Raw genomic sequence first — 115,343 nt, forward strand, 5'->3', positions numbered from 1 at the left:
GACGTGGAAGTCCTTGTGGGTGTCTACTCCCACGATCACTTCCGGATCATCGGTGGCCGAAGGGATGGAGACGGGTTTGGGGGTGCCGGGCACGGTTGTTCTCTCCTGATCGAGGCGCGGTCGGGGCCTGGCTGTCGCCGGCCCGATCAGGCGGTCAGTACTGTGAGGATGCGCAGTGCGGCAAGGCCCCTATCGGGACACGTCTCATCGGTCCGGCGGCAGCAAGCACCGCCCCAGGCGCGCGGCCGACAGATCAGTCCCAAGGCACACACGAGGCCAGTCGGTTTTCGGGTCAGGCTGCGGCCCGAGGCGGCACGCCAAGATCCTCACAGTACGGTTTTCGGCACCTCTCTGTGTCAAGCCGCTGCGAGCAGAGAGGTGCCGTTAACTGGACAGACCCTAACCGTGGTCGGCGCACACGCCACGGCCGACTCACCGATGTCAGGCCGCTCGGGCGAACACGGGGGGCGCGTCAGACGGAACAAAGCGGGTAAAGCGAGTAAGCCAAGTGGCCCGGGCGGTCGCTCCGCATCAGGCGCGCCGTCCGCAGCCTCCCCGGCGGCTCCGTCAGCCGTCGACGTGGTGTTCGGCTCGGCGTGCTGAGCCCGAGAGCACAGATCGTGCCAGCATGTACGTCAGCTGGCCCTGGCTGGACGGCAGTCTTCCCCCAAGCTGGGGGAAGATTTCCCGCCAAGCGCCGCCGCACATACGGCACCGAGTGTGCGGTCGACGGCCGCACGCTCAACCTCGGGCGAGGCCGAGCTTGGACTCGGCGGTGGTCCAATCGGTGGCGATCGCCTGCTGGGCGGCGGACAGCCCGGCCTGCGCAGATCGCGGCGTGCAGATCGTTCTCGACCGTGTCCTTGGGGTTGTTCGGTCCACTGCCCGGGGCGTGGCCCGGGGAGGGAGGCTCCACCCACAGGTTCCGCGGATCATTCGGGTCGCCGCCGAGCTCAAGACTGACCAGGTGGTCGAACTCGGCATCCTGCAGCGAACACGCCACCGGCCGCTCAACACCCCATGAGTCCATCGAGCGCTGGGTGTCTTTTCGACACAAGACCGTCCGCCTGTGGTCCCGGCACGCCAGGCCGCTCACCGACGCCTTCACGAAATCGCCGCCGCGGTCGCGGACCGCCTACCCGCCCAAACCATGGTGGACGGAGAGATCGTCCGCTGGGACCAACCGGACGGCTGGACTTCGCCGCCCTGCAGCGCCGCAACATCGCCGGGCCGCGCCGTGCTCGCGACCTGGCCCGCACAGAGCCCCACGCGCCGAGCCGGACGTTGCCGGGCGGGATGGGCGGTTCATGACGCGTCGCCGTCGGGTCGCCGGGCTCGGCCGTCGCAGGGACGGCGGGTGCAGGTCCGAGGTCCCCGGTAGCGGCGCCGGTCACCGGAGCGATGCCGACGGCGTGCGCCCCGGGCGGGTGTGGTGTCGCGGCGACCAACCGGGCCTCACCGCGCTGCCGCGCTCATGCGATCTCGAGGGCCCTCCCCAACACGGTGATGGCCTGGGTGGTTGCGGCTTCGGCGGCGTAGGTCCCTCGCAGCGCGTTCAGCATCATGAAGTGGTGGACGGTGCCCTGGTAGCGGACAGCGGTGACGGGGACGTTGGCGGCGCGGAGTTTGTTGCCGTAGGCCTCGCCCTGGTCACGCAATACGTCGGCCTCGGCGGTAATGATCAGAGCCGGGGGCAGGCCGGCGAGTTGTCCGATGGTGGCGCGCAGCGGTGAAGCGGTGATCTCGGCGCGCTGGTCCTCGCTGGTGGTGTACTGGTCCCAGAACCACTGCGGTTCTTCGCGGCGCACGAAGTAGCCCTCGGCGAACCGGTGGAAGGAGCCGGTGTCGCAGTTCGCCTCGGTGGCCGGATAGAACAGCACCTGCTGCACCAAGGGAACGTTGCGACGTTCCTTGGCCATCAGGGTCAGCGCGGCGGCCATGTTGCCGCCGACGGAATCACCGGCAACCGCCAGCCGCGTAGCGTCGAGCCCCTCGTCGGCGCCGTTGGTGACGATCCAGCGGGAGACCGCATAGTTCTGCTCGATCGCGACCGGGTAGCGCGCCTCCGGCGACAGGGTGTATTCGGGGAAGACCAGGGCCGCTCCGGCACCAACGGCCAGCTCCCGTACCAGCCGGTCGTGTGTGTGGGCGTTACCGAAGACTCCGCCGCCGTGGATGTACAGCACCACCGGCAGCGGCCCGTCGGCTCCTTCCGGCTTGATCACCCGCGTACGGACGGCTCCGGTGGGCCCGCCAGGGACGCTCACCCACTCCTCGGCGACCTTGGGCTTGCTGACGGCACCCGCCTGCAGCAGATCGACGGCCTTGCGGGCCTTGACGGGGCCGAGGTCGAAAAGGAACGGCGGCTTGGACATGGCCTTGGCGAAGGCGGCGGCCTCCGGTTCCAAGACGGGCGCGGGATCGTGTTCGGACATGGCGGACTCCTCCGGCTTGGTATCCGGGCCCGCATATCCCGACGGTCGTCATGAATGTCCGTGAGACACGGCAGAGGCCCCTCTTTGCCTTGTTGTCGCCGACGAGCCGGCCGGGCCCCAGCCCGCCCCCCGAACCTGGGCTGGGGCCCGGCCGCCCCCGCACCGCGAGCTCGAAGCGGTGACATCCGCGCGACCATCGGCCGGCCTGCCCGACGATCTGAGCACCGCCCCCATACGGGCCCAGCTGGTCGGGTCGCCGTCACCACGAGCTCCCAGCGGCGACACCTGAATACTGCGCAGAAGGCCGTGACCTCCGTATCACCCAATCGGGCAGAGGATGTGGCGAGCCCACGCGGTCGTTCCCGCCGCCGGTGGAGGTACGGATTCCAGCGCCGAAAGCGACGGAACGAGTCGGCGCCGTCTCCCGAGCAGGACAAGGCCACGACGGCACCGCCGCAGTGATCCAGGGCCGCCGGATCGCCACCCTGCTCCATGAACCGCGCAGGTGGCCCGACGTCTCATCCGGTTCGACAGGCTCTCCAGAACGAGGTCCGCAGAGGGGATGGTGATGCGCCGTGGTGAGGCCGAGTCCGATCGCCTCAATCACAGGTCCGAGGTCTGGTCGGCGGCGAGCCTGGCGAGTTCGACGCGGGAGCCGACGTCGAGTTTGCGGAAGACTTGGCGGAGGTGGAACTTGACCGTGTGTGGCGAGATGAACATCTGGGTGGCGACCTGCGGGTTGGTGAGTCCTTGGGCGACCAGTGTTGCGACGTTGCGTTCGGTGTCGGTGAGGCTGTCCCATCCGGAGACCGGGCGTTCGGGTTGACGCCAGTGGCGGCGTCTTATGCCGAGCTTGCGTAGCCTGGCGCGGACGCGGGCTGCATCCCGCAGTGCGCCGGTTCGCTGGTAGTCCTGAAGCGCCTGGTCCAGGCTGTGGATCGCCGCGTCGTGGCCGGAGCCGCCAGGCGCATGAGCGTGCAGGACGCCCAGATCTTCGGCGGCCGAAGCACGGGTCCACGGACCCACGTGGGTGGCGGCGGCGCGGGCCAGGGCAGCGAGGTCGCGGTGGAGGATGCCGCGAGCGTGGCCGGCCGAGGCGGCAAGCGTGGGGAAGTCGGGGTTGTCTTCGGCGAGACGTTCGGCGGTGACCACAATGGTCTCGGCGGCGGAGCGGTCGCCGGCGGCGAGCAGGGTCCGGGTCAGCCAGCCCGCGGCGCCGGGTTCGGTCATGAGCAGCCACTGTCGTTCCGTGGCAATGGCGATTGTGTCGCTGATCACGTCGATCGCCTTATCCGGGCCGGCTCGGGCCTCGGTCACCAGCGCCATACCCCACTCGCACCAAACGCGTCCGTACAGCTCGCCTTGACCTGCCTGACGTCGAGACCTGTAAAGCTCGGCGTGCCTGGCGGCGGTCTCGATGTCGCCGCGGCACGCTGCGACGATGGCGAGCACTGCGAGCCCCAGGAAATCGAATGCATGCATGCCCAGCTGGTCGGCCATGGCCAGCCCGGCTTCGGCCTCGGCCGCGGCGTCGTCAAGCCGGCCGGAGGCGAGCCGCAGCCGGGCTCGGCAGATCGCGGGACTGGCGGCATATGCGGTGTGGCCGAGCGCTGTTATCTCCTGGTCGACGGCCTGGATCACGGCCTCGGCCTCCCCCAACTGCCGCATGGACGTAAGTGCGTTGGCCAGGAGCAGGCGCGGGTGCGCGTGCTGGGCTTGGATCGGGCCGCCGCTTGCGATGCGTACCGCCTCGCGGAGGTGACCGATCGCATCGGCGGCCCGTCCCTCCGCCCAGCCGACCCCGGCGAGCAGTATGTGAGCCCCGACCCGGGCGGGAGGGTCGTGGCGTTCGGCGGCGGCCACGATGGTCTGTGCCCGCTCTCGCCCTCGTCGACGGTCGCGGCTGGCGAACAGCCCTTGGAACAGCACTTGTTCGGTGAGGCCTCGTAGCTCACCGGAAAGGTCCGGTTGGCTGAGCGCCGACCGCGCCTGGGCCACCGCCTCCTCCGGTCGGCCGGCCAGCATCAGGACGTAGGCCAGTACGTAGCGCAGCTGGGAGGTCTGCTCAGGCAGCGTGGTCTGGCTCAGCGCGGTGCGAGCAAGCTCCGCCGCCTGGGCCAGCCGCCCGGCCGCCGCAAGAGCGTAGACGGCGGTTACCGTACGGTCGAAGCGGCCGGGAGCCGACGGCGCGGTGAGGTCGAGCGCCCGGACGGCCAGATCGGCCGCAGTCTGCGGGGAAGACGGCAACACCTCACCTACCGCCCGGTCAAGGCCCTCCAGAGCGGCTGTGTCCCCCGGCCGCATACTACGCATCAGGTGCGCTGCGGCGGGAATGGCCGACCCGCCACGCTCCAACAGCATCTGCGCCGCCTGACGGTGCAAGGCTTGGCGCATCGACGCAGTAACGGTCTCGGCCACGGCCCGCCACAGTAGGTCATGCCGAAAGGCCAGCTGGTCCCCAGCCGGCACCACGAATCTAGCCGCTTCGGCCTCCTCCAGCGCCGGCAGCAGCCGGCTGGGCGGCTCGCCGAGCATGTCCGCGAGGTCGTTCGCGTCGAAGCAGCGGCCCAAGATGGCCGCGACCTGCAGCAGATGGCGCGTAGGTGAGGACAAACCCTCACAATGCCTACGCACGATCTCCTGCACCCGGCGCGGCAGCCGCCGGGAGACCAGACGCGCGTGACCGTCGCTGATCTCGATCGCGCCCTCGTCGCGAAGTCCCTCAAGCCATTCCATGAGCAAGAACGGATTGCCTCCCGCCCCGGCCGCCAGCGCGAGCAACTCCGAATCCGGCGCCGCATCGAGCATGTCGGTAATGACCTCGGCCACGGCCTGGTCGCCCAGCGCCTCCAGCATCAGCCGCGTCGCGCCATCGCGTTCGAGAACCTCATACAACCGGTCCAGCCCCGAACCGCCACTGCCGATCGTACGAGACAAGATCCACACCAGCGGGTACGACGCCAGCTCGGGTATCAACGAGCGCAATGCCAGCAGCGTCATCGGATCGGCCCACTGCAGATCATCCAGCGTGACCAGATGCGGGCCATCCGCGGCCCGGTTCTCCAGCCGGTCCTGCAACTCATCCACCAGCCGCAACCGCATGTCCGCGGGCGTAATCCCCCGAGAGCCAAGCAAGGTCTGAGTGGACTCCCCGAACGCTGACATCAGCGGCTTCAGCGGCGCCAACTGGGTTGACTCATCCGCCGTACCCCGGGCGAGCACGAACCCCAATCCCGCCGCGGCCTCGACCGCCTCGGCGAGCAGGCGGCTCTTGCCCACGCCCGACTCACCCTCGACCAGCAACACCCCACCGCGGCCGCTCCCGGCCGCCCGCAGCAGACCCGAAATGACCTGCCACTCGCAGTCCCGGCCACGCCAGCCACGCCGCGAACATCGCCCGAGGTCGACTCGGGCCGAGGTGTCTGGAACCGACGGCCACACGCCCGGCGGATTTCCGTCAGACACGCCAAGAGCCTACCCGGTTGAGACCCTCACCACCTCGTTGACCTGCGGACGGGTGAGCGCCGCGGCGCATACGGCACCCGGCGGTGACGTATCCACGTTGCCGTCAAGCATGGTCTTCCGGTGCACCGGCCGGGCCCAGCCCCCTGAACCTGGGCCCGGCCGGTACGCCGTCACCGCGAGCTCCGAGCGGCGACATCAGCACGACCATCGGTCGGCCTGGCCGACGATCTGAGCGCCGCCCCCCATTGCGGCCCCAGCTCGATCGGTCACCGTCACCGCGAGCTACAAGCGGCGATGACTAGATACTGCTAAGAGGCCACGACCTCCGCATCACCCATCCGTGCAGGATGCGCGAGCCGCGGTCCAGCCCAGAGATCGTAGGCGACACACAGGTCATAGGCGGCACATGTATCAATGGAATCCCGGTGTCGGCTCAGGCACTGATTCCATGATCCTGACCGGGCGGTGACCCGCCCGAGACCATCGGGATCCTAAGAGTCAGGCTCAGCTGCGCAGTCGCGAGTTCATCGGCCCCTGGGAACATCCGGAAGCGAAGGAGGCTGTTCTGCCGGAGAAGCCGTAATCCCCCCTTCACGCCGCCGGCCGGCGTACAAGACCTGCTCCAATGGGCGATGCGGTGGTTATGGACCACCTTGGATCCGTTACCGTCCCCGGGTGGATCGCCGGTCGTCCGGCGTGCGACGACCGTGCCCGCCGACGCCGATGAGCCCACTGGGCGCCTCTGGCGCCTGACGCAGGGTCAGAGTGTTGAACACGAACGCCTGAGCGGGCGGCTAAGGAAGAAGCCCATCGATCCCAGTGGTCGGCGCGGCCGTCATGGTGCGACCGACGGTCGGCCGCCCGTTCCGGTGTGCGGCTTGGTGGCGGCGGCCGATTTGCCAAGAGCCGGCCGGGCGGATCCCACTGGCGACGCCCGTCGCTTAGCCAAGGCGGGCGTGCGGATCGAAGAATGACCCACGGACGCCGCCGGGTGTGGCTACGCGCAGGGAAGGCGAGTCGGTGGGACGCCGTCGACCCGCGGCCGACACGGTTCTACGGCAACTGCTCGATGCTCAGCCGTGCGAGAAGATCACCGGCCAACACCTTCTCGCTACCACAGATCGCCCTCGGCTATGCCGACTCGCCATCGACGCCGCCCTGTTCACCATCCTCGCTGCACGCGACCCGCACACCGACACGACCGAGAAGAGCCGTGCCGAGCGGCGCGGAATCCGGCCTCCTGACCACGTCCACTGATGGCCCGACCTTCTCGAAGACGCTCTCCTTATGGGCGAACGTTGATGATCGTCTTTCCCTTGCGGCGCTCGGTCGGGTTGAGGGCCGCGACGGCGTTGTCGAGGGTCGCGATGTCGCCGATGTTCGTCCGCAGTCGTCCATCCCGTATCCGCTGCGCGATCTCGCCCAGTTGGGCACGATCGGACTCGACGACGAAGTCGACCGCCAAGCCGTCGGTGGGCCGCACATCGGTCGGCCCGACGACGGACACGAGCGTTCCTCCGGCTCGAATCAGGCGTGCGGACCGCCTCTGGACGTCACCGCCGATGACGTCGAACACCAGGTCGACGCTGCCGGCGTCTTCCAGCGCCTCGTTCTCAAGGTCGATGAACTCTCGCGCGCCGAAGTCGAGCGTCTTTTGACGGTCGGCCGCGCGTCCGGTGCCGATCACGTAGGCCCCGAACTCGTGTGCGAGCTGCGTCACCATCGTCCCGACCGCGCCGGCCGCGCCGTGCACAAGGACGGTCTGCCCCGCCTGAAGGCGGCCGTGCTCGAACAGCCCTTGCCATGCGGTCAAGCCCGAGATCGGCAGGCTCGCGCCCACCGTGAAGCCGACGTCGCCCGGCAGCGGCGCGAGGTTGCGCGCCTCGACGGCCACGTACTCCGCCAGGGTGCCGTCGCGATGCCAGTCCGTGATGCCGAACACCCGCTGTCCCACCGACAGCCCCGTCGTGCCATAGCCGACAGCGGCGACCACTCCGGCAACCTCGTGCCCGGGGACCGACGGCGTCCGGTCACGGCCGGCGCGATCGGTCCAGGTCGAGGGCCACTCCATCTCAGTCGGGACGAACCCCGACGCATGAACCTGCACCACGACATCGTTGATCGCTGCCCGCGGCTCGGGCCGCTCCACCAGCGTCATCCCGGCCGTTCCCGCAGCCTGGTCCGTCACCACGATCGCCTTCATCCGGCACTCCCTGCATCCAGTCCTCGCAGCCAACGCTCTGCGCGATGGCCTATGGACTATATCGTCCATTGATGCTCCAGCATACAGGCAGCTGCCCAAACGGGGACATACGGCTGCACCGGCTTAAACTCGCGACACCAGGCCACCGGGCAGTGGAGGCTCGCCGATGAATACTACGGCATCTATGGACAAAATAGTCCAGTTTCCCCTGTGTGTGACTACGCCCTCATCGCGGAGGACCTCATCACCGGATCCCTCGCCGGCGTCGACGTCGCCGTGGGCGGGTACCACATCGGGATGGACAGGCCGAGTGGAAGTGGGTGGCGGTGGGGTTGCGGCCGTCCTGCCACATGAAGAGGGCTGCATGGCGGTGATCACGCGTGGTTCCGGCGGCCGCAGACGTGACGACACCGATCTCCCGCCTGGTCAGTACCGCACGGACGACTTCGGCCTTGTCCTGCTGGAGAGACGGTGCCGACTCACCCCGTCGCTTTCTGCGAAACCCGACGCCCGCCAGGCGGTCCAGGGGCTGGGTCGTTCCCGCGGCGGGTGGGCCACCAGATACCGGACAGTTTCACCGTGGTCGGCGACGAGAGTAAGCCGCCCAGCGAAGTGTCCATCGTCATGTCGATTCGAACGCGCATCCACCCACCACGTTCCTTAATACGAACGCGTCTATCGTCCACTTAAGATGACGACGAAGGGGCTGGATGGCAGACCCGTGGCCACGGGGACGATGTAGCCGTGCGGCGGCAGCTGTGCGCAAAAAGGGTAGCCTGAGGCCTGTGAGCAGGCCGGAGAACGCACAGCCGGGGCGGAGGCTGACGCCACGTGGGGCCGCCACCCGCGCCCGCATCGTGGCGGCTGCCGTCGAGCTGATGTACGTGAAAGGCGTGAACGCGACCACGCTGGACGACGTCCGGGCTGCGAGCAATACCAGTAAATCTCAGCTCTACAACCACTTCCCGGACAAGGAAGAACTGGTCCGCGCCGTCGTCGCGGCGCGGACCGAGCAGGTCCTCGAGCGTGAACGCGGCTACCTTCAACGCTTGAAGTCGTTCCGCGGTCTGGTTCGCTGGCGCGACGCACTGGTGCAGCGAAACGCGTTGCGGAACGGCGCCTACGGCTGTGCGCTCGGCTCGCTGGCCGGCGAGCTCGCCGACCAGGACGACCAGGCCCGCGCCACCCTCGCCGAGTCGTTCGCGGAATGGGAAGGGCTGCTCGCCGCCGGCCTGCGGCGGATGCGGGACAGCGGGGCGCTCAAGCCTGATGCCGACCCGGAGAAACTTGCCACGGGTCTGATGGCCGCCTTGCAAGGCGGGTACCTCCTCGCTGAGACAGCGCATGACATCAAGCCCATGGAGATCGCCCTCGATATGGCGCTTGACCACGTGAAGTCGTTCCTCACGGCGTGACGGCGTGTGCGCGGACTCAAGGGAGGCAGGGTCGCGCCGCCGAGAAACTGGCCGTCGTCGGCCGCCTCCACTGCCCACAGACCCTGTGGCACAGGGCTCCGCGACGACTGCAGATCCCAGTCTCGGACCAGTTCCCGCATCTCGGCGAGGTCACGCACAGGCTGTCGCCTGCCGACCGCCTTGGCGGTTCCCGGGTCCCGTAGATCTCGAACGCCACCTGGGTATCTCCGGCAGACCAAGACCGCACTCGGCTGGCTTTACTACCCTTACCTGAAGCCCAACCGGTACGCCCTACTGCACGCCGAGGTGGAATCGAGTCATCAACGCCAAGGCGTGGCAGGCGCGACGGTGCGGCGAGTGCTCGACGAGATCCGCGCCCGCGAGGGCACGATCACCGCAATCTGCTCCTTCGTGGCCGAGCACCTCTCGCGAACGGCCACCGATGCCGATCTGATCGACGCCCGACACTCCAATCGTGCTGCTGCCGAGTCAGCGCGAGCGTCGACGAGTGCCGGCGGCGACCTGCTCCTGGTCGAGTGAGATCCGGATGACGGTGAGGTTCGTCATGACCACTCACCGAGCTGGCTGCTCCCGCTCGTGTCGGTGCATGGGTTACGTGCAGCGAAAACAGCGAACAGCGTCGCGAGGAGGGCGAGTGCGCCGTATCCGAGGGCGATCTGCGGTAGCGAGAAGCTGTTGGAGAGCTGGCCGGAGATGAGGCTGGGGAACGTGGCGGCGCTGTAACAGATGAGGTAGATGACGCCGAAGATCGATGCCCGGTCGGCCGGGGTGCTGCCATGCAGCAGGCCGCGCGTGGCGGCGCTGATAGCGATGCCTTGGCTGGCGCCGGCACGATGGTTGCGGCGATGAACAACGCCAGTGTGCCGGTGGCGGTCGCGGTGATGATGCCGATCCATCCGGTCAGGAAGATGATCATGCCGATGCGTTGGGCCGCCGCGGGTGTGAACCGGCCCTCGATTGGAGCAGCGAGAGCGCTGGGTGCCATGTCGGCGAACACCAGTCCGAGGACGAGCGGGCTGCGGGTGCGAAGTTGATCTTCGACCAGTGCGGGCACGAAGGCCTGGTAGAAGGCCCCGGTCGCCCAGGTGGCCAGGAACACCGCGGCCGCGACAGGGAGAAGACGCCTGCCCCGGGCCGGTACGCGTACGTCCGGTCGCAGTGATCGCCAAGCGCCCGGCGACGGAGTTTCAGTCTCCGGGCTGATGGCGATGAGCACGGAAGACAGGAGGAGGAGGCCGATGGCAACCAAGTAGATAAGCTCGCGTGGCCATGGGCCGAAGTGGATCAAGGCTCCGGACGCGATGGCGCCGACGGCAAGACCCAGCATGACTGTCTGGCTGGAGGCGACGGAGGCCAACCAGGCCGGCCTGGCCGGTGCGGCATCGACGACGTAGGAGGTGAGGCTGGTGCCGGCCAGCCCGGCCCCGAGGCCCATCAGGAGCCGACCGGCGATCAGGGTGCCGATGTCGTGCACGTTCAGCAGCAGCAGACAGCCCAGCACGAGCAGACCGAGGCTCGCGATCGAGGTGGGCCGGCGACCCAGGTGATTGGATAGCCGTCCCATTACCAACAGTGTGGTGAGCGTGGCAGCGGAGTAGGCGACGACGGTCATCGAGATATCGGCGTTGGTGAACCTCTCCTCGGCCCGGTAGATGTTGAAAAGCGGGATCGTCGAGCCCACCGCGACGAACGCGGCCGCCAGGGCTGCCACCGCAGATGAGAAAGCCGGCCGGAGCGATCCGCCCCGGCCGACCTGCTTGATCACAGGTACCACGTTCCGATGCCGGGATATTCAGACGAAGGTGAACAGCCGGTCGGCTTCGAAGCGTGAAATCGGGTCGCTGTACACCCTCGCCGGATCGGGGTAACCGAGCGCCAGCAGCACTGTCGTGGTGTGTCCGGCCTCGCGAATCTTGAACCCCTTGTCGACGCTGGTCGGGTCGAACCCTTCGAGCGGCATGGCTTCGACGCCGAGTTCAGCGGCCGCCATCATGGTCATGCCCAGCGCCATGTAGGTCTGTTTCTCCATCCAGTGGTTAACATCCTTGTAGCCGTAGTTGCGCAGGTTGAGGAAGTCGCGGGTCATTGACTGCCACAGCGCGCGCTTCGCCGGGTCGGGGAACCGACCGTCGGCGGTCTCCTTGGCGAACACCTCTTCGAGGTGGCTGTCGGGTAGATCCGCCCGGGTGGTGAGGATAATGGTGTGCGACGCGTTCAGGATCTTCTCGCTGTTGTCTTGGAATCGTTCCCCCAGGTGGGCCACGAGGCGCTCTTTGCCTTCGGCCGTGGCGAGTACGTAGAAGTGGTTGGGCTGAATGTTCGTCGATGTCGGCGTAGACCGCAGAAACCTCAACAATTTCTGAAGGGTTTCTTCTGGGATGGCTTTACTAGGATCGAAAGCCCTGGTGAGGTGCTTGTTCATAAGCTTGTCGAGATCCACGTCAATCTTCCTTCTTCTTGCGACCAGTAGGTGAGGGGCGGTGCTTTGTAGGGTTGGAGCTAGTTCTTGCCGCAGACAATTAGTTCGCTAATGCGCTGGAAGCTGATACCTGTCGCCGCCGAGGCAGATCGCCCGCGAGAAGCGCCTTGACGCCGTCTGCCGCATAGAGGTCGACGACCTTGTCCGCGTCCCGGGCCGGCACGGCTTCGTGCCAGGCGCGGAACACGTGCTCGATCGCGCTCTCGCTCGCCGCGTCGGGCCGTCGGCTCCGGGTGCGGGTTCACTGGGTCACGGCCGCATCGACCGAGCCGACGGCCGGAATGTCGAGGTCGGTCTGGTTGACGTTGTTGATGAAGTTGGTGAGCAGGAATCGCACTGCCAGCGCGACGATCGCCAGGATCTGCGGGTCGGTGTACCCCGCACCTCGCAACCCGCGAGTTCCGCGTCGCTGACCCGCCCGCGGCTGTCGACCACCTGTTGCGCGAAGCGAGCGGCCGCGGCGCGCTTGGGATCGACCGAGCTCCCGAGGCGGCCGAGCGACGTAGGTGTGTATGGCCAGGCAGTAACTGCAGCCGTTGGCTTGCGACACGGCCAGCGCGATGCTGTGCCGGGTCTTCGCATCCAGAACCCGGCTCAAGGTGCCTTGCAGAGTCGTGACGACCTCGAGAACGGCCGAGTTCGACGCGATGGTCTTGAGCATGTTCGGGACGAAGCCGAGCTGCGCGCCAACGTTGTCCAGTATCCGCTGCGCGCTGGCGGGTACATCAGGGGGAACGTTCAGTCGTGACACAGCGAATCGACCTCCGGTCGGGATGTGAGTGGTCGTCGGTGAGCCCACGTCGGACTCTTAGTGCTTCAGAGCTCCGCCGCAGGCCTTAGCCGCCCTGGCTGCGACCTGGCCGATGACGTCGGCTGCGCGGGACGCCTGGTGCCCCGTATCGCGAGGGGTGACTCAGTCGGCGCCGAGTTCCCGATCTCTTCGCAACCGGAGCACCATACAGAAGGACCATACAGTCCAAAATTCTCCTAGGCAACCCCAGGTAGACCGGGGCGGCCGCACTGGATGCAGTGGATGCAGAAGGGTCGAGGTCCGCGGATCAGTGAGCCTGCTCAGACCCCTTCCAGGGCTACACAGCGAGCCATTCGACCGATCGGAACGGCCGAGTTCAAGCCGCTTCGAAGCAGGTCGGCTCCGGTACGATCGACTGACTCAGGATGGACTGCTAGGTCCAATTTTACCCATGGCTGGGCTGAAACGAACGCAAGACCTATCCGATCCGCCTGCGCCTCCCGCCTCGCGCCCCTCTACGAGGGGTTCGAGGCGGCAGACGCGGTGCCAATCGCCCCGGTGGTACCAGCAGCAGTCCCGGCTTTCGCGGCGCGGAACGAGTTGGCGGCGGAAGCGACGCCACCAAACGGTTCTGGCCGGCATGCAGGCCGGTGCCCGGCCGGGGGACGGTCGGGGAAACCGGGCCACCCACTTGATGACGAGGCGGGGCTGGCGCTCCCTCTGGTGGACGGTGCTGGTATCCGTCACCGCGTGTCGGGTCGACGAAGGCGCCAACGAGCCGGGTCACCTCCTCGTCGGTGAGTGTGACCCATCCCGGGCCGGTGACGGTGTACGACGCCGGGTCGGCGTGCTCGAAGGTGACTCGTTCGAAGTAGGACTCGGTTTCCGGGAGGATCTGCCGCTGGATCCAGATGGGCGGCTCCGTCGCGTCGGGAAGGTGGCGACGCCAGACGGCGGAGACGTAGGTCTCCGCACTGCTTGTCAGAGGCGGGCCTCAATTGAGGCGGCGCCCGGCCACCGGAGGGATTCTGGACCCGACTTTGCCAAGTCGTTCCGCAAAAGGGGTGACGTTGGTCGCTCCGGCAGTACTGCATTGATATGAGGTACTTGCGTGTGGGAGCTGCCGTGAGCGCTACGCCGATCGCCGATTACGCCTTGGTCTCCGATCGCCACTCTGCGGCATTGATCAGCCGCGATGGCTCGGTCGACTGGCTGTGCTTCCCTCGGTTCGACAGCCCGTCCGTCTTCGGCCGCCTCCTGGACGACGGGGCCGGCCACTGGTCGATTCACCCGTCCGTCCCCTACCGGGTCTCCCGGCGATACGTGGCGCGGACGATGGTGCTGGAGACGACCTTCCGGACCGAGACGGGGGTCGCCGTGCTCACCGACGCCCTCCTGGTCGGTCCGGACAACGGAGGTCACCGGCTCGGCGTCGGCGTCCCCCGGGTACTGGCACGCCGGCTCGCCGGCATCGAGGGACAGGTGCCCGTGGAGATCGAGTACCGCCCGCGGCCGGAGTATGGGCTGATCTTCCCGATCCTGACGGCCGCGGACGGCGGTGTGACCTCGCGGGGTGGCGCCGAATGGCTGGTGCTGACCACGCCGGTCCCGATGGATGTCAGTGACTCCGCCGGCCGGGGCACCGGCACCGTACGCGCGGGCGAGACGCTGCATTTCGGACTGCACCGCTCGACGCTCGAGGAGACCCCGGCGCGGGTCTGGCCCCAGGGTGAGCTGTCCTCCCGCCTGGACGCGACGATCGCCGCCTGGCGGTCGTGGTCCGCGCTGCACCAGGCGTACGAGGGGCCCTGGCGCGAACTGGTGCACGGCAGCGGACGGGTGCTGCAGGCGCTGTCCTTCCAGCCGAGCGGCGCGATCGTGGCGGCCGCGACCACCTCGCTGCCCGAAGGCGTCGGGGGCGAGCGGAACTGGGACTACCGCTACGCGTGGGTCAGGGACGCGTCCCTGACCATGGCCGCCCTGTGGGTCGCCGCCTGTCCCGATGAGGCGAACGACTTCTTCGCCTTCCTCACCACGGCCGCCCCCTCGCTGAGCAAGGACCGCGTCCTGCAGATCATGTTCGGGGTCGGCGGCGAGCACGACCTCAGCGAACGCACCATGCCGCACCTGCACGGCTGGCGTGACAGCCGCCCGGTCCGCGTGGGCAACGGCGCATGGAAGCAGCGGCAGATCGACGTGTACGGCGAACTGCTCGACGCGGCCCACCTTCTCGCCGACCAGATCGGCGACGTCGACGAAGACATCCGGTGCTTCCTGGTCGCCTGCGCCGACATCGCCGCCGAACGCTGGACCGAGAAGGACCAGGGCATCTGGGAGGTACGCGGCGAACCGCGGCACTTCCTGTACTCGAAGGTCATGTGCTGGGCGGCGCTGGACCGTGCCATCGGCCTGGCGGAGTGGCTGCGCGCCGAGGACCACGTCGAGTTCTGGAAACGGACCCGGGAGGAGATCCGGACGACCGTGCTGTCAGAGGGCTGGAACGAGCGCGCCGGGGCGTTCACCCAGTACTTCGGGTCGCAGGACCTGGACGCCTCCGCCCTGATGATGGCGATGGTCGGGTTCCTGCCCGCCGACGACCCGCGCATGCTGGCCACCATCGAGGCCATCGAACAACGGCTCACCGACGACGCCGGCCTGGTGTACCGCTACCGCGCGCAGGCCGGCGTCGACGGTCTCGCCGGCGAGGAGGGCACGTTCCTGCTGTGCACCTTCTGGCTCGCCCAGGTGCTCGCCCTGGCCGGCCGGGCCGAACGCGCCCGTACGGTCTTCGAACGCGCCGCCGCCTACGTCAACGACCTGGGGCTGCTTGCCGAGGAGGTCGATCCGTCCAGCGGCGAGTTGCTCGGGAACTTCCCCCAGGCGTTCAGCCACATCGGGCTGGTCAACGCCGCCTGGGCCATCGCCCAGTCCGAACGACGTGAAGCCGGCCGAATCGAGTGAGGTGACATGGCCGGATGGCGAGAGATCACCGCCGAGTTCGCCGGCATGGCGATCCTGCTGGCGCTGGTCATCAGCGTGGCCGTCGCGGGGTTCGCGACCGGCTCGCCCGTCGTCACGGCCGTTCCCAGCCACGACCTGCGGCGGATGCTGACGGGGATCCTGACCGCGGGTGCCGCCACGCTCATCGTCTACTCACCGTTCGGCCGGACCAGCGGCGGCCACATCAACCCGGCCGTCACGCTGGCCTTCTTCCTGCTCGGCAAGCTCACCGCGCGCTCGGCCACCGCGTACGCCGGCGCACAGTTCGCCGGAGCGGTCACCGGCGCGCTGCTGGCCCTGTTCGTCTGGGGCCGCTACGCCGCCGACGTCCGTCTCGGGGCCACCGTCCCGGCGATGGGGGGTCCGGCGGCGTCCCTGGGCGTGGAGACCGTCATGACCTTTCTGCTGGTCACGCTGATCCTGAATTTCGTCGACCGGCCGCGCCTCATGCCCTTCACCCCGGCGGCGGCCGGTCTTCTGACGGCGGTGCTGATCTTCACCGAGGCGCCGGTGTCCGGGACCAGCCTCAACCCGGCCCGTAGCTTCGGGCCCGCACTCGTCGGCGTGCTCTGGACCGGACTGTGGGTCTATCTGACCGGGCCGCCGCTCGGCGCCCTCGCCGCGGCACTGCTGTACCGGCGGTATCGCGGCACCGTGGCCTGCGGCAAGCTCATCCACGACAGCGCGTACGCGTGCCGGTTCCTCGATTGCCGCTACTCGCCGCCCGCGATGCGCATCCACGCGCGGCCGTTCCGTCATGAACCATTCGCGACAAGGGGGCGATCATGAAAGCAGTCGCCGTATACCCCGGAAAGGCCCACACCGCCCATCTGGCCGAGGTGCCGAAGCCCAAGGTGACGGATGTGCCCGGTGGCAGGGGCGTCCTCGTACGGATGCTGCGCCTGGGCCTGGACGGCACGGACAAGGAGATCAACGCCGGCGAGTACGGCGCCGCGCCCGCCGGCCAGGACATCCTCATCACCGGACACGAGAGCCTCGGCGTCGTCGAGGAGGTCGGGCCGGCCGTGACCGAGGTCGAGCCCGGCGACTACGTCGTCGCCCGGGTCCGCCGGGCCGGAGAGAGCCTGTACGACCTCATCGACACGCCCGACATGACGACCGACGACGCCTACTACGAGCACGGCATCAGCCGCGTCCATGGCTTCCTGACCGAGTACTACGTCGAAGAGCCCCGCTACCTCATCCACGTCCCCGAACGACTCCACGACGTCGCCGTGTTGCTGGAACCGACGAGCGTGGCCGAGAAGGGCATCATGGAGGCCTACGACATCCAACGCCGACTCAAGGTCTGGCGACCGCGCCGCGCGGCCGTCCTCGGCGCGGGCACCATCGGGCTTCTCGCCACCATGATCCTGCGCAACCGCGGCCTGGAGGTCACCACCTTCGGGCTCGATGAGCCGCCGTACCTCAATTCCGACCTGGTCGGCGCCATCGGCGCGACCTACCTCAGCACCAGGCGGATCTCGCTGCGGCAGGCGGCCGCCGAAGGCGGCGGCTACGACCTGGTGTTCGAGGCGACCGGATACTCCCCGATCGTCTTCGACGCCATGTGCAGCCTGCTCGCCCGTAACGGCGTGCTGATCCTGTCCAGCGTCACCGGCGGTATGCGGCGCACCGAGGTCCCCTCCGACGCGATCAACCTGGACTTCGTCCTCGGCAACAAGGTCATGTTCGGCACCGTCAACGCCAACCGCGAGCACTTCGAGGAGGGCGTCCGCGACCTCGCCGTCGCCGAGGCGCGGCACCCCGGCTGGCTGTCGCGTCTCCTCACCCACCCGATCCCGGGCCTGGAGCACTACGACGACGCCCTCACCGCCCTCGGCGAACCCGGGGCCATCAAGGTGTACGTGGAGATCGCCGAACCCGCGACCGGCTGCTGACCGTCGCCGTACCGGAGTCGCGGACGGTGCGGGGCGGACGGCTACCCTTGCCCGGCTTCGGGCTCGTCGGTTCGCACGATCGTGGCGAGCACGTCGTTGAAGGCCTCGGTCGAGGTCGGGTGGTTGTACACCGCGTCGCGGAGTTCGGCAGCCTTGACGCCGTGCCGCATGGCGAGCGCGACGGTGTTGATGACCTCCTGGGCGTCGACGCTCAGGATGGCGGCGCCGAGGATCTCGTCGGTGTCGGCGTCGATCACGAACTTCATGACTCCGCGCGTGTCCTCGACGATGTACGCGCGGGGCATCGCCACGATCTCGGCGACCGGCTGGCCGGCGATCTTCACCCGGTGACCGGCGGCACGGGCCTCCTTCTCGGTGATTCCGACGGTGGCCAGCGGCGGCGTGATGAACACGGTATGGGGGATGGCGACGCGATCCGCCGTCGTCCGCGTGCCCTCGCCGATGAGCTGATCGAGGACGATGCGGCTGTCGTCGAGAGAGATGTAGGTGAACTGTGGTCCGCCGTTGACGTCGCCGAGTGCGTAGATGTGCCGCCGGCTCGTACGCAGGTGTTCGTCGACCTCCACCGCTCCGTTTTCGGAGGTGCGCACCCCGGCGGCGTCGAGGCCGAGGTCCCGGGTCGCCGGCGCGCGACCGGCGGCGGCGAGGATGGCGTCGGCTTCGACGCTGTGCTGCCGGCCGTCCTTCTCGAAGACGACGGTGGCGCCGGTGTCACCGTCGCGGACCTGCGTGACGTGCGCGCCCGCGATGATGTCGGTGCCCTCGTCGGCGAGGATGCTCTGGGCGACGGCGGCGACGTCATCGTCCAAGTGGCCCAGGATCTTCGGCGCGGCTTCGAAGACGGTGACCTGCGAGCCGAACTGCCGGTAGATCGAGGCGAACTCCAAGCCGAGGTATCCGCCGCCGATGATCGCGAGCCGCTGCGGCAGGACGGTCGTCTGGATCAGATCGGCGCTGGTGACGGTGTACTGGCTCTCTCGCAACCCGGGGATGCCCGGGATGACCGGCTCCGAGCCGGTGTTGAGGAGGATCGTCTCGGCGGTGATCGTGAGGCGGCCGTCGCCCGTATCGACGCCCACGGTGTGCGGATCGATGAAGGCGGCCTTACCGGTGATGACCGTGACAGTGTCCATACCGTTCAAGCCCTCGTAGTTGGCGCCGCGGAAGAGCTTCGTGAGTGCCTGGACCTGCCCGATGGACCGCTCGTACCACTCCTGCGGTGAGTCCTCCGGCCGGCGTTTGCGGGAATGGTGGACCAGGGCCTTGGTCGGCACACAACCCACGTTGGGGCAGGTGCCGCCGTACATCCGGTCCGACCGCTCGACGAGCAGGACGCGCTTGCCGAGACTCCCCATCTTCGCGGCGACCGTCTTGCCGCCCTTGCCGAAGCCGATGACGAGGAGATCGGCATGAAGGTTGTCGTTCGTGGTGGCCATGTTCACTCCGGTTGCGCGATGGGCGAGCACCCCGAGCGCACGAGGACGGAGTCGATCCCCCGAGACACAACGGCGTGCTGGACCGCCTTGTGCAGTCCCCTGTCCGAGTAGTACCCCGCCACGTATCAGCTGCTCGGGCCGGTAACTGCGGAGACTCATGGGCCGTTCCGCACCGGACGAAGTGCTGCACTCCAGCCCCAGTAGATGGTTACCCTTCGACACCGTAGGCGACGACGCACTCGCCTATCTCCTCGTACGCCCGACCGGTGACGGTGACGCTCCCGGCTCGGAGTTCTGAGCACGTGCCTATGGCCTGCCAGCCGGCCAGCTGCCTATCTACGTCGCGTCGCGACGATCCGGCACCGCCGAGTTGCATAGTCATGCAGCAGGGAGCACACCCGCGGTGGCACCGCCGCACAAGATCGCGACAAAAGAGCACCCAGGGAGCACCCACGTCCCCGAAACGATCACTGCAAGGTCCGCCGGACCGAAGAAACCGCAGGTCAGCGGCCAGATAAGTGGTAGGGCGCCTGGGACTCGAACCCAGAACCTATGGATTAAAAGTCCACAGCCCCGCGAATATGGCGATGCCGCAACGTGTTCCGCACTGCCGGTACGTGCCGTTTGGTCCGCGTTCGCGGTCCCAGCCTGGGCGGATCGGCCCGATGCCGTACCGGGTGCTGTCGGACCGTTCCGCGACATACGAGCAAACGACGAGCGAACAGCGTCGCCACCAGACCTCGCGACCGCTGGCTCGTTTGCCTCGGCAGGCCAGCACTCAGCCCGGCTCGATTTCGAATGGAGTTGGGGGCGTCCAACCGCCAGCACGATTCCGTCTGATCGCCGCCGACGGCCAGGACGACCGAATCATCGGAGCACCTCCGGTAGGACCGGCGTCACGACCGTACAGTGAGTTCAGCGAGCATTTCGCGGGCAGTCTTGGCCGGGTTGGGCGGGGCGATGTGGCACTCTGCGCAGTGGTCGGCTGTCCCCGGGTTCGGGGATCCGCAATGCAGGCAGGTCCACTCTTCACGGCGCGCTGCGGCGACGCTCCTGAGTTGTTCGACGGCTGCCGGAGTGCGTGCATCGGCGACGCTGCGCACTGCGGCGATGGCGACGTAAGAGTCGGTGTCGCGTGTGAGCTGACACAGGAGCGGATTGAGCTTTCCGCCGACTGTGTCTGGCAGTCGCTCAGCGGCGACAAGTCGCAGCGTGGGGTTGTCCGAGATGGCCCACTCCGTCAGCGGCTCATCGTCTTTCAGTCGGGCAATGGCGTGCGCTGCGACGCGCTGGTGGTCACGGCTGGATTCAAGGCGCGGCAGTGCGTCCTCAAGCAGCGGGATCGCGATGTCTGGAGGGGCGACCGAGAGGGCAGCGGCGGCGATAGCTGCTGTCCTCTTGCCCATGAACAATGCCTCGACGAGGGTCCGCCCGGCGGCCTCAGGGCTGTCGATGTTCTGCCACAGGTTGAGGCGGCGGCGCTCGGAAGCGATGTCCAGCGCGCTGTATGCCTCGCTGTCGAATTGTGCGACGCGCCGCCGCGCGATGTCGGCTTCGGCGGCGACGCGCGCCGGGTCGAATCGCCGAGTATGCGCACGACGTCGACGAACTCCAACCAGGAGGCGTACTGCTGCCGTCGGGGCAAACCGCCGAGCACGTGCAGGCTCAACGTTTTGTACAGGCCGGCGAGTTCGTCAAGCCGCGCAGCCTGGGCGGCTGTCAGCTCGGCACGGGGGTGCTGTGCGAGGTGGTCGAGGACGCGTACCTCACCGTTGGCGTCATATTCTCTTAGCCAGGCGGTGGTGTCGGCGAACGCGCGTGACTGCTGCGCAAGGACGTCGCTGGCGGCGTCGATCTGGCCGGCATCACGTAGCGCCGCGAGCAGCCGCCTATGCAGTCCAATGCTGACCTCCTGCAGCATCCCGACGACGAGCCTTGTGGCCTCCTCATTGCGACCCAGCAGCCTGCGCGCTGCCGCCTCAACCACCTCGTCATGCAGAGCGTCGGCATGAGCCATTGTGTTCGCAGGGCCGGCGGCGGGCTGCCGGTTCGGCAGATGCGGGAGCCGGGAGACGCGTAGCGCGTCTAGCAGGACTCGCTCGTCCACAGCCTCGGGCGAGCAGCGCAGCACCGCCGCCGCCTTTCCGATGATTCGGTGGTCGGGCGGGTAGTGGATCAGTACTTCGCTTGGGTCCTGCATAGCGCTACGGTCGCCCGCCAAGTCCAGCATCGTTACATACGACGTCCACCCCTGGGCGTCGGGGTTTGCAGCGTCGATCGCGAGCATGGCGACGAGCCGTTCCCGGTGTTCGTCGGACACGCGCGCATGCTGGTGCACGGCAGCGCCGGCCGCGATCAGCAGCTCGTGCTCACCGCTGTCACAGGCCGCGGTCAACAATCGATCACCCGCGGCCTCGCTTAGAGCAGCGGCGAGGATCAGAGGCTCGTGTCGCCGGTCGCGGATACGGGCGTCCACCCATGCGGCCACGGCGTCCGGTGACTGCCTGCTGGCTTGGACGGCGTCGCCGATGTCGAGGAAGACCTCCATTCGTGGGGCGACTGTCTCGTCCGCACCGTGGATGACGAAGATCCCAATCTCGTCCCAGAAGTGCACAATCGCGCTCGCGGCGGACGCGGCGGCGCCTGTGGGCAGTCCCCAATCTCGGATTAGGAACAAGGCGACCGCCTCCCGCACAGTGCCCAATGGCCGGCAGGGCCGCCCGGGGCGTACGGGACCGCCTGCACGCCCTTGCCGTACTCCCCGCCGCAGATCCGTTCACCGCGATCATGCGGCAGGTCGCCGGCTACCTCGATCAGGGGGCCGATGCGGTCCTGGCACGCCGCGGCCCAGACTCCGAACGCACGCCATGGGCGACGATGAACGACCGCGGCCGGTACCTGCCGCCGCCCTGATCGGCCGTACGGCGAAATCCCCTGGCGATACTGGCGCGGCAGGCGCCCGGAACGCCGTCCGAGCGCTGGTCGCCGGCGCCGAACGGCTCCCGAACCTGGGCGTCGGGTCCTGAGGGCCGCACGCGTGCCGACCACGGCGTGTATGTACCCCGCGCAACCGGTGGCAGGTGGGAACGACTAGGAGGGAGCAGACCCGGGGGGACGCGATGACGATGCTGATCGAGACCGCGGTGGAAGGCTACAGGTTCGTCTGCGGAAGCTGCGGCCACACATGGATGGCCGACTATGACATCCAGTACGTGAGCGACGACGTCGGCGCGACCTTTGGGTTCTACCGGCTCGACGGCGTTCCCGTTCCCGCGCCGACCGCTGGAGACATCCCCTGCACGAACTGCGGCGCCGTGGGCGTCGCCATGATCCCCGAAGGACGCTGCGAAGCTCCCCCGCGCGGTTGAACAGCGATGAGCCCCGTCAGCGCGTCACGACCACCTCGGACGAGCGCAGTGCTTCCGTTCCGCACCTACCGGCCGTCAGTACGCGAGCCGCACCGGACCGATGACCAACGGCCTGACGTGGTGCAGGTAATCGGGGGATCGCCGCTGCCGCATGTGACGGTCACGCGGCATCCGTCCTCCGCGCGGACCAGCGCGCGATCGCGAGGGCCACGACCAGCACGAAGGCGGCTCCAGCGTCGACCGCCAGGTCCCAGAGCTGCTGCCGGCTCGCCGGCGGTGACGTCGGAATCGTGAGCCTGACGACGACCGACAAGATATGCCGCACGAGCGCGATGACGCCGATCACGATGAAGAACTCCAGCTGAATACGCCCGCCGCGAGCATGGGTCAGGATTGTAATGAAGATTTCCATGATGATTAGATAGAGCAGAATTCCCTCGACGCTGGTGATCAGGCGTGCCGTCCAGGACGCGTGCTGAAGGATGGCCGAGGCTGCCGAGGACGCCAGGACGGCCGCGCCCACCACCAGAAGGCCGAAGGCGACGACGTAGAGAAGAACATGTTCCAGCCCGACCAGTAGCCGGATCGCGATGGCGTCGGCTCGATCATGACCCGGCAAGGCCGCCCCGGCATCCGGGCCGTCCGACGACGGGGTGTTCGCTCTGTGCATGTCGCCTGACATGGGCACCAACCATCCGGATCCGGCCAGCTGAATCGGCACAGCACCGACCGCCCGCCCCTACGCGGACGCGCCGCTAACGCTTACCCGGGCTCCGTGCGCGCCACACCGTACGTTGGGAAAGTGGGTGATGTTCTGGTCGGTACGGCGTCATGGACCGACGAGTCGCTGCTCGAGTCGGGCTGGTACCCGCCCGACGTCCGGACGCCGGCGCAGCGGCTGCGCTACTACGCGAGCCGGGTTCCCCCTCGTCGAGGTGGGCTCGACCTACTACGCCCTGCCCACGCAGCGTACGACGCGGCTCTGGGCGCAGCGGGCGCCAGAGGGGTTCACCTTCGACGCCAAGGCGTTCTCCCTCCTCACATGTCATCCCACACGCGTGACGGCGTTTCCGAAGGACCTGCGCGGGGGCTCCCGCCCGATGCCAAGGGTCTCTACATCCATGACCCCGATACCGCGGCCGTCGAGCAGGTCTGGGAACGCTTCGTGACCGCGCGCGTTGAGGTGCCTCGGATCTTCCGGACAGTGTCCCCAAGTAGGCTTGGGGACGTTCTGGGAGGGACAGGTCATTGGCTCGCGGTAGGACGTTCACTCAGGAGTTCAAGGACGAAGCGGTCAGCATGGTTTTGGATGGGCCGCGTCCGATCACGCATGTGGCGAAAGAACTCGGGATCCATGACACCACGCTGGGGAATTGGGTGTCGGCGTATAAGCGCAGGCATGGCGGAAACGTGCCTGAGCCGGCCGGTGACAATAGTGAGCGGGAACTTCAGCTTGAGCGGGAGAACCGCAAGCTCCGCGAGGAGAACGCGTTCCTGAAAAAAGCCGCGGCCTTCTTCGCGGCCGAGAATCGGTGACGGCCGCGTACGAGTTGATCGACGCGGAGAAGGCCAACCATACGATCGTGGACATGTGCACGTGGCTGGGCGTCGGAGCGGTGCTCATGGAACAAACCGACGAATGGACCGAAGCCAGCCGCTACATGGGCCTGGAATTCCTCGCCAAAGCCCTGTGGGTGCCGATTATTACGTCCGTGCAGGTCATGCGGCATGTTGGTACTCGTGGAGGATGCCGCCGAGCCGGTCTCGTCGGAGGATGTGAAGCTGATCGAGTTGGCTTGGTTCGGTGAGCGGTTCGGGGGCTGGCCGTAGCGGTGCGCCGTTCAAGCTGCGGTGGGGCCGGTGGGTGTTGTAAAAGGATTCGAACTCCCGCAACGCGTGGAGCAGGTGGCGCTCGTTCCAGATCAAGGTGCGGTCGAGGAGTTACTGTCCCGATCCCGGATCAAGAAGCGGAAGTCGCCGGCTCGGTCGCCCAGATCGAGCATCAGGTTGCGGGCTTGCTGGGCCACCCAGCAGGACGTCGGGTTCGCCGTGACTCCCAGCACGTGGATGCGGCGCGTGGCGTGCTCCACCACGACGAAGCAGTACAGACGGGCGAGTGTGATCGTCTCCGCGCTGAAGAAGTCACAAGCCCGGACGCCTGGGCCTTGAGGAACTGAGCCCAGGTCAGGTCACTGCGCCGGGGTGCGGGATCGAGCCCGGCCTTAACCGCGTCCTGACAGCTCCGGCCAGGTCGAAACCCATACGATCTGGGTTCGAACCTGGCCTCCCACTCCGGTTCCAGCGCGCTACGGACCCGTGCCTGATGACACCGGTCCATGATCACAGGAATCCCGAGCGGTCGCTGCTTCCCATTGGGCTTTGGTATATATGTCCGTTTTGACGGGCAGAGGGTTCCAGGACTTAGCGGTTCGCGATACCTCAACCGCCAATTCCGCCCTGGCCCGGCGCGTCAACGCGACCTCTCCGTCCACCCCTGCCGTCTTCCGGCCAGCGTTGAGCTGTGTCACTTGCCGCACGCTCAGCAACGTGTTCGACCAGGACAACAGCATCATCTTCTGCAGGTTCCGAGCGTTCGCCCAGTCCTGCTCCCGCACCGCCTTGAAGATCCTCCGCCGCAGCCGCCGTACGTTTCCTTCATGAAAGCGCCAGTCGATGGCCTCCCATCTCGGGGTCTCGTCCTCTGGTCCGTTCGCCTGTGAGGGCACCTAACTTGTCCTTCGGTTCCAGCTTCCCGGCAGTTCGTCTTCAAAGGCTCACCTGCCACACGTCAGCGCACTTTCGTGCCCGGGCACGCGGCCCGGTATCCAGCCAGTTATACGAGTCCGACCGGCGGAGGACCGGCCTTTACGGCCAGATTGGGTGTCCTCTATACCCTGAGGCCGACGGTGCTCCCACGGTCAGCGACAAATCTCTGACCGCCGTCTGCTGCTCTTCCACAGGACAGGCGCTAAACCTTGGTCACCCTTCCATCTCCCGAGGCTCCGATTCACGAGGCATCACCGAGGATTCCTCTCGTCACCCGCCTGGCCATTCCCCTCGCCCGCGTCCACCGGATGGAACGATGAACGCTTAGGCTTCTGCCTCTGGGCTTCGCACCCCGCCGTTACCAGCGACGCACGCCAGAGTGGGGACAGGCATCGAGCACTTGCCCGGAACTACGCATCCGGCATAAGCCGAACCTCCTATCTGCGAGTTCACTCGCCGCATGCGACTTCGTGTCGCACCTTGTCATAGCGGGTGGCGATGGCGCGGGAGCTGTAGCCCTTTGCAGCCGACCCACCCGAGCCTGCTCGACGACCTGGCGGCCGGGAACTACCCGGAGTGAGACACGGCCCGGTGCTCATTCGGGTTGGTCGGACAGCTCCGCCGGAGCCTGCCGGGCCGTCTCCAACTCGGCCTGCGACCGGGCCACCGGGCGCGTAAGACGGCCTCAGCCACCTCGCCGCCGAGCGTCGGCGCGGGCGTGCGCCATGGCCGAGACGGCGATGGGCCGGGGCGGGACTGTCCTGGTGCCTGATCGTCAATACCGTGGCAGGGGCTGGGGTGCGGTAACCGGGTGCGCAAGGTTGATGCGTCAGCGTGTCGGAGTCGACGGGTCGTTGGGCTGCTTCTCGCGGGGAACCGCCGCGCCGGGCCCGAGAGCCAGGTCGCTCCGTGCGTGGTGGTGTTGGACTCGACGCAGGTCCGTGATCGTCAATGGGGTCGGGAGTCACCTCTGCCGGGTGACGTCGCCTTTGCTGCTGTGGGTGTCCGTGGGGATTCCGCGATGGAGGCCACCAGGGCGATCTTCGCTGCAGGCGCCGTGGTCTGCGGCCTGACCTTGCGATTCCGGCGAACCCGACTCCAGCGGGTAGTCCGTCTCCGGGGTCGATGGAGCCGCCGGCGGCCCCGGAGCGCTTCAACGGGAGACCTGCTGTTCCCGGCTCCCGCGGTATTGCCGCGGGAGCCGGGAGACCTCAGTTGATCGTGAGGCTGTCCGCGTTGACGCTGCCCGAGTCATTCGGCCCGACGTACAAGGTGACGGGATCATCGCCGGCCGGCAGATCCACCTGCACGGACACCGCCGCCCAAGTGTCCCAGCTCCCGGTGACCGGCAGCGACACCTGGTGGTTCACGCCGCCCGCCACGAGACTGATCGTGCGGGTGACGTTCTCCAGCGGTGGCCGCCGGCCGCCCAGCGAGTTGGCATACCGGAGGGTGACGGAGTGGCTGCCGCCGGTCGGTACGTGGACGAGGACGGTGTCGGCGGCCCCGGGGTAGAGCCCGGCGACGAATCCCCGGCCGGTGTAACCGCCGTGGTCGGCGGCGAGTTGAGCGCCGCCGCTCAGGGCGCCGTCTTCGGCCTCCACCGTGCCCAGGCCGACCGGCTTCATCACCGGCAGCAGGGTGGCAGCGGTACTGGAGTCCCGCGCCGCGACGCCGTCCCAGCTGGTGGTGGCGGTGAGTGCGCCTGCCGTGGTGGCTTGGTCCGCGGGCGGGGTCACCGTCCACTGCACCACGGTCTGGCCGCCCTTCGGGATGGAGACGGCCTTTGGATCGGGCGTGGCCTGCCAGCCCGCCGGCACCTGGAGGTGACTCGTCACGTTGCGGGCGTCACTGCCGCCGTCCGAGGTCAGGGCGAGCCGCACCGTGCTCGCTGTGCCAGGGGCGACGGCCGGGTGGGCGGTGAGCACACCGGTGATGTCTGCGGCCTCGGCGCGGGGCACGTTCAGTGACGCGATCGCCGCCGGGTCTCCGCCGCTGAACCCAAGGCGCAGGCCGGTGGTCTCGGCGGTGTCCCAGTGGACGTTGAGGTCGCCCTGCGGTGGGACTGCGCCCTGGGCGACCTGCCGCCAGCCGCCGGAGCCGTCCTGGATCGCGACGGTGTAGTCGGCCGGGCGCGTGGTGCCCCACCGTACGTGGGCGCGGCTCGTCTGGCTGCGGCCGGCCAGAGCGAGGTCGAAGGTGGAGGTAGTGCCCGTGGCGGTCCAGGTGGTGGTGTCGTTGCCGTCCACGGCTCCGGCGGGGAGCATCGCGGGCTGGGCGGAGTCGGCCGAGGCGGACTGGCAGCGGGCTAGATCATCGGTCGGGTCCTGGTCGGGGCGTGCGGTCTTCAAGGTCAGGGATCGGCCTCGGGTGAGAGAGTGCTTGCCGTCGGGCGTGCTGATCGACACCTGGGGCCCGGAGTCGAGTGTCACCGTGGTGCGCTGCGCCCCGATCGCGACAGTGAGCGTACTGGCCCGGTACCGGATGCCGTCGAGCGTGATGCCCTTCGCGAGCTGCGGGGGCAGGGTGGGAGCGAGTGCCAGAGCGTCAGGGGCCAACCGTAGACCGCCGAAGCCGTGGAAGAAGATCTGCAGGAACCCGCCCGCGCCGGTCGCGAAGGTGAAGGCCGGGCCTCCGCCGCCGCCCTGGAGTGGCATCTGTCCCTGAGTCTCTGCGAACTGGTGGTAGGGGCCCTGCAGATAGGGCTGGTAGGCGTCCTGGAAGAGGGTGTAGTCGAGGCAGCCGGGCTGCCGGACCTGAGCGGCGACGATGGATTCGACGGAGTTGGTCATCGCCGGGCCGTTCACATCCGTGACGGGCATGTAGCGGTCGAGGTCGGCGGCGGCCGATGCGGAGTCGGTGACGTAGCCGAGCGGGTAGGTGAGCATCACCGTGTCGGCCTGTTTCGTGGTCTGGTCCGTGTAGCCGGCGTACTCCGGGTGGCTGCCGTCGGGGTCGGTCGGCACGTAGATCCGATCCGCAATGTCGGCCCAGGTCTTGCCGGGTGTCGCGCCGACAAGCCGCGCGGCCGCGATGGCGTTCTTGAGCGAGACGATCGCCCCCGCGTTGGTGGTGGCGTTGTCGTTGACGTGTTCGTGGTACTCGTCGGGGCCGGTGACGCCGTTGATGTGGTACTCGCCGTCGGCGCCCTTCTTGGCGCGGGAGGCCCAGAACTCGGCCACGTCCTTCAGGACCGGGTAGCCGTACTTCTTCAGCCAGGCCTTGTCGCCGGTGGCCTCGTAGTACTGCCACTGCGCGAGCGCGAGGTCGCTTTCCAGATGGTCCTCGAAGCCCACGCACATCGGATGGCCGAGGTCGCCGCAGTCGCCGCCTGGGCCGTTGTCCCACGCCCAGATGCCGCCGTCGTAGCCGTTGGCTGCGGCGTTCTTCTCGGCCTGGGCGCGGGTCCGGGAGCGGAACATGACGATGGACTTGGCCAGTTCCGGGTGGAGGGCGAGCAGCGAGGGGAACATCCAGGTGTCGGCGTCCCAGAAGATGTCACCGTTGTAGTCCTGGCTGGTCAGTCCGGACGGTGGGATGCTCCACGAGGAGCCGGCGCGGACGCTGGAGTACAGCGTGTAGTACGACATGTTGATGTCGGCCTGCAGATCGGTGTCACCGGCCGCCCGGATGTTGGGCTTCCAGAGCTTCGCCCAGGCGGCATCGTGCCGGGCGGTCAGCCGCGCCCAGCCCTGGCCGGCCGCGTCGGCCACCGTGTTCGCCGCGACGGTCGCCGGATCGCCAGAGTCGCCCGAGGTGGCGATACCGACGTACTTCGTGACGGTGTAGGTGTTACCCGCTTTGACGGGGATGGTCCAGCTCTCGCCGGCGGTCGCGGTGTTGTCGGCCGGCTCGGCGGCCTGCCGGGCGGCGATGGGGGTTCCCGACCCGGCGATCAGACGCTGGGTCTCCACTACGCGGGTGTCGTGACCGGGGGTGCTGAGCTGGACGGTCGCGATGTCACCGCGGGTATCCACGGCACGCGAGAGGGCGTTGATGCCCTGGGCGCTTCCGCCATCCAGCAACGCGTTGAGTGAGAGGTCCCCGCTCCACTGCGGGGTGACGGTGAGTCGGACCTGCCCCAGGTGCTCCAGGGAGCGGTTGGCGAGCACATCCACCCGAACGTCGGTGACCTTCCCGTCTCCGGGCGTCCAGCGCATCGAGGTGGTGACGGTGGCGTGTGCGAGGTCCAGGTGCTGTTGGTAGCCACTGATCGTGTTCGAGGCGGCGCCGGCGTTCAGGTGCTGGTCGCCCACGCCGAGTTCCATGGTCGTCCAGGTGGGCAGCGAGGCCATGTACTCGACGCCGGGAACGGAGGGCGATAGACCCCTGTTGTAGAGGCCGGCCACCATCGAGGTCGTCAGGCGCTGCTTGGGCCGCTGGTCCAGCTGGTAGCCGGCAGGCCCGAGGTCGCCCTGGTAGCCCTGGCCGATGGCGGGCAGCCGCTGGCCGAGGTATCCATTGCCGACAAAAGGGGTTTTGGTGATGTCCTGAGCGCCGTGGTCGGTGTTGGTCAGTATCCATGGGTCGGAGGCGGCGGAGGCACGGGAGGTGCGAGCCGGCGGCGTGGTCGCGCCGGCAGCGGCGGCTATGCCGGACGTACCGGCCACGGCGATCAGCGCGGTGGCGATCGCCGCCGCCCTGCTGGCTCTGTGCATGGTCACAACAGGTTCTCCAGGTGGCGGGGATTAGGGGGGTGATCTCCGCGGAGGTCCGCGGGCGCAGGGACCGGGCCGATCGAGCACCGACCGACCCGGCCCTTCCCTTCCTGGTCCGCGCGGGGGCACGGCCCGTGGTGCGGTCAGGTGAGCGGGCGGTAGTGCTTGGCGACGTCCGCGGCCGTCAGCGCCCTGTTCCAGACCTGGACCTGGTCGACGCTGCCCGGCCAGAAGTCGCTGTTGCGTCCGCCGGAGAAGGCACGGCCGATGGCCAGTGGGCCATCCCCGGCGTCGCCGGTCGGTTGGCTCCACACCGTCGACTGCGCCACGCCGTCGACGTAGAGGGTGTAGGTGCCTGCGTCCGCGTCGTGCACGCCCACCACCTGGCACCAGCGACCGGTGACCGGCGGCTGGTCGGATAGCGCGCGGCCTTCGCTGGTAGAGAAGGCGAGGCGGTTGTCGGCGGCGGAGTACTGCAGGTAGAAGCCGCTGCTGACGGCGCCGTCCTGGCTGACGGCGGTGGCGAAGGAGCCGGTGCGGTCCAGCCGCACCCACGCGCTGACGGAGAAGCTACCGGTGGTGTCCAGTACCGGCCCGCTGGTCTGTGCGTACTGACCGGAGCCGTCGAATTGCAGAGCGGTGCCGGAGATGCCGGGCACCCAGGCGGGCGAGCCGATCACGTTGGCGTCATGGGAGCCGGTGCTGTCGTGTGCGACACCGCCGGTCCCCTCGTCGAGGCTCCATGTGCCGACCGGGTCCTGCCGGCCGGGCGGGTAGGCGATCCGCAGGTTCTGCAGCCGGTGGGTCGACCGCGACGTGCCGCCCGCCGGGCGGTAGGAGGCGGTCGCGGTGAGGGCGGCCGCGCTGCCCGGTTCGGCTCCGGAGGGGGGGTGCACCGTGTAGGTCCACACGGCCGACCTGCCAGGCGGTATCGCCGCTGAGGGGTGTTCGACCGTGTCGGCGGACCAGCCGCCGGGCAGGCCGAGGCTGACGTGAGGGACGGTGAGCGGGTGGTGGGTCGTGTTGCGCACGGTGACGCTGATCGGTGTCGCCGGTTTGACGGTGACCAGGCCGCTCGCGTTGACGGGTCCCACGGTGACGTTCGCGTCCGGGCTGGAGGGCGCCCACGCCTCGAACTCGCTCACGCCGACGAAGGCGCCGGACGGATTGGTGAACAGCAGCCGGACCTTGCTGGTGGTCAGAGCCGGGAAGGTGATGCGGTTCAAGCCGTTGCCCACCGGCCGGGCCGAGTCGCGGCTCTGGTTCGGGACGTCCTGCCAGACAGTGCCGTCCCAGTATTGAAGGCGGTAGTCGGCGGCCGGTTTGACCCCTCCACCGTCGTCGTAGCCGTACCAGCGGACGTCGCTGACGGATGTGGGAGCGCCGAAGTCGACGCCGTAGTAGTCGCTGCTGTTCGGCGAGGCGTAGTTGGTCCAGCGGGTGTTCTCGGGGACCTCGTCGTACCAGACCTTGCCATCGATCGCGTTCCAGGCGTCGTCGTACTGCCAGGTGTAGGACGCGATGGGCTTGGGGTAGCCGGTGCGCAGTGGGTTGGCGGCGTCATCGACGAGGTCGTTCGGCCGGGCGACGATCGTGCCGCCGATGTGCACGGTGGTGTTGCGCAGTGCCGCGGACTGCTGCACGAGTCGGCCGTCGAGGTAGATCCTCATCCCTGCGCCCTGCTGGTAATGGCTGCCGTCGCGGTCCCACAGCACGGTGACGTTGTGGCCGTGGTACGGCACGTTCTCCGCGGCGAAGTGATCCCAGGAGGCGGGCACGAGCGGCTGCACCTTGAGCGTGTCCTCCGACTGGGGGCGCAGGCCGATGAGTCCGGACAGCACCAGGTCGTCGAAGGCAGAGTGGTTGTAGTCCTCGCTGTGGTCGTGACCGTCGTAGATCCACGAGGCGTGGTCGGGGTCGTGCGCCTCGGCCACGTACGGCTTGCCGTTCTTCGTCTGCGTCCTGGCGTACGTGGCCAGCGCCGCCGTGTAGTCGTTCTTGGTGATCGTGGTCTGAGCCGGGTAGTCGTCCAGCAGGTTCGCCAGACCTGTCAGCGTCTGCGCGGTGGCGAAGGGCCAGCTCGGGCCATCCCAGCGGCAGCAGGAGGCCGCGTCCTTCATGAAGAATGGGCTGCGGCGCTCCGTGGTCGTCGGGCCGTAGGCGCTCGCGAAGCCCTGTGGGTCCAACAGCTGCGACCACGCGCCGCTGTCGCCGGACTGGGCGGCGCCGAACATCCAGGGAATGTAGCCGATCTCCTCACGCGAGCCGGACAGCTTGTGGTCGGGATTGGCGTCCCGCGCCATGGTGTAGTAGAAGCCACGGCTCGGATCCCACAGCCACTTCTGCATCGCCGCCTTCAGGTTCGCGGCCCGCGTGGCGTACTCCCGGGCGAGCGTGTCGTCCCCGATCAGGCGTGCGACGTGGCTGATGGCCTCGGCGTCGCCGTACTGGTACGAGTTCAGCGTCGGCCGGTAGCCCGCGCCGCCGTGGTACGGGTCACTCGACTCATACGAAGAGGCGGAGAACTCCATCGCGTCCCACACCGGCACCGACCAGTACAGGCCGAGTTCCGCGTCGAACTGCTTGTCCCAGCCCCGGTATTGGCGCACCAGCGCCGGCAGCAGGGTGCGCAGCCGGGCGAAGTCCCCGGTCACCTGGGCCTGTTGGTACGCCGCCGTGGCCAGCCACACGCTGTACTCGTGCGCCCAGTCGCCGGTGTCGGCGTTGACGTCGTCGGTGGCCGGCTTGGCACCCGCGCCGGGACCGGTGAGCCAGAACCGGACGTAGTCGTCCTCATAGCTCTGGTCGCGCACCCAGCGCCCCTCGGTGATCTGGTGGCCGGCCGCCGCATTGATCGCCTGATACGGAGCCGCGTAGCCGCAGCAGTCCAGGAACTCCGTGGAGATCCAGCCGTCCGCCGGGTCGGTGTAGCGCAGATGCTCCTTCCACACCCGCCACCGGTAGTAATAGACGCTCTGCATAGTGGCGTCCGGCAGGTCCACGAAAGGGATGTTCGCCTGGTACCAGCCCGGGTCGCTGAAGCCGGAGAGGTAGGAGGCGTCGTCCAGGAAGTGCGTCCCCGCGCCCACCGACGGGTACGCCGCACCGGCCTGTGACGCACCCGCAACCGGCTCACCGGCCGCACCCGCCAGACCGGTCCCGCCGCACAACGCGAGCAGCACGAACGCCGTGAGCGCGGCGAGGCGAGCGAGCAACCGACGGTCGACGGCCACGGCAGACCCCGATCCGTCTCTGCCCGAAGTCACCTGACGAAGCATCGCAGGAGTCCCTTCGTCGGTTCCGCGCCGTGGAGAACCAGCCAGTGCCAGGACGGCGGCATGGCGAACGTGTGATGGTGCGACATGTGGCGAACGTGCCGCTCCGCTCGAGCCGGTACGGCGAGGGCGGCGGGCAACGCCCGGGTGATGGCGATGGCGGCGGGGCCGCGTGGGCGGGCCGGCCGAGATGATCGCGGCGCGTACACGAGGGACTCCAATCTGCCCGTCCGGAGGCTCTGACGGGGAGCTCAGCATGACCAAATTTGATCGAAATTGCAATATTTCGATCGAACGAGACCGAACTAGGACCCTCTGACGTCGGACCTGCTGGACCGCTCCGTGAGTCGATGCGGTCTGGTCGACGCCGCCCGCGAGATCAGGGCCGTGTACGCCACCGAGTACGCGCGGTTCTTCACCCCGGCGTCTTCGCCGTCGCCTCCGACGGGCTGAAGCCACGGTTCGGTGCCGCCCACGCGCCCACGAACCCGTACGACGACGAGAACCTGCCCGGGCAACTCTCGGGACTGCTGGACCGCACCATCGACATCGAGTCCGTCGCGTTCCCTGCCGGCCGACGACGTGCGCGGCGTCATCTCCCCGACCGTCCCCAAGTTCACCGACGTCGGCAACAACCTGTCGACCCGGAGCACCATCATCGCGCTGGTCTGATCGCACGGGTTCCGAGAACCTTGGACGACGGGTGTGCAGAACCCGGCTGCGGCAGTTCTCTTTTACAGGACGGAAGGCGCGAAGAGGCACGAGCATGCTGCGCACGCCCCCGTCCCCGGCATCGGCGCCTGGGATCGGTAGCGGTTCGTCGTCGACGCGTCGGCGTGCTCTTGTCCGCCGGCGGTGAACAGGCCACCGGTAACTGCAGCCACAGTGCCAGCGACCGCGCCAACACGTTAAAGATTCAGTTCCACCATGCGCCTCCCGTGCTAGCGCGGGTCCGGCGCCTGTCGGTGGTCACGCCACGGGATCTTCCATCTCCTTGCCGGTCACCCGGGTGGACTGCGTACACGACGGTTTTTACATTGGCGCCGACGGTCCTACAACGTCCCTGTTCGGGTCTCAACATCGTCACCTGAGTCGAACACCAATGGTCGTGCCGAGAGGCCTGAGCCTTTCTCTCTGTAACGAGCGGCAGCGGTGGGTGATCAACTGGCCGACTCACCAGACGCCACTGGCCGTCTTGGACCGGTGAGTGCGGGGTTCGACTGGACGCCCGCCCCTCCCTCTATTATGTTACGTGTCAGTTTCGTTTCGTTAATCGGAAGGGGTGGAGGGTGTCGGATGGGCGCAGGCCCGCGCCGGCGCGCGGCAGGCCTCGGGACGCCGCACGTGACGTCGCGATCCTTGAGGCAACGCTGCTGGTGCTGACCGAGGTCGGATACGACCAGCTGACGATCGATGCGGTCGCGGCCCGGGCCGGGGTCGGCAAGCCGACGGTCTACCGGCGCTATCCGGGCAAGGCCGCGCTGGTGGCCGCGGCGGTCGAACACCGCGCTCCGGGAACACCCCCGGCCACCCCACCGGGCGATCTGCGTGCGGCACTGCTGGTGACCGTGCAGTGGCTGGCCGACCAGATCGCCGAACAGGAGATCGGGCTGCTCGGCGCCCTGTTCACCGGCATGCGCAGCGACCCCGGCCTCGCCGCGGAGATGCGACGGATCCTTCGCCGGGACGAGGTGGCGATGACCGAGGAACCGTTCCGCAACGCCCTCGAAAGCGGTGAGCGGTTGGTGCCCGGCGCGGCCGAACTGTTCGCTGAGATCGCCCCGGCCATCATCGTGCACCGGCTCGTCGTCGCCGGGCAGTCATGCGACGACGCCTTCCTCGATCACCTCGTCGACGACATCCTCCTGCCCCTGCTACGGCGCCAGTGAACGCCGACGCACGCACTGGCGCGGGCCGAACAAGTCACAGCGCAGTAACGGAACACTCGATGACGGAGACGATCAAGATCGTGGCGGTCGAGGAGCACATCGCTCTCGACCCGGTACTGAACGCCTGGGCCGCAGCGGGCGCCGACCACACCGGCAACCTGGCGGCGACGGCCCGCCTGCAACGGCCCCTGATCGACTACTACCCCTACACCTTCGGCACTCGCCCCGGCGGCTACCGCATGCTCGACACCAGCGACGGCGTCGGGCGGTCGTTCCTGGAGAACGCGCCGTTCACTCATGAGGACAAGGTCGCCATCGGCTCCGGGAACTGGGAACGCCTCACCCGCCGGAGGCCGACTGGCGAACCACCGGTGATGCCCAGCGTCCACCACCGACCCGACGCCTGAGCACACGGCCCGGCACGAAGCACCCACTTAGGAAAGAGACCTGATCATGATCGTGGTTACCGGTGCCACCGGTGCGCTCAACGGGGCCACCGCTGACCATCTCCTCCAGCGGGTTCCGGCTGGCGACCTCGCTGTCGTCACCCGCGACGTGGCCAAAGCCGCACGGTTCGCGGACCTCGGGGTCGAGGTCCGCCAGGGGGACTACGCACGACCGGCCACGTTGCCCGACGCCTTCCGCGGTGCCGACAAGCTTCTCCTGGTCTCGTCCAACGACCCGAACGCTGACGCTGTCAGCCTGCACCGCGCGGCGATCGAGGCAGCCGTCGAGGTCGGTGTCGGCCGCATCTTCTACACCAGCCACCAAGGTGCGGGGGCCGACAGCCCCATGGTGACCTCCCGCGGGCACGCCGCAACCGAGCAGGTCCTCGCCGAGTCGGGGGTCGCGTGGACGGCGCTGCGCAACGGCTTCTACGCCCACAGCCTGAAGTGGCTGGCGGGGCCGTGGCGTGAGACCGGTGTGATCACCGTTCCCGCCGACGGGCCGATCTCGTGGACCGCACGAGAGGACGCCGCGGAAGCTGCCGCCATCATCCTCACCTCGGATCGCACCTTCGACGGCCCGACGGTCCTGACCGCCGGCGCCGCGCCGACGTTCCACGACATCGCGGCCATCGCCTCGGACCTCAGCGGGAGGAAGATCGACTACGACGTCGTCGACCCGGAGGAATGGGTCGCGGCGCAGGTCCAGCAGGGCAACACCGAGTTCATGGCACGCCTGCTTCTGAGCATGTACCAGGCCGCGGAGAAAGGCTACTTCTCCGAGGTCGACCCCCTGCTCGGCCAACTCCTCGCCCGCGAGCCACGAAGCGCACGGGATGCGCTGGCGCAACCGGCCGCCTGACGAGCGGGACGCACAGGAAAGGACCTGCTATGCGCGTAGTCCGGTACGACCGTTTCGGCGGTATCGAGCAGCTGTGGATCGACGAGGTGCCCACCCCCGAGGCGGCACCAGGTCATGCAGTGGTGCGGGTTCAGGCGTCGTGCATCAACCCCGGCTCCTTGTCCGCACTACACGGATCGCCGTACGTACCTATCCGCGACCTGGCCGGCACGGTCACAGCCGTCGGGGCGGACGTGCACGACGTCAAGGTCGGTGACGACGTGCTCGGCTGGTCGCAAGACTGGTCGGCACACGCGGAGTTCGTCGCCGTACGGCAGAGAGCGCATCAACACCGTGGTCGATTACCAGGCCGCCGAGGAGAAGGGTGTCAAGGCGCTGGGCACGAGAAACGCCGGCGGTGCTCCGGCTCTGCGGAGGCTGGCCGATCTCGCCGCCTCAGGCGAACTGGTCGTACCGATCGCTGCCACCTACCCACTCGCCGAGGTAAAAGCCGCCTATCACGCACTCGCCGAGACCCGGCCCTTCGGGCGGATCGTCCTGCACCCGCAGGCGTAGACGCTGCCGCTTGTGGCCACGGATGCGACCCCCGAGGCCGACGACACATCTGCAGGAGACTCACGAGGACACCTCGCTCTCGCCGCGTCAACCGGACGATCTGCTCGTACTGGTCACCTTCCTCGGCATCATCGTCGCCGCCATGGCTGGCACCGACATCGAGGGCGGCGCGGGGCTGGCCGCGGTGGGCACGGTGGCGGTGATGGGCCGAAGCGGCCTCGCGCTCCGGCGGCATCACCAGCATTCGGGCGTCATAGTCAGCGGTGCGCTTGCGGCCGCATCGCGACCGCCGCCGGCACCGCCGTCATCTGCGGCACCCAGTTCGCCCTGGCAGCCACCACCCGCACCCTCACCACCCGCAGCACGTCGGCTCGGCAACGGGCCTGTGACGCCACCGCTAACTGACCGTGTCCCCCAACTCCTCCAGGACGCCCAGCGCGGCGACGTCCGTCGAGGAGCTGCGGGACCGTGGCGGGGAGTTCGCCGACGACCAGACCCCGCCACCGGACGAAACCACCCGCGGCCGACTCCTGCGGACGATGGCCGGCGACGCCATGCGCGCCGCCCCGGAGAACCACTTCGGCGTACGAACTGGCCTTCCAGAACTGCCACCGCGTCGCCGTCTTCGGGCCCGGCGCCGACCGCGCGTACCGGCAGTTCATCGTGACCATCAGGCACCAGAACAGGTCCGCCCCGGCCCATCGCCGCCTCGGCCATGGCGCACGCCCGCGCCGACGCTCGGCGGCGAAGTGGCCGAGGCCGTGCTCACGCACCCGGCTGGCCCGGCCGCAGGCCGAGTTGGAGACGGCCCGGCAGGCTCCGGCCGAGCTGTCCGACCAACCCGAATGAGCACCGGGCCGTGTCTCACTCCGGGTAGTTCCCGGCCGCCAGGTCGTCGAGCAGGCTCGGGTGGGTCGGCCGCCAGCCGAACTTCTTCCGGGTCAGCTCGCTGGAGGCCGGCTGGTCGAGGGCGTAGACGGCACCGACGGGGGCTGACCACCGCCGGCCCGGTGCTCGGCACCGGAGCGGGCCAGAGCTTCACCGTGTCGGCATGGGTCTGCCTGACCAGCACCGCCCACTTCGCCACCGCGGTCAGCCAGGACGGCAGTACGTGGAGCGTCTTCTACCTCCAGTACGCGAAGACCGGCAACCGGTGGGCGTTCTCCCGCAACACCCGCGCGCTGTCGTCGGCCGCTCCACGGCTGCGGACCTGGACCCATCTGGTCGGGGTGTACGACGCCGACGGCGGGTAGGTGACGCTTTACGTCAACGGAGTGCGGCAGAGCACCACACGCGACACCTCCCCGGTCTCCTCCACCGGCGACCTGGCGATCGGCCGAGCCAAGGCCAACGGCAGGGACGCCGACTGGTTCCCGGGACAGATCAACGACGTCAAGGTCTTCAGGACGGCGCTCACCGCAGCCCAGATCCGCGAGATCTAGGTCGAAACGCCGGCGGGGCATGGTCGGACAGACCCCGCGGAGCTCGCGGGGACACCGGAACGGGGTACTGGAGGCCGCAAGTCCCCCGTCGGAAGAATGGCCTGGTCCGATCGAGAATTTCAAGGGACACGTCTTCCGTGGATGAGCACTGCCGGATCACCGTTGTGGGTGAGCGACTCCAGGTCGACCTCGCGGTACCCGCCGACGCGCCGATCACTAGCTACGTCAACACTCTGGCCGAGTTGTGCGCCCAGCCAGAGGCCGACGTCATGCCGGCCGCCTGGTCGCTGGCCCTGCCCACCGGCGAGCCGTACTCGCCCGAGCGCTCGCTGAACCAACTGGGCATCGTCGACGGCCACCTTGTGCACGGTGCCGGTCTGGGCGGCGACTCGGTCCAGCAGGGCGATCCCGACGCTGTTCTCATGCGCCGAGGCCGCCAGCATCACCACCGCGACGACCAGGCCCAGCAGGTCCACGGCCAGGCGCTTACGCCCGGGCACTTTCTTGCCCACGTCCCTGCCCGTCGTGTCCGAGGGCACCCCGGCCGCCGCGTGCACGCTCTGGGTGTCCAGGACTACCAGGCTCGGATCGGCTAATCGCCCCCGCTTTTCCCGCGTCTGTCAGCGCAACAGGTCGTGGATCGTCTGGTCGGTGCCATCATCGCGCCACTTGGCGAAGTAGTAGTACACCGCGCTGCGACGTGGCAGGTCGTGCGGCAGAAAATCCCACTGGCAGCCGGAAACGCCACCCCGAGGTCTCCGAAGCCCTCATCGGCTGGGCAGCCATCAGCGGCATGCCGCGCCGGATCACCCGCAGACAACCTGACCGACGTCAACTCCGCCGCATCTTCACCTGAACCTGAACCACACCTCACCGCTCATTCAACGGCGTCCCCAGATGAGCCGGCAGACGTACGGCAAAGCGTACGACCCGTCGGAGCGCTGATATTCGCCGAGGAGGCGACCGAAGCGCTCCCGCACCGCATCCAACGCGTCGGCGTCGAGGGTTGAAAAGACCTGTTGGAACAGGCCTGGGCCCGTAGTGAACTCCCACATGCTGGCCTCGTCGGGAAAGGTCACGGTCCATGGGAAGAAGTCGCTGTCCACCTGTGACAAGCCCGCATCTGTCAACCACCGCTCTCGCCGGCCGGGCATGGCGAACTGTTCTAGATCGGTGAGCAGCGCGGCCAGCCCTGACGGCAGGCGTTCCTCCAAGGCTGAGGCGGTGGCGTACGCGAGTATGTTCTTGTTCAGCGAATCCCAGACGGCGACGCTGAGCAGGCCGTCCGTGCGCAACACTCGCACCGCCTCGCGGGCCGAAGCTACAGGGTCGGCGAATGACAACAGTCCGAACCTGGACACCACGGCGTCTACTTGCGCGTCAGGCAATTCCAGTCGCTGAGCGTCCATGATCTCGAACCGGGCGCCGGACAGGCCCTCTGATGCGGCCTTTCGGCGGGCAACTTCCACCATCATCCCGGCGGCATCGACGCCGAGTAGCTGCCGATCAACTGCCTGACGCATCAACGTCAGGCCCGGTTCCCCCGTGCCGCACGCGATATCGAGCAGCGAGGCGTCCAATGCCAAACCCGGTAGATGGGAGACGATCGCGGCGGTCACCGGCTCAAGGAATGCCAAGCCCTGCTCCATGGCGGTGGCCAACTCATCAAAATCAACGGATGTCAAAGAAATTTCCTCCCGAGGCGTCCTAGCCAGCCAGCAATTGGCGCCAGTGAACGATGGGGCGGCAGCGGGCGAGGTCGTCGGCGGAGTCCTGGTGGCAGAAATCCCCCGCGCCGCCTCCCAGTACCAGCGCACGGCGGAGGCGCCGGTGCCGGTGAACCAGTACAGGGCGATGCTGTCCAGTTGCTGGGCCACGCTGACCCTACCGCCCGCCTCTGGTCGCGTGTCCGAAAAGGCGACCAGTGCCTCGCTCGGCCTTGAGCGCGTTCTGTCCCGTCTCGTCGAACCCGAGGCAGTCTCGTCGGTCATGAGGCATTCGCCGGTTTGTCGCACGTAGTCCGACGTCGTCACGAGACCTCCCTTACGATCGGCGTGCACCGCCATCACGAATGGAGTACGCGCATGTCCCCGCCGGTGACCGTCCCCGAATGGCGTGATTTCTTGACCGGTCCCGGCACCCGATGGCCCGGCACGCAGCCTGCGAGCGAGGACGCGGTCCGCGCCGCCGAGCAGCGGCTCGGCGTCCCGCTGCCGCCCAGCTACCGGAACTTCCTGCTGGTCAGCGACGGCTGGGCCAAGATGCCGACCAACGCGGGCACGTTGCGAAGGGTCGAGGCGATCGGCTGGTACCCGGAGGCGGACCCCGAGATGTGGACCGCATGGTTCGGGGACATGGACTTCCCCGAATTGGAGTCCGAGCTCAGACGGTGCGTACTGATCTCCACCGACACCAACCAAGGCGACGTCTGGGTGCTCAGCGCGGACCACATCGGCGCGGACGGCGAGTGGCGGGCCTACGAGTGGTGGCCGGGTGACGGCGGCGACCTGTTGCCCCACGACAGCTTCGGCGCGCTGCTGCTCAGCGCACGCGACAAGTGGCTGGCCGAGGCGGAGGCCTGACGCTCACGACCCGCGGTCCTCGGCGGCGTACCCGCCGAGGATCTGGTCGGCGCCCCCGAACAGCAGACCCCCTCCGAGGCCGCGTCCGGCTTGTCGGATGGTTCAAATGCGAGCACGAGCCCAGCCGGGACGTGGACGAGACGCTTCACCACTTCGCCAGAGCAGACGGCGGCGTACGCCCGGAGGTGATCATCACCGACACCGCCTCCTGCACCGACATCGTGTTCGGTCTGCTGCCGCTGCTGGGGTTCTCCTACCGGCCGCAGCCGGCCGACCTGCCGGATCAGAAGCTGTGGGGCATCAACGCCTGCGCCGCCTACGCGCCGCTCAACAGGGCCGCGCGCGGCAAGCTCGACTTCGGGGCATCCCGCCAGCACTGGGGCGACATCCTGCGGATCGTTACCTCGGTCCATACCGGTGCCGTCCCCGTGCACGGAGGAACCTCCAGGAGTTGGTCGTGACGGGGCCCGCAGCAGCGGCCGTGCGGCCAAGGGGATGGTTAGAGAGGGAATCCGACTCTGGTGAACTGCTCGGAGAGGTCTCACAGGCGGCGTGCGAGGTCCGTCGGGTCCAGGCCGCGCAAGCCGACGCGCTGATCACCGACGCGGTCAGGCTTTTCACCCCCGGCCGTCATCCCTGACGTCGACTCCTGCACGGCGACGTTCGGCGAACCATCCGCGAGGCCGCACGGGAAGGAACCCTGGGCGGCGGGCGCCTCGCCGCGCGGCAGACCCCAGCCGAATAGCCCCCGCAGGAATCCGATCGGGCCCCGATGCGGGCCGGGATGGCCGGCGGCAAGGCGGCTCGGTTGCTGCGCGACGTGGAAGACAGGACTGCGGTTCCGCAGCCGCGAAGTCGCTCAGGACCCTGTACGCGCCCTGGGCTCGTCACCATCGGTCGACGCAGGGGCGCCGTGCGCGAGGCCCGCGAGGAGTACGTCGACCATGTGGCGGGCGCGGTAGCCGGGGAAGGTCCCGGCGCCGATGCACAGGTTGCCGATCGCGATCATCAGGTCAAGGGGGCGTACGTCCGCACGGATCTGGCCGGCGTCGACCGACGCCTGCAGCAGCTGACCGAGCACCGGGACCAGGCGGTCGACGAACTCGGCGTGCAGGCTCTCGAACCCCGCCTGGTCCGAATGCAGCGCCTCGGCCAGGCCGTGCTTGGTCACCAGGAAGTCCGTGAACCGGGCCACCCATGACCGCAGGACGTCGTAAGGGGTCTCGGCGTCCTCGCCGGAGGCGCCGGTCGGAGTGGCGGCGAGCGCGTCGACCTGGTGGCGGAAGACCGCGACCACCAGGTCGGGCCGGGTGGGGAAGTGCCGGTAGACGGTGCCCATGCCGACGCCCGCCTCGGCGGCGATGTCCCGCACCGGAGCGTCGACCCCAGCGCGGGCGAAGACGGCCGCGGCCGCGTCGAGCAGGGTCTGCGCGTTCCGGCGCGCGTCGGACCGCTTGCGCCGATCGCCCCCGGCCTGCGACGTGTCAGCCGATGACATTGCGGGCACCTCCAGGCTTGCCAAGCGGAGCGATGCTCCGTATATTCGAACCGGAGCGACGCTCCGGAACTGATTGTGCTAGCTCGCCGCAATTATCCCTCCCACCAGCGAGGCCCCCGATGAGTGACATCGCATCATCCCTGCCACCGCCGACCCGACCGCGCCGGTCGTCTCGGTCGCACCGATCAGGCTCGCGGCCCCCGACCGCGGCCAGGACCTGCTGGTACGGGTCTCGGCGCCGACCACCGGCCGCAACCTGCCGGTCGTCGTCTTCTCCCACGGCATGACCTTGACCATGGACGACTATGAACCGTTGGCCGGCTTCTGGGCCTCCCACGGGTTCGTCGTCATCCAGCCAACCCACCTCGACTCCCTCGGACTCACCCCCGACGACCCGCGCACCCCGCACATCTGGCGCATACGGACCGACGACCTCACCCGCGTCCTCGACCAACTCGACGCCGTGAAAGCCGCCGTGCCCGGACTGGCCGGACGCGTCGACCGCGACCGCATCACAGCCGCCGGGCACTCCTGGGGCGCACAGACCGCCAGCACACTCGTGGGCGCCCGGGTGGTCGACGCCGACGGCACACCCGGTGAGAGCATGGCCGACCCGCGCGTCAAGGCTGCGGTGCTGCTCTGCATCCCCGGGACCCGCGGCGACGATCTGAGCCCGATGGCCGCCCAGTACTTCCCGTTCATGAGCCCCGATTTCGCCGAGCTGAAGACGCCGAGCCTGATCGTCGCCGGGGACCACGACGACTCCCCGCTGACGGTCCGAGGCGCCGATTGGTTCACCGACGGTTACCGCCTGAGCCCGGGCGCCACCGACCTGCTGACCCTCTTCGGCGCGGAGCACGGGCTCGGCGGCATCCAGGGCCGGCACGACACGCGGACCACCGACGAAAGCCCCGAGCGCGTCGCGGTGGTCCAGCAGGCCACCCTTGCGTATCTGCGTACGCCGGGCCTCGATGACGACGCGTGGTCCACCGTCCGCGACTCCCTGACCATGACCAGCAACCCGTTGGGAAGGTTCGACTCGAAGTGACCGGCCTCCTCACGTCGGCCCGCGGACCCAGCTTCGGAATCATGACCGCCCCATCCCAGGTCGCCTACCAAGACGTTCTGCGGGTCTGGCGTGAGGCTGACCGGATTCCGCAGATCGAGCACGCCTGGCTGTTCGACCACCTCATGCCGCTCGGCGGCGACCCGAACGGGCCTACCTTCGAGGGCTGGACTTTGCTGTCCGCTCTCGCAGCCCAAACCGAGCGACTGCGTCTGGGGGTGATGGTCACAAGCAATAGGTTCCGCCCACCGGCCATGCTGGCCAAAATCGCCGCCACCGTCGATGTCGTCTCCGGCGGCCGGCTCGAGTTCGGCATCGGCGCAGGTTCTCGGCCCGACGTGACGCAGGCCCGCCGTGAGTACGAAGCGCACGGGCTCCCCTTCCACGATGCCGCCCATGCTGTCGAGAGCCTCGCCGAGGCGTGCACGATAGTCCGCAGACTGTGGACCGAAACCGAGCCGTTCGACTTCAAGGGCGATCATCATCGGCTGACAGGGGCGTTCTGCAGTCCCAAACCCGTGCAGCGGCCCCACCCGCCGATCGTCATCGGCGGCCAGGCCACCCCGACGCTACGCGTGGTCGCCGAGCATGCGGACCGATGGAACATGCCCGGCGGCAGCACCGACGTTGCGATCGCGCGCAACACCAAGCTGGACCAGTTGTGCGCCGAGATCGGCCGGGATCCGGCCGAGATCACCCGATCCATCGTCCTGTCGGCCTCCTACGACCGGCCTGACGATACCCGCCACGCGATCCGCGCGGCCCTCGACAGCGGGTTCAGCCACATCGTGCTCGGACTGGGCGCCCCTTACCCGACCAAGGTCGCACGCTGGGTCGCCGACACCTTCATCGCCCCCTTCGCCGACAAGAACTAACCCAACAGGCCGCCGCCTACAGCCACACGGCGGCGGCATCACCGCCCCTGAACTGAGGAACCACTGATGCCCAGGACACACCCACCGCTCGACCCGGAGCTCGCCGCAGTGCTGACGGTCGTACACGAACATCTGTCACCGACCATCACCGCCGGAGACATCAAGGAACTGCGAGCCAACCCCATGTTCGCGGTCGCGGACGCGGACCTGACGCGCGACGGGACCGTCGAACTCCAGGACATCTCCATACCGGGTCCGCCGGGCGCCCCCGAGGTCTCGCTGCTCGTCCTCAGGCCCGTGGGCCTGGCGGCAGGAGCGCCCGTCTTCTACTACATGCACGGCGGCGGCATGATCATCGGCAACAATCGCACCGGAGTCGGCGGCGCGCTCGACTGGGCGGTCGACAACGGGGCCGTCGTGGTGTCGGTGGAGTACCGCCTGGCGCCGGAACATCCCGACCCGGCTCCGATCGAGGACTGCTACGCCGGCCTGTTGTGGACCCACGAACACGCCGCGGAGATCGGCGGCGACCCGAACCGAATCGTCGTCACAGGGGCGAGCGCAGGCGGAGGGCTCGCGGCCGGCGTGGCACTGCTCGCACGCGATCGCGGCGGTCCGCGGCTGCTCGGTCAAGTCCTCATGTGCCCGATGCTCGACGACCGTTTCGTCACGCCGAGCAGCCGGGAACTCGATGGCGAGGGCGTCTGGGACGCCACCAGCAATGCGACCGGGTGGACCGCGTTGCTCGGCGAAAGCAGAGGTGGCAGCGACGTCAGCATCTACGCGGCGCCGGCGAGAGCGACCGACCTGACCGGCTTGCCCACCTCATTCGTCGATGTCGGCTCTGTCGAGACCTTCCGCGACGAGGCCATCGACTACGCCACTCGGCTGCTGCAGGCCGGCGTTCAGTCCGAGCTGCACGTCTGGCCAGGCGGCTTCCACGGATTCGACGGTATGGCCCCACAGGCTTCGCTGTCACAGACCGCGTCCGCGACCCGAGCCGCCTGGATCCGACGGCTCCTGCTCCTGCCCGCGGGCTGACATCAGGATCCTTGTAACCCTGTTGACCGGCTCGCTGTAGCGAGACGCTCGGCCGGACATCCCGGTCGAGCGTCTCACGCGGGCGGCTGACGCCGCAGGACATGCGGGGTGGTGCATCGCCTTGCCCTGCTCTTCGAGTGCCGGTGCCCGAGGCCGCCGTCTTGGCCGACCACGTCTCTCACAGGCGATCGCAGGAGGCCCCTGCCGCTCCGCCGAACGGGCGACGTCAGTGGGTGAAGGTGTGCCGGTAGGCGGTGGGGTGGTGCCCAGTGCGCGCCGGAAGTGCAGCCGTAGGTTGGCGGCCGTGCCCAGCCCGCAGTCCTGCGCCACCCGGTCCACCGAGTGGTCCGTGGTCTCCAGCAGTTCCCGCGCTCTGCCGAGACGGGCGCCCAGCAACCACTGCAATGGGGTCGTGCCCGTCTCTTCGGTGAACCGGCGCATGAACGTACGCTGCGAGATGCCCGCGTGCCGGGCGAGCACGCGCAGGGTGAGCGGCTCGCCGAGCCGGTGCAGGGCCCATTCGCGGGTCTCGGCGAGCGACGCTTCGCCGGCCTCCGCGACCGGAGCCGGCACGTACTGGGCCTTGTGCATGCCGAAAACCTCATCCACGCAGGTCAAGCGGCATGCTCGTACTCGTTGATGATTCCGCCCAGACGCTGGTGTCTGCGCACGTCCAAGCGGGCGATTCGCTCAGGGTCGGCGATCGGTGGAGGCAGCGGATGGAGCGGGCGGGCGTTCGCGATGCCCCACCCGCCGCCCCGCGAGCGAACCGGCAGGGGATGACACACACGCCGTCCGAGGTCGGCAGGCGACCACCCGACACATCCAGGACTCCGGGCGCAACCGAACATCCCCGTTCCCGCCAGGTCGCCCCCGGGGCCCACACCACCGCAGGCTTCGGCGATCACAGCCACAGCCCGACGCTCCGACAGCGCCGTTACGGCCATGTGACGGAGCTCCAGTTCGAGGTGCAGTACTAAGGCCTGTTCGAAGTTCGGATCACGGGAGGGCTGGCAGGCTCGTAGCCAGATGGCCAATTGGCGCGGATGCCGGTGGCGGCGAGGTCACCGAAGTCGACGCCGGTGAAGGGGGCTGCGCAACTCGCTATTGCTCTTCTCGGGCCTGCACACGGGTCACGCGCCGTACAGCTACGCGGGCTGGTTCGGCACCGCCGTAGCGGCGGCCGGCAACATGGTGGGCGGCATCCTTCTGGTCACCACCGTGCGGCTGGGTCAGGTCCCGCACAAGCTCGCCGCACACCGCGCCGCCCTGGCACCTGACGTCGTCGGCACGCCCGAAGATCACCCCACGTAGACGAGCGGTCACGCGGTCAGGACGGGAGCAAGGGAGCGCAGGTGATCGACCTGCTGGGCGAAGGTCTCGGCGATCGGCTGGATGCAGACGTGATCGGCGCCGGCCTCGTGATGGGCGCGGACGCGTTCGGCGATGGCGTCCGGATCCCCCCAGCACACCACGGCGTCGATGAGCGCGTCGCTGCCGCCGTTCGCGAAGTCGGAGTCGGAGAAACCCAGCTCGCGCAGGTTGTTGAGGTAGTTGGGCAGCGCGAGGTAGAAGGCCGCGTACTCGCGCGCGGCGGCGCGCGCCCGTTCGGGGTCGGTCTCGAGCACGATCGCCTGCTCCGGCGCGAGGATCGGCTCGGAGCCGAGGACCTCGCGGGCCCGCGCGGTGTGCTCGGGAGGAACGAAGTAGGTGTGCGCGCCCTGGGCGCGCGTCGCGGCGAGTTCGAGCATGGCGCGACGGAGCGCGGCCAGCAGTCTCGGGGGCCGCTCGGGCAGGGGCGGCCCGAACTCGGTGGCGTCCATGGCGTCGAGGTAGGTACGCATGGTCGCCACCGGCTTGCCGTAGTCGTGGCCCCGCGGCTTGACCAGCGGGGCGTGGCTCACCCCGAGGCCCATCGTGAAGCGTCCCGGCCACGCGTCGGCCAGGGTGTTGGCGCCATTGGCGGCCGCGACCGCGTCCCGGCCGAAGATGTTGGCGATCCCGGTGGCGACGTTCAGCCGCTCGGTGCCGCAGAGCAGGACCGCCGCGTGGGTGAAGGACTCTCTGGTGTTCGGCCCCTCGCCGAACCAGTAGGTGGAATATCCCAGCTCCTCGATCGCCGCCGCCCCGCGCAGTTCCTCCTCGGCGCGCACCTCGGAGATGGTGGTCATGAACCAGACGCCGAGCCGGCCGAGACGTTCCTTCACGGCGGAAAGGTCCGCCGGCGGTGGCGGTGTGCGCTCGGCCATCTGCCGCTCCAGCTCCCCATCGGTTCAACCAGGATCAGTGTTCTTCAGACATACCCGTCCTGGCAGGTCAGGGCGGGTCCCGTGCGGCAAAGAACTTTGGAGGGGAACTTTGTGTCGGCTGAGGTCACGGGCTCCGCCGGCCTTCATTGCGGAGGTTACGCGGGCGACCGGACCTACGCCCGGGAGTTCGGGGACGACTACAGCCTTCCCTCTCAAGGGATGCCATCTGCGAAGTGCAGCCGAACAACAAGAAGACGGGCAACGTCGCGGACCTGATGTTCAGCCGATATCAGCGACTGCTTAAAAAGGACGAGAACGGGAGTGCACTGGGCTGGAAAGGTATCGACCGTACAGCCTTCCTGCACGACCTCGATTGAATCGCCCCGGGGTTCGGTGGAGGCTCTGATGTTCCCCGGGTTTGGTGGAGTCGTGTTGGTTGACTTTCATGCCTCGTCCCCCAGAGAGGCCGTGCATGCCCAGGAGCTATCCCTCCGAGTTCCGTCGTAAGGTCCTGGACCTGTTGAAGGCCGGTCGGACCGTGCAGCAGGTGGCCGTAGACCTGCAGATCAGTGACCAGACCATTTACAACTGGCGCCGCCAGGACCGGATCGATGCCGGTCTTGAAGCCGGTGTGACCTCCTCAGATCACGCCGAGCTGGTCGCGGCCCGTCGCCGGATCGCCGAACTGGAGACCGAGCTGGCCGTCACCCGCCGGGCGATCGAGCTGGTGAGAGAGGCGGTGCCCCCAAAAGGCGGTTCGAAGCCATCGAGGTGATGGCCGCCGAAGGCCTGCCGATTCAGACCTGCTGCCGGGTGCTGAACGTGTCTGAATCCGGGTTCTTTGCCTGGCGGACCCGCGCACCTTCGGCACGTGCGCTGCGGCACGCCTGGTTGCTCGAGCAGATCCGGCAGGCGCACGCGGCCTCAAGCGGCGTCTACGGCGGTCGGCGTGTCCACGCCGAGCTGACCCTCGGCCGCGGCATCGCCGTCGGCCACGGCCAGATCGAGCTGCTGATGCACCGGGCCGGCATCAAAGGTCTGCCCGGGCACAAGCGCCGCCGTCCGGTCCACCAGACGCCGACGGCAGCCGACCTGGTCGACCGCAAGTTCGCCCGCGAGCGCCCGGACCAGCTGTGGGTCACCGATATCACCGAACACCCCACCCGTGAGGGCAAGGTGTACTGCTGCGTGGTGCTGGACACCTACTCCCGCCGCGTGGTCGGCTGGTCGATCGACTCGTCCCAGACCTCGACCTTGGTGACCAACGCCCTGGGCATGGCGATCCACAACCGCCGCCCCGCCGCAGGAGCAGTCATCCATTCCGATCACGGGGGTGCAGTTCACTTCCTGGGCCTTTACCCGCCGCGCCCAAGAGTCCGGGCTGGTGGCATCGATGGGCTCGATCGGTGACTGCTTCGACAACGCCGTGATCGAGTCGTTCTGGGGCCGGATGCAGACCGAGCTACTGAACCGGCGTCGATGGAAGACCCGCATCGAACTGGCGAACGCGATCTTCGAGTACTTGGAGATCTTCCACAACCGCCAGCGTCGCCACAGCGCCCTGGGGATGCTCACCCCGATCGAATACGAGATGCTCTCCCCGAACACCCACCCGGCATGAAAGCCAACCAACACGACTCTACAAAAGCCGGGGCACATCAATGAGCTGGACCGGGAAGTGTCGGTGGACTCCAGCATTGTGCGTGCTCATCAGCACGCCGCCGGAGCCCGGCGCCGGCCCGCCGGCCACACAGGGGGCGAAACACCGCGCCGGGCACACCGAGCCAGTTGATCATGCTATCGGCCGGTCCGGGGGCGGGCCCACCACCAAGATCCATCTGGCCTGTGACGGGCACGGGCGGCCGCTGTGGTCGTGCTGAGTGGCGGGAACGTCAACGACTGCACCATGTTCGAGCAGGTGATGGCCGGGATCTGCACCCCCCGCCATCCACAGGTCCGCCCCGGCCGGCCCTGGCGACGCCCCGAGCGGATGATCGCCGACAAGGGCTACAGCTCCCGCGCGATCCGCGCCTGGCTGCGCCGGCGCGGCATCGCCGCCACCATCCCCGAACGACGTGACCAACGGGACGGCCGCCTGCGCCGCGGCTCGGCCGGCGGCCGCCCACCCGCCTTCGGCCCTCACATCTACCGGCGCCGCGACGTCGTCGAACGCTGCTTCAACCGCCTCAAGCAATACCGCGCCATCGCCACCCGCTACGACAAGACCGTACTGTCCTACCAGGGCATGATCGACCTGGCCACCCTGCTCATGTGGCTTTGAGGACAGGCCCTAGCCCGGCGGTCGATGACATGGCGGGCGACTCAGCGCGGCTGCCCGTTCGGATGCAGAACGACCTTCGTCCAGCCGGGGTCCCGGTGGTCGAAGTGCTCATAGCCCTCCGGCGCCTCCCCCAGCGGGAGCTCGTGCGAGACGACCCACGACGGCCGGGCCCGGCCCGTACGAATGAGGCGCATGAGTTCGCGGTTGTAGGCCTTGACGTTGCACTGGCCGTTTCCGATGCTCTGGCCCTTGAACCAGAACAGGCCATAGTCGAAGGCGACCTCGCCCTCCTTGTAGAGCGGGTCGGGACTCTTCGGGTCCTGCGGCACGTACACGCCGACGACGCCGATGGAGCCGGCGAAGCGTACGGACCTGACCAGGTTGTTCAGCGTCATGTTCGGGTGCTCGTGTCCCTCCGGGTCATGGGCCTGGTAGCCGACGCACTCGCAGCCACGGTCGGCGCCCATGCCTTCGGTCTGGTCCATGATCGCCTCGACGGGCGCCACCTTCGAGTCGTCGATCGGAATGGCGCCGATCTCCTCGGCGAGCTTGAGCCGGTCCGGATGCCGGTCGACGACGAAGACCTTGCTCGCGCTCTTGAGCGTCGATGAAAGGGCCGCCATCAGGCCGACCGGCCCGGCGCCGTAGATGGCGACCGTCTCGCCGGCCCGTACGCGGGCGAGCTCGGTGGCGTGCCAGCCCGTCGGGAAGATGTCGGCCAGCATGACGTAGTCCGTCTGCCGCTCCTCCGCCTCCGGCGGCAGGATGAGGCAGTTGAAGTCGGCGTAGGGAACGCGGAGCAGTTCGGCCTGGCCGCCGTTGTAGGGCCCCATGTCCGCGAAGCCGTACGCGGCGCCCGCTATGTTCGGATCCGGGTTCGCGATGAGGCAGAAGGCGGTGAGCCCCTTCTCACAGTTCTCGCAGAAACCACAGCTGACGTTGAAGGGCATGCACACCAGATCGCCGACCTTGACCCGGTCGACGGCCTCGCCGACCTCCACCACCTCACCGAGGTTCTCGTGGCCGAGCACGCGACCGGTCTCCAGGTCCGTACGCCCCTCGTACATGTGCAGGTCCGAACCGCAGATGTTGGTCGTGGTGATCCTCACCAGCGCGTCTGTGGGCCGTTCGATCCTCGCGTCCGGCACCTCCTCGACCCCGACCGTACGCGGTCCCTCGTAGACAACGGCTCTCATGGCGAATACCTCGATCTAGTCGATCAATGGAATATCGGCCGCCAAGTAATGTCGCCGACTGTCGGCGACTCCCGACAATCACCCAACGCCTGCCGGAAATAGGGATATCCGCAGGCCGGTGCCCCTATTTCGAGTTTCCCACCTCTCGTACCGGTGTCAATGTAGACGAGAAAGCTTTACTCTCCGGCGTGGCTCCGCTGATCGGTTCGCGCCTCGGCGGCGAACCCGTGGGCGGCTGCGTGCGCCATGCCTACCGCGATGAGCAGGAGCATGGCCAGGAGGAAGGCGTACGTCGGGATCGCGAACAGATTTTCCCCCTGGCGAACGCCGCGGAGGTTCCCCGCGAGCGAAACGGCGTTCCGAGGTTGTCGCCGGCCAGGACAAATTGGATCAAAGCGCCAAATCTCGCTGGAACCGGCTCGTCGCGGAAGTAGCCGAGCACCGGATCGACCGGCAGGGCCCGGTCCGCGCGCCGTCCGGCGAGCACCGAGCCCAGCGCCGGCCGCCACCGGGCGGTACCCGGTTCTCCGCCTCCCTGTTCCTCGCGAGCTGCCATCGACGCGACCGAAGCCGCCCATGCGTCGCGCGGTCATCCTCCGCCGGGCCGGCCGGTCACCGTCGCACGGCTGAGTTCCCTGAGTCGCTCGGCGTCAGCGATCAGCCCGTACACCATGTCGCGAGTGCCTGCAGCACCCGCAGGCTCCACCGAAGTTGCACCGGGGGCGAGGTGGCCGACGAGTCCGGCCCGGCGCCGGCCGGGCGGCTCCGGTGAGCGTTGATCGCGGATGCCGACTTCGGCCTGCGGCATTGCCGAACCCGGGTAGGGAAAGGCGAGAACCTCGTCGGCGCCCTGGTCAAGATGGTCGGCGACTTCACGCGCGGCGGTAGCGATGGCACCGACCGGGACGGCGGCGAAGGACGCCGGCGATGTCAGGCGTTCTCGTAGCCGCCGCGCGGCTCTGCCCGTCTCACCGATGCGCGAGATCTGTTCGTCGGGTGACGCAGCCTTCCGCCTGAGCCTGGTGCCGGTCGCTTCGAGCGCGGCGGCGGCCGACGCCGCCTTCCGGCCCGCGCCGCGGATCCGGGACTCGCGCCCCCTGGACGGTTCGGCGACCGCACGCGCGAGAACGGCATGGATCTGCAGCAACCGGGCCAGCCGCTCGGCTATCCGCCGCTGGATCCCGGCCGGAAACAGCAGTTGCGCGAAGAGCATCGCGAGCAGGGCGCCCGCGAGACTGAGTACGACGCGCAGGATCCCGGCCCGCCAATTCAGCGGCGCGGTGAAGTCGATGAGGAGCATGGTCATCGGCGTGCCGAGCGTGATCCAATAGCCCGTGTTCACCGGTTTGAGCGTGAACCCGAGCGCGCCGCTGATGAAAATCAGGGCGAGGAGGGTGATCCGCCCGGGCGCGAGTGCCAGGGCAACGGCGGCGGCCATGGCGCCGACCGTGGTGCCGACGGCCTGCTGCAGGACCATCCGCACCGTGTCGGTGTACGAGTCGCGCAGGCTGAACAGTACGGTCACGATCAGCCAGTGCGGGTGAGACAGGTGCAGTCCGACGGCCAGGAACATGGTCAGCGCCAGCGCCGCACCCATGCGTGCGGCGTGCCGGAACCGGGGTGATCGGGTCCTGACCGCCTCGACGCACCGGGCCCACCAGGCACGGATCCCCGGCAGTCGTCGCCCGGCGATGCGCCGCTCTTGCGCTAGGACCCGACACACCGTGTCGGCCGACGCATTCATCCGGCCGATGATCCGGTCGGCGTGGAGGCGCAGCGCGACGGTAGGCAGGCCGGCCCGCCCGGCGATACCCCGGCTGTCGTGTTCGCCCAACCGGCTCATCGGGACCGAACCCGCCGCCACAGTGTCGGGCGGCACGTCCGCATCCGTCTCGATCGCCATGCCGAGCGTGCGCAACCGGACGGCGACGGCGGTGAGGGCGCCCCCGAATTCGGCCTGCCACTCCATTGGATACGGCCGACTTTCCAGGCGCAGCGCGCCCAGGGCGGCTGCCTCGCCCATCACCTGATCGATCGCCGCAATCATACGAGCCGGTCGCCGCTGTTCCTCAAAGCCGCCCGAGCGGTAAAGGCCGTAGACGATCCGGGCGGAATGAAGGTCCGAATAAGCCGTGGCGCGCCGACGAGACCACTCGTCCGGGTCCAGGTCAGGGCCCGCCAGATCGTCGAGCGTGTCGGCGACCGAACATGCGGCAGCGGCGATACCAGCGCGCAGCGGCCGGAGCCTCCGTACGACCCACGGCGCCAGCAGCAGCACACAGATCCACGCACCGCCCAGCGTCTCCAGCAGTCCGTTGTACAGCACCGGGCTGGTCGCCGGTCGCAGCGCCGCGACCAGCGTGCACAGCGCCGCCATCGGTCCCAGCTCGGGAATCGCCGCGCCGAACGCTGCGACCGCGGATGTGACCACCACCATCAGCCAGTCATGGCTGCTGACCAGGCCGCCGAGCCAGGAGAACAGCGTCACGACGGCGACCCTGATGATTATCGAGCGGGCACGGGCGCCCTGGGGCCCCTGCGGTCCGATGACCCCGACGTAGAAGGCCCCCAGGGCGACGAGCTGGCTCTCGGCGACACGCCCGGTGATCAGGCCCGCCACCAGCGGGACACACACGCCGGCCGCGGTCACCAGCCCATAGACCGGCGCCGCGCCGCCCTCGAACGTGGCGAACGCCCGGCGCAGCCACAACAGCGATGACACGGTGCTCCCCCGGCGACGTGGCAGCGGTCTCCGCCCCTTACCCCACGACGTTCACGCCTACCCACCACGGTCCCGGAGCTGCGGGCGGCTAAGGCACATGGCCCGCGTAGCCGGGGGACGGGGCCCAGGGAATGAAGCGACCATTAGGCCCCTAGCCAGCCGAAATGTTCGGCTGGCTAGGGGCGGTCACATCAGCCCTAATGATCAAGCGGGGGCCCGCGCACATCACCGGCTTCATCGAAGCGCTCCCCGCGGCGGACCCGAACCGGCAACACCTCGTCTCGGCGTACGTCTCTGCAGCACAGAGCCAAGTACGGCTAAGCGTGGAGTTCATGGTTCGGCTTGGGCGGCGCGCCAGAAGAGGTAGGACGCGATCAGAAGGACCCAGGCGCGGCCTGGAGCTGCTCGACCCGGGTCTGGTCTCCTGTTGGCACCTGACGGCCGGAGTTCGCCGATATCGACGGACCGGCACCTCACGTCCCCCAGTACGGCGCGGCCGGCCGCGAACCCTGAAGCCTCGAGTTCCCGCCTGGGTGAAGGACACAAGCCTTCCCGCCTCCTGCGCGACGGGTCGGGTGATTACGGTGAGTGTATGAGGATATCGGTGGGACTGGTCGGCGCGGGCCGCTCGGCGGCCGAGTTGTACGCGCCCTCGCTGGCGTCCGCCCCGGCGATCCGGTTCGCGGGCGTGTGGTCGAGGTCGCCGGAGGCCGCACAGGGCCTCGCCGCGCGATGTTCGGTCCCCGCCTTCGGCGGCTTCGCCGAGATGCTCGACCACTGCGACGCCGTCGCGTTCGCCGTGCCGCCCGCCGCGCAGCCGTCCCTCGCCGCCAGGGCGGCGGGACGGCACCTGGCCCTACTGCTGAGCAGGCCGATCGCCGACGACCTGGCCGGGGCGGAGGAACTGGCCGAGGCCGTCGCCGACGACGTGGTCTCCCAGGTGGCGTTGACGTGGCGCTATGCGCCCGCCGTTCGAACCTACCTCGACACGCAGGTCAGGCGGGCGCAGCCGGTCGGCGGCACCGCCCGCCTGATCTCCGCGGCGCTGGCCTCGGACGCGCCGGTGTGGCGGGCCGGGCGGGGTGTGCTCATGGACGTAGGCGTTGACGTCGTGGACCTCCTCGACGCCGCCCTCGGCCACACGGCGCTAGTCCGCGCGCACGGCGATCCGCGCGGCTGGATCGGCCTGCTGCTGGAACATGAGGGCGGCCGGTACAGCGAGGCCTCGCTGCTGGCCACCGCGCCGGCCGACCTACCCGCCCGCGCGGAGATCGAGGTCTTCGGGCCGGGCGGCTCCGCCATGATCGACTGCAGCGACGCGACCGGGCCCGAGGCACTCGGGACGATGGTCGAGGAGTTCGCGGACGCGGTCGAGCACCGCAGGCCGCACCCATTGGACGTGCGGCACGGCCTCCACCTCCAGCGGCTGCTCGACGCCGCGGAGACCGACCTGCTCGCCGGCCGCTGACCAGGAAGTCGCGCCGGGCGTACCCGGACATCACGGCACGGGCAGCAGCACAGAGTAGTCCGGCGGCAACTGGACGGTCACGTCGAAGTACTCCTCGTCGCCGACTGCCTCGCGCAAGGTGGCGAAGACCGCCCGGGCGTGCTCGCTCGCCGTGAACCGGTCGGTTCCCTCCCGGTCGGCGATGATCTGGAGGAACCTGTCCAGGCTCATCCGCCGCGCCGTGCCGCCCGTCGCCGCCCTGCCGCGCCGGAGTGGATCGTGCAGCGACAGTGGGAGCCGCGGGATGAGGTCGCCGACCTCGCCGCCCGCGATGCGCTGGGCGAGCGCTGCCAATACGGCCTCGGTGGCGCGTCGCGCTCCATCGATGTCGAGGCCGGTTCGCTCCGCCACCCGGGACAGGAACTCTTCGCCCGGCATCACCGTGAAGAACCGATGCTGGGCCTCGGCGATGAGGGGTTCGAAGTCCTGGGGCAACTCCGCCGCGATGTCGTCGATCTCATCGGCGCGTACGGCCCGCCCGAGTGCGAAGAAGACGGCGCGTGCATGCCGCTCGGCGGTCTCGACATCCACGCGGGCGCGTTCGGCCACGCGGCGCAGGAACTCATCCATGTCGAAGCGTTCGGCGGCGGACTCGGTGTAGACCCACGGTTTCATCTCGGCCGGAAGTTCTTCCAGAAGATCCCGCGCCTCCCCTGGGGAAAGCCGCTCGGCCAACGTCGTGAGCGTCGCCCGTGCCGCACGTTCAGCCGCGTCAGCGTCAAGACCGGCGCCGCTCTGTACCGTGTGGATGAACTCGCGAAATTCCATGAGGCTGCTCCGCCACTTGATCAGCCGCGACGTCGAGACCGGCCCGCCGCCGGCGCGCCGCGTCACCGGCGTCATGGCGCCCCGTTACGTCCCACGCTGAGCGCCCTTAACCTGCGACTGCTCGTCCGTTGACTCGGTCTGCGTGATCTTGATGTGATGGCTCTGCGCCCGCTGTGCCTTAGGGATGACCAGCGCCAGAACCCCATCGTTCATGGACGCCCTCACGTTGTCCGCGTCGACGTCGGAGGGCAACGAGGTGTGGTAATGGAAGCGTCCGAACCGCACGCGCAGCGCGTGCGAGCGCTCCTCGCGCTCCTCACGAACCTCGCCGCTCACACAGAGCTCGCGGTCCCGGATGGAGACGTCGACTTCCTCAGGCGAGATCCCGGGCAGCTCAAGACGGACGATGTAGCTCTGGTCGTTCTCGTCGATCTCCGCGACCGGGACCCAGGGCCGGTCGGCCTCCGTCTCGACGGCCGGCTGGATCAGACCGGTCATGCGGCTGAGCAGTTCCTGTACATCGGCGAACGGATCCCGTCGCAGTACCACGGCGGTCGGTTCCACTCCGTGCAGCCGGCCTCCCCTGGTGCGCCTCGTCGGCAATGTCATGACTTCCCCGATCTTTCGTACGTGTGTCTTCTTCTACCGGACCTTTCCGGCGGTCTCGGGTGAAAGGGACGGGTATCAGAGTTGAGCGCGGTCTGGAGAATCGTGGCCGTCTCTTGACCCGGGTCCCGGAGCTTTCGCTCTCGGAGCCGCGCGCCGCGCACCTCCCGGCGCGACGGCCCGGCGGTTTGACATGCGACCGCGCCGGGCAGGCTGATTCAGGGTCGCCGCCAGAAAGGCGCGCCATATCCCTACGCCCTGATCGGGCTCGCACACGTCGTGGCCCAGTCCGTCCGCAGCACGGTGAGCCGTCGGCGAAAGGGTTGAGAGAGATGCCCTACCAATCGGTGAATCCTTACAGCGATGAGGTGCTCGCCACCTTCGACGAACTCGACGCAGTGGAACTGGAGAGCGCTCTGGCGCGTGCCCGGTCGAGGTACGAGACCTGGCGCGAACGCGGCTTCGACGAGCGCGCGGCCGTCACCCGGCGCGCCGCACGCATCCTGCGCGAACGGCGGGAGGAGTTCGCCCGCCTCCTGACCCTGGAGATGGGCAAAGTGATCGGCGAGAGCATCGAAGAGGTCCTCCTGACGGCCGACATCTTCGACTACTACGCCGACAACGCGGAGGACTTCCTGAGACCGGTCCACCTCGACGCGCGTACGGGGGACGCCGTCGTCGTCAACAGCCCGATGGGTGTGCTGTTCGGGGTGCAGCCGTGGAACTTCCCGTACTACCAGCTGGTCCGCTTCGCGGCCCCGAACGTAATGGCGGGCAACGTCGTCATGGTCAAGCACTCGTCGAGCGTGCCCCAGTCCGCGCTGGCCTTCGAGCGGCTGTACCGCGAGGCGGGCGCGCCCGAGGGGGTCTACACCAACCTGTTCATCACCAAGGAGCAGGCCGCGACGGTGATCGACGACCCACGCGTCAGGGGCGTGGCGCTGACCGGCAGCACGGAGGCGGGCGCCGCCGTCGCGACGCGCGCCGGCAAGGTGGTGAAGAAGACCACCCTGGAACTGGGCGGCAGCGACCCGCTGATCGTCCTGCCCGACGCCGACCTGGGCGCGACGGTGCACTGGGCCGTGTGGGGACGGATGCACAACTGCGGCCAGAGCTGCGTGGCAAGCAAGCGACTGCTCGTCCACGAGCAGATCGCCGACAAGTTCCTCGAGGAGTTCACGGCGGCGCTCGGCACGCTGACCCCGGGCGACCCGATGGACGAGCGGACCACGCTGCCGCCGCTGTCGTCGCGAACCGCCGCCGAGAAACTCCGGGCGCAGGTCTCCGAGGCGGTCGAGCACGGCGCGCGGGCGACCGAGGTCGGCGATCCCGTGCCCACGACCGGAGCGTTCGTGCAGCCGACGATCCTCACCGGGGTGGCGAAGGACAACCCGATCTACGGTGAGGAGCTGTTCGGCCCAGTCGCGATGTTCTTCCGGGTCGGGGACGAGGCCGAGGCGATCGCCATCGCCAACGACACCCGCTATGGGCTCGGGGCTTCGGTGTTCACCGGCGACGAGGAACACGGCCGGGAGATCGCCCGGCACATCGACAGCGGGATGGTGTTCGTCAACCATCCGACCTGGACCTCGCCCGAGCTGCCGTTCGGCGGGGCCAAGGACTCCGGCTACGGCCGGGAACTGTCCGCGCTCGGCATACAGGAGTTCGTCAACAAGAAGCTCATCGACGTCGTCCCGATCGACGCGCCCCCGTGAACGACGCGGACGGGCCGGCCGCCAGACCGATCCGGGCCGCGCACCGGGTAGATGAGGATCGCCGCGACGTCATCGCGCTGGCGGCCGGCGAGCTGGTACGGGCACAGCGCGAGAAGCTGCGGCGGCTCTACTACAAGGGCAGGATCAGCGCGGAGGTCCTGCGGGCCGTGGACCGCTGGCTCGACCTCGACGACCCAGACGTCCACGGCGAGGTCGGCTGACCGGCGAGCCCGACACCGGCCGGCACGGGTACGGCCGGGCCCGCGCGGACACCCTCGACCGGACACCCGGTACCCCGCCGGGCATGCGGCACCCTGCCGGGCGCCGATCGCCCCGGCGACCGGCCCGACGACCCGCTACGACCGACCGCCGGCCCGCCCCTCACTCTCGCCGACAAGCCCCGGCAGGTGTGGAACGGACGCCCGGCGTTGCTCGGCGGTGGTGGTGACGCGCTCGCGCGGCTCGTCGCTGTCCAGGCGCGCGGGCGGGCTGTCGCGCCGCCCCTCGGGGATCACGGCGACGCCCATGGCGCCGCAGTTCGGACAGGTCACCTCTCCTCCGGTCGGCGGCAGCACCGGCACGCCGTCGAGCCGATAGAACGCGAACGTGGCGCCGACGTCGTCGGTCACGTACTGCACGTCGTAGTCGGCGGTCCAGGTGTGGCCGCAGCGCCCGCAGACGAACCTGTAGCGCTCGACGGCGACGTCGGCTAACATCGTCATCACAACCCCCTGTTCATGGACCGGCTCTGGCCATCGTTCCCATGACGGGCCGGGCGGCCGCCGCCGGGGCACTCGTCGATCCCGTGGTTGGGGTGCCGGCAGCCGCCGGAGGGTTCGGTGTCGAAGCACACCGGCGCCACGGCGTTGGCGGCGAAGTCGTTTTCCGGCACCAGGACACGCGCCACGGCCGAGTCGTCGACGCGGCTCATGTGGCGGACGGCGTTCGGCGCCGTGAGCTGCGCCGCGCCCAGTCCCAGGCTCGCTGAGCCCAGGCCCCAGGCCAGCCCACGGAACGGATGATGATCTCGTTCGCTCATACGTTCCCCCACTCCGAGCGCGATGCCCGTCTTCTTCCACGGGACTTCGTCTTCCGGCGGGGGCCAAACTGCCTGGCAAGACTTGAGCCAGGCTTCACGCCTCATGGGCGCCTGCCCAGCCCGGCAAAGGCGCCGCCGGTGTTTAGGTCACGCCGTCAGGGCAGGGTCAGGCCATTATGGGCCTTTGACCAGGTGCGATGCCAGAACACCGGTCGGCCCGCCCGAATCGGACTTAGGAGGCCTCGTGACCACATGGATGCCCATGGCCCCCGCACCGGACCGCGTTCCGGCCGGTGCGGCGGTCGGCGGAGACGGCGTCGTGGTCGGCGCCGGTCCCGTCACCGTCGACGCCTACATCGACTTCCAGTGCCCGTACTGCAAGCGGTTCGAAGAGGTCGCCGGGCCGACCCTGGACCGGCTCGTAGCCGACCAGCTGATCAACATCGACTACCACCCGATGTCGTTCCTGGACCGCCTGTCGACCAATCACTACTCATCGCGCGCCGCGTCGTCGTCGGGCTGTGCGGCCGACGGCGGACGGTTCCGGGAGTACGCCCGGGCGCTGTTCGCGGTGCAGCCGCCCGAGGGCGGGCCCGGCCTGACCGACGAGGAGCTGATCGAGAGAGGCCGGTCCGTGGGGCTGACCGATCCCGGCTTCGCCCGCTGCGTGCTCGGCGGTGCCTACCTGGGCTGGGCGGCCTACGTGACCTTCGCCGCCGGCCGGCGCGGCGTCGGTGCGACGCCGACCGTCATGGTCGACGGGGTGCCCGTGCCCGCCGACCCCCGGGCCGTGGCCGCGGCCGTGGCGGCGGTCCTCGAGGAGGCGTGACCGGCGGCCGTACGCCGCATCGGCCAGGTCCGTCGCAACGCGGGACGGCTCACACGTCCCCCTTCCGGCCGGCGCGGGCCGGCCGGAAGATCCCCCACCGGGGCGCGCTCAGGTGACGCTCACGGTGGCCCGCACAATGACGGTCCGGGGCCAAGGTCGACAAGCCCGCATACCGACTCCGCCCGGGCCAGGTCGTCGAGGTCGCCGAGCGCAGCAAGGCCAAGACGCCGTTCGTGATCGCGGCGACGGGCGCCCACGCCGCGGCGCACCCGTCGTACCTTCGGGGTGACATGCCGGATCTGCGTACGTAGCTCGTACGAGCCGGCGCGGGAAGAGATTCCAATCCATCTGCGACGAGCAACTCGTCGTTTCGTCCGGCGTCGATCCCCACCCTCGGCGCGGCCCGGAAGACCGCGCGCCACCGCCGAGACGCGGACGCCATGTCTACCAAGGCTGGCGATGCGAGCGGCCATGCGAAGGACGATCGTTGGATGGTGTAACGCCATCTTGATGCAGGAGCTCCGAGCGTCCAGCCGATCATGCTGTTCTCCGTCGAAGGCCGGGATCACGGCACCGATCCGAAGAGCCGCATGAGCCTGCTGCGCGAACGGGTCCTCGCGATGAAGGAGATATGGGCAAAGGAACGGGCCGAGTTCCACGGCGACTTCGTGGACTTCGACCCGATCTTTTCCTGGCCCAAGCCCGTACAACGCCCGAATCCCCCGATCCTCGTCGGCGGTTCCGGGCCGAGAACGCTCGATCGCGTGCTGGAGTACGGCGACGGCTGGATGCCGACCTACGACTTGGGCATCGAGGAGATCGCCCGCAAGATCGCCGACCTGCGGCGGCGGGCGTCCGACGCCGGGCGCGGGCCGATCCCCGTGACCATCTACGCCGTGCCCGGCGATCGTGGCATCGTCGCCCGGCTGGCGGATGCGGGCGTGGACCGGGTGCTGTTCGACCTGCCCACGCTCCCCGCGGACGAGACCGCACGGGCGCTGGACGAGTTCGCTGCGGTCGCCCGGAACGCGCAGCGATAGACCTCGGGGCGTTACTTCAGCCTGTCGAGCATGCCGTGCAAATGAGCCGCAGCCACCTCGATGTCGTCGTACTTCCGCTGCGCCGCCCGCACCTCCGCGGCGATCACACCGCACCGGTGGGCCCTCTCGAAGTCCCCGTAGGGAAACTTGTACCTGGATTTCTCGTCCTTGGAGTAGTCGTCGTCGATGCCGAGGTACCACCTGCCGTAGTCGTCGAATCCGAACGTCTGGATGAACTCGTTCTCCTGCTGCGTGGACGGCTGGTGTTCGCTCCATTCGCCCATCTCGTCGACGACGGCTCTCCCCTCGTCGATCAGTTTCTTCGCGTACGCGAAGGACCGCTCACTCAGCTTCACTGCCATGGCTCCCCCTCGATCCGCGGCCAGCTACTCGGGTCGCCCGGGGGGGCGTGCCGGGCACCGGCGGGGATCGCCCCGGGCAGCTGCGCAGCGGGCTGTGTGTTGTCAGTGCTTACCTTCAAACCTTTCGCCTTCGGGCGTCCGGACCGGCCATCCGTGATCTCGATGTGGTGGCCCTGGCCTCGCTGGATGAGCCCTGTCATGCGATTGACCAGCTTATTCGGGCAGTGGACCGCCGACTCGATCGCGACGCTCCTAACGTGGCCAGGGAGCTGCGCTGACCGGTGTCGCCGCGCCGAGACGTGCGTCGGACGGCGTCCGTTGCCGGTTCTCCTCCACCGTGCGAACGAACCCACGCTGACACCAGTTGATCTTGAATCCTGGACCCAAGCCGATCTTGATTGAGCGGCGATCGTGTGGGTGCGGGAGAAAGCCCGGGGTTCGTCCCGTTCCCGCAGTTCGATCCGGAGACCTGCAAGGTCGTGTGCTCCACGAACGCGATCGAGAGGGTGAACGCCCGGATCCGACGAGGGATCGGGCACCGCTCCGACCGGAGCGATGATCGCTGCTCGATCGGCGAAGATCCCGCCAGGTGGTCGCTTCCGGCGCGGGGGTTTGCCGCGCCGGAGGCTCTTCTCGTCAGGCAGGGAGATCAGCAGGTCGAGTTGGTCTGGGCTGCTGGAACGTCACTGGGAGCCGGCGCCGCCGTCCCAGGTCCATTTCTGGTTGCCGCCGCCCCAGCAGGAGTACAGCTGGAGCTGGGTGCCGTTGCCGGTGCCCTGGCCGGAGGCGTCGAGGCACAGTCCGGATTGGACGCCGACAATGGTTCCGTCGGAGTTGACGCGCCATTTCTGGTTGTCGCCGCCCCAGCAGGAGTAGATCTGTACCTTGACGCCGTTGCCGGTGCCGGCGGCGTCCAGGCACTTGTTGCCGTAGACCTTGAACTCGTTGGCGGAGGTGTAGGTCCACTGCTGGTTGCCGTTGCCATTGCAGTCCCACAACTGCACCTGAACGCCGTCGGTCGTGCTCGCGTCGGGCACATCCAGGCAGCGGCCGGAGGCGACGCCCTTGATCTGTCCGCCGCCACCGGGCGGCGTGACAGTCGGAGTCGGAGTCGGAGTGGAGGATGATCCGGCGTTGAGGGCGTTCAGGACAGACGTGTAGGCGGCTTTCTTGTTGCCGTTGCCGTCGAAGAGGAGCGGGGTGTCGCCGGACCGCCAGGAGTCGCTGTCCCGTACGCCCCAGACCGTCATGCCGACGCAGCGCGAGACGGCCAGGCAGTCGTTGGTCACGTTGGCATAGGTCGTGGCCGAGGCACCCTGGATGTCCAACTCGGTGATGGCCACGTCGACGCCCAGGGCGGCGAAGTTCTGCAGGGTGGTGCGGAAGTTGCTGTTGTAGGGGTCGCCGCTGTTGAAGTGGGACTGGAAGCCGACGCAGTCGATCGGGACGCCGCGGGACTTGAAGTCCTTGACCATGTTGTAGACGCCCTGGGTTTTGGCGGCGTTCCAGTTCTCGATGTTGTAGTCGTTGTAGCAGAGCTTGACGCTCGGGTCGGCCGCCCGCGCGGTACGGAAGGCGACCTCGATCCAGTCGTTTCCGGTGCGCTGCAGGTTGGAATCGCGCCGGCCCCCGGAGCCGTCATCGGCGAAGGCCTCGTTCACCACGTCCCAGTAGGCGAGTTTGCCTTTGTAATGGGCCATCACGCCGTTGATGTGGTTGATCATCGCCTGGCGCAGCGCGCTGCCGCTGAGGCTCTGCATCCAGCCGGGCTGCTGGGAGTGCCAGGCCAAGGTATGACCGCGGACCCGCATTCCGTGCTGTACCGCCCAGTTGTAGACCTGGTCGCCGGCGCTGAAGTTGAATTGGCCCTGCTGGGGCTCGGTGGCGTCGATCTTCATCTCGTTCTCGGGCGTCACCATGGTGAACTCGCGGCCCGCGATCGTGGTGTACGCCGAGTCGCCGAGCCTGCCGGCGGCGATGGCGGTGCCGAAGTACCGCCCGCTCTGCGCGGCAGCCGCGCCGAGCGTACTCGCCGCGGCATTCGAAGGAACCGCCACCGCGAGCGCAACGGTTGTCGTTCCGACGACGCCGAGGGCGAGGGCGACCAGGGCCCGGCGGAAGCGGCGGACGGGTCGCCGGGTTCCGGGCGAGGGTGTTTCTTCGGTGCTCACTCCTGAGCCTCCATAACTGAAGCATGGGAAAGGTCGGAAACGCGGGGACGCCCCCGCGGATTCGACGCCGCGTCCCTTCGCCGGGAACGCACACCACCAAGGCGTCGCCAGTTGTGGGCCCTGCCACGCCTGGCAGGCCCGACCGCCTCGGGGACTCAGTGTGAGTAACTTCCGGAAAACGTGTCAAGGCTTTCGAAAAGATTTCGAATGCTCATCATGACCCACCCCCCCGCCACCTACCTCTTTCAGTGGGTAAGTACGCTACCGAAAACTTTCGACGCTCTCCTCCTGAGCGCGGATCGCCATGAAAGCTTTCATCACGGCGCTTCACCGGGCAGGCGCAGCTTCGCGGATAACGCCAGATGAGCCACACTCAGCCCTGTCGCGCTCTCAGGCTGCACATCGGGACCCTTGACATATCTCCCCGGCTCATATTTGCTCCGCCCCACACCACCTTCGACCGACCCGCTGAAGAAAGGAGCTCGATCGACCGCCCGGATCGACAGCGATGACATTTCGCCTACCGTGCCTGATGGCGCATCCGGCGCTTCGATCAGCGCGGGTACCGGTGGCGGCAACGGCGACGCGGCCGTCGGCGGCCTTCGCCAAGGCGTCATCACAGCGGCCTCCTTCGGCGACGTCTCCGACACTGTCAAAGTCCACTCCCGCTAAGGCCCGGCCGGCCGGCCACCACCCAATTGACAACCGTTGGCACAGACGCAGGGCGACGGCCCGTGTTACCGGTAACACCGCTGACGCGGGTCTCGGTCATCCACTGCTCACCCGTATCCCAACGGTGTCCTCCGATTGACGGTGAACCCGTTGCCCGCCTCATTCGTCCCGCACCGTCTCACGCAAGGATCGGTATGAGACATCCACCCCGCACCATCCGGCCGAAAGTCCTGACCGCCGGCTCCATCGCCGTCACGGTCCCGGCCGAGATCCGGACTCGCAACAGCGCCGGCAACCAGAAGTGGTCCCGTAACCGACCTGGGAGGAGGTAGCCATGTGCAGAACACATATCGGGCAGGGACGCCGCGCGCTGACGGCGGCGCTGGTCATGGTGGCCGCGGGCGCGGTCGTCCTCGCGCTCACCCTGGTGGCCGACCCGGCTCGGGCCGACGTCACCGGCGCCCTGCGCGGCGTCGGTTCCGGCCGGTGTCTGGATGTGTCCGGCCAAAGTCAGACCGACGGTACATCGCTGCAGATCTATGACTGCTGGGGCGGCGCGAACCAGCAGTGGACGTCGACCTCCAGTGGCCAACTGACCGTGTACGGCGGGAAGTGCCTGGATGTGCCGAACCACGCGACCGCTGCCGGTACCCGGGTGCAGATCTGGACCTGCAGCGGTGGCAGTAACCAGCAGTGGCGGGTGAACTCCGACGGCACCGTGGTCGGCGTGGAGTCGGGGCTGTGCCTGGACGTCACGGGCGCCGGTACGGCCAACGGCACCGCGGTGGATCTCTGGACGTGCAACGGCGGTTCGAATCAGAAGTGGACCGGCCTGTCGGACACGACTCCGACACCGCCCCCGACCGGCGGCACGTGCTCTCTTCCGTCGACGTACCACTGGACGTCGACGGGTGCGTTGGCGACGCCGCAGAACGGGTGGGTCTCGCTCAAGGACTTCACCAACGTCGTCTACAACGGCAAGCACTTGGTCTACGCGTCGAACGTGTCGGGATCGTCGTACGGTTCGATGGCTTTCAGCCCCTTCACGAACTGGTCTGACATGGCTTCGGCCGGCCAGATCGGAATGAGTCAGGCCACGGTGGCGCCTACGCTGTTCTACTTCGCGCCCAAGAACATCTGGGTGCTGGCGTACCAGTGGGGCGCGTGGCCCTTCATCTACCGGACGTCGAGCGACCCCACCAACCCCAACGGCTGGTCCTCACCTCAGGCGCTGTTCACCGGTAGCATCTCCGGCTCCGGCACCGGCCCGATCGACCAGACGCTGATCGGTGACGGTTCGAACATGTACCTGTTCTTCGCCGGCGACAACGGCAAGATCTACCGGGCGAGCATGCCGATCGGGAACTTCCCGGGTAGCTTCGGCTCGTCGTACACGACGGTGATGAGCGACTCGACGGCCAACCTGTTCGAGGCGGTCCAGGTCTACAAGGTCCAGGGTCAGAACCAGTACCTGATGATCGTTGAGGCGATGGGGGCGAATGGGCGGTACTTCCGCTCGTTCACGGCCTCCAGCCTGAGCGGTTCGTGGACTCCGCAGGCCGGCAGCGAAAGCAATCCGTTCGCGGGCAAGGCCAACAGCGGGGCCACCTGGACCAACGACATCAGCCATGGTGACCTGGTGCGCAGCAACCCTGACCAGACCATGACCATCGATCCCTGCAACCTGCAGTTCCTCTACCAGGGCAAGTCCCCCAGCGCCAGCGGCCCCTACGACCAACTGCCGTGGCGTCCGGGTCTGCTGACGCTGCAGCGCTAGCCTGCGTGATCCACGGTGATCGCGTGATAGTGGCCGCCGGCGTGTAGGTGAGCCCGGTGCCCCTCCCGGGAAGGAACCGATGGTGTCGAGTCGACCAGGTTCCCGCCCGGGAGGGGCGCCTCCGCGGAGCAGCTCCCGTCGGCGCCCGCCCAAGCCCATCATGCCGACGCCTCGCCGGCGCGGCCCCGTCCACCACTGAAAGGAAACGCCGTTTCAAGGCCCCCTCATCGAGGGGTGTACGGTGTCGGCCCGCTCACCGACCCAGCCAGCCGCCGTCGACCGGGATCAGCGCGCCGTGCACATAGTCGGAGGCGGCCGAGGCGAGGAACACGGCGACGCCGCCGAAGTCCTCGGGCCGTCCCCAGCGCCCGGCCGGAATCCGATCGAGGATCGCCGCGTGGCGGGCCGGGTCCTCCCGCAGCGCGCGAGTGTTGTCGGTCTCGACATAGCCGGGCACGATCGCGTTGACGTTCACTCCGTGCCCGGCCCACTCGTTCGCGAGCGCACGGGTCAGGCCCGCGATCCCCGACTTCGCCGCAGCGTATCCGGGTACGTAGATCCCTCCCTGGAAGCTGAGCAGCGACGCGGTGAACACGATCTTGCCCTGTCCGCGTTCCAGCATCCGGCGGCCGACCTCGCGGGTGAGCGTGAACTGGCTGCTGAGGTCCACGGCGATGACGTGATCCCAGTCGGCGTCGGAGTGCCGCGCGGCGGGAGCGCGGACGATCGTGCCCGCGTTGTTGACCAGGACGTCCACCGGCCGGTCGAGTTCCGCGAGCCGGGTGGCCAGGTCGGCGACGGCCGTACGGTCGGCGAAGTCGGCGCTCAGCGCCAGGCACTCACGGCCGAGCGCGGTGACCCGGGCCGCTACGTCGCTTCCGGAGCGCTCCAGGTGCGCGCTGACCGCGACGATGTCGGCCCCGGCGGCGGCCAGCGCCTCGGCGATGGCGAGGCCGATCCCCCGGCGCGCGCCGGTGACCACCGCGAGCTTCCCGCTCAGGTCGAAGGCCTGCGGGCCGGGTCGGGTCATCGGGCGTCCGCCTTTCCGTTCGCCCTGCAGTCGACCAGGACCTTCATGACGCCCGCACCCGATTCGAGCGCCGCGAAGGCCTGTGCGGCACGGTCGAGGGGTTCGATCCGCGAGATCAGCGTCCGGGCGGGGATCTCGCCCTCCGCGATGAGGCCCACGGCCGTCTCGAAGTCGGCCCGGTCGTACAGGCGGGCGCCCAGCAGGGTCAGCTCGCGCCAGAAGAAGCGGTGCAGGCTGATCTCGCGCGCGACGGGGTGAATGGCGACCTGGACCATCCGGCCGCGGGTGGCCAGTGAGTCGACGGCGGTGGCGACGGCGGCCGCCGCACCGGAGACCTCGAACGCCACCGCGGCGCCCGCCCCGCCGGTCCACCGTTCGACGATCTCGGTGAGGCCCGCTCCGCTCGGGTCGGCGACGGTCAGCCCCAGCCCTTCGGCCACGGAGCGGCGGTACGGGTCGGGTTCCACCAGCAACACGTCGGCACCGGACCGGCGGGCGACGATCGCGATGAGCAGCCCGATCGGACCGCCGCCGACCACGATCGTCTTCTCCCCCGGCCGCAGCTCCGCGCGCCGTACGTCGTGCACGGCCACGGCGGTGGGTTCGACGAGAGCGGCCTGGTCCAGAGCCAGGTCCTGAGGGAGCCGGACCAGTGCGGCCGCGGGGACCGTCCAGCTGTTCTGCATGGATCCGGCCGCGTCGATTCCGAGGAAGACCAGACGGTGACAGATGTGCGCGTGGCCCGCCCGGCACGCCGGGCAGGTCCGGCAGGGAACCAGCGGCATGACGGTGACGTGGTCGCCCGGCCGCCAGTCGCGGAGACCGGAGCCGACCTGTGCGATCCGGCCGGACATCTCGTGGCCGATGACACACGGCGGGTCCACCCTGCCGTCCATGTCACCGTGGAAGATATGCAGGTCCGTACCGCAGATTCCGGTGTAGGCGACGTCGACACGGACGTGCCCCGGCGGCGGTGGCGTGAGTCCGGCGGTCTCGATCGCCAGCCGCCGTGCCCCGGCGTAGGCGACGCGTCGAGCGTTCATGCGGGTTCCCCTTCGCGGGGCGAGGCCGCGTGCGGGCAGTTCTCGTCCTCGGGGCGGGCGGGCCGCGTCGGGACGAACAGGGCTGAGCGCGTCACTACGGGTCCTTTCGTGTTCCTTGTGAAGGGAGGAGGCGGTACGGCGGGCGGTCGTCTCGTCATGACGACTCCCCGGACGACTGCGCGTCGAACGGCGTCCGATAGGACGGCGGGCGCGTGCGCAGGTCGAGTCCCAGCGTCAGGCGGATCCGGGTCGACCGGGGCAGCACCACGAGCAGCCAGGAATCGTCGACGCGTGTCTCTTCCGACGTCACCACCGGTCGGCCGTGCCCGTAGTCGTATATGTCGCCGATCCAGGACGGGTCGTCGCAGACCGTGTGGCGCACCGTGCCGATGGTGTGCTCCGCGAACGCTCCGGCCTGCACGATGACACGGCGCGTCGACCGCGGGTCGAGGTTCACCAGGTCGACGACGGTCGCCTCCGGGTCGATGCGGGACACGAGCGCAGCCACCGAGAGGGGCAGGCCCGGGCGCCGCGCGTCGGCGTCGTAGTAGCGCACCCGCGCCTGCTGCAGGCCGCCGTTGTAGACGACCTGCGGGCCGCCCCAGGTCAGCTGGACCAGGGCCTCGGTGACCACCGGGTTCGACTGCTGCCACACGTGAATGTCGGCTTCGGGCACGTCCATGCCGCGGTAGCGCTCCATGCGGGCCAGCCGATGCCGCACCTGGGCCTGTGCGGCCGCGAGGATCCGCTCCGGGTATCCGGGGTCGTCGCCGGCGAGGAAGACGAACCACGGTTCCTCGTGCCCGGCCTCCTCCTTGCTGCGGAACGCGCGTACCGTGCACCAGTCGTAACCGGCGGCCGCGCGCAGGCGCTCGATGCGGTCCCGGTCGGCGCGAGAGGCGGAATGGTGCCAAAGCGCGGTGGGCACCGCCATCAGCATGGGGTTGTAGTCGAACCAGCCGCGGTCGCCGTACCGGAACGGCACGTGCAGCGTAGGCGTGTGGACGTCGTCTTCGAGCTGGACGGTCCACTTGGACCCCAGGCTGGAGTCGGCCTCGGTGAAGGCCATCACCTTGCCGTGGGCGATGATCTCGTCCAGCGCCGGACGTACGAGGTCGAGATGGGAATCGTCGCCGGTGGCGGCGGCCGCGGCGAGGGCGCCGACGATCGCGGCGTGCCCGACGCTGTACCAGCCGTGCGGCCAGGACCAGCCGTAGTGGCCGCCGTACCAGCGGCCTTCCAGCAGGCCGCCGACCGTGCCGTCCGGGGCGACGCTGTCGGGCAGGACGCCGTCGTTGGCGGCGGCCCGCTCGCGCCACGCGCCGACGTACTCGGCGATCCAGTCGCGGTAGCGCGGCTCGCCGGAGAGGATCAGGGCGTTGAGGACGAGGCCCGAGGCGGCCAGGTTGACCGCGGTGTCTCCGGTGCCCATCCTGCGGCGCATCTCCTCGCCGAGCCGCGGGTCGCGGTCCGATTGCTCCGGCTCCGCATCGGCCGGCAGCACCCATTCCAGCGGGAAGCCGTACATCCGTGCCTCTTCGGACAGCCAGGGATAGGCGTCACCGTCGAAGAGCCCTTCCCGCCATGGGTCGGCGCCGTTGTGCGGTCGGCGGATGACGCGGTGCTCGGGGTCGTAGTTGCCGTGCGCGGGATCGACGTACAGGTCCGCGAACCGCAGCGCTCGCTCGGTCCAGCGCTCGGGGGCGGCCATGCACAGGAAGTAGAACAGCAGGAGGCTCTCGCCTTGATGGAACCAGTCGTAACCGCGCTCGTACTCGTCCCGCAGCATGCCCAGTTCGGTCAGCTGCCGGGTGACTCCCTCCCAGTGCCGTTCGGACGCGGCGAGCAGGTCGTCGGCCCCGCCGAGGAGGTAGAGCTGGGGCCAGTTGAAGAAGGCCTCGTAGAAGTCGTCCACGCCGTCGCGTGAGGTGAGCCGGCCGTGGTAGAGCAGGCGTCCGTCCGGGCCGGTGAAGTCGCGTTCGAACCGGCGCCAGGCGTAGTCGAGCAGCTCGAACAGCCGGCGTTGCGCTATCGCCCAGCCCGGTGGTTCGAGCAGCGGTACCGAGGCCGTGATGACGGGGTGCATCCGGGAGTTCTCCATTTCAGGGCGCGGTCGCGCCCGCGGTCAGCGGGGCACATGGGTGTGTGCCGCCGTACGGCGGAAGACGCGGGTCTTGCCCGCGGCGCGGCCTGAGGTCAGCTCTTGGTCGCGCCGGCGAGCATTCCGGAGACCAGGAAGCGCTGGGAGAAGAGGAAGACGACGAGTACGGGAGTGATCGCCAGCAGCGTGGCCAGCGCCAGTTCGGGGCGCTGAACCTCGAGCGAGCCGACGGTCGGATTGAACTGGGGAACGTTGTTCAGCAGCGTGCCCAGGCCCACCTGGACCGGGAACTGGTCGCTCTCGGGCAGCAGGACGTACGGAAGGAAGTAGTTGGTCCAGTTGGTCACGAAGCTGAAGAACCCGACCAGCGCGACGACCGGCGCGGCGAGGGGCAGGGCGATACGGCGGAAGGCTCCGAACTCCGAGCAGCCGTCGAGTTTCGCGGCGGCCAGCAGTTCCTTGGGCATCGCGGTGCTGAAGTAGATGTAGGTGAGGTATGCGCCGAACGGATAGAAGGAGTACGGCAAGATGATCGACCACATCGAGCCGACCAGATGTACGGCGTTGACCTCCAGGAACAACGGCACCACGAGCGTCGCGTTCGGCATGAGCATGACGACGAGGGTCGCCACCAGGAGCGTGCGGCGGCCGTGGAACTCGGTCATCGCGAGCGCGTATCCGGCGGGGATCGTCACGCCGAGCGTGATCGCGAGTGCGAGGAACGAGTAGAGCGCGGAGTTGCGCAGCCACAGAAGGATCGCGTCGCCCTGGTACGACGTCAGCGCGTCCCAGTTGTGCCGCAGCGCGGACCAGGACCCGATCGAGAGCGGGTCGCCGTGGACGAGCTGTTCGTCGGTCTTGGTGGCCGCCAGCAGGAGCCACAGGACCGGGACCACGAAGAACAGCAGGAACGCCGCGAGCACCATGGCGCGAAGCGGGTTCGGCGGCCTGCGGCGTGGGGCGCGGTTCGGCCGCCCGGCCCTGCGGGCAGTCGATCCCACGGCCGTGCCGGCATGGGCGGCCCCGGCGGGCCGCCGGGTGTCAGTCGGCATCGAAGAACCCCGATCTGGCGACGAACAGGCCGGCGACGACGAGCCCGACGAGCAGTAGCTCGACCGAGATGGCCGCTGCGGAGCCGACGTTGTCGTTCTGGAAGGCGAAGTCGTACGAGAGCTGGTTGAGCGAATAGTCCCGGCCGGCCACGCCGTTGCTCGCCTGCGACAGCAACTGCGGCTCGACGAACAGCTGGGTGCCCGCGGCGAACGACAGGATGACCATGTAGACGATCCATTTGCGCAGGAGCGGGAGCTGGATGTGCCGCGCGATCCGCCAGGGCCCGGCCCCGTCGATCCGGGCCGCCTCCAGCAGGTCCGGGGAGATGTTGTTCAGCGCGCCGTACATGACCACGATCCAGCCGCCCGCGCCCGTCCAGAACGCGATGACGGCCAGCAGCATCGGCAGGTGCCCGGGGGCGATGACCTGGCCGAAGGTGTCGAGGCCGAGGGCGCGCAGCAGGAAGCTCACTGGGCTCACCGTCGGGTCGAGCATGAACAGCCAGACCATCGCGCTCGCCGCTCCGGCCAGCGCTCCGGGGATGTAGTAGAGGAAGCGCAGGGTCCTGTCGGTCGCGCGGGCGGTCAGGCCGTGCAGCAGGAGCGCGAGCCCGACGACCAGTACCACCAGCGAGACCAGCCAGACGAGCAGGTAGAGCGCCACGTGGCCGATGGCCGGCAGGAAGCGGAAGTCGGCCGCCGCGGTGGTGAAGTTCGACAGCCCGGCGAAGCGCTCGCTCGCGTCGGTGAAGGCGAAGTAGATGGCGTAGACCGTGGGCACGAGTCCGAACGCGATCAGCAGCACGACGTACGGGGCAACGAAACCGTGTCCGGCCCGGCCGGGCCACGACACCCGTCGTGCCCGGCCGTCGCTCCGCCCGCTCACCGGCCGACCTTGTATCCGTCGGACCGCGCGTAGTTCGCGATCGCGTTCTGCCATGCGGGGAGCAACGAGACGATCGACCTGCCCCCGGTCACGCCCGTTGTGACGGTGGCCGCCCAGATCGCCTCCTGGCTGAACTGGCCGTACCCCCAGCCGGACCACACCTGCCCGGCCGCCGTCCGGAGCGGCCCGGCGATGTCGCCCGCGTAGTAGTGGGAGGAGGCCTGGTTCGCCAGCCAGGCCTTGGCCGCGGCCGTGTACGCCGGATAGCCGGGGGCGACCTTGCCCTGGTAGTCGTTCGAGGTGGTCACCCAGGTGAGGAAGTCCGTGCCGGCCTTCAGATGGGCGCTGTGCGCCGACAGCAGCCAGGTGCCGCCGCCGACGTTGCCGACGGAGGGGGCCGGGTCGCCGGACCACTGGGGCATCGGGGCGATCCCTATCCGGCCGGCGGGGGTCTTGAAGGTGCCCTGGAAGAGGGAACCGCCGAACCAGGACGGGCCGGGCAGCATGAGGACCTTGTCGGCCTGGTTCTTGTCGAAGTCGGAGCTGAAGACGCTGCTCGTCGACATCGTGCGGTTCTTGATCAGGGTGTCCAGCAACGTGGCCATCCGGGTGCAGTTCGCACTCGTCGTGTTGATCGTGACCGCTTTGGGACCGGTGATCTGGTTGGCGCCGCACTTGCCCGCCCACATGTAGATCTCCGGCGTGAAGCCGTCGCCCGCGGAGCCGACCAGGTATCCGGGGTGCTCGGCGGCGACCTTCTCGCCCAGGGCCTGGTAGTCCTCCCAGGTCGCCGGGACCTTGTAGCCCCACTTCCTCATGAGGCCGGCGTCGTACCAGAGCACGGTCTGGGACAGGTCGTTGCGCAGGCAGTAGAGCGTGCCGTTCACCGTGCACGGGTCGTTGGCGCCGTGGGCCCAACCGGCCAGGGTGGACTGCGGGAGCAGACCCTTGTTCAGCGGGGCGGTGAAGCCCGCCCGCACCGCCCAGGAGACCTCGTTGTTCTGCGAGCTGAAGACGACGTCCGGCCATCCCTTGCGGGTCCGGTTGAACAGGCTCACCTTGGTCTGGAGGTAGTTCGAACCGTTGGCGTCCCCGTCATAGGTGACGATGTTCATCTTCACCGCGGGATGGTGCTTCTGGTACAGCTGGGCGGCCGCCAGACGAGTCGAGTCCACCCACACCGTCAGCGGCCCGCCGGTCTGTGGCGCCTTTCTGAAACCTTCCTGCGCTCCGGCGGTCCCCCCTCCGCCGCCGCAGGCCGTGACGACCGCCAGCACGAAAGTGCCACCGAGGACCGGCAGCACTGCGCGGCGGCGGCTTCTACCTGATCTCCTCGCGCCGTCGGCGCGAACCTTGATCGTCATCGGCTGCTCCACTGACGTCGTGGGGCCCGCCGGACCTGGATGGGGCGGGCCGAGGAGGAATGTGTCTGACTCATCGTGCGAGGTTCGGATGGTAGAGGCGGTCCGCGACGATGCGGAGGCCACCCCTGCGACCACCTGAGATCGGATGGCCGCCGTGGCCCCTCATCAGAGCGCTGGAGCGCTGTCGCGTCAAGAGGATGAGCGGGCTTATTTCTACGGCCGCGTTACCAGAGAGAGACATATTGCAGACTGATCGCCCATTTACCTGGTGCATCCATATCCGACTGGGCGAATGAGTCATACTTATCTTCCGTCGCATCGGTTGAGAGGTATGCTCTCCCACAGCCGAGGGTCAGTCGCACTCTCGGGTGGACCGCCACGAAGGAGGCCCGCCGGTGGACGGCACGGCCAAGCCGGCTGCGACCGAGGTGCCGACCCCGGAGCAGGACGGCGACACGCAGCGGACCGGCGCGTACCGGCCACGCTACGAACTGGTGGCCGAGCAGGTCCTCCAGCTCATCGCCGACCTGCGCCTGCAGCCCGGCGACCGGATGCCCACCGAGAACGAGCTCGCCGCGCGCCTGGGCACCAGCCGGACCGTCGTACGGGAGGCCGTCAAGATCCTCTCCGCGATCGGCCGGGTTCGCGCCCAGAAGGGCCGCGGACTCTACGTCGCCGACGATGAGGGGATGCTGGGCTCATCGCGTTGGGGGGGTTTCTTCCTCCCGACCGACCTCGATCACGTCTACATGCTCTTCGAGTTCCGCCGGGTCCAGGAGACCACGGCGAGTCGGCTCGCCGCGACCCGGGCCACTCCCGCCGAGCTCCGCGCCATCGAGGCCGCCGCAGAGACGTGCCGGGAGGGGCATGTGACCGGGCGGGCGGCGCTGTTCGACCAGGGTGACGACGCCTTCCACCTGGGCATCGCCGCCGCCTCGCACAACCCGTTCCTCGTCGCGGCGGTCCGCGAGGCCCGCCGCCTGCAGCACCAGTCCAGCACGATCGGCCTGCACGGTACGGTCGGCGGCCACGCGGAGGAGGCGATCGAGGAGCACACCGCGATCTACCAGGCCATCCGCGACGGCGACCCGGATGCCGCGGCCCAGGCCGCCGCCGTCCACCTCGACAAGACCCTCGAGGACTACCGGCGCGAGATCCAGCGCCGCGTCTTCGGCTGATGCAGCCGAAGACGCGGCCGGCCGAACCGGACCGGGGCGTCAGCCGAAGCCGAAGTCCTGGTTGGTGCCAGAGGCGTTCTTGCAGGGCCACTGGTCGAGCTGCTGGCCGAGGATGCCGCCGGCCCCGTAGACGTCCAGGCACAGACCGCTGTTCTGGTTCTTGAACTCATACGAGCCGTCGGACTGCTGGATCGGCTGCCACATCGTGTTCGCCGCCCCGTTCCGGGCCTGCTGCACGATGTCCGGGATCCCCTGCGCCGTCGAGCCGTTGGCCACCGCCACGACCTGACCGGAGTTCTGCGCCTGCAGCTCCCCATAGCCGTTCGAGCCCGGCAGGAACTGGAACTGCTGGTTCGACTGGCCGTTGCAGGTCCACTGATCGATCGCCGCGCCCGCGGCGCCGCTGTTGCCGTACACGTCCAGGCACAGACCATCGCTGCCGACGACGAGCCGGTGATAGCCGCTCGGAACACCACCCCCTGCGCCGCCGGACCCGTAACCGGCGGCCACGAGGTCGGCCTGCACGGCGTTGTCGGTGGCATCCGACGGATAGCCGGAGACGATGGCGCCTTCATAAAAGGTCCCCACGCTCAGGTTGGTGTTGCCGTTGCAGCAGTCACCGCCGCTTCCCAAGATGATGGCGCCCTGCTTCTTCATCGGGCTGTATCCGCTGGGAAGCGCCCCGTCCCACAAGGTGGTCAGGCTGCCGGATTGGGCGTTGGCGCCTTTGATCGCGAATCGCGATGTGCCGTTGTTCTTCAGCATCGCCGTGACGTACCTGCTGGTGAAGGCCCGCTGGTTCGGGTTCCAGGAGGTGCTCCCGCCGGGGAACAGGCCCCACTCGAGATCCGCCTGGACCCAGGGCCCGGACCCGGAGCACCCGCCGAACCAGCACGAGGTGCTGAAGTTGATCGCGTCCATGGCGCCAGGACCGTCGGCCTTCCGGTCCGTCTCGCTGTTGCCGTAGTCGAAGCAGCAGCCGCCGTTGACGTGGGTACCGCTGGTCACCATGTACATGCCTTCGGGCGTGCTACCCGTCGGGACTCCCGACGACGAGCCGTTCCGCCAATAGCTGTTGCCGGCGTTGATGTAGAGCGAGTAGGCCTTGCTACCGCCGACGGTCAGCGACTCGCTCGTCGCGTTCGCGGGAGTGTCGGAGCCGCCGACTCCTCCAGGTCCCTGGTACCAGAGGTCGTTGCCGTGCCCCGACTGGTCGTAGACGACGGTGACGACACAGGACGTGCCGGTGCAGAACGAGTCCTGGGCCGCGGCGTTGGCGAAACCGCCCGTGGCCAGCACGCCGATGTCCCTGGTCTTGTTGTCCGAGGACCGCCTGACCTGGTACAGGTTGCCGCTGTACGAGCCGTAGAGCGCGCGCACGGTGCTGTGCGCGGCGACGCACGGCGTACCGCCCGACGCGTAGATGTCGCAGGGACCGGTACCGACCGCCGACGCCGGCACCGACCAGGTCACCACGGCCGCCAGCACCGTGGCCAGCATCACCAGGACGTGAAGAGCGACGGCCGTCGGCATGCGCCGCCCCCGAGGCGTACGGGGCGAGCCGAGAACGAATGAAGACCGCAATGTTCTACTCCTTGGCAGACGATGTGGCGCGGAACCCTTCATCCGAAGGTCCATTGCTGGTTCGACCGGCCGCTGCAGGTCCACAGTTGGACCAGGGCGCCGTTGGCCGTCGACGCTCCGGTCACGTCCAGGCACAGGCCGGACTGCACGCCGGTGACGGTGCCGTTGGAGTTGACCTGCCACTGCTGGTTGGCCTGGCCGTTGCAGGGCCAGATCTCGACCTCGGTGCCCGGGGAGGTCTGGTTGCCGTAGGCGTCGAGACACATGGTCGAGCCGCCGCCGTAGACGGTCAGCTGCCCGCCGGAGGTGCGCGTCCAAAGCTGATTGGACCCGCCCCAGCAGTCGTAGATCTGCAGTTGGGTGCCCTGAGCGGTGGCGGCGTTCGGCACGTCGAGGCACTTGCCCGCGCCGACCGCGTGCAGTTCGCCCGTGGAACCGCCGCCGGATGAGGAGCCGCCCAGCGCGGTGACGACGGCGTTGTAGGCGGGCTTGGGCTGGTAATCGGAGTCGTAAATTGTGGCGGCGCCGTAGCCGGGAAAGGTGCCGGGAATCCAGGAGTGCCCGTCGTCCACGCCCCACTGCGAGACGCCCACACAGCGGGAGACCTGCAGGCAGTCGTTCGTCACGGCGCCGAAGTCGGTGGCCTGCTGCTGCAGGGTGGTGCTGCCGGCCGGCAGCTGGATGCGATCGTCGAGCTCGGTGACCGCCACGTCCAGCCCCAGGTCGGCGAACCGCTGCATGTTGGACAGCATGGACGAGGGCACCTGGCCGACGATGAAGTGGCTTTCGAACCCGATGCCGTTCAGCGGCACGCCCTGGGACAGCAGCGACTGCGCCAGCGAGTACATCGCGTTGCTCTTGGCGTTCTGTCCCTCGATGTTGTAGTCGTTCAGGTACAGCGCGGCGTTGGGATCCGCGGCATGCGCGGTGCGCAGCGCGTCGGCGATGTAGTTGCTGCCCATGGCGTTGTAGAAGACGTCCTTGCGCAGGCTGCCGTCCTCGTTGAACGGCTCGTTGACGACGTCCCAGGCGTACACCTTGCCCTTGTAGTGCGTGGCCTCGGTGGTGATGTGAGCTTCCATCGCCCCCTGGACCTGGTTCAATGGCAGGGCGCTGACCCAGGACGGCAGCTGGGAGTGCCAGACCAGGTTGTGCCCCCGTACCCGCATGGTGTGGGACTGGGCGAAGGACACGATCCGGTCGCCGGGGCCGAAGTTGTAGGACCCGTTCGATGGCTCGGTGGTGTCCCATTTCATCTCGTTGCCGGGAGTCACCATGTCGAATTGGGCCCCCGCGATGCCGGTCTCGCCGCTGACGCTGAGGTCGGCCACGGTCAGTGCGGTACCGAAGTAACGGCCTTTCGCCTCGGCCAGGCCGCGCAGGGACGTCGCCGCCCGCGCCGGCAGCGCCGTGCCGGTCACCGCGGCCAACATCATCACGGCGGCCACGGCGAGGGCGGCGATACCGCCGAGCCGGGCCCTACATGGGTCGATCAAGGTTCTTCTGACGGTCACGTTCGGCCTCCATCGCCGATCCCGAGGTCCATTGCGTCGGTGTCGTTCAGCCCGAGGTGCTCACGTCGCAGGCGGTGCCGTTGAGGGTGAACCCGGTCGGCGCCGCCGCGTTGCCGGTCTGGTTCGCCTGGAACCCGATGCCGGTCGAGGCGCCCGGCGCCAGGACCGCGTTGTAGCTCAGGTTCTTGGCCGTGACCTGGCCGCTGCTGCCGCTGTAGGTGGCGTTCCACCCGGAGGTGATGGTCTGCCCGGACGGCAGCGTGAACGCCAGAGACCAGCCGTTGATCGCCGAGCTGCCCGTATTGGCGATCGTGATGTTCTCGGTCATACCACCGGGCCATGAGCCGACCGTCGCGGTCACGCGACAGGCGGACGACCCGCCCGTCCCGCCACCGGTACCTCCGCCACCGCCGTCACCGCCGTCCAGGCCGAAGAAGTGAATCGCGTAGGCGGCCATCCCCGGATGCGGCAGGTCATGGCCCGCGCCCGCGATGGTGTAGGCCTCGACGTCCACGGTGCCGGAGGAGTCGGCGAACCGCCGCCGGGTCCACCCGGACTGCGGGGTGTCGATGGACGTGGGCGTCTGGCTCACCCCGAAGACGTTCGTCCACTCGTCCACCTCCTCCTGCAGCATCGAGTACGGCAGCACGGAGTCGGACGTGCCGTGCCACGCCTGCACCCGCGGCCGGGGACCGGTGTAGCCCGGGTAGGCGTTACGGACCATGTCGCCCCACTGCTGCGGCGTCTTGTCGCCGCACATGCCGCCGCCCGCCATGCATCCGTACGGGATGCCGGAGTACGGCGCGCCGGCCTTGAAGACGTCCGGATAGGTCGCGAGCAGGTTGTTGGTCTCCATGGCCCCCGAGGAGAAGCCGGTGGCGAACACGCGCTGCGGGTCGCCGCCGTAGTGCTGCTCCGCGTAGGTCACCATGTCGACGATCGAGACCGGATCACTGCCGCCGCCGTGGTGCAGGGCCGCGTCCGACCACACGTCGAAGCAGTTCGACATGCCGTTGGTGCTGTGCGACGCCTGCGGATAGATGACGATGAAGCCGTACCTGTCGGCCAGCGAGGCGAACTCGGTGCCCTGATAGAAGCCGGGCGCCCAGCCGTTACAGCCGTGCATCGCCACCAGGATGGCCGGGTGGGCGGGCACGCTGCCGGGGACGTAGACGTACATCTGCATGTTGCCGGGGTTGGCGCCGAAGTTCGACACCTGCGTCAGGGACGCCGCCGACGCTCGCGGCACGAGAGCCGTGACCGTGCACAGCGCCACGGCCAGTGCCGCGACGACGATGCCGGCGAGTGCCTTGATGAGCCGTCTCACCGCTCCTCTCCTTCTTCGCGGGCCCATGCGTGTTCCGCGATCGTGTCGTGGGAATTCGGGTGGTCGGGGGTGGATGGTCCGGTGCGGCCGGGGCTCAGACACCCGTGATGGTCCACTCGTTGTTGGTGCTCGAGTTCGGTGTCCACAGCACGGTGGTCGCGCCGGTCGTCGTGCTACCGGCGCCGTCCAGACCCGTACCGGTGCCGCGGTTGATGATCTGATAGCGGCCGTTGCCGACGTCGTTCAGCCGCCACTGCTGGTTGTTGCCGCCGTTCCAGGCCGCCTGCAGGCAGCTCGCGCCGTTGGCGGTGTTGCCCCAGCTGTCGGCCACCATCCCGTTGGTACGGTTGACGATGCGGTAGTAGCCGTTGCCCAGGTCAACCAGCTGCCACTGCAGGTTGGTGGACCCGTCGTAGCTCCACTGCTTGAGCACCGACCCGGACGAGACGTTGCCGCCGCTGTCGAGGACCAGGCCGCTGGTCACATTGGCGATCTTCACCCAGCCCGTGGTGGTGCCGCCGCCCAGGGCGGGGATCTGGCCGGAGAAGGTGAGCTTCACGACGTACGCCAGCGCGCTGAAGGGGGCGCTCGACGACGGCAGCGAGATGTGCAGCCCGGCGCCGTCCTGGCTGCGGTTCGGCAGGTTGACGTACGAGCCGGCGGTCTGGTCGAGGAGCTGGACCGAGGTGAGGCTGCTCAGGTTGATCTGACCGGAGTTCAGGGTCGTGATGGTGAGGGTGCTGCCCGGCCAGCCCAGCGCGGTCGCGTACAGCACCGTGTTGTCCTTGCTGCGGGTGAACCGGATGTCCTGAGCGGTTCCCTCCCGCGGCGTGGTGAAGGAGCCGCCGCCCATCTGCGTCGGCCCCTCGCCGAAGGACGCCCAGGCGCGGGTGGCGTAGACGGACTCGCCGAACCGCTTGAGGTAGTCCCCCATTCCCTGCAGGATCGCCTGCTGCCCCACCGGGATGGTGCCGTCGGCCATCGGGGCGATGTTGAGCACCATGGTGCCGTTCTTGCTGACCCGGTCGATCAGCGCGTGCATCATGGCCTTGGTCGAGTAGTAGCCGATGCCGACCGTGTAGCACCAGCTCGAGCTGGAGACGCTGTCGTCGGTCTGCCAGTAGGGCGTCTGAATGCCGGCCGGACCGCCGCGTTCGAAGTCGTAGACCTCGCCCTTGTTGTCGAAGCCGTCCTTGTAGGTGGCCACGACGTCCTTGTTCCAGGCGACCGCCTGGTTGTAGTAGTACGCGAGGAACTGCAGCCGCAGCGGCTCCTGGACCAGGTTCAGGTCGAAGTCCTGGTAGATGATGTCGGGCTGGTAGCCGTCGATGACCTCCTTGAGCTTGTCGTACCACAGCTGGTTCTCTGCGGCCGACCCGAGCTGGCCGTACAGCTTCTTGAGTGTGGTCGTCGTCTGCGCCGGGACGTGGTCGTAATAGCCGTTGAAGTGGTACGCGTGGTGAAGGGACACGTACAGCTTCAGGCCCTTGGACCGGATCGCGTCGGCGTGCTGCCGCAGCAGGTCGAGCCGGGGCCCGGTGGTGACGGAGTTCCACTCGTTGGCGGTGCTGTTCCACATCGAGTAGCCGTCGTGGTGCTCGGCGACCGGCCCGGCGAACTTCGCGCCCGCGTCGGCGAACAGCTGCGCCCACGCGTTCGGGTCCCAGTTGCCGCCCGCCGATTTCTGCTTCGGGGCGAACTGGACCCAGTTGCCGGCCTTGTCGCGGGCGCCGTTGATGAAGTTGTGGTAGGGCCATGCCGACGGATCGCCGTACACGCTCTTGTGGTGGTTGTTCTCGGCGGATCCGCTGATGTACATGTTCCGCGGATACCACTCGTTACCGAACGCGGGAACGCTGAACACACCCCAGTGGTAGTAGATGCCGAACTTGGCGTCCTGGTACCACTCGGGAGCCGGCGGGTGCTGATCGACCGACGACCAGCTCGCCGTGTAACCACTCGGGCCGGTGGTGGCTCCGGCGGTACGGAATCCCAGCAGGCCGGCGACGACGGTGGCGCCGGCCGTGGTGAGCAGGCGCCGGCGGCTCAATTGGAACTGGTACGGAGGCATGACGGGGACCTTTCGGCGGGGGGCGCACCTCGAGATGATGCGCGGCCGGCGGAGCGAGGGACCGGGCCGGACGCGTCGCGCACGCGTCCGGCCCGGCATGGGCGGCGCCTGCGGCCGGGTGATCAGCCGGTGGTGCAGGCGATGCCGTTGAGCGCGAAGTTCGAGGGCACCGGGTTGCTGCCGTTCCAGGACCCGTTGAACCCGAAGCTCGTGCTGCCGTTGGTGGGGATCGAGCCGTTGTAGTCGACGTTGCGGGCGGTCACGTTCGCCCCGCTCTGGGTCACGGCGGCGTTCCACGCCTGGGTGATCTGCTGTCCCGCCCCGAACGACCAGGTCAGTGTCCAGCTCGAGACGGAACCGCCCAGGTTGGTCACGGTGACGTTCGTGCCGAACCCGCCGGTCCACTGCGAGGCGATCGTGTACTTGACCGAGCACCCGCCGTTCCCCGGCGGTGTGGGCGTCGGCGTGGGAGTTGGCGTGGGCGTGGGCGTGGGCGTGGATGAACCTCCACCGCCGTACGGGACGCCGCTGCCGAGCGCGGACAGGACCGCCTCGTAGGCGGCCTTCTTGTTGCCGTTCGCGTCGAACAGCAGCGGGTTCTCACCACTGCGCCAGGAGTCGCTGTCGCGGATTCCCCACACGGTGATGCCCGCGCAGCGGGAGACGTTCACGCATGCCCTGACCGTGTTGCCGTACGCGGTCGACGGCGCCTGGGCGATGTCGAGCTCGGTGAGCTGGACGTCGACGCCGAGGGCGGCGAAGTTCGACAGCGTGGTCTGGAAGCTCGCCGGAGGTCCGCCGGAACCGAAGTGACTCTGGAAGCCGACGCAGTCGATCGGGACGCCGCGGGACTTGAAGTCCTTGACCATGGCGTAGACACCCTGGGTCTTGGCGTCGCTCCAGTTCTCGATGTTGTAGTCGTTGTAACAGAGCTTGGCGCTCGGGTCGGCGGCCCGCGCGGTACGGAACGCCTCTTCGATGAAGCCGTTGCCCAGGACGTTCTGGAACACCGAGCTGCGGTGCTGGGTGCTGCCGTCGGCGAACGCCTCATTCACCACGTCCCAGGCGTAGATCTTGCCCTTGAAGTGGGTCATCTCGGTCGTGATGTGGTTGTCCATCACGCTGCGCAGCGTATTGGCGTCGGTGATGCCGCTGACCCAGCCGGGGAGCTGGGAGTGCCAGACCAGGGTGTGGCCCCTCATGCGCTGCCCGTGCGCCAGGGCGTGGTTGACGATCTGGTCGGCCGGGCCGAAGTTGAACGAGCCGCGGGACGGTTCGGTGGTGTCCCACTTCATCTCGTTCTCCGGGGTGATCATGTTGAATTCCCGGTCAAGAATCGTCGAGTACGTCGAGTCCCCGAGCTTGCCGGCGGCCACGGCGGTACCGAAGTAACGCCCGGACTGGGCCGCCTGCGCTCCGAGGGTGCTCGCGGCCTGCGCGGAACCGGGCACCAGCGTTGCGGCCCCGGCGACCACGGCGGCGGCCGACAGCGCCGAGACCAGCCCCCGCACCCGGCGAGGCCGGATCGAAGATTTCATGATTCTCCCTGCCACATCAGGTGGCCGCGCCGTTCTGTTGCCACGGCGAGTAGAGGTCCGCGCATCGGCTGCTTCCCACCTCTCTGGGTTCGATATCTCGAACAAGGTGCGAGATATTGGACTGAAGATTCAGCCGGGAGTATCCGGGCTGTAGCCGCGAAGTCAAGGCGTCTGACATTCGCGCGTGCCGGCGAATCGTTGCGGCGCTGACAGCGGCGGCTCCAGCCTGGGGGACGTATGAAAACAGCTGAAAGTAACGCGGCAATGCACGTGCCGCGCGTTTCACCGAGACGGGTAAGTCGGCACCGGCGAATGATGTCCTTTTCCATCGCCGGATGGCAGCATCGAAGAGCCCTCGACGTTGGTGAACCTCGAGGGCTCTCCTCTTGGTCAGCCGCTCCGTCTCCTCCAGATTCGGTCGGCTGCCTTCAGCGGCGTACCCGAATGATCCCGTCAGCGGGGGGTGAAGTCCTGGTTGGTTCCGGCCGCGTTCTTGCACGGCCACTGGTCCAACTGCTGGCCCAGGTTGCTGCCGGCACCATAGACGTCCAGGCACAGCCCACTACCCGCGTTCTGGAACGCGAACGACCCATCGGACTGGGGAACCGGCTTCCACATCGTGCCCGCCGCACCACTCCGCGCCTGCTGCACGATGTCCGGACTCCCCTGCCCCGTCGAGCCGTTCACCACCCCGACCACCTGACCGGAGTTCTGCGCCTGCAACTCCCCGAAACCGTTCGACCCCGGCAGGAACTGGAACTGCTGATTCGACTGCCCGTTACACGTCCACTGATCGATCGCCGCACCCGCAGCCGAACTATTGCCGTACACATCCAGGCACAACCCGTCATTGCCGACCACCAACTGGTGATAACCACCCGGGAAACCACCCGTGCCACCACCCGCTCCATAACCAGCGGCCGTGATACTCGCCTGCACCGCGTTCTCCGTCGCGTCAGACGGATAACCCGAAGTCATCGCACCCTCGAAGAACTCGCCCTGGCCGCTGGGGCTGTTGTCACCACCGGTGCCCAGCAGGATCGAACTGTCCGTGCGCATCGGCGAGTAGCCGTTGGGCAGCGGACCCGAGTACGGGGTCGTCAGACCGCCGCTGGTGGCGTTGCCGTATTTCAGGGTGAAGTTACTGGTGCCGTTGTTCTTCTCCCACGCGCTTACGAAGGGGAAGTGCACCCCGCTGTTGTTCGGGTCGTGGTTGGAGCCGGTACCGGTGTGGTACATGCCGTTCTCCAGGTCGGCCTCCACCCACGGGCCGCTACCGGTGCACCCGCCGAACCAGCACGCGGTGCCCCAGTAGATCGCGTTCATGGTGGCGTTTCCGGTGTCGGTGTGGGAGTTCTCGCCGCTGCCGTAGTCGAAGCAGCACCACTGGTTCACGTAGTTCGACGAGGTCACCATGTAGATGCCCGCCGGCTGCGAACCGGTGGGCACCCCCTTGGCGTGGTCGACGCGGTAGCCGGTGCCGGGCGTGGACTTGATCCCGTACGCCGGGTGGCCGGCCACGGTGATCGGGAGCGCCATGGCGTCCGCCCCGATGTCCGCGCCGTTGGGGCCGGGGCCCTTCCAGTAGCCGCCCCAGGAGATCGGCAGGTCGTTGTGGTTCGCCGTCTGGTCATAGATCTTCGTGATCGTGCAGGACGTGCCCGCGCAGAACGACGCTTGTGGGGCGGCGTCCACGTACCCGCCCGCGGACAGCAGGCCGATGTCGAGGTACTTCTGGTCGGACTTGCGCTGTATCTGGTACAGCGGCCCGTTGTAGGAGGAGAACAGCGCGCGGGTCGTACTGTGCGCGGCGACACACGGCGTGCCCCCGGCCGCGTAGATGTCGCACGGAAGCGACGCCGCGGAGGCCGTGTTGACGGCGGCCTGGGTACCGAGGGCGAGCACGGCCGCCGCCACGGCCAGCAGGCAGGCGGCGAGCAGCCGCCCCGCCCAAGGTAGGCCTTTGGGAACTGGGAACATGACGAACCTCCGTCATCCTGCGACTGCGACGATCCCGTCAGCCGCCGCGACGAGGTTTCACTGTCGGATCAGGCCATCCGAACGTGAACGACGAAGTTTCGGCGGCCAGTCGAATCGATTCGAACAAGCCGCTGGGATGCTATGGCCGGGCTTCGGCGAGGTCAACGTCCGACCGCGAGCCGCCGACGACCGCGACGAGCAGGCCGAGTTCGCCCTGCTCCCGGAGCCCTCCGCGGCCATCGGCGCCCACCGGGCTTTCAAAGGCTTTCATCGGCCCGGCCTTACGCCGCGGATCGCTCCGGTGCGCGTGAGCGGCGAAGGGCCGACCGGCCGTGACGCACGGCCGACGACGTTGCTCGCCAAGAAGTGGGATGACTACACTTCATGGAAAGTAGGCGAAACGATTCGACTCGCTACCCTCATGCCGTCGAATGAGCCGGTCGGCTGGACGACCTGTGCCGACCGTGCCGGTGCCGCGAAGGAGCTCGATGAACATCGGGGAGATCGCCCGCCGCTCCGGAGTGTCGCGCAGCACCGTGTCGTACGCGCTCAGCGGCAAGCGTGCCGTGTCCGAGGCGACCCGGCAACGCATCCAGGCGGTCATCGACGAGCTGGGCTATCGCCCGAACGCCGCCGCCCGGGCGCTGAAGGAGGGCCGCACCCGCACGCTCGGACTGGTAGTCCCACCCACCCGGCGACGGTTGACGTTCATGCAACTGGAGTTCGTCGCCAGCGTCATGGAGGCCGCCGACCGCGCCGACCTCGACCTGCTGCTCTCGCCGTCCCGCGACGACCACGACCGTTCCTTCGAGCGGATCGTCGGCGGCCGCCGGGTGGACGGCCTGATCCTCATGGAGATCCGCCTGGACGACCCCCGCGTCACACGGCTGCAGGGTCTGCGGTTGCCGTTCGTGACCATCGGCCGCACCGCGCGGCCACAGGGGACGTGCTGGATCGACGTGGACTACGCGACACTCATCGACCGGTGCGTGAACCACCTGGCCGATCTCGGGCACCGCCACATCGCGCTGATCAACCGCTCGGCCGAGCTCATCGCCTCCGGCTACGGCCCCGCGCACCGGGCTCGCGAGGGATTCGCCGATGCCGTCGCCCGCCGCGGCGTCGAAGGGGTCGAGTTCTGCTGCGCCGATGATGCGGCTGCGGGCGAGACGTGCGTTCAGGAGATCCTCCGCGCCCATCCCGAGGTCACCGCGATAACTACGATCAACGAGGCAGCCCTACCCGGCATCCAGCGGGCACTCGAGGATGCGGGGCTGAACATCCCGGCCCGGTTCTCCGTCGCCGGCGTCGCCGCGCGGTACTGGGCCGAGCAGTTCCATCCTCAGCTCACCGCGGCCGACGTGCCCGCGGTGGACATGGGCGCGACCGCCGTCGACTTCCTCGTCGAACGCGTCACCGACCCGGACGCACCGCCCAGGCAGCACCTGTTCGTTCCGCCGATCTCGCTGCGGAACAGCACCGGGCCGGCACCCGCGCCGCGCTGAGCGCCCGGGCACGCTGAGCACCCAGGGCGTGCCGAACGCCCAGAGCGTGCTGCGAACCGATTCGAAAGTGCGGATGAAAGACATTGACCCGCTTGATCACCGGTCATACCATCCGCTCGAAACCCGTCGGTTAGCGAATCGATTCGACAGATCGGCCGCCGACGGCCACCCGCAATGCCCGTCACCGTCCCGAGAGGCATCGCGTCATGTCTTTCTCAATCCCGTTCGGCCGCCGCAGGCCGGCGGCCGCGGCCGGATCCGCCGCCATCGGACTGGCCGCGGCGTCGGCCCTGTTCTCTCCGGCCGTTCCCGCCTCGGCGGCCACCTCGACCATCTACGCCGCGCCGTCGGGCGGCGGAAGCGCCTGTACCGCCGCGCAGCCGTGTTCGCTTGCGGGTGCTCAGGCGGCGGTGCGGTCGATGAACGGCGGCATGTCCGGCGACATCGTGGTACAGCTCGCTGACGGGATCTACCGGCAGACCGCGCCGCTGCGGTTCACCGCCGCCGATTCCGGAACGAACGGCCACACCGTCGTCTGGCAGGCCGCGCCGTCGGCGCATCCGGTGATCAGCGGAGCGAAGGCGGTGACCGGGTGGAGCCTGGCCGACTCGTCGAAGAACATTTGGAAGGCGAACGTCGGGACCGGCGTCGACACCCGGCAGTTGTACATCGACGGGCTTCCGGTCACACGGGCGCGCACCACCCTGAATCGGTCGGACTTCACCTTCACCGCCACCGGCATGCGGTTCGCGAGCAGCGCTCTGGGCTACCTGAACGGCCTCACGAACCAGAACCGCGTCGAGGTCGAGAGCGTGGACTCGTTCACCGACCGGTACTCACCCGTGCAGAGCATCAGCGGGAACGTCCTGACGATGCAGCAGCCGGCGTGGAACAACAACACCTTCGGCTACGACACCCTGAACAGCCCCTTCCGGGCGGGACCGCTGTACCTGGAGAACGCGTACGAGTTCCTCGACTCGCCCGGCGAGTGGTATCTCAACACCGCGACCAGCACCTTGTACTACATCCCGCGCTCCGGGCAGAACATGAGCAGCGTCGACGTGGAGCTCCCGCTGGTCCAGTCGCTGCTGGACGTCGGCGGTACCTACGACTCGCCCGCGCACGACATCACCTTCTCCGGCATCACCTTCAGCGGGACGAGCTGGCTCGGCCCGGGCAGCGGCCAGGGCTACGCCGACCAGCAGACCGGCGCGTACGTCTCCGGCAACTGGTCCTGGCCCGCGTTCGGTTCCTGCACCTCCGGCTGCACACAGTTCGAGGCGACCCGGCCGCACTGGAACCAGATGCCCGCCGCGGTCCAGGTCTCGGCGGCGAGCGGCATCACCTTCAGCGGCGACCAGTTCGTCGACCTCGGCCAGACCGCGGTGGGCATCGGGAATGACGCGAACGCCCACGCCGGCGGCGTCGGCCTGGGCGCGAGCTCGATCACCGTCAGCGGATCGGTCTTCACCAGTGACGCGGCCGGTGCCATCGTCGCGGGCGGCGTGCAGGCCGACGCGCACCACCCGAGCGACCAGCGGATGGTGAACAAGAACATCACGGTCAGCGACAACCTCGTCCACGACATCGGCCTCGACTACCGCGGCATCACGTCATTCCTGCTTACGTACGTCACGAACGCCGTGATCACTCACAACGAGGTGTACAACATGCCGTACTCCGGCATCTCGGTCGGCTATGGCTGGGGCGCCAACGACGCCGGCGGCAGTAACGACTACGCCAATCGCGGCCTGTACAACTACCAGCCGCGCTACAGCACGGGTACGACGGCGTCGAACAACCAGGTCACCGGCAACTACGTGCACGACATCATGCAGCAGATGAACGACGGTGGATGCGTCTACACGCTTTCGGCGAACCCCAACGCGCTGATCAACGGGAACTACTGCCTGCGGACGGCCGGCGGCCACGGCCTGTATTTCGATGAGGGCTCGCGGAACTTCACCGCCACCGGCAACGTGTTCTCCTCGATCGGCGGCTACTGGTCCATCGCCAATTACAACGGCGGCAACAACACCGGCGCCCTGGCCCTCACCAACAACTGGTACAGCGGCGGCAGTACGGACATTTTCAACGGCGACCACGGCAACTCCGTCGCCGGGAACACCCAGGTGAACAACAACAGCTGGCCGTCAGGGGCGCAATCGGTGATGTCGGCCGCGGGGATCCGGTCCGGCAACGGCGGTGGGGGCTCGACCGCCGTCGGCGTGCTCCGCGGCGTCGGATCCAACCGGTGCCTGGACGTGCCGAACGGGAGCCAGACCGACGGCACCTTCCTGCAGATCTGGGACTGCAATGGCGGCGCGGGCCAGCAGTGGACGCTGAACGCGAGCAATGAACTGACCGTGTACGGCACGAAATGCCTGGACGTGCCGGGCAACGCGACCAGTCCGGGAACCCGGGTGGAGGTCTGGACCTGCAACGGCGGGGCGAACCAGCAGTGGCGCCTGAACTCCGACGGCACCGTGGTCGGGGTCGGCTCGGGACTATGCCTGGACGTTACCGGCCAGGGCACCGCCAACGGCGCCGCCGTGGAGATCTGGACCTGCAACGGTGGCGGCAATCAGAAATGGACGCGCGGCTGATCGGCCGGTCAGCGGTGAAGGCGTGGGAATTCCCCGAGCCCCCATCCACACCCCTGAAAGGGACGAACCCTGATGTCAGGAACCAGCCGGTTGCTCCGGCGACTGAAAGTCTCGATCCTCATGCTCGTCGGCGTCGTCCTGGCCGCGAGCGGCATCGTGAGCGCCGCGACGACGCCGGCCCGGGCGGCCACCTCGATCACGATCAACGGCACGTCGGGCGGCCGGACGTTCGACGGCGTCGGCGCGGTCAGCGGCGGCGGCGGCAACAGCCGCCTGCTGATCGACTATCCCGAGCCGCAGCGCAGTCAGATCCTCGACTACCTGTTCAAGCCCGGCTACGGCGCCTCCTTGCAGATCCTCAAGGTCGAGATCGGCGGTGACACCAACTCCACCAGCGGCGCCGAACCCAGTCACTCCCACTTCCGCGGCGACCTGAACTGCGACCGCGGCTACGAGTGGTGGATCATGGAGCAGGCCAAGGCGCGCAATCCCAGCATCAAGCTCGTCGGGCTGGCCTGGGGCGCCCCGGGGTGGATCGGCAACGGCACGTTCCTGTCGACCGACATGATCAACTATCTGGTGTCCTGGCTGGGCTGCGCCAAACAGCACAACCTGTCGATCGACTACCTCACGGCCGCCCAGAACGAGAAGCTCTGGGACGTCAACTGGACGATCAACCTGCGCAACGCGCTGAACTCGGCCGGCTATTCCAACGTCAAGCTCATCGTCGGTGACCAGTACCCGGGTGCCTGGGTCGGAGCCGACCAGGTCGCGAGCAACGCGACCTTCCGCGCCGACGTCGACGTGCTGAGCGGGCACTATCCGTGCGGATACCTGAGCGCGCAGAACTCGTGCTCGGTGCCGTCGAACTTCATCAACTCCGGCAAGGTGCTGTGGTCGAGCGAGAACGGATCGCAGGACTACAACGGGGGCGCCGCGCCGCTGGCCCGGGGCATCAACCGGGCCTACATCGACGGGAAGATGACCGCCTACCTCAACTGGGATCTGATCGCCTCGGTCACGCCGAACATCCCGTGGCCGACCGTGGGCCTGATCCTGGCGAACCAGCCGTGGTCGGGCTCCTACTCCGTCGGCAAGGACACGTGGGCGCTGGCGCACACCACCCAGTTCACCGCTCCGGGATGGAAGTACCTCGACTCTTCCAGCGGCTACATCGGCGGCAACCGGAACAACGGCAGCTACGTATCGCTGAAGTCGACGAACAACACCGACTACAGCACGATCATCGAGACCATGGACGCGACCAGCGCCCAGACGCTCAACCTCAACGTCACCGGCGGCCTGTCCACCGGCCAGGTGCACGTGTGGGCGACCAACCTCAACTCCGGCAGCCCGGCCGACTACTTCGTGCACACCGCCGACATCACCCCATCCGGCGGGAACTTCTCCCTGACCGTCCAGCCCGGCTACCTCTACACCGTCACGACCACGACGGGCCAGGGCAAGGGCACCGCCACCGGCCCGGCCCAGGGCGCGCTGAACCTGCCGTACGGCGACGACTTCGACTCCTACTCCGCCGGCCACGAGGCCAAGTACCTCATGGACATGCAGGGCGCGTTCGAGACGAGCGCCTGCGGCGGCGGCCGTACCGGAATGTGCGTACGCCAGGCCGGCACGCAGGCCGCGATCGGGTGGAAGCCGATCTCCGACCCGTACGCCCTGCTGGGCAACACCAACTGGAACAACTACACCGTCTCCTCCGACGTGCTGCTGGAGAAGTCGGGGTACGCCGAGGTCATCGGCCGCGCCGGCGCGCAGAGCACAGGCGACCCGAACGGTCTGAACGCCTACTACCTGCGGGTCGGCGACACGGGCGCCTGGTCCATCCTGCGCTCCAACACCAGCGCGCAGTGGACCACGCTGCGCAGCGGCACCACCTCCGCACTCGGCACGAACCGGTGGCACACGCTGGCCCTCGGCTTCTCCGGCGGCACCATCACCGCCACCGTCGACGGCACCGCGGTCGGCTCGGTGAGCGACTCCACCTACGGGACCGGCCAGATCGGCCTGGGGACCAGCCAGGGTGAGACCGCTCAGTTCGACAACCTCAAGATCACCCCCGGCTCGGGCGGCGGTACCGGCGGCGGGACGACGTCCGCGCTGGTCAATGTGGCGTCCGGCCGGTGCCTGGACGTACCGAACGTGTCGCAGACCAACGGCACGCAGGTCGAGCTGTGGGACTGCAACGGTGGGACCAACCAGCAGTGGACGTCGACGTCGTCCAAGCAGCTGCAGGTGTACGGATCCAAGTGCCTGGACGCCGAGGGCGCCGCTACCTCCGCGGGAACCCGAGTGATCATCTGGGACTGCAACGGCGGCGCGAATCAGCAGTGGAATCCGAACGCCGACGGCACGATCACCGGCGTGCAGTCCGGCCTGTGCCTGAGCCCGAACGGTTCCGGGACCGCGAACGGCACCCTGATGGTCCTCGGGACCTGTAACGGCGGAAGCAGCCAGAAGTGGACCCAGAACTGACCCTGTACCCGACATTCACCACGTTCACCTGGTGACAGCGCCGGCCGGACGCGCGGAGGCGTCCGGCCGGGGCCCTTCTGCGGCAACACCTGCCAGGGCCGGATCGGCGATCCTTGGCCGATACGCTTGGGCACATGCGTTCGGTACCTGCGGTGATCTTCGATCTGTGCTGTGTGATGGCGTTCGTGGTGATCGGGCGGGCCGGGCACAGCGAGGGCGAGACCGTCGCCGGGATCGCGGAGACGGCCTGGCCGTTCCTGGCGGGACTGCTGATCGGCTGGTTGGTGACGCGGGCCTGGCGGCGGCCCGCGGCCCTCGCGGGCACCGGCGTCGGCGTCTGGCTGGCGACCGTCGCCGCGGGCATGGCCTTGCGGGTCCTCTCCGGTCAGGGAACCGCGGCCACCTTCATTCTCGTCTCACTCGTCTTCCTCGGAGTGTTCATGCTCGGCTGGCGCGCCGTGGCGCATCGGCGGCGCACGGCGTAACACCGCCGCCGAGCGGAACTCGTTCGACCCGTCTCCCCCGCCGAGACGGCGACGGCCGTGTCATTCGAAGCGGGACGGGTCTCCGGCACCTCGGCGAAGGATCTCGGGCTCGTCCTGGGAGAAATCGATCACCGTCGTCGGCACGGCGCCACACTCACCGGAATCGACGACGGCGTCGACCGCGTGATCGAGCCTTTCCTTGATGTCCCAGCCCTGGGTCATGGCTTCGCCCTCCCCGGGCAGAAGCAGGGTGCTCGACAGCAGTGGTTCGCCGAGTTCGGTCAGCAAGGCCTGGGTGACGGTGTGATCCGGAATCCGGACACCGACGGTCTTCTTCTTGGGGTGCAGCAGCCGTCGCGGGACCTCTTTGGTCGCGGGCAGGATGAACGTGTAGCCGCCCGGGGTCGCCGCCTTGATCGAGCGGAACAGCGCGTTGCTGACCTGGACGAACTGGCCGAGTTGCGCGAAGTCCTTGCAGACCAGGGTGAAGTGATGGCCGCTGTCGAGGCGGCGGATCTCCCTGATCCGGTCGATGCCCTCCTTGTTGCCCAACTGGCATCCCAGCGCGAAGCACGAGTCAGTCGGGTAGACGATCAGTCCATCCGAGCGAAGGATGTCGACCACCTGACGGAGCGCCCGAGGCTGCGGGTTGTCCGGATGCACATCGAAGTACCTGGCCATCGAGCACAGCTTAGGGGGCGGACACTCAGGAGCGACCACCCGGGATCCCCCGCACTGGCCGCGAGCGCGTCCGCCGGCCACGGGCGCGCTGTCTCGATGAGGGTTCTCCGGCGAACACCGGTGCGCCGGGGCGACGACAAGTTCGGGAGAACCGACGCCGGTCGACCGGCCCCCCGGAAGGGCGTCGCTCAGTCGAACGCCACGAGGTGACGTTTGCGACCCTCGACCAGGTGGGCACGCATGGCCGCCTCCGCCGCGTCCGGGTCGGCGGCCCGGATCGCGGCCGCGATGCGACGGTGCTCGTCGCCGGTCGCCCCGCTCTTCGCGTACGGGAAGTAGAGCCGGTGGAGGTGCAGGTGCGCGTGCAGTCGCGTGATGCCGTCGCGGAGCAGCGGATTGTCCGCGGCGCTCGCGACGAGGTCGTGAAAGCGCGCGTCGAGTGTGGTGAAGGTGGCGTAGGAGGAACGGTCGCCCGGAGCCGGACCGTCCAGCGGTGCCGCCTGCTCGGATTCGGCGACGATCGCATCGCGCGTCGCGTCATCGGCGCGTTCGGCGGCCCACCGCGCGGACGTGCCTTCGAGCACGAGCCGCATGTCGAACATATCGATGAACTCCCGCTTGGTCAGCAGCGGGCTCACCGTGTAACCGGCGAGCGCGCGTTTGCGGACCAGCCCGTCGGACTCCAGCCGGGCGAGTGCCTCCCGGACCGGCGTCGGTGAAACCTCCAGCTCGCGAGCCAGCGCATCGATGTTGACCCGGTCACCGGGAGCCAGCGTGTGCTCCATGACCAGCGTCTTGATCGCTTCGTAGACGTCGTCGCCCAGCGTCGAACGCCGTACCGGAGAGATCCGAGCGCGGCCGGTCATGCGGCCGAGTTTCCTACGAGCAGACCCTTGACCTGGTTCATGTTTGCTGAGTATACATCTACGAAACTTCCTATAGGATCCACGATCCACGAATCAGGAGGGGTGTGTGTCATGTCACCCTTGGTTCGACTCGCGTCGATCGCCGCGACGTTCGCGCTGGCCGTCTCGGTGACCGGCTGCAGCAAGAAGAGCGACGCGACGGCGTCCTCGACGACGATGAAGCCGGCGCAGGTGAAGGTCGCGCTCGTTCCCGGTGGTTCGCACCCCTACTTCCAGCCGTGGAAGACGGCCGGCACCCGGGCCAAGACCGACTTCGGTCTCGGCGACGTCACCTTCAACGAGAACTCCGGCTGGGACCAGACGAAACAGAACAACGTCCTCACGTCCCTGGCCGCGCAGGGGTACAACACATTCGGGGTGTTCGGGGTCGCGCCGGAGAACATCAACACCACGTTCGGCAGCCTGAAGCGTCAGCGCTTCCACGTGGCCTCCCTCGGGTCGTGCCCGGCGGGCTCGGCCGACGACGCCGACTTCTGCCTCGCCACCGACGTGCAGCAGGCGGCGTACAAGGCCGCGCAGGCGGCGATCAACGCGATGGGCGGGAAGGGCAACCTGGTCCACCTGACCGGGAACAAGACCGATTCCAACACCCAGCGTCGTATGGCCGGCGTGCAGCAGGCCGTCGCCGAGACCCACGGACAGGTCAAGCTCGTCGAGACGCGCACCGACATCGACACCGACCTGCAGACCGCGCAGAAGGCCGTCGCCGACCTGATCGCCGCGAAGGGCACGCAACTGAGCGGCATCGTCAACACCGCCTACAACCCCGCGGTCGCCTCCGCCGCCGCCGTGAAGCACGCCCATCTGCCGATCAAGGTCGTCGCGATCGACGACGATCCGACCGTGCTCGCCGACATTCGCGACGGCTCGGTCGCGGCGACCGTCGTCCAGAACCCCGTCGGTCAGGCCTACGTCGGTTCCTACGCCCTGATGAAGCTGTCCACCGGCTGCACGATGAAGCAGCCGGGTCTCACCATCGACTCGGGCTCGTTCGTGGTCGACAAGAAGAACGCCGGCAGCTACGACACCCAGCGTCAGGCCACCACGAAGACGCTGAAGTCCGACTTCGACGCCAAGTACCTGAACTGCCGCGCCAAGTAAGAACTGCTCCGCCACGTAAGTCCCGACGCTTCCGGGACGACCGTCCGTCGTTCCGCGAGCCAGTCCGAGGAGCCCTTTTGCCCCGCATCACCAGCGCCCAGGCGTACCTCGTCGACCTCGCCGTCGAACGGGTCCGCACCGACGCCGTCCAGTCATTCGCGAAGCAGGAGACGATCTTCGTAGACATCACCACCGACGACGGCGGGACCGGCACCGGGTACTCGTACACCATCGGCACCGGCGGCAAGGCGGTCCTCGCGCTGCTGCGCGACAGCATGCTCGGCCACCTCATCGGCGCCGATCCGCGCCGGGTCGAGGCGATCTGGCACGAGTTGTACGCCGCGAACCGCTCCACCGCGGTCGGCGCCATCACGTCGCTCGCGCTCGCCGCCGTCGACACCGCGCTGTGGGACTGGCGGTGCCGCGAAGCCGGCGCTCCGCTGTGGATCCTCGCCGGCGGCGCGAAGGACCGGATCCCGCTCTACGACACCGAGGGCGGCTGGCTCCACCTGAGCACCGACGAACTGGTCGCCGGGGCGAAGGCGAGCCAGGTGTCCGGCCTGCCCGGCGTGAAGATCAAGATCGGCCGGCCACCCGCCGAGGACGCGTACCGGCTGGCCGCCGTACGGGACGCGGTCGGCCCGGACTTCGACATCATGGTCGACGCGAACCAGTCGCAGACCGCCGCCGACGCGATCCGCCGCGCGCGGCTGCTGGAGCCGTACGACCCCTACTGGTTCGAGGAGCCGCTGCCCGCCGACGACGTCTCCGGCCACGCCGCGCTCGCCGCCGCGACCAGCGTGCCGGTCGCGGTCGGTGAGTCGATGTACTCGATCAGCCAGTTCGCCGAATACCTCAAGCGCGGTGCCGCCGGCGTCGTCCAGGTCGACGTGGCGCGGGTCGGCGGCATCACGCCGTGGTTGAAGGTCGCGCACCTGGCCGAGGCGCACAACGTCGTGGTGTGCCCGCACTTCCTCATGGAGTTGCACATCAGCCTGTGCTGCGCGGTACCGAACAGCCGATACCTCGAGCACATCCCCCAACTGCGGGCGATCACCCGACGGGAGATCCAGGTTCACGGCGGCGAGGCCCTCGCCCCGACGGCTCCCGGCCTCGGCATCGACTGGGACCGCGACGCGATCGACGATCGGAGAGTGCAGTGATGAATCGGCTCGGCCGCGCGGGCAACGCTCCCCCGCCATCGAGCGACGCGCAGGCCTCGGGCCCCGCGCCGGACCCGGCGCCGCCGGCCGGTCGCGTCGGCCGGATGCCGGTCTGGGCCAACCCCCGAATCGGCCTGCTGGCGGTGCTGGTGGTGCTGATCGTCCTGTTCACGTCGCTGCGACCGACCTTCCTGGACACCCGGCTCACGCTCGTCCCCCTGCAGTCGGACGTCAGCGTCTACCTGGTCGTCGGGCTGTCGCAGCTCGCGGTGCTCTCGCTCGGTCACATGAACATGGCCGTTCCCCGAATCGCCGCGATCAGTGCGTTCGCCGCCGGCCTGCTCTACGACAAGACCGGCGCGCCGCTGCCGCTCGACCTGCTGGCCGGGCTCGCCACCGGGGCCGCCCTCGGCGCGCTCGCCGGCCTGGTCATCGCGCGTACCGGCGTCAACTCGTTCGTGGTCACGCTCGCCATGGACTTCGCGCTCGTCGGCCTGGTGTCGCTGCTGTACTCGCACTTCACCCAGGGGGTCGCGTTCGCACGTCAGCCGGCCGGCATGGCGAGCCTCGGCGCCGACACGATGGCCGACTACTGCACCGGCGACGTGTGCGGGCCTCCGATACCGCTGCTCGTCCCGTTCGCCGTGGTCGCCCTGCTGGTCGTCGGGCTCGTCTTCCGCTGGTCGAGGATCGGCCGGGAGATCCTGATGACCGGCTCGAACCAGAAGGCGGCGGAGCTGTCCGGCATCCCGGTTCAGGCGCGGATCATCCAGGCCCATGCGCTGTCCGGAGCCCTCGCCGCGTTCGCCGGATTCCTGCTCGCCGCGGAGAACGGCGCGTTCTCCGCGAGCGTCGGCGGCCAGTTCCTGCTTCCGTCGTTCCTCGCGCCGGTGCTCGGGGGCACCTTGCTCGCCGGTGGCGCGGTCAGCGTGCTCGGCACACTGCTCGGCGCCGGCATCACCCAGGTCATCTACAAGGGGCTGAACCTGTTGCAGTTCCAGATCAATCAACTCCAGCTCTACATCGGCCTCGTGCTGCTGGCCGCGTTGTCACTGGACCGGGCCCGGCACGTGCTCGCCGAGCGGCGCGGGGTGCGGGCATGACCGCGGCCGTCGCCCCCTCCCGGGCGGGCGGAGGCGCGCGGCGGATCGTCCGAGCGCCGGAGTTCACACTCGTCTGCCTCGCCCTCACCGGATTCGTCGCGTTGAGCATCGCGACCCACGGCAACCTGCTCCAAGGCGGCACCCTCGGCGCGTTCTTCCGTTTCCTCGCGGTGCCGATCGTGATCGGCCTGTCGCAGATGGTCGTGCTCGCGATCGGCCAGATGAACCTCTCCGTCGGCGTACTGACCGGCTTCTGCGCGATGGCCGGCGCCTGGCTGATGATCGCGCAGGGCTGGCCGGCGCCGGTGGCGGTGACCGCGTCGCTCCTGCTCGGAGCGGTCGTCGGTGCGGTCAACGGTCTCCTCGTGGTGTTGACCAGGATCAACGCGTTCATCGTCACGCTCGCGACGATGACCATCGTCGACGGCCTGCGCTACGGCGTCCACGGCCCGGACACGTTCCAGGGCTACTCCCCCGGCCTGGTCGATCTCGGCCGCGCCGCAGCGCTCGGGCTGCCGGTCATCTTCCTGATCGCCGTCGTCGTCGCGGTCGCGGTCGGGCTGTTCTTCGCCCGTACGGTCGCCGGTCGCCATCTGCTCGCGAGCGGCGGCAACCCGTTCTCGGCCCGCCTGTCGGGCGTGTCCAACGACCGGTCGATCGTGCTCGCTCACACGATCTCGGGCCTGCTCGCCGGGGTCGCCGCCGTCCTGACGCTCGCGCTGTCCGGCTCGGTCAACGCCAGCGTCGGCGATGACCTGCTGCTGCGGAGTTTCGCGGCGCCGATCATCGGCGGCGTGGCGCTGGCCGGCGGTGTGGTGGCCGTCTTCGGCACGTGCCTGGCCGCGTTCCTGGTCCGCCTCGTGGACGTCGCCCAGGCGCAGTTCAACCTCGGCCAGAGCTGGGTCGACCTGATCGTCGGCGCGGTCGTGCTCGGCGCCGTCCTGGTCGGCGCTGTCCGCCAGAAGCTCACTCGGAGCAGGAAATGAAACTGTCGGCGCAGGGATTGGTCAAGGTCTTCCCGGGCGTACGCGCGCTCGACGGCGCCACGCTCGAGGTGCGGCCCGGCAGCGTGCACGCGCTCCTCGGCGAGAACGGCGCGGGCAAGAGCACGCTGGTGAAGATCCTCACCGGCGTGTACCGGCCGGACGACGGGCACATCTCGATCGACGGTGCCGACGTCGCGTTCACCGGCCCGCTCGACGCGCTCCGGGCCGGCATCGGCGTCGTGCACCAGGAGCGCAACCTGGTACCCGCGTTCACCGTCGCGGAGAACATCATGCTGCACCGGCTGCCGAACCGGCTCGGTCTGGTGCGGCGGCGACGGATCCGCGCCGAGGCCCGCCGCTGCCTCGATCTGCTCGATCTCGACCTGGATCCGGACACGCCGGTCGGTGAGCTGTCGGTCGCGCAGGCGCAACTCGTCGAGATCGCTAAGGCGCTGTCGGTGGACAGCCGGCTGCTGCTGCTCGACGAGCCGACCGCGTCGCTGACCGGCGACGAGGCCGACCGGCTCTACGCGATCGTCCGCACGCTGACCACCACGGGGCACTCCGTCGTCCTGGTCAGCCACAAGCTGGAAGAGGTGTTCGCGGTCGCGGACACGGTCACCGTGCTCCGCGACGGGCGCAGCGTCGCCGAGGCACGGCCGCTGGCCGACTACACGCGGGACACGATCGTCGACCTGATGGTCGGGCGGGCGCACGCCGCGCTCACGCTCGGCACCCGGCGCGTCGCCCCGGACGCCACACCGGCGCTGGAGCTGCGCGGTGTCTCCACCGATCGCGGCCATCGGGACATCTCGCTGGCGGTCGCGCCGGGCGAGATCCTGGGGCTCTACGGGCTCGTCGGCGCCGGCCGTACCGAACTCGCGAAGGCGCTGCTCGGCCTGGACAGGATCACTTCCGGCGAGGTCCGGGTGAAGGGCGCACCGGCGCGGATCCGGAGCGTCGGGGAGGCGCTCCGCCGGTATCGCGTCGGGTACGTCCCGGAGAACCGCAAGGAAGAGGGCCTGTTCCTGGAGCAGACCATCGCCCGCAACGTCGGCGTCACGGTCTGGCGCCGCCTGGCGAGACTCGGGCTCCTCCGGGATCGGGCCGAACGCGATCTCGTCGCGGAGTACGTCGACAAGCTCGGTATCCGTGCGGCCTCACCGCGCCAGCTCGCCGGCCGGCTCTCCGGCGGCAACCAGCAGAAGGTGAGCCTCGCCAAGTGGCTCGCCGCCGACTGCGACATCCTCGTCATCGACGAGCCGACGGTCGGCATCGACGTACGGACCAAGGCCGCGTTCCACGAGTTGATCGCCGGTCTCGCCGAGGAGGGCATGGCGATCCTGCTGATCTCCTCCGACCTGCCCGAAGTGGTCACACTCGCGGACCGGATCGCCGTCATCGGCGACTTCGCGCTCCGCGGTGAGCTGGTCAACGACCACGACTACGACCGCATGAGCCAGGCCGTCATCCGTCTCATCCACGCCACGCCGAAGGCCGCCGCATGAATCCGTTCGAGACCGTCCCGATCGGCTCGACGGGCGTGACCGTCACCCGGCTCGGCCTGGGGCTCGCCCCGATCGGCGGCCTGTATCGATCGGTCGGCGATGACGTCGCCACCGCGACCATCGACCGGGCCTGGGCCCATGGCATCCGGTACTTCGACACCGCGCCGCTGTACGGCGCCGGCCGGTCCGAGCGTCGCGCCGGCGCGGCGCTGGCCCGCCGGGACCGGGAAGCGTTCACCCTGTCCACGAAGGTGGGCCGGGTGCTCGTGCGAGGCGGTGACCGTGACGGCATGTGGGCCGAGCCGACGCCCGAGACACCGCGCTTCGACTTCAGCGCCGCGGGAATCCGCCGTTCGTACGCCGACAGCCTCGCGCGCCTGGGCCTGGACCGGGTCGACATCCTGCACATCCACGACCCCGACGAGCACTACGCCGAGGCGATCGGCGCCGCACGACCGGCGCTCGTCGGCATGCGCGCCGAAGGGCTGGTCGGCGCCATCTCGGTGGGCATGAACCAGTCGGCGATGCTGACCGCGTTCGCGCGCACCGGCGACTTCGACTGCTTCCTGCTCGCCGGCCGGTACACGCTGCTGGACCAGTCCGGGCTCGGCGATCTCCTGCCCGAGTGCCGGGCGCGGGGCCTCTCGATCATCGCGGGTGGCGTATACAACTCCGGCATCCTGGCCGATCCGGTCGACGGCGCGACGTACGACTACCGGCCGGCGCCAGAGGCGCTGCTCGCCAAGGCGCGGGCGATCCGCGACATCTGCGATAGGCATGGCGTACCGCTGCGGGCGGCCGCGCTGCAGTTCCCGCTCGGCCATCCGAGCGTGGCCGGCGTCGTGGTCGGGATGCGTTCGCCCGCCGAGGTGGACGACGCGGTCGCGATGGCCTCGGTCGAGATCCCCGGGCGGCTGTGGCGTGAGCTGATCGGTGCCGGCCTGCTTCCGGAAGGGGTCCCCACGCCGTGATCATCGACGCGCATCACCATCTATGGACCGCCGACTACGCCTGGCTCGCGGATCCGGCACTGGCCCCGATACGGCGCGACTACGCGATCGACGACCTGCGGGTCCACCTTCAGGCGGCCGGCATCGACGCGACCGTGCTGGTCGAGGCGGGGCGCTGCGACGACGCGGAGACCCGCGAGTTCCTGTCGCTCGCGGAGAACGCCCCGGAGATCGCGGCCGTGGTCGGCTGGGCGTCGCTGGAGGACCCCGCGCTCTCCGACACACTCGCGGCGCACCGGGCCGGGCCCGGCGGCCGGTACCTGGCCGGAATCCGCGACCAGATCCAGGGACACCCGGACGACTTCCTGGATCGGCCCTCGGTCCGGGCCGGTCTGCGAAGCGTCGCCCGTGCGGGCCTGATCAACGAGTTGGTGGTCCGGCCATCGCAACTGCCGGCGGTGATCCGCGCGGTCGACGCCGTCCCCGGCACGACCTTCGTGCTGGACCACCTCGGCAAGCCACGCGTCGCGGCGGGTCCGGACGGGCTGGCCGAATGGCGGGCCCTCATCGCGCCGCTCGCCGAGCGGGAGCATGTGATCGTGAAACTGTCCGGGCTGGTCGCCGAGGCCGACTGGGCCATGTGGACGGTGGACGACCTGCGGCCGTTCGTGGAGGCCGCGCTCGGCCTGTTCGGCCCGGACCGGCTGATGTTCGGTTCGGACTGGCCGGTCTGCGAGGTGGCGGCGAGCTACGAGCAGGTCGTGGACGCGATCGAGACCATCCTCGGCGGACGACCGGAGAACGTGTTCGCCACCACCGCGACGCGCACCTACATGCTGGAGGGGAAATGAAGTACATGCGGGTGGGGCCGGCCGGTGCGGAACACCCGGTCGCCTGCACCGGGGAGCGGTATCACGACCTGTCCGGTGTCACCGCCGACATCGACGGGGCGTTCCTGGCCGCCGGTGCCCTGGACGGCGCCGGGGTCGCGGCCGAGACGCTGCCCGAGATCGACATCACCGGCCTGCGGATCGGCGCGCCGATCGCGCGGCCGGGCGCGGTCCTGTGCATCGGCCAGAACTACGCGGCGCACGCGGCCGAGTCCGGCGCGCCGCCGCCCGAGGTACCGATCCTGTTCTACAAGGCGCCGAACACCGTGGTGGGGCCGTACGACGATGTGCTGATCCCGCGCGGCTCGACGAAGACCGACTGGGAGGTCGAACTCGGCGTCGTCATCGGGCGCACCGCCCGCTACCTCGACTCTCCCGAGCACGCGCTCGAGCACGTCGCGGGGTACGTCACGTCGAACGACGTCAGCGAGCGCGACTTCCAGCTCGCGGTCTCCGGCGGGCAGTGGTCGAAGGGCAAGTCCTGCGAAACGTTCAACCCCCTCGGGCCGTGGCTGGTCACGCCGGACGAGGTCGGTGACCCGAACGGACTGCGGCTGCGCTCGTCGGTCAACGACGAGCCCCGGCAGGACTCCACGACCGCCGACATGATCTTCGACGTGGCGTACCTGGTCTGGAGCCTCTCGCAGTACACCGTGTTGGAGCCGGGAGACCTGATCAACACCGGGACACCGCAGGGCGTGGCCTTGTCCGGCCGCTTCCCGTACCTGCGTCACGGCGACACGGTGGTCGTGGAGATCGACGGGCTCGGCGCCCAGCGCAGCGCCGTGAGGGACGCGCCATGAAGATCATCGCGGAGCGCCGGGCTCGGCGCCCGTTCCCGGGCGGCGCCGCATGGCGGTAGCGCATGTCGACCTCTCCGCGCGCACGGCCTGGACCGCGACGTCCGATCCGGCGGCGGCCGCGTACGTGCGCGGTGGACCGCTCGAAGCGCTGGAGGGGCTGCTGGCCGCGCTGTCGGACGGCGGCGAGGACATCGATCCGGTCGACGCGCCCGTCGCGCTCGTCGCCGGACCGGTCGCCGGCGTCGCCGGGCCCGGACTGGCCCGGATCACCGCGATCGGCCTGTCGCCGCTGTCCGGCGGAATCGCCGATACGCGGGCGGAGGGTCCGTTCGCCGCCGGACTGCGCCGGGCCGGCCTGACCGGCATCGTGCTGCACGGCCGGGCGCCCGAGCCGGTGACGGCGCTCGTCCAGGACGGGACCGTCACCCTCGTCCCGGCCGGCGATCTGTGGGGGATGGAGACCGGCGCGGCGACCGACGCGTTGACCCGCCGCCACGGCGCGGACGCGGCGGTCGCGGTCATCGGCCCCGCGGGCGAGCACGGCGTCCGGTACGCGACGGTGGTCACGTGCCGCGACCATCCGCTCCCACGGCACGGGTTCGGTGCCCTGCTCGGCGGGAAGCGGGTCAAGGCCGTCGTCTGCGTCGGCAGGTCCGAACCGTACGTCGCCGATCCGGACGCGCTCACCCGGATCACGGCGGCGTACGCGGACGCCGTCCCAAAGAACACCCTGGCCGCCTGGCAGCGCGGCACACCCGGGTTCGCGGTCTGGCGGGGTGAGCCGGGGTACGCGAACGTCGCGAACTTCACCGGAACGCGTACCCCCGGCGGTGTCGACCCGACGGCCGCGCCGGCACTCGAACGGGTCGCCGCCTGTCCCGGCTGCCCGACCGACTGCGTCAAGGTCTACGCCGGGGCGGCGGTCCACCAGGAGTCACTGGCCGCGCTCGGCCCCGGCGCGGGCGGCCCGGATCCGTGGGCGCTCAACGCACGCTGCCTTCAGCTCGGCCTCGACCCGGTGTCGCTGGCCGGGACCCTCGCCGCCGCCGGCATCCCGTCCGACGCGATCCCGGACACCGTGGAACGCCTCGCCTACCGACGTGACGACACCGGGCTGGGCGACGGAGCCGCGCGGCTCCGTGCGACCGCGGACGCCCCGATGGTCGGCAAGGGAGTGGAGCTACCGCCGTTCGATCCCCGGGTGCAGCCCAATCTCGGCCTCGGGTTCGCCGTGGCGCCGGTCGGACCGCGCTACGACATCGTCGAGCACGATCTCGACTTCGACGCCGAGCGCGGGATGCCGGCCTGTTTCCCGGAGGCGCGCCGCGTCGGCGTCGAGGTGCCCCGGCCGCTCGGGCGCCTGGACCCCGCCGGCACCGCGGTCCTGATGCGCCTGTGGAGCGGCCTGGACGCACTGGGCGTCTGCCTGTTCGCCGCGACACCGACCCGGCCGCTCACACTGGGTGACGTCGAGGACCTCGTCGAGGCGGTCACCGGAGAACGCCCGGATGTGCTCGGACTCGGGGCGCGCCGCCTGTCGCTGCAGCGCCGCGTCAATCACCTGCGCGGCCTCGGCCCTGAGCACGACACGCTGCCCGAGCGTTTCTTCACCGAGCCGGTCCAGAGCGGCCCGTACGCGGGGGCCGTCCTCGACCGTGCCTCGTTCGACCGCGCGGTGGACGTCCTACGCGAGCAACTCGGTTTCCCCTCGTGAACGTGGAGAGTGAGATGACGGAATTCGACGGCCTGGTCGCGATCGTCACCGGTGGCGGATCGGGGATCGGCGCGGCCTGCGCGTCGGCGCTGCGTGCGGCGGGCGCCCGTGTCGGCGTCCTGGACCTCGACCCGCCGGCGTCGACCGACGGGATATGCGCGGTCCGGGCCGACGTCGCCGACGGCGCGTCGCTCGACGCCGCGGTGGAGGAGGTCGCCGGCGCGTTCGGCGGCATCGACATCCTGATCAACTGCGCCGGCGTCAGCGCCGTCGGCGACGTCACCGCGAACGACGACGCCGAGTGGGCGCGCGTCCTCGACATCAACGTCACCGGAGTCGCGCGGGCGTCCCGGGCGGCGCTGCCGTACCTGCGGCGCAGCCGACACGCCGCGATCGTCAACATCTCCTCGATCGCGGCGACGGCGGGACTGGTGCGACGCGCGCTGTACTCCGCGTCGAAGGGCGCGGTGCACGCGCTGACTCTGGCGATGGCGGCCGACCTGATCGATGCCGGGATCCGCGTCACCTGCGTCGCGCCCGGTACCGTCGACACCCCGTGGGTGGCCCGGTTGCTCGCGAAGGCCGACGATCCGTCCGCCGAGAAGGCCCGGCTGGCAGCGCGGCAACCGACCGGCCGCCTGGTGACGGCGGAGGAGGTCGCCGCCGCCGTGCTCTACCTCGCCGGCCCGTTCGCCGGGGCCACCACCGGGATGTCCCTGGCGGTCGACGGAGGCATGTCCGGGCTGCGGCTCCCCCGCTAGCGCCATGTCAGCCGACGACGCACCTCATCGGGGCACTACGCGAGGCATCCACGCCGGGTGCGACAAGTGTCACCGCAGGTCCGGCAGCTTCCGGCCGAACACGGTGATGACGAGCGCGATGACCACCTGGCCCGCCAGGAACAGGACGAAGGCTTCCCGCATGCCGAGCACGGCCGGCGCGCTCAACGCCGTGAACAGGGTGCCCAGCATGGCCACGCCCACCGCCCAGCAGTTGGCCGGCCGAACTGGCCACGCCGGCGGTCGCCCCGTACGGCCCGATCGCCCGTGACCGGTGGATGCCGGTCGTGGCCGCCTGGATGGTGGACAGCACCTGTGGCTGCATCAGCGCGGCCGCCGCGCCCTGCGCTACGCGAGCGAGCACGAGGATGGTCGCGGTCGGCGCCAGCCCGCACGCCAGCGAGGCCACCGTGAACGCGGCCAGGCCGGCCAGGAACAGCCTCCGGCGCCGAACATGTCGCCCAGTCGACCGCCGAGTACGAGGAGAACCGCGTAGGCGATGCCGTAGCCGGCGACGACGAGTTCCAGCGTCGTCGCCCCGGCGTGCAGCGTGGTGTCGATGGTGGGCAACACGACGTTGACGATGAAGAAGTCGATCACAGTCAGCGCCGCACCGGTCAGGACGGTGACCAGGCCGGCGGGGTCAGTTCGGCCGGACTGGCCGGCGTTGCCCGGTCAGGCACGCTCGCGGCCACCGCTTTGAGACAGGCCCTAGTTCCTCGGGATCGGCTGTACGCCGGGCGGCAGCGGCGCCCGTCCCTGAGCGTCGAGGAACGCTTTGACGCCGGGAGCGTCCGCGCGCCGTCGCGTCCAGAACAGGGCGACCTCCCGGCAGGCGGCGGGAGAGTCGATGGTGCGGATGGCCAGCCCCTCGGTGCTGGTGGTCCGCAGTGCGAGGCGGTTGATGACGCCGATGCCGAAGGCCGAGCGGACCAACGCGACCAGGGTGGTCGGCTGGTCGGTCAGGTACACGATGTCGGCTCGCCCGGCGGCCTCGCCGAGCGTATGGCGCAGATCGAACCCGCCGCCGTCCTCCTCGCTGCCGGCCGGGTTGCCGATGAGCGGCCGCCCCAGGATGTCGTCGACGCTGACCGAGGCCTGCGCGGCGAGGGGGTCGTGCTCGCGCATCACGGCGACGATGTCCTCGCGCCAGATCGTGCGATGGCAGAGCGTCGTCTCGTGCATCTTCGGCAGTGGCGGCCGGAACGCGAGGTCGACGGTCCCGCTGACGACCATCTCCTCCAGGGTCGAGGCGTTCCCCTCGAACAGTTCGACCGTCATGCCGGGGTACTTCGACTTCAGCTCCTGCAGCACCGACGGAAGGTAGGTGGAGCTGACGCTCGGATAACTGCCGACGCTCACGTGCGCGACGAAGTTGTCGAGTGTGCTGCGTGCCGCGTCGACGCCGCGCTGCAACTCCAGCAGGGCGGTCATGGCATGCCCGCGGAACAGTTCGCCGGCCTCGGTCATGCAGATCGGACGGGCCTTGCGGTCGAAGAGCGTCACCCCGAGGGCGTGTTCGAGCGCGGCGATGTGGGCGCTGACCCGCGACTGCGACAGGTGCAGCACGAGGGTGGCCGCGCCGAACCCGCCCTTGTCGGCAACCGCGAGGAAGCTGCGCAACCAGGCGGTCTGCAGCGACATCGCGTCCCGGGGATCGCGCGGAGGCAGGTCGGCCGCGTCGAGGTCGTCGCAGGGCGCCTCCGGCGTGGCGAGACCGCGCTCGGCGGAGAACGGCACGTCGCTCATCGATCCGTTGGTCCCTGCGCCATCGCGACCAGCGTCTTGGGTGCGTTCACGTTAGGTCCCCCTTCGCGGGTCTGCGCTGTCGGTCCGATGCCGGAGAGACCCGGTGGCTGCCATTAAATAACGAAAAATCCGCCGGTCACGCCGCCTGAGGATGGCCCGGCCGGCACCGCCGGGATGCCCTCCGACCTGGTGAGGCGCCGACGGCCGCCTGCGCGCTGACGCCGCCTGCGCGCTCACGCCGCCTGACCGCCTGCGCGCTCACGCCGCCGTCATCCCTCCGTCGAGGACGAGAGCGGCTCCGTTGACGAACCGACCGTCCGGGCCTGCGACGAAGGCGACCATGGCCGCGACCTCCTCCGGCGTTCCCATCCGGCCGTCGAGCTGCCGTCCCGCCATCGCCTCGCGCGCGGCGACCGGGTCCGGTGCGTTCGCCAGGATCTTCCCGATCCATTCGGTCTCCACGGTGCCGGGGCAGATCGCCACGCAACGGATTCCGTCGCGGGCGTGGTCCACGGCGATCGCGCGGGTGAGTCCGACCAGCCCGGCCTTGGACGCGCAGTACGCCGCGCGGCGGGCCAGGCCGACCTGACCGCCCACTGAGGCGATGTTGACGATCACCCCGCTGCCGCGGTCGAGCATCAGCGGCAGTGTCGCCCGTGTGGTGAGGAAAGGCCCGGTGAGGTTCACCGCCAGGACGCGGTTCCAGTCCTCGTCGCTCGTCTCCAGCACGGTCGCGGCCACGCCGATGCCGGCGACGTTGACCAGCACCTGCGGGGCGCCGATCGTCACCGCGATCTCCCGGGTCACCGCGCCGACGTCCAGCGGGTCGCACAGGTCCACCGTGAAGGGGTGGGCCCGCCCACCGGTCTCCTGGATATGCGCATGCGTCCTGGCCAGCCCGGCGGCGTCCAGGTCCATCATCGCGACCTCGTAGCCCTCCTGGGCTAGACGCACGGCGGTGGCACGTCCGATGCCGGAGGCGGCCCCGGTCACCACGGCGACGGCGCTCATGCCGATTCGCTCGCTCCGCTCGCTCATGAGTACACCGTCCCGGGCAGCGAGCCGTCCATGGCGTACCCGCCGTCGACGTCGAGGCAGGCGCCGGTGGTGTAGCGCGCCTCCTCGGATGCGAGGTAGCAGATCGCCGACGCCACCCACTCCGGCGGCGCGATCTCCCGCAGCGGGATCTTCGCCTGCAAGGAACGGACGATCTCCGGCGTGTAGATGGGTTCGCTCATCTTGGTCCGGGTGGCGCCCGGGCGTACGCAGTTCACGGTGACGCCGTGGGGAGCCAGTTCGGAGGCCATCGTGCGGGTCATCGCCTCGAGCCCGCCCTTGGTCGCCGTGTAGGGCGCCGCGTTCGGCTCGGAGACCACGGCGTGGACCGAGGAGACGTTGACGATGCGGCCCGGCGTACCGCTCTCCACCATGACGCGGGCGGCGGCCTGGCTCAGGAAGAAGACGCCGGTCAGGTTCACCGCGACGACGCGGTCCCAGTCGGCCCGGGTGACCTTGAGGAACGGCGCGATGTGCAGGATCCCGGCGACGTTGGCCAGCACGTCGACCCGCTGGAACTCCTCCCGCAGGTACGCCTCCAGCCGCCGTCCCGCGTCCGGGTCGGCGACGTCCAGGTCGACCAGGTGCAAACGCCCCTCAGGCCGGCCCGGCCACGGCTCGACGTGCTTCAGGTCGACGGCGACGACCGTGGCACCCTCGTCCAGCAGCCGGATCGCCGTCGCCCGGCCGATGCCGGAGCCGGCGCCGGTGACCACGGCGACCTTCCCGCTGAATCTCATGATCTGACCTCTCGTGCTGGGTGAAAAAGGGCCGGCGGCCGTCCCGGAGTGTCGACGACGCGCTGCAGCACCGACCCCGACAGCGGCCACTCCGCCAACTGAGCCTCGGTGAGCCCGATCGACGCCGAGGTGATGTACATCGTGCGCAGGTCGGGGCCGCCGAAGACGACACTCGTCGGGCGCGGGACCGGCACCGGCAACCGCTCGGCCACGGTGCCGTCAGGGGTGAAGCGGGTCACGTGGGCGCCGTCCCAGAAGGCGCACCACACGTCACCGTTCGCGTCCACCCGCAGCCCGTCGGGAATGCCCGGGATCGACGACGTGTCGGCGAAGGCCTGACGGCCCGCGGCCGCCCCGGACTCGACCTCGAAGGCGTACCGGTAGATCACGTCGGCACGAGAGTCCACGAAGTACATCCAGCGCCCGTCCGGCGACCAGTCGATGCCGTTGGAACAGTAGAAGCCCTGGTCGACCACGGTGTAGGCACCGCTGCCGTCCAGCCGGTAGAGCCGGCCCACGGCGCGGGTCTCCCCGTCCTCCAGCGAACCCGTCCAGAAGCGGCCCGCCGGGTCGACCGATCCGTCGTTGAAACGGCAGGCCGGGCGATCCGCCTCAGGGTCGGCGAGGAAGGTCCGGCCGCCCGTACGGAGGTCGAGCAGATGCCAGCCGGTGCGCATACCGGCGACGAGGACCTGGGGATCGTCGGTGAGACCGAGGCAACCGACCTGTGCCCCGACCTCGATCCGCGTCGGCCGGTCGGCACCGGAGACCTGGGCGAAGACGACGCCGCCGACGATGTCCACCCAGTACAGAGTGCCGATCCGCGGGTCCCACAGCGGGCCTTCGCCGAGGGTGGCCCGGCCGTTCCAGAACACTGATGTCAAACCACGGCTCCCATCCGCCACGGCACGATCTCCTCGGTGCCGAATCCGAGCGCCTCGGACTTGCTCGGCGTACCCGATGCCATGTCCACCAGCGCCTCGAACAGCGCGATTCCGTGGCGGATCTGCTCGTCACGCGACATCGCCGGGCCCGCGTCGAAGTCCATGTCGCCGCGCATGTGCTCGTACAACCGAGTCGTCGTGCTGATCTTGAGGCAGGGAGTGGGGCGCGACCCGAAGACCGAACCCCGTCCGGTCGTGAACGCCAGCAGGTTGGCCCCGCCCGCGACCATGCCGGTCGCCGAGACCGGGTCGTATCCGGGAGTGTCCATGAAGGTCAGACCCGGAGCGGTGACCGGTTCGGCGTACGCGACGACGTCGTTGAGCGGGCTCGTACCGCCCTTGAGGACCGCGCCGAGCGACTTCTCCCAGATGGTGGTGATGCCGCCGGCTCGATTGCCCGTGGACGGGTTGTTGTCCAGCTCCGCGTCGTTGCGCGCCGTGTACGCCTGCCACCAGGCGATCAGCTCGTCGATCCGGCGGCCGACCGCGGGTGTCGCGGCCCGGTCGCGCAGCAGGTGCTCGGCGCCGTAGATCTCGGGGGTCTCACCGAGGATGACCCGGCCACCGGCGGCGACCAGCAGGTCGGCCGCCACTCCGAGGGTCGGGTTGGCGGTCAGGCCCGAGTACGCGTCGCTCCCCCCGCACTGCAGCCCCAACGTCAGCTCCGCGACCGGGATGGGCTCACGCTCCAAGCCCCCGATGTGCGAAGCCATCGCCGCGATGCGGTCCAGCGCGGCGTTGACGGTGGCGGCCGTCCCGCCCAGGTCCTGGATTGCGAGCGTCTCGACGGCGGGGACATCGCCGAAGACGTTCTCCGGCTGGTTGACCTCGCAGCCCAGGCTGACCATCAGGACCCCGGCGACGTTCGCGTGCCCGGCGTAGCCACGCAGGGTACGGCGCAGGATGTCGTCGCCGGCGGTGCCCTCGGCCATGCCGCAGCCCAGATCGTGGGTGAGGGCGATGACCCCGTCCACGCTCGGCGCCGTGAGGCGGGCATTGGCGGTCTGCGCGATCATGCGGCTGACCGTCGCCGAGCAGTTGACGGTCGGAAGCACGGCGATGTGGTTGCGGGTCGCGGCCCGACCGTCGGGTCGGCGGTAGCCCAGGAAATGCTCGCGCGTCGGGGCGGCCGGCGGAGTCCACACCGACGGCCCGGCGGGAACCGTGGCGGCACCGACGCTGTGCGGCCCGACGCCGAGGTTGTGCAGGTGCACATGGGCGCCGGGCGGGATGTCCCGCCGCGCGACGCCGATCACCTCACCGTACTTGTGCACGGGCGCACCGTCGGCGATGGCCCGTACGGCGACCTTGTGCCCCGCCGGGATGTCGTCGATCGCGGCGACCACCCCGCCCGCGACCTGGATGAGCGTTCCGCGCCTGACGTCGCTACGGACGAGGCCGACGTCGTCCGCTCCGTCCCGCGGGACCAGCGGCACGACGACCTCGGCCGGCTTCGATCCGGTCATGCAGGATCCAACCGGACCGCCGTGATTCCGCCGTGGTACTCACTCACTCATTCGCTCCGTTCAGCGAGTGCAGACGCCAGGAGAACATTTCGGAGCGGCCGCCCTGGAATCGCGCAAGGCCGGCCGCGAAGGCCTGAGGTGACATCGCCATACCGCCGAACATAGAACGGCCGACACCGCATGAGGAAACGCGAGTAACGGGACGAGGCCATCCGAAATTCGGATCGCCCCAGGTCGGCGGCACCGGCGAAGGCCCATCGCCCCTGGGGCCACACCGTTCCTCAGGTGTCCGCCGTCGACGCCGCATGCCATTCGCGAGACGGATCGGGGCGTTCTGAAATACGCGATCGACGCGCCCAAGAGGCGTCGTTACGTTCATTTCCAACTGGTTAACGGCGCGTTACTCACCGAGTCGATCCCCCGTACGGCCGTTGTCGCGCGCCAAGCCGGAGAGGAAACCATGCCACACCCTCACCCCGCCGCACCCGCCGGTACCCGCCTCAACCGCCGCCTGCTGGCCTGGATGCTGGCCGCGCTGACCGTACTGGCCATGGCGCCGCTCATGACCGTGTCCGGGGCGTCACCGGCCGCCGCCGACCCCGGTCTCGACCCCGGCCAGTTCCACGGCGTGCACTGGTCCCGCCTTGGAGACAACTTCACCGCCGACAGACTCGTGCTGCAGGGGCTGTCTCCGGACGACGACTACAACTCCGCCAGGAGCAAGGCCGACGCGATGTTCGCCGCGTTCCAGAGCTCCCTGGGCGCCAACACCGTCCGGCTGCCGATCAACCCCGCCACCGCACGCTGGGACACGTACTACGGCGTCATCGACGCCGCGACCGCCAGAGGCTTCAGGGTCATCCTGTGCTACTGGTCGGAGGACGGCAGCAACAAGATCACGGACAGCTACCTGCCCACCTGGAACCAGATGTGGGACACGGTCATCGCCAAGTACCTGTCCAACCCCCTGGTCTACTTCGACCCGATGAACGAGCCCGTCGGTTTCACCACCGCCCAGTGGCTCGGCTTCGCCGCCAACTGGATCACCCGCGAGAGCTCGGCCGGCCTACCCAGGAACCGAATGTTCATCGAGGGCGCCCAAGCGGACGCCGGCGGCTGGGGATCCGACCTCAGGCCCCTGTGCAGCGACTCCCGCTTCAACGGCACCTACCTCGCCATGCACCGCTATGGCTTTCCTTATGGCTCGCGGACCTACGACGACTGGGTCAACGACATCAAGACCTACATGGGCAACTGCGCCTCACGCACCGTCATGGAGGAGTTCGGCGCGGACGCGGACACCGGCAACGACTACGACGCGCCCCCGACCAGCACGAGCGACAAGGAGATCGCATACCTGCGTGCCATCACGGATGTCATCCATGACTACCACCTGGGCGCGATCTGGTGCCACGGCATCGGCGGCCGGACCACCAGCCCGGACCACGACACGCTGAACATCGTGCGGCTCTACAGCGGGTTGTACGGCGGTAACACCAACCTGCCACTGTGGACCCCGAACCCCACGGCCGTCGACCGTCTCGAGTACGCCTGGGGCGGGTCCGGCTCGGGCACGAGCCGACTGCGAAACGTCTACTACAACGCGTGCCTCGACGTCCCCAACGCGTCCCACGCCAACGACGTCCAGCTTCAGGTCTGGAGCTGCGGGAACGGCGACGACCAGCGGTGGACCAGGCAGTCCAACAACGAGATCAGCGTCTACAACGGGACGAAATGCCTGGACGCCCAAGGCTTCGGCAAGACCAACGGCACCCATGTCATCATCCATGACTGCCTGGGCAACTCCAACCAGCAGTGGTACTCCTTCTCCGACGGGACGATCCGCGGAGTCGACTCCCACCTCTGCCTGGACGCCGACCTGTACAGCGCCCAGAACGTCCAGCTCTGGTCGTGCGGGAACGGCACCAACCAGAAATGGCAGAGCCTCTGACGAGGATCCTTCCGGACACGCGTGAGCCGGTCGCGGGCAACGGTGACCGCGACCGGCCCACGCATTGCCGATCTTCGGGCCAGGTCCGTTGGGAGCACGGCGAAATCGGTGCGGCGATGGCGAGAGCTCGATTCGAATATCGGATTGTCACCTGCCGGAATACGCGCTTCACACCCGCAATCTCGGGACCTAACGTCTACCGCACCTGACAGGCGGATGCATCGCGTCGGGAGCGAGGCAGGACGCAGCGCCAGGGGCCGGCCCGACCGGCGGCTGCGAGAGCGTGACGGCCGACGGGCCGCGAGCTCACCACCGTATATGTGACCGGGACTTCAATGGAGGGATCATGTCTGAGCACCGCGGATGGAGCCACCGGCGGTGAGTCCGGCGCCCGCGATCGCAGTCGGCAACGTGTCGAAGTCATTCGGCGGTGTCGCAGCCGTGAAGGACGTCTCGTTCACCGTCTCGAGCGGCGAGGTCGTCGCGCTGGCCGGGGAGAACGGCGCCGGCAAGTCCACCATCAAGAACATCATCGGCGGGACCCTGCGACCCGACTCCGGCCACGTCGACCTCGGCGGCGCGATCGCCACCGCAGACGTGAAGGGGGCGAGGCATTCCGGCGTGGCGACCGTGCACCAGGAGACCAGCCTGTTCCCGGACCTCACGGTCGCCGAGAACATCCTGATCGGCCACCTCGGGTCCCGCGCCATGATGGTCCGGCCCGGACGCCTGCGGCGCACCGCCGCGCCCATTCTCCAGCGTGTCGGCGCCGGCTTCGGCCCGGAGGCGATCGTGCGCGATCTGTCCGCCGGGCAGCGTCAGCTGGTCGAGATCGCCAAGGCACTGGCGGCCGAGCCGCGTGCCATCGTGTTCGACGAGCCGACCGCTTCGCTGAATCTCGCCGAGCGTGAACTGATCATGCGGATCGTCGACCAGCTGCGCGGCGATGGGGTCGCCGTCCTGTACATCACGCACTACCTCGAAGAGATCACCAGACTCAGCCAGCGCGTCGTGGTCATGCGGGACGGGCGCGTCGTGGCGGACCGGCCGACGAGCGAGCTCGACCGCGCCACGCTCGAGTCCCTCATGGTGGGACGCGAACTCGCGCAGGGCTACCCGGCCCTCCCCCAGCCCCGGCCTGAGATCACGCTGTCGGTGCGCGGGCTGAGCGACGACGCCCGCGTCAGCGACATCTCGTTCGACGTCGCTCGAGGGGAGATCTTCGGGCTGGCCGGGCTGATGGGTTCGGGGCGCACCGAGGTCGCCCGAGCGGTATTCGGGCTCGCCGGCAGGACCGGGCGGATCGAGCTGGACGGACGGCGGCTGCGGCGCGGTGACGTACGCGCCTCCATCGGAGCGGGAATCGCGTTCGTCACAGAGGATCGCCGGCACGAGGGGCTGTTCCTCGAGCGGCCGATTCGCGAGAGCCTGTCCATCGTCGATCTCGGCTCGGTATGCCGCTCCCGCCTGATCGGCCGGCTCGACAACCGCGCCGAACGCCGTCTCACCGAGGAACTCGCCGACAAGGTGCGCCTGGTAGCCCGCGGCGGCTTGAACGCGGGCGGCGGCTCGCTGAGCGGCGGCAACCAGCAGAAAGTGGTGCTCGGCAAGTGGCTGAGCAGGCCGCCCCGCCTGATCATCCTCGATGAACCCACCCGGGGCATCGACGTGGGCGCCAAGGCGGAGATCTACCGGCTTCTCGTCGACCTGGCCGAGGCCGGCTCGTCGATCCTGCTCATCAGCTCGGAGATGGAGGAGGTGCTCGGGCTGAGCCATCGCGTCGGCGTCATGCACGACGGCCGGCTGGCGGGCGTCCTCGACCGGTCGCAGGCGACGCAGGAGGCCGTCATCCGCCTCGCCACGGGCGGTGCCCGATGAAGCCGCCGGCCGCGGCGTACGGCCGGCTTCGCGCAGTGGTGCGACGGCAGCCCCTGCTGCCGGTCCTGGTGGTCCTGCTGATCGTTCTGGCGGGTCGCTACGACGGATTCGCCACGACGGCGAACTTCCGCAACATCGCCGTCCAGGCGAGCCCTTTGATCATCGCCGCGGTCGGCGCGACGTACGTGATCATCACCTCGGGGATCGACCTCTCCGTCGGCTCCGTGCTCTTCCTGGCGGCTGCGATCGAGTCCAGCCACGCGCTGATCGGCGAGCCGGCCGGCATCGTGTTCGTCGCCATCGGCGCGGCGGGGCTGACCATGGGCCTGCTCAACGGCGCGGCGGTCGCGCTGACCCGCGTGCCGGCGCTCATCGTCACGCTCGCCACGATGCAGGTGTACCGCGGCCTGGGTGGTCATATCACCCGCCAGCAGGACATCAACCTTCCCGCGCACCTACGCGGCATCGGCACCGGGACCCTGCTCGGCGTGCCCGCGCCGGTCCTGCTCGCGGCGCTGGCGGCACTCGGCGGCGGCCTGGTGTTCAGCCGGACCACGTTCGGCAGATACGTCCAGGCGGTGGGTTCCAACCGCGGTGCCGCCCTGAACGCCGGCATCCCCGTCAGGACGGTGACCGCCGGGGTCTACGTACTGGCCGGGCTGCTGGCCGCCGTCGCCTCCCTCGCGCAGACCGCCCGTCTCGGCGCCGTCCAGCCCTCCATCGGCCAGGGCTATGAGCTGACGGTCATCACGGCCGTGGTGCTCGGCGGTACCAGCCTGTTCGGAGGACGGGGAAGCATCACCGGGACCGT

Annotated in this window: 92 protein-coding genes and 9 pseudogenes (1 of these 101 running past the window's edge); 53 read left to right on the forward strand and 48 right to left on the reverse strand. The window is 68.9% G+C overall.

Annotated elements, in window-relative coordinates:
* Positions 1–1,472: 1,472 nt before the first annotated feature.
* From ABD978_RS27415 to ABD978_RS27425, 3 genes are all read right to left on the reverse strand, one after another.
* Positions 1,473–2,435 carry an alpha/beta hydrolase gene (locus ABD978_RS27415; protein ID WP_345360643.1) on the reverse strand — a complete coding sequence of 321 codons (963 nt, stop codon included), beginning with the start codon at positions 2,433–2,435 and terminating at the stop codon, positions 1,473–1,475.
* Between the two features lie 603 nt (positions 2,436–3,038).
* Positions 3,039–5,900 carry a helix-turn-helix transcriptional regulator gene (locus ABD978_RS27420; protein ID WP_345360645.1) on the reverse strand — a complete coding sequence of 954 codons (2,862 nt, stop codon included), beginning with the start codon at positions 5,898–5,900 and terminating at the stop codon, positions 3,039–3,041.
* Between the two features lie 1,285 nt (positions 5,901–7,185).
* Positions 7,186–8,103 carry an NADP-dependent oxidoreductase gene (locus tag ABD978_RS27425; RefSeq protein WP_345360647.1) on the reverse strand — a complete coding sequence of 306 codons (918 nt, stop codon included), beginning with the start codon at positions 8,101–8,103 and terminating at the stop codon, positions 7,186–7,188.
* Between the two features lie 785 nt (positions 8,104–8,888).
* Here ABD978_RS27425 and ABD978_RS27430 point away from each other — a divergent pair.
* Positions 8,889–9,518 carry a TetR/AcrR family transcriptional regulator gene (locus tag ABD978_RS27430; protein ID WP_345360649.1) on the forward strand — a complete coding sequence of 210 codons (630 nt, stop codon included), beginning with the start codon at positions 8,889–8,891 and terminating at the stop codon, positions 9,516–9,518.
* Positions 9,519–9,524: 6 nt separating this feature from the next.
* Positions 9,525–9,905 (forward strand): annotated as a pseudogene (locus ABD978_RS43995) (GNAT family protein); the annotation flags it as partial.
* Between the two features lie 4 nt (positions 9,906–9,909).
* On the opposite strand, the gene ABD978_RS27435 reads toward ABD978_RS43995, so the two are convergent.
* The 3 genes from ABD978_RS27435 to ABD978_RS27445 all read right to left on the reverse strand — a co-directional run bounded on the left by ABD978_RS27435 (position 9,910) and on the right by ABD978_RS27445 (position 12,769).
* The gene (locus tag ABD978_RS27435) at positions 9,910–11,304 is read right to left on the reverse strand and encodes an MFS transporter (RefSeq protein ID WP_345360651.1); all 1,395 of its coding nucleotides are present in this window, start codon (positions 11,302–11,304) and stop codon (positions 9,910–9,912) included.
* 27 nt (positions 11,305–11,331) lie between these two features.
* The gene (locus tag ABD978_RS27440) at positions 11,332–11,979 is read right to left on the reverse strand and encodes a nitroreductase family protein (RefSeq protein WP_345360653.1); all 648 of its coding nucleotides are present in this window, start codon (positions 11,977–11,979) and stop codon (positions 11,332–11,334) included.
* A gap of 280 nt (positions 11,980–12,259) precedes the next feature.
* Positions 12,260–12,769, reverse strand: coding sequence for a carboxymuconolactone decarboxylase family protein (locus ABD978_RS27445; protein ID WP_345360656.1), 510 nt, complete (start codon positions 12,767–12,769; stop codon positions 12,260–12,262).
* A 1,098-nt stretch (positions 12,770–13,867) separates the two neighbouring features.
* Between ABD978_RS27445 and ABD978_RS27450 the strand changes: the two genes are divergently transcribed.
* Genes ABD978_RS27450 through ABD978_RS27460 form a run of 3 tightly spaced genes read left to right on the forward strand, consistent with a single transcriptional unit; the run spans position 13,868 to position 17,670 of the window.
* On the forward strand, positions 13,868–15,730 hold the full coding sequence (locus ABD978_RS27450; RefSeq protein ID WP_345360659.1) for a glycoside hydrolase family 15 protein: 1,863 nt from the start codon (positions 13,868–13,870) through the stop codon (positions 15,728–15,730).
* A 6-nt stretch (positions 15,731–15,736) separates the two neighbouring features.
* On the forward strand, positions 15,737–16,558 hold the full coding sequence (locus ABD978_RS27455; protein ID WP_345360662.1) for an MIP/aquaporin family protein: 822 nt from the start codon (positions 15,737–15,739) through the stop codon (positions 16,556–16,558).
* On the forward strand, positions 16,555–17,670 hold the full coding sequence (locus tag ABD978_RS27460; protein WP_345360665.1) for a glucose 1-dehydrogenase: 1,116 nt from the start codon (positions 16,555–16,557) through the stop codon (positions 17,668–17,670). The genes ABD978_RS27455 and ABD978_RS27460 overlap by 4 nt, the downstream gene beginning before the upstream one ends.
* A gap of 41 nt (positions 17,671–17,711) precedes the next feature.
* On the opposite strand, the gene ABD978_RS27465 is transcribed toward ABD978_RS27460, so the two are convergent.
* Complete coding sequence (locus ABD978_RS27465) at positions 17,712–19,127, reverse strand: FAD-dependent oxidoreductase (protein ID WP_345360668.1); 1,416 nt, start codon at positions 19,125–19,127, stop codon at positions 17,712–17,714.
* A 1,258-nt stretch (positions 19,128–20,385) separates the two neighbouring features.
* Positions 20,386–21,822 (reverse strand): hypothetical protein, encoded by a 1,437-nt coding sequence (locus ABD978_RS27470; RefSeq protein WP_345360671.1) that lies wholly within the window; start codon positions 21,820–21,822, stop codon positions 20,386–20,388.
* 8 nt (positions 21,823–21,830) lie between these two features.
* Between ABD978_RS27470 and ABD978_RS27475 the strand changes: the two genes are divergently transcribed.
* Positions 21,831–22,040: a hypothetical protein gene (locus tag ABD978_RS27475; protein ID WP_345360674.1), complete on the forward strand. Its 210-nt coding sequence runs from the start codon at positions 21,831–21,833 to the stop codon at positions 22,038–22,040.
* A gap of 206 nt (positions 22,041–22,246) precedes the next feature.
* Positions 22,247–22,495, forward strand: a complete 249-nt coding sequence (locus ABD978_RS27480; protein WP_345360677.1) for a hypothetical protein — start codon at positions 22,247–22,249, stop codon at positions 22,493–22,495.
* A 160-nt stretch (positions 22,496–22,655) separates the two neighbouring features.
* Here the strand turns inward: ABD978_RS27480 and ABD978_RS27485 are convergent, their stop codons facing one another.
* Entirely contained in the window at positions 22,656–23,177 is a 522-nt protein-coding gene (locus tag ABD978_RS27485; protein ID WP_345360680.1) for a phosphate-starvation-inducible PsiE family protein, read from the reverse strand.
* 127 nt (positions 23,178–23,304) lie between these two features.
* On the opposite strand from ABD978_RS27485, the gene ABD978_RS44000 reads away from it, so the two are divergent.
* From ABD978_RS44000 to ABD978_RS27495, 3 genes are all read left to right on the forward strand, one after another.
* Positions 23,305–23,664 carry a DUF72 domain-containing protein gene (locus ABD978_RS44000; RefSeq protein WP_425550772.1) on the forward strand — a complete coding sequence of 120 codons (360 nt, stop codon included), beginning with the start codon at positions 23,305–23,307 and terminating at the stop codon, positions 23,662–23,664.
* Between the two features lie 79 nt (positions 23,665–23,743).
* The gene (locus ABD978_RS27490; RefSeq protein ID WP_345360683.1) at positions 23,744–24,031 is read left to right on the forward strand and encodes a transposase; all 288 of its coding nucleotides are present in this window, start codon (positions 23,744–23,746) and stop codon (positions 24,029–24,031) included.
* A complete protein-coding gene (locus tag ABD978_RS27495; RefSeq protein ID WP_345360686.1) occupies positions 24,028–24,303 on the forward strand; it encodes a hypothetical protein in 276 nt (91 codons plus the stop codon). Before ABD978_RS27490 ends, ABD978_RS27495 begins: the two co-directional genes overlap by 4 nt.
* A 114-nt stretch (positions 24,304–24,417) precedes the next feature.
* Here ABD978_RS27495 and ABD978_RS27500 read toward each other — a convergent pair whose 3' ends face one another.
* The 4 genes from ABD978_RS27500 to ABD978_RS27515 all read right to left on the reverse strand — a co-directional run bounded on the left by ABD978_RS27500 (position 24,418) and on the right by ABD978_RS27515 (position 33,152).
* Positions 24,418–24,588 (reverse strand): hypothetical protein, encoded by a 171-nt coding sequence (locus ABD978_RS27500; RefSeq protein WP_345361007.1) that lies wholly within the window; start codon positions 24,586–24,588, stop codon positions 24,418–24,420.
* 213 nt (positions 24,589–24,801) lie between these two features.
* Positions 24,802–25,221 carry a reverse transcriptase N-terminal domain-containing protein gene (locus ABD978_RS44005; RefSeq protein WP_425550770.1) on the reverse strand — a complete coding sequence of 140 codons (420 nt, stop codon included), beginning with the start codon at positions 25,219–25,221 and terminating at the stop codon, positions 24,802–24,804.
* A 1,251-nt stretch (positions 25,222–26,472) separates the two neighbouring features.
* Positions 26,473–29,919: an NEW3 domain-containing protein gene (locus ABD978_RS27510; protein ID WP_345360988.1), complete on the reverse strand. Its 3,447-nt coding sequence runs from the start codon at positions 29,917–29,919 to the stop codon at positions 26,473–26,475.
* A gap of 143 nt (positions 29,920–30,062) precedes the next feature.
* The gene (locus tag ABD978_RS27515) at positions 30,063–33,152 is read right to left on the reverse strand and encodes an MGH1-like glycoside hydrolase domain-containing protein (RefSeq protein WP_345360689.1); all 3,090 of its coding nucleotides are present in this window, start codon (positions 33,150–33,152) and stop codon (positions 30,063–30,065) included.
* 1,331 nt (positions 33,153–34,483) lie between these two features.
* Between ABD978_RS27515 and ABD978_RS27520 the strand changes: the two genes are divergently transcribed.
* From ABD978_RS27520 to ABD978_RS27555, 9 genes and pseudogenes are all read left to right on the forward strand, one after another.
* Positions 34,484–35,083 (forward strand): TetR/AcrR family transcriptional regulator, encoded by a 600-nt coding sequence (locus tag ABD978_RS27520; RefSeq protein WP_345360692.1) that lies wholly within the window; start codon positions 34,484–34,486, stop codon positions 35,081–35,083.
* A 59-nt stretch (positions 35,084–35,142) separates the two neighbouring features.
* Positions 35,143–35,490: a hypothetical protein gene (locus ABD978_RS27525; protein ID WP_345360695.1), complete on the forward strand. Its 348-nt coding sequence runs from the start codon at positions 35,143–35,145 to the stop codon at positions 35,488–35,490.
* A 46-nt stretch (positions 35,491–35,536) separates the two neighbouring features.
* On the forward strand, positions 35,537–36,391 hold the full coding sequence (locus ABD978_RS27530; protein ID WP_345360698.1) for an NmrA family NAD(P)-binding protein: 855 nt from the start codon (positions 35,537–35,539) through the stop codon (positions 36,389–36,391).
* 29 nt (positions 36,392–36,420) lie between these two features.
* Positions 36,421–36,684 (forward strand): annotated as a pseudogene (locus ABD978_RS44010) (alcohol dehydrogenase catalytic domain-containing protein); the annotation flags it as partial.
* Positions 36,644–36,946, forward strand: coding sequence for a zinc-binding dehydrogenase (locus ABD978_RS27535; RefSeq protein WP_425550771.1), 303 nt, complete (start codon positions 36,644–36,646; stop codon positions 36,944–36,946). The pseudogene ABD978_RS44010 and the gene ABD978_RS27535, both read left to right, overlap by 41 nt.
* Positions 36,947–37,353: 407 nt before the next feature.
* A pseudogene (locus ABD978_RS27540) lies at positions 37,354–37,473 on the forward strand (hypothetical protein); the annotation flags it as partial.
* Positions 37,415–37,795 (forward strand): hypothetical protein, encoded by a 381-nt coding sequence (locus ABD978_RS27545; protein WP_345360991.1) that lies wholly within the window; start codon positions 37,415–37,417, stop codon positions 37,793–37,795. The pseudogene ABD978_RS27540 and the gene ABD978_RS27545, both read left to right, overlap by 59 nt.
* A pseudogene (locus tag ABD978_RS27550) lies at positions 37,708–38,388 on the forward strand (LamG domain-containing protein). The gene ABD978_RS27545 and the pseudogene ABD978_RS27550 overlap by 88 nt, the downstream one beginning before the upstream one ends.
* Before the next feature lie 137 nt (positions 38,389–38,525).
* On the forward strand, positions 38,526–38,984 hold the full coding sequence (locus ABD978_RS27555; RefSeq protein WP_345360702.1) for an EsaB/YukD family protein: 459 nt from the start codon (positions 38,526–38,528) through the stop codon (positions 38,982–38,984).
* 24 nt (positions 38,985–39,008) lie between these two features.
* On the opposite strand, the pseudogene ABD978_RS44015 reads toward ABD978_RS27555, so the two are convergent.
* Together ABD978_RS44015 and ABD978_RS27560 are read right to left on the reverse strand one after the other, a co-directional pair.
* A pseudogene (locus ABD978_RS44015) lies at positions 39,009–39,116 on the reverse strand (transposase); the annotation flags it as partial.
* Positions 39,117–39,269: 153 nt separating this feature from the next.
* Positions 39,270–40,421, reverse strand: coding sequence for a class I SAM-dependent methyltransferase (locus tag ABD978_RS27560; protein ID WP_345360704.1), 1,152 nt, complete (start codon positions 40,419–40,421; stop codon positions 39,270–39,272).
* Positions 40,422–40,472: 51 nt separating this feature from the next.
* On the opposite strand from ABD978_RS27560, the gene ABD978_RS27565 reads away from it, so the two are divergent.
* Both ABD978_RS27565 and ABD978_RS27570 read left to right on the forward strand, forming a co-directional pair.
* Positions 40,473–40,970 carry an SMI1/KNR4 family protein gene (locus ABD978_RS27565; RefSeq protein WP_345360707.1) on the forward strand — a complete coding sequence of 166 codons (498 nt, stop codon included), beginning with the start codon at positions 40,473–40,475 and terminating at the stop codon, positions 40,968–40,970.
* Positions 40,971–41,101: 131 nt separating this feature from the next.
* Positions 41,102–41,431 carry a Tn3 family transposase gene (locus ABD978_RS27570; protein ID WP_345360710.1) on the forward strand — a complete coding sequence of 110 codons (330 nt, stop codon included), beginning with the start codon at positions 41,102–41,104 and terminating at the stop codon, positions 41,429–41,431.
* A gap of 398 nt (positions 41,432–41,829) precedes the next feature.
* Here ABD978_RS27570 and ABD978_RS27575 read toward each other — a convergent pair whose 3' ends face one another.
* Positions 41,830–42,468 (reverse strand): TetR/AcrR family transcriptional regulator, encoded by a 639-nt coding sequence (locus tag ABD978_RS27575; protein ID WP_345360713.1) that lies wholly within the window; start codon positions 42,466–42,468, stop codon positions 41,830–41,832.
* Between the two features lie 184 nt (positions 42,469–42,652).
* On the opposite strand from ABD978_RS27575, the gene ABD978_RS27580 reads away from it, so the two are divergent.
* The 3 genes from ABD978_RS27580 to ABD978_RS27590 all read left to right on the forward strand — a co-directional run bounded on the left by ABD978_RS27580 (position 42,653) and on the right by ABD978_RS27590 (position 45,450).
* A complete protein-coding gene (locus tag ABD978_RS27580; RefSeq protein ID WP_345360994.1) occupies positions 42,653–43,516 on the forward strand; it encodes an alpha/beta hydrolase family protein in 864 nt (287 codons plus the stop codon).
* Positions 43,517–43,557: 41 nt separating this feature from the next.
* Positions 43,558–44,409, forward strand: coding sequence for an LLM class flavin-dependent oxidoreductase (locus tag ABD978_RS27585; protein ID WP_345360716.1), 852 nt, complete (start codon positions 43,558–43,560; stop codon positions 44,407–44,409).
* A 66-nt stretch (positions 44,410–44,475) separates the two neighbouring features.
* The gene (locus ABD978_RS27590) at positions 44,476–45,450 is read left to right on the forward strand and encodes an alpha/beta hydrolase (protein ID WP_345360719.1); all 975 of its coding nucleotides are present in this window, start codon (positions 44,476–44,478) and stop codon (positions 45,448–45,450) included.
* Here ABD978_RS27590 and ABD978_RS27595 read toward each other — a convergent pair.
* Positions 45,385–46,041, reverse strand: a complete 657-nt coding sequence (locus ABD978_RS27595; protein ID WP_345360722.1) for a helix-turn-helix domain-containing protein — start codon at positions 46,039–46,041, stop codon at positions 45,385–45,387. The genes ABD978_RS27590 and ABD978_RS27595 overlap by 66 nt on opposite strands.
* Before the next feature lie 516 nt (positions 46,042–46,557).
* Here ABD978_RS27595 and ABD978_RS27600 point away from each other — a divergent pair.
* The gene (locus tag ABD978_RS27600; protein WP_345360725.1) at positions 46,558–46,764 is read left to right on the forward strand and encodes a hypothetical protein; all 207 of its coding nucleotides are present in this window, start codon (positions 46,558–46,560) and stop codon (positions 46,762–46,764) included.
* Positions 46,765–46,772: 8 nt separating this feature from the next.
* Here the strand turns inward: ABD978_RS27600 and ABD978_RS27605 are convergent, their stop codons facing one another.
* Complete coding sequence (locus ABD978_RS27605; RefSeq protein WP_345360728.1) at positions 46,773–47,657, reverse strand: TIGR03620 family F420-dependent LLM class oxidoreductase; 885 nt, start codon at positions 47,655–47,657, stop codon at positions 46,773–46,775.
* Between the two features lie 275 nt (positions 47,658–47,932).
* Here ABD978_RS27605 and ABD978_RS27610 point away from each other — a divergent pair, with 275 nt between their 5' ends.
* The 3 genes and pseudogenes from ABD978_RS27610 to ABD978_RS27620 all read left to right on the forward strand — a co-directional run.
* Positions 47,933–48,076 (forward strand): hypothetical protein, encoded by a 144-nt coding sequence (locus tag ABD978_RS27610; RefSeq protein WP_345360730.1) that lies wholly within the window; start codon positions 47,933–47,935, stop codon positions 48,074–48,076.
* Between the two features lie 95 nt (positions 48,077–48,171).
* Positions 48,172–49,320, forward strand: a pseudogene (locus ABD978_RS27615) (IS3 family transposase).
* Between the two features lie 57 nt (positions 49,321–49,377).
* A pseudogene (locus ABD978_RS27620) lies at positions 49,378–49,980 on the forward strand (IS5 family transposase); the annotation flags it as partial.
* 41 nt (positions 49,981–50,021) lie between these two features.
* Here the strand turns inward: ABD978_RS27620 and ABD978_RS27625 are convergent.
* Positions 50,022–51,176, reverse strand: a complete 1,155-nt coding sequence (locus ABD978_RS27625; protein ID WP_345360733.1) for a glutathione-independent formaldehyde dehydrogenase — start codon at positions 51,174–51,176, stop codon at positions 50,022–50,024.
* Between the two features lie 589 nt (positions 51,177–51,765).
* Entirely contained in the window at positions 51,766–53,898 is a 2,133-nt protein-coding gene (locus ABD978_RS27630) for an FUSC family protein (RefSeq protein ID WP_345360736.1), read from the reverse strand.
* A 592-nt stretch (positions 53,899–54,490) separates the two neighbouring features.
* On the opposite strand from ABD978_RS27630, the gene ABD978_RS27635 reads away from it, so the two are divergent.
* Positions 54,491–55,366 (forward strand): Gfo/Idh/MocA family protein, encoded by an 876-nt coding sequence (locus ABD978_RS27635; RefSeq protein ID WP_345360740.1) that lies wholly within the window; start codon positions 54,491–54,493, stop codon positions 55,364–55,366.
* Positions 55,367–55,396: 30 nt separating this feature from the next.
* Here ABD978_RS27635 and ABD978_RS27640 read toward each other — a convergent pair whose 3' ends face one another.
* Both ABD978_RS27640 and ABD978_RS27645 read right to left on the reverse strand, forming a co-directional pair.
* Positions 55,397–56,239 carry a DUF2267 domain-containing protein gene (locus tag ABD978_RS27640; RefSeq protein WP_345360743.1) on the reverse strand — a complete coding sequence of 281 codons (843 nt, stop codon included), beginning with the start codon at positions 56,237–56,239 and terminating at the stop codon, positions 55,397–55,399.
* Between the two features lie 18 nt (positions 56,240–56,257).
* Positions 56,258–56,737 carry an Hsp20/alpha crystallin family protein gene (locus ABD978_RS27645; RefSeq protein WP_345360746.1) on the reverse strand — a complete coding sequence of 160 codons (480 nt, stop codon included), beginning with the start codon at positions 56,735–56,737 and terminating at the stop codon, positions 56,258–56,260.
* A gap of 389 nt (positions 56,738–57,126) precedes the next feature.
* Here ABD978_RS27645 and ABD978_RS27650 point away from each other — a divergent pair, with 389 nt between their 5' ends.
* Positions 57,127–58,494 carry an NAD-dependent succinate-semialdehyde dehydrogenase gene (locus ABD978_RS27650; RefSeq protein WP_345360749.1) on the forward strand — a complete coding sequence of 456 codons (1,368 nt, stop codon included), beginning with the start codon at positions 57,127–57,129 and terminating at the stop codon, positions 58,492–58,494.
* On the forward strand, positions 58,491–58,715 hold the full coding sequence (locus ABD978_RS27655; protein WP_345360752.1) for a hypothetical protein: 225 nt from the start codon (positions 58,491–58,493) through the stop codon (positions 58,713–58,715). Before ABD978_RS27650 ends, ABD978_RS27655 begins: the two co-directional genes overlap by 4 nt.
* A gap of 135 nt (positions 58,716–58,850) precedes the next feature.
* On the opposite strand, the gene ABD978_RS27660 is transcribed toward ABD978_RS27655, so the two are convergent.
* Together ABD978_RS27660 and ABD978_RS27665 are read right to left on the reverse strand one after the other, a co-directional pair.
* Positions 58,851–59,216, reverse strand: coding sequence for a hypothetical protein (locus ABD978_RS27660; RefSeq protein ID WP_345360754.1), 366 nt, complete (start codon positions 59,214–59,216; stop codon positions 58,851–58,853).
* Entirely contained in the window at positions 59,216–59,533 is a 318-nt protein-coding gene (locus ABD978_RS27665; RefSeq protein WP_345360757.1) for a hypothetical protein, read from the reverse strand. The genes ABD978_RS27660 and ABD978_RS27665 overlap by 1 nt, the downstream gene beginning before the upstream one ends.
* Before the next feature lie 244 nt (positions 59,534–59,777).
* Between ABD978_RS27665 and ABD978_RS27670 the strand changes: the two genes are divergently transcribed.
* Together ABD978_RS27670 and ABD978_RS27675 are read left to right on the forward strand one after the other, a co-directional pair.
* Complete coding sequence (locus tag ABD978_RS27670) at positions 59,778–60,362, forward strand: DsbA family protein (protein WP_345360760.1); 585 nt, start codon at positions 59,778–59,780, stop codon at positions 60,360–60,362.
* Positions 60,363–60,901: 539 nt separating this feature from the next.
* On the forward strand, positions 60,902–61,402 hold the full coding sequence (locus ABD978_RS27675) for an LLM class flavin-dependent oxidoreductase (RefSeq protein ID WP_345360763.1): 501 nt from the start codon (positions 60,902–60,904) through the stop codon (positions 61,400–61,402).
* An 11-nt stretch (positions 61,403–61,413) separates the two neighbouring features.
* On the opposite strand, the gene ABD978_RS27680 is transcribed toward ABD978_RS27675, so the two are convergent.
* Positions 61,414–61,764: a hypothetical protein gene (locus ABD978_RS27680; protein WP_345360766.1), complete on the reverse strand. Its 351-nt coding sequence runs from the start codon at positions 61,762–61,764 to the stop codon at positions 61,414–61,416.
* A gap of 437 nt (positions 61,765–62,201) precedes the next feature.
* On the opposite strand from ABD978_RS27680, the pseudogene ABD978_RS44020 reads away from it, so the two are divergent.
* Positions 62,202–62,306: pseudogene (locus ABD978_RS44020) on the forward strand (transposase); the annotation flags it as partial.
* Positions 62,307–62,447: 141 nt separating this feature from the next.
* Here the strand turns inward: ABD978_RS44020 and ABD978_RS27685 are convergent.
* Positions 62,448–63,935: an endo-1,4-beta-xylanase gene (locus ABD978_RS27685; RefSeq protein ID WP_345360769.1), complete on the reverse strand. Its 1,488-nt coding sequence runs from the start codon at positions 63,933–63,935 to the stop codon at positions 62,448–62,450.
* A gap of 1,006 nt (positions 63,936–64,941) precedes the next feature.
* On the opposite strand from ABD978_RS27685, the gene ABD978_RS27690 reads away from it, so the two are divergent.
* Complete coding sequence (locus ABD978_RS27690) at positions 64,942–66,384, forward strand: non-reducing end alpha-L-arabinofuranosidase family hydrolase (protein ID WP_345360772.1); 1,443 nt, start codon at positions 64,942–64,944, stop codon at positions 66,382–66,384.
* A 253-nt stretch (positions 66,385–66,637) separates the two neighbouring features.
* Here the strand turns inward: ABD978_RS27690 and ABD978_RS27695 are convergent, their stop codons facing one another.
* The 6 genes from ABD978_RS27695 to ABD978_RS27720 form a co-directional block, all read right to left on the reverse strand.
* The gene (locus ABD978_RS27695; RefSeq protein ID WP_345360775.1) at positions 66,638–67,414 is read right to left on the reverse strand and encodes an SDR family oxidoreductase; all 777 of its coding nucleotides are present in this window, start codon (positions 67,412–67,414) and stop codon (positions 66,638–66,640) included.
* Positions 67,411–68,457, reverse strand: a complete 1,047-nt coding sequence (locus tag ABD978_RS27700; protein WP_345360778.1) for a zinc-dependent alcohol dehydrogenase — start codon at positions 68,455–68,457, stop codon at positions 67,411–67,413. The genes ABD978_RS27695 and ABD978_RS27700 overlap by 4 nt, the downstream gene beginning before the upstream one ends.
* A gap of 154 nt (positions 68,458–68,611) precedes the next feature.
* Positions 68,612–70,543, reverse strand: a complete 1,932-nt coding sequence (locus tag ABD978_RS27705) for a DUF8034 domain-containing protein (protein WP_345360781.1) — start codon at positions 70,541–70,543, stop codon at positions 68,612–68,614.
* Between the two features lie 110 nt (positions 70,544–70,653).
* Entirely contained in the window at positions 70,654–71,610 is a 957-nt protein-coding gene (locus tag ABD978_RS27710) for a carbohydrate ABC transporter permease (protein ID WP_345360784.1), read from the reverse strand.
* On the reverse strand, positions 71,600–72,496 hold the full coding sequence (locus ABD978_RS27715; RefSeq protein WP_345360787.1) for a carbohydrate ABC transporter permease: 897 nt from the start codon (positions 72,494–72,496) through the stop codon (positions 71,600–71,602). Before ABD978_RS27715 ends, ABD978_RS27710 begins: the two co-directional genes overlap by 11 nt.
* Positions 72,493–73,860, reverse strand: coding sequence for an ABC transporter substrate-binding protein (locus ABD978_RS27720; RefSeq protein WP_345360790.1), 1,368 nt, complete (start codon positions 73,858–73,860; stop codon positions 72,493–72,495). The genes ABD978_RS27715 and ABD978_RS27720 overlap by 4 nt, the downstream gene beginning before the upstream one ends.
* 395 nt (positions 73,861–74,255) lie before the next feature.
* Here ABD978_RS27720 and ABD978_RS27725 point away from each other — a divergent pair, with 395 nt between their 5' ends.
* Positions 74,256–75,038, forward strand: a complete 783-nt coding sequence (locus ABD978_RS27725) for a FadR/GntR family transcriptional regulator (RefSeq protein WP_345360792.1) — start codon at positions 74,256–74,258, stop codon at positions 75,036–75,038.
* Positions 75,039–75,077: 39 nt separating this feature from the next.
* Here the strand turns inward: ABD978_RS27725 and ABD978_RS27730 are convergent, their stop codons facing one another.
* The 6 genes from ABD978_RS27730 to ABD978_RS27755 form a co-directional block, all read right to left on the reverse strand.
* Positions 75,078–76,622, reverse strand: coding sequence for an arabinofuranosidase catalytic domain-containing protein (locus ABD978_RS27730; protein WP_345360794.1), 1,545 nt, complete (start codon positions 76,620–76,622; stop codon positions 75,078–75,080).
* Positions 76,623–76,660: 38 nt separating this feature from the next.
* Positions 76,661–78,136, reverse strand: coding sequence for an endo-1,4-beta-xylanase (locus ABD978_RS27735; RefSeq protein ID WP_345360797.1), 1,476 nt, complete (start codon positions 78,134–78,136; stop codon positions 76,661–76,663).
* A 46-nt stretch (positions 78,137–78,182) separates the two neighbouring features.
* Positions 78,183–79,463: an extracellular catalytic domain type 1 short-chain-length polyhydroxyalkanoate depolymerase gene (locus ABD978_RS27740; RefSeq protein ID WP_345360801.1), complete on the reverse strand. Its 1,281-nt coding sequence runs from the start codon at positions 79,461–79,463 to the stop codon at positions 78,183–78,185.
* 94 nt (positions 79,464–79,557) lie between these two features.
* Positions 79,558–81,534 carry an alpha-L-fucosidase gene (locus ABD978_RS27745; protein ID WP_345360804.1) on the reverse strand — a complete coding sequence of 659 codons (1,977 nt, stop codon included), beginning with the start codon at positions 81,532–81,534 and terminating at the stop codon, positions 79,558–79,560.
* A 122-nt stretch (positions 81,535–81,656) separates the two neighbouring features.
* Positions 81,657–83,072 carry a glycoside hydrolase family 10 protein gene (locus ABD978_RS27750; protein WP_345360807.1) on the reverse strand — a complete coding sequence of 472 codons (1,416 nt, stop codon included), beginning with the start codon at positions 83,070–83,072 and terminating at the stop codon, positions 81,657–81,659.
* Positions 83,073–83,525: 453 nt separating this feature from the next.
* Positions 83,526–85,052 (reverse strand): arabinofuranosidase catalytic domain-containing protein, encoded by a 1,527-nt coding sequence (locus ABD978_RS27755; RefSeq protein ID WP_345360810.1) that lies wholly within the window; start codon positions 85,050–85,052, stop codon positions 83,526–83,528.
* Between the two features lie 488 nt (positions 85,053–85,540).
* On the opposite strand from ABD978_RS27755, the gene ABD978_RS27760 reads away from it, so the two are divergent.
* The 4 genes from ABD978_RS27760 (at position 85,541) to ABD978_RS27775 (ending at position 92,144) form a co-directional block, all read left to right on the forward strand.
* The gene (locus ABD978_RS27760; RefSeq protein WP_345360813.1) at positions 85,541–86,557 is read left to right on the forward strand and encodes a LacI family DNA-binding transcriptional regulator; all 1,017 of its coding nucleotides are present in this window, start codon (positions 85,541–85,543) and stop codon (positions 86,555–86,557) included.
* Positions 86,558–86,763: 206 nt separating this feature from the next.
* Positions 86,764–89,163, forward strand: a complete 2,400-nt coding sequence (locus ABD978_RS27765; RefSeq protein WP_345360815.1) for a ricin-type beta-trefoil lectin domain protein — start codon at positions 86,764–86,766, stop codon at positions 89,161–89,163.
* Between the two features lie 72 nt (positions 89,164–89,235).
* A complete protein-coding gene (locus tag ABD978_RS27770) occupies positions 89,236–91,659 on the forward strand; it encodes a ricin-type beta-trefoil lectin domain protein (protein WP_345360817.1) in 2,424 nt (807 codons plus the stop codon).
* 134 nt (positions 91,660–91,793) lie between these two features.
* Complete coding sequence (locus ABD978_RS27775) at positions 91,794–92,144, forward strand: DUF3054 domain-containing protein (RefSeq protein ID WP_345360820.1); 351 nt, start codon at positions 91,794–91,796, stop codon at positions 92,142–92,144.
* 60 nt (positions 92,145–92,204) lie between these two features.
* Here ABD978_RS27775 and ABD978_RS27780 read toward each other — a convergent pair whose 3' ends face one another.
* Positions 92,205–92,825 carry an L-threonylcarbamoyladenylate synthase gene (locus ABD978_RS27780; RefSeq protein WP_345360998.1) on the reverse strand — a complete coding sequence of 207 codons (621 nt, stop codon included), beginning with the start codon at positions 92,823–92,825 and terminating at the stop codon, positions 92,205–92,207.
* 188 nt (positions 92,826–93,013) lie between these two features.
* Positions 93,014–93,691 carry a GntR family transcriptional regulator gene (locus ABD978_RS27785; RefSeq protein ID WP_345360823.1) on the reverse strand — a complete coding sequence of 226 codons (678 nt, stop codon included), beginning with the start codon at positions 93,689–93,691 and terminating at the stop codon, positions 93,014–93,016.
* A gap of 111 nt (positions 93,692–93,802) precedes the next feature.
* Here ABD978_RS27785 and ABD978_RS27790 point away from each other — a divergent pair, with 111 nt between their 5' ends.
* From ABD978_RS27790 to ABD978_RS27835, 10 genes are all read left to right on the forward strand, one after another.
* Complete coding sequence (locus tag ABD978_RS27790) at positions 93,803–94,852, forward strand: sugar ABC transporter substrate-binding protein (protein ID WP_345360826.1); 1,050 nt, start codon at positions 93,803–93,805, stop codon at positions 94,850–94,852.
* A 77-nt stretch (positions 94,853–94,929) separates the two neighbouring features.
* Entirely contained in the window at positions 94,930–96,015 is a 1,086-nt protein-coding gene (locus tag ABD978_RS27795; RefSeq protein ID WP_345360829.1) for a mandelate racemase/muconate lactonizing enzyme family protein, read from the forward strand.
* Complete coding sequence (locus tag ABD978_RS27800) at positions 96,015–97,118, forward strand: ABC transporter permease (protein ID WP_345360832.1); 1,104 nt, start codon at positions 96,015–96,017, stop codon at positions 97,116–97,118. Before ABD978_RS27795 ends, ABD978_RS27800 begins: the two co-directional genes overlap by 1 nt.
* On the forward strand, positions 97,115–98,104 hold the full coding sequence (locus tag ABD978_RS27805; protein WP_345360835.1) for an ABC transporter permease: 990 nt from the start codon (positions 97,115–97,117) through the stop codon (positions 98,102–98,104). Before ABD978_RS27800 ends, ABD978_RS27805 begins: the two co-directional genes overlap by 4 nt.
* The gene (locus ABD978_RS27810; RefSeq protein ID WP_345360838.1) at positions 98,101–99,612 is read left to right on the forward strand and encodes a sugar ABC transporter ATP-binding protein; all 1,512 of its coding nucleotides are present in this window, start codon (positions 98,101–98,103) and stop codon (positions 99,610–99,612) included. Before ABD978_RS27805 ends, ABD978_RS27810 begins: the two co-directional genes overlap by 4 nt.
* The gene (locus ABD978_RS27815; protein WP_345360841.1) at positions 99,609–100,583 is read left to right on the forward strand and encodes an aldo/keto reductase; all 975 of its coding nucleotides are present in this window, start codon (positions 99,609–99,611) and stop codon (positions 100,581–100,583) included. Before ABD978_RS27810 ends, ABD978_RS27815 begins: the two co-directional genes overlap by 4 nt.
* On the forward strand, positions 100,580–101,413 hold the full coding sequence (locus ABD978_RS27820) for an amidohydrolase family protein (protein WP_345360844.1): 834 nt from the start codon (positions 100,580–100,582) through the stop codon (positions 101,411–101,413). The genes ABD978_RS27815 and ABD978_RS27820 overlap by 4 nt, the downstream gene beginning before the upstream one ends.
* Positions 101,410–102,255 carry a fumarylacetoacetate hydrolase family protein gene (locus tag ABD978_RS27825; protein ID WP_345360847.1) on the forward strand — a complete coding sequence of 282 codons (846 nt, stop codon included), beginning with the start codon at positions 101,410–101,412 and terminating at the stop codon, positions 102,253–102,255. The genes ABD978_RS27820 and ABD978_RS27825 overlap by 4 nt, the downstream gene beginning before the upstream one ends.
* Before the next feature lie 49 nt (positions 102,256–102,304).
* On the forward strand, positions 102,305–103,969 hold the full coding sequence (locus ABD978_RS27830; RefSeq protein ID WP_345360850.1) for an aldehyde ferredoxin oxidoreductase N-terminal domain-containing protein: 1,665 nt from the start codon (positions 102,305–102,307) through the stop codon (positions 103,967–103,969).
* Between the two features lie 14 nt (positions 103,970–103,983).
* A complete protein-coding gene (locus ABD978_RS27835; protein ID WP_345360853.1) occupies positions 103,984–104,730 on the forward strand; it encodes an SDR family NAD(P)-dependent oxidoreductase in 747 nt (248 codons plus the stop codon).
* A 69-nt stretch (positions 104,731–104,799) separates the two neighbouring features.
* On the opposite strand, the gene ABD978_RS27840 is transcribed toward ABD978_RS27835, so the two are convergent.
* The 8 genes and pseudogenes from ABD978_RS27840 to ABD978_RS27870 form a co-directional block, all read right to left on the reverse strand.
* The gene (locus ABD978_RS27840) at positions 104,800–104,940 is read right to left on the reverse strand and encodes a hypothetical protein (RefSeq protein ID WP_345360856.1); all 141 of its coding nucleotides are present in this window, start codon (positions 104,938–104,940) and stop codon (positions 104,800–104,802) included.
* Between the two features lie 70 nt (positions 104,941–105,010).
* A pseudogene (locus tag ABD978_RS44025) lies at positions 105,011–105,157 on the reverse strand (MFS transporter); the annotation flags it as partial.
* A complete protein-coding gene (locus ABD978_RS27845; protein ID WP_345360859.1) occupies positions 105,097–105,348 on the reverse strand; it encodes a hypothetical protein in 252 nt (83 codons plus the stop codon). The pseudogene ABD978_RS44025 and the gene ABD978_RS27845, both read right to left, overlap by 61 nt.
* Positions 105,349–105,459: 111 nt before the next feature.
* Positions 105,460–106,497, reverse strand: coding sequence for a LysR family transcriptional regulator (locus tag ABD978_RS27850; RefSeq protein ID WP_345360862.1), 1,038 nt, complete (start codon positions 106,495–106,497; stop codon positions 105,460–105,462).
* A 258-nt stretch (positions 106,498–106,755) separates the two neighbouring features.
* Complete coding sequence (locus ABD978_RS27855; RefSeq protein ID WP_345360865.1) at positions 106,756–107,535, reverse strand: SDR family NAD(P)-dependent oxidoreductase; 780 nt, start codon at positions 107,533–107,535, stop codon at positions 106,756–106,758.
* Complete coding sequence (locus ABD978_RS27860) at positions 107,532–108,293, reverse strand: SDR family NAD(P)-dependent oxidoreductase (protein ID WP_345360868.1); 762 nt, start codon at positions 108,291–108,293, stop codon at positions 107,532–107,534. Before ABD978_RS27860 ends, ABD978_RS27855 begins: the two co-directional genes overlap by 4 nt.
* On the reverse strand, positions 108,290–109,168 hold the full coding sequence (locus ABD978_RS27865) for an SMP-30/gluconolactonase/LRE family protein (protein ID WP_345361001.1): 879 nt from the start codon (positions 109,166–109,168) through the stop codon (positions 108,290–108,292). Before ABD978_RS27865 ends, ABD978_RS27860 begins: the two co-directional genes overlap by 4 nt.
* A 5-nt stretch (positions 109,169–109,173) precedes the next feature.
* Complete coding sequence (locus tag ABD978_RS27870; RefSeq protein ID WP_345360871.1) at positions 109,174–110,703, reverse strand: UxaA family hydrolase; 1,530 nt, start codon at positions 110,701–110,703, stop codon at positions 109,174–109,176.
* 460 nt (positions 110,704–111,163) lie between these two features.
* Here ABD978_RS27870 and ABD978_RS27875 point away from each other — a divergent pair, with 460 nt between their 5' ends.
* The 3 genes from ABD978_RS27875 to ABD978_RS27885 all read left to right on the forward strand — a co-directional run.
* Complete coding sequence (locus tag ABD978_RS27875; RefSeq protein WP_345360874.1) at positions 111,164–112,654, forward strand: ricin-type beta-trefoil lectin domain protein; 1,491 nt, start codon at positions 111,164–111,166, stop codon at positions 112,652–112,654.
* 411 nt (positions 112,655–113,065) lie between these two features.
* Positions 113,066–114,532 (forward strand): sugar ABC transporter ATP-binding protein, encoded by a 1,467-nt coding sequence (locus ABD978_RS27880; protein WP_345360877.1) that lies wholly within the window; start codon positions 113,066–113,068, stop codon positions 114,530–114,532.
* Between the two features lie 35 nt (positions 114,533–114,567).
* A protein-coding gene (locus ABD978_RS27885) for an ABC transporter permease (protein WP_345360880.1) crosses the window boundary here: on the forward strand, positions 114,568–115,343 show its 5' portion. Its footprint extends 208 nt past the window's final position; only the first 776 of its 984 coding nucleotides appear in the window; its start codon is at positions 114,568–114,570; the stop codon falls past the right edge of the window.

The sequence above is a fragment of the Actinoallomurus liliacearum genome (assembly GCF_039542035.1).
GTDB lineage: Bacteria > Actinomycetota > Actinomycetes > Streptosporangiales > Streptosporangiaceae > Actinoallomurus > Actinoallomurus liliacearum.

Coding starts and splice junctions, on each gene's coding strand:
- ABD978_RS27415 (WP_345360643.1), bottom strand. CDS start 2,435: ATGTCCGAACACGATCCCGCGCCCGTCTTGGAACCGGAGGCCGCCGCC.
- ABD978_RS27425 (WP_345360647.1), bottom strand. CDS start 8,103: ATGAAGGCGATCGTGGTGACGGACCAGGCTGCGGGAACGGCCGGGATG.
- ABD978_RS27450 (WP_345360659.1), top strand. CDS start 13,868: ATGAGGTACTTGCGTGTGGGAGCTGCCGTGAGCGCTACGCCGATCGCC.
- ABD978_RS27455 (WP_345360662.1), top strand. CDS start 15,737: ATGGCCGGATGGCGAGAGATCACCGCCGAGTTCGCCGGCATGGCGATC.
- ABD978_RS27460 (WP_345360665.1), top strand. CDS start 16,555: ATGAAAGCAGTCGCCGTATACCCCGGAAAGGCCCACACCGCCCATCTG.
- ABD978_RS27465 (WP_345360668.1), bottom strand. CDS start 19,127: ATGGCCACCACGAACGACAACCTTCATGCCGATCTCCTCGTCATCGGC.
- ABD978_RS27475 (WP_345360674.1), top strand. CDS start 21,831: ATGGCCGGCAGGGCCGCCCGGGGCGTACGGGACCGCCTGCACGCCCTT.
- ABD978_RS27480 (WP_345360677.1), top strand. CDS start 22,247: ATGACGATGCTGATCGAGACCGCGGTGGAAGGCTACAGGTTCGTCTGC.
- ABD978_RS27485 (WP_345360680.1), bottom strand. CDS start 23,177: ATGTCAGGCGACATGCACAGAGCGAACACCCCGTCGTCGGACGGCCCG.
- ABD978_RS44000 (WP_425550772.1), top strand. CDS start 23,305: ATGTTCTGGTCGGTACGGCGTCATGGACCGACGAGTCGCTGCTCGAGT.
- ABD978_RS27510 (WP_345360988.1), bottom strand. CDS start 29,919: ATGCACAGAGCCAGCAGGGCGGCGGCGATCGCCACCGCGCTGATCGCC.
- ABD978_RS27525 (WP_345360695.1), top strand. CDS start 35,143: ATGACGGAGACGATCAAGATCGTGGCGGTCGAGGAGCACATCGCTCTC.
- ABD978_RS27530 (WP_345360698.1), top strand. CDS start 35,537: ATGATCGTGGTTACCGGTGCCACCGGTGCGCTCAACGGGGCCACCGCT.
- ABD978_RS27565 (WP_345360707.1), top strand. CDS start 40,473: ATGTCCCCGCCGGTGACCGTCCCCGAATGGCGTGATTTCTTGACCGGT.
- ABD978_RS27575 (WP_345360713.1), bottom strand. CDS start 42,468: ATGTCATCGGCTGACACGTCGCAGGCCGGGGGCGATCGGCGCAAGCGG.
- ABD978_RS27585 (WP_345360716.1), top strand. CDS start 43,558: ATGACCGCCCCATCCCAGGTCGCCTACCAAGACGTTCTGCGGGTCTGG.
- ABD978_RS27590 (WP_345360719.1), top strand. CDS start 44,476: ATGCCCAGGACACACCCACCGCTCGACCCGGAGCTCGCCGCAGTGCTG.
- ABD978_RS27595 (WP_345360722.1), bottom strand. CDS start 46,041: ATGCACAAGGCCCAGTACGTGCCGGCTCCGGTCGCGGAGGCCGGCGAA.
- ABD978_RS27625 (WP_345360733.1), bottom strand. CDS start 51,176: ATGAGAGCCGTTGTCTACGAGGGACCGCGTACGGTCGGGGTCGAGGAG.
- ABD978_RS27635 (WP_345360740.1), top strand. CDS start 54,491: ATGAGGATATCGGTGGGACTGGTCGGCGCGGGCCGCTCGGCGGCCGAG.
- ABD978_RS27660 (WP_345360754.1), bottom strand. CDS start 59,216: ATGACGATGTTAGCCGACGTCGCCGTCGAGCGCTACAGGTTCGTCTGC.
- ABD978_RS27665 (WP_345360757.1), bottom strand. CDS start 59,533: ATGAGCGAACGAGATCATCATCCGTTCCGTGGGCTGGCCTGGGGCCTG.
- ABD978_RS27675 (WP_345360763.1), top strand. CDS start 60,902: ATGCTGTTCTCCGTCGAAGGCCGGGATCACGGCACCGATCCGAAGAGC.
- ABD978_RS27680 (WP_345360766.1), bottom strand. CDS start 61,764: ATGGCAGTGAAGCTGAGTGAGCGGTCCTTCGCGTACGCGAAGAAACTG.
- ABD978_RS27690 (WP_345360772.1), top strand. CDS start 64,942: ATGTGCAGAACACATATCGGGCAGGGACGCCGCGCGCTGACGGCGGCG.
- ABD978_RS27695 (WP_345360775.1), bottom strand. CDS start 67,414: ATGACCCGACCCGGCCCGCAGGCCTTCGACCTGAGCGGGAAGCTCGCG.
- ABD978_RS27700 (WP_345360778.1), bottom strand. CDS start 68,457: ATGAACGCTCGACGCGTCGCCTACGCCGGGGCACGGCGGCTGGCGATC.
- ABD978_RS27705 (WP_345360781.1), bottom strand. CDS start 70,543: ATGCACCCCGTCATCACGGCCTCGGTACCGCTGCTCGAACCACCGGGC.
- ABD978_RS27710 (WP_345360784.1), bottom strand. CDS start 71,610: ATGCCGACTGACACCCGGCGGCCCGCCGGGGCCGCCCATGCCGGCACG.
- ABD978_RS27720 (WP_345360790.1), bottom strand. CDS start 73,860: ATGACGATCAAGGTTCGCGCCGACGGCGCGAGGAGATCAGGTAGAAGC.
- ABD978_RS27745 (WP_345360804.1), bottom strand. CDS start 81,534: ATGCCTCCGTACCAGTTCCAATTGAGCCGCCGGCGCCTGCTCACCACG.
- ABD978_RS27750 (WP_345360807.1), bottom strand. CDS start 83,072: ATGAAATCTTCGATCCGGCCTCGCCGGGTGCGGGGGCTGGTCTCGGCG.
- ABD978_RS27755 (WP_345360810.1), bottom strand. CDS start 85,052: ATGTTCCCAGTTCCCAAAGGCCTACCTTGGGCGGGGCGGCTGCTCGCC.
- ABD978_RS27760 (WP_345360813.1), top strand. CDS start 85,541: ATGAACATCGGGGAGATCGCCCGCCGCTCCGGAGTGTCGCGCAGCACC.
- ABD978_RS27765 (WP_345360815.1), top strand. CDS start 86,764: ATGTCTTTCTCAATCCCGTTCGGCCGCCGCAGGCCGGCGGCCGCGGCC.
- ABD978_RS27770 (WP_345360817.1), top strand. CDS start 89,236: ATGTCAGGAACCAGCCGGTTGCTCCGGCGACTGAAAGTCTCGATCCTC.
- ABD978_RS27775 (WP_345360820.1), top strand. CDS start 91,794: ATGCGTTCGGTACCTGCGGTGATCTTCGATCTGTGCTGTGTGATGGCG.
- ABD978_RS27780 (WP_345360998.1), bottom strand. CDS start 92,825: ATGGCCAGGTACTTCGATGTGCATCCGGACAACCCGCAGCCTCGGGCG.
- ABD978_RS27785 (WP_345360823.1), bottom strand. CDS start 93,691: ATGACCGGCCGCGCTCGGATCTCTCCGGTACGGCGTTCGACGCTGGGC.
- ABD978_RS27790 (WP_345360826.1), top strand. CDS start 93,803: ATGTCACCCTTGGTTCGACTCGCGTCGATCGCCGCGACGTTCGCGCTG.
- ABD978_RS27800 (WP_345360832.1), top strand. CDS start 96,015: ATGAATCGGCTCGGCCGCGCGGGCAACGCTCCCCCGCCATCGAGCGAC.
- ABD978_RS27805 (WP_345360835.1), top strand. CDS start 97,115: ATGACCGCGGCCGTCGCCCCCTCCCGGGCGGGCGGAGGCGCGCGGCGG.
- ABD978_RS27810 (WP_345360838.1), top strand. CDS start 98,101: ATGAAACTGTCGGCGCAGGGATTGGTCAAGGTCTTCCCGGGCGTACGC.
- ABD978_RS27815 (WP_345360841.1), top strand. CDS start 99,609: ATGAATCCGTTCGAGACCGTCCCGATCGGCTCGACGGGCGTGACCGTC.
- ABD978_RS27825 (WP_345360847.1), top strand. CDS start 101,410: ATGAAGTACATGCGGGTGGGGCCGGCCGGTGCGGAACACCCGGTCGCC.
- ABD978_RS27830 (WP_345360850.1), top strand. CDS start 102,305: ATGGCGGTAGCGCATGTCGACCTCTCCGCGCGCACGGCCTGGACCGCG.
- ABD978_RS27835 (WP_345360853.1), top strand. CDS start 103,984: ATGACGGAATTCGACGGCCTGGTCGCGATCGTCACCGGTGGCGGATCG.
- ABD978_RS27840 (WP_345360856.1), bottom strand. CDS start 104,940: ATGCTGGGCACCCTGTTCACGGCGTTGAGCGCGCCGGCCGTGCTCGGC.
- ABD978_RS27850 (WP_345360862.1), bottom strand. CDS start 106,497: ATGAGCGACGTGCCGTTCTCCGCCGAGCGCGGTCTCGCCACGCCGGAG.
- ABD978_RS27855 (WP_345360865.1), bottom strand. CDS start 107,535: ATGAGCGAGCGGAGCGAGCGAATCGGCATGAGCGCCGTCGCCGTGGTG.
- ABD978_RS27860 (WP_345360868.1), bottom strand. CDS start 108,293: ATGAGATTCAGCGGGAAGGTCGCCGTGGTCACCGGCGCCGGCTCCGGC.
- ABD978_RS27870 (WP_345360871.1), bottom strand. CDS start 110,703: ATGACCGGATCGAAGCCGGCCGAGGTCGTCGTGCCGCTGGTCCCGCGG.
- ABD978_RS27875 (WP_345360874.1), top strand. CDS start 111,164: ATGCCACACCCTCACCCCGCCGCACCCGCCGGTACCCGCCTCAACCGC.